Here is a 98,107-nt window from a genome sequence, read left to right as displayed (position 1 = left end):
CAGCAGCAGCTGGACCGTGACCATCGACACCGATGCGCCGGTGAAGCCGACCATCGACGCGGCGCTGGACGACGTGGGCAGCGTGCAGGGTAACCTGGCGAACGGCGGCACCACCGACGATCCGACCCCGACCCTGAGCGGCAAGGCGGAAGCGGGCAGCACCGTGAAGATCTACGATCAGAACGGCCTGCTGGGCGAAGTGACGGCGAAGGCCGACGGCACCTGGAGCTTCTCGCCGGTCGCGAAGCTGCCGGAAGGCGAGCACCGCTTCCACGTGACGGCGACGGATAAGGCGGGCAACACCAGTGCAGATTCAGACGACTTCGTCCTGACCCTGGACTACACCGCCCCTGACGCGAGCAAGCTGGCGATCACCGAAGTCTATGACGACGTGAAAACCGCAGGCGTGGTGGCTTCCGGCGGGGAAACCGACGACAACCGTCCGCTGATCAAGGGTACCGGCGCAGAGCCGGGCAACACCATCACCGTGTACAACGGCGACAAGGTGATTGGCACCGCGAAGGTGCAGGCAGACGGCACCTGGTCCCTCGAACCGACCACCCCGCTGCCGGACGGCAAATACACCCTGACGGCGAAAGAGACTGACGGCGTGGGCAACGTCTCCGGTCCGTCCGCAGAGTACGTCATCAACGTGGCCACCGTGCCGCCGCAGGCGCCGACGCTGGACACCGTCTATGACGACGTGGCCCCGCACGCCGACTACCTGCAGAAGGGCGACGTCACCAACGACACCACCCCGACCCTGAGCGGCAGCAGCGGCGTGATCGGCGGCACCATCAGTATCTACGACAACGGTCGTCTGATTGGCACCGCCTCCGTGGGCAGCAACGGCAGCTGGAGCTTCACGCCGGATACGGCGCTGGCTGACGGCAGCCATAACTTCACCGCCACCGTCACCGACGGCGTGGGCCGCACCAGTGAGCCAACCGGCGGCTTCGGTATCGTTATCGATACAAAAGCACCGGAGGCGGCCTCCGACCTGCTGGTCACCGACAACGTCGGCGCCTACCAGGGCCCGGTTGCGAGCGGCGACACCACCGATGACAACACCCCGACCCTGAGCGGCAGGGCCGAGCCGGGCAGCACGGTGAACATCATCGACAACGGCCAGGTTATCGGCACCGCGAAGGTGAACCCGGACGGCACCTGGAGCTACACTCCGGACCAGCCGCTGGCGAACGGCGCACACGACCTGACCACCACCGTCACCGATCCGTCGGGCAACACCGGGCCGGAAGGCTCGCACGTGGTCATCACCGTTGACGTGGTCCCGGGCAAGGTGGAAATCACCGCCGTGACCGACGACGCCGGCAGCGTGACCGGCAGCCTGTCGCAGGGCGCGGTTACTGACGACACCCGTCCGCAAATCAGCGGCACGGCGAAGGCGGGCAGCACCGTGACCATCATGGACGGCAGCAACGTGCTGGGCACCACCACCGCGGGCGCGGACGGCACCTGGAGCTTCACGCCGAGCGTGGATCTGGGTCGCGGCGACCACACCTTCACCGCCACGGCGAAGGACCCGATGGGTAACGAGTCAGCCAGCAGCAGCTGGACCGTGACCATCGATACCGATGCGCCGGTGAAGCCGACCATCGACGCGGCGCTGGACGACGTGGGCACCGTACAGGGCGCACTGTCTAACGGCAGCAGCACCGACGACCCGACGCCGACCCTGAGCGGCAAGGCGGAAGCGGGCAGCACCGTGAAGATCTACGATCAGAACGGCCTGCTGGGCGAAGTGACGGCGAAGGCCGACGGCACCTGGAGCTTCTCGCCGGTCGCGAAGCTGCCGGAAGGCGAGCACCGCTTCCACGTGACGGCGACGGACAAGGCGGGCAACACCAGTGCAGATTCAGACGACTTCGTCCTGACCCTGGACTACACCGCCCCGGACGCGAGCAAGCTGGCTATCACCGAAGTCTATGACGACGTGAAGGCAAGCGGCGTGGTGGCTTCCGGCGGAGAAACCGACGACAACCGTCCGCTGATCAAGGGTACCGGCGCTGAAGCAGGCAACACCATCACCGTCTACAACGGCGACAAGGTGATTGGCACCGCGACCGTGCAGGCAGACGGCACCTGGTCCCTCGAACCGACCACCCCGCTGCCGGACGGGAAGTACACCCTGACGGCGAAAGAGACCGACGGCGTGGGCAACGTCTCCGGCCCGTCCGCGGAATACGTCATCAACGTGGCCACCGTGCCGCCGCAGGCGCCGACGCTGGACACCGTGTATGACGACGTGGCCCCGCACGCGGACTACCTGCAGAAGGGCGACGTCACCAACGACACCACCCCGACCCTGAGCGGCAGCAGCGGCGTGATCGGCGGCACCATCAGCATCTACGACAACGGTCGCCTGATCGGCACCGCCACCGTGGGCAGCAACGGCAGCTGGAGCTTCACGCCGGATACGGCGCTGGCTGACGGCAATCACAGCTTCACCGCCACCGTCACCGACGGCGTGGGACGCACCAGTGAGCCAACCGGCGGCTTCGGTATCGTTATCGATACAAAAGCACCGGACGCGGCCTCCGACCTGCTGGTCACCGACAACGTCGGCGCCTACCAGGGCCCGGTCGTGAGCGGCGACACCACCGATGACAACACCCCGACCCTGAGCGGCAAGGCCGAGCCGGGCAGCACGGTGAACATCATCGACAACGGCCAGGTTATCGGCTCCACGAAGGTGAACCCGGACGGTACCTGGAGCTTCACCCCGGATCAGGCGCTCTCCAACGGCGAGCATGACCTGACCACCACCGTGACCGATCCGTCAGGCAACACCGGACCGGAAGGCTCGCACGTGGTCATCACCGTTGACGTGGTCCCGGGCAAGGTGGAAATCACCGGCGTGACCGACGACGCCGGCAGCGTGACCGGCAGCCTGTCCCAGAACGCGGTCACCGACGACACCCGTCCGCAAATCAGCGGCACGGCGAAGGCGGGCAGCACCGTGACCATCATGGACGGCAGCAACGTGCTGGGCACCACCACCGCGGGCGCGGACGGCACCTGGAGCTTCACGCCGAGCGTGGACCTGGGCCGCGGCGAGCACACCTTCACCGCCACGGCGAAGGATCCGATGGGTAATGAGTCAGCCAGCAGCAGCTGGACCGTGACCATCGACACCGATGCGCCGGTGAAGCCGACCATCGACGCGGCGCTGGACGACGTGGGCAGCGTGCAGGGTAACCTGGCAAACGGCGGCACCACCGACGATCCGACCCCGACCCTGAGCGGCAAGGCGGAAGCGGGCAGCACCGTGAAGATCTACGATCAGAACGGCCTGCTGGGCGAAGTGACGGCGAAGGCCGACGGCACCTGGAGCTTCTCGCCGGTGGCGAAACTGCCGGAAGGCGAGCACCGCTTCCACGTGACGTCCACCGACAAGGCGGGCAACACCAGTCCTGCGTCAGACGACTTCGTCCTGACCCTGGACTTCACCGCCCCGGACGTGAGCAAAGTGAGCATTACCGATGTGGTGGATGATTTTGGTTCCGTCACCGGATCGATTGCTTCGGGTGGTAAGACTGACGATAACACGCCGCTGATCAAAGGCACCGGCGCGGAAGCGGACAACACCATCACCGTGTACAACGGCGACAAGGTGATCGGCACCGCGAAAGTACAGGCTGACGGCACCTGGGAGCTTCAGGTTACCAAGGCGCTGCCTGACGGGACTTACAACCTGACGGTGAAAGAGACCGACAGCGTGGGTAACACCACGGCGGCTTCACCGGAATACATTATTCAGATCGATGCAGGCGGTCAGCCGCTGCCACCGACCCTGAGCAGTGTCGAAGATGACGTTGCGCCGCATACCGGTCCATTGCAGAAGGATGCGACAACCAACGACAACACCCTGCTTCTGACGGGTACGGCTGAAGCTAACGTGACGGTTCGCATTTACGGCGGCGCGAACGGTACCACCCTGCTGGGTGAAACCAAGGCCGATGCCCAGGGCAAATGGAGCTTCAACACGCCGAAACTGGCGGACGGCGTTCATACGTTTGTCGCGGAAGCGATTAACGACATCGGACAGGTGAGCCCGCAAACCGGCGGATTCCCGGTCACGGTGGATACCAGCGCGCCGGGTGAAGTCACCGGCTTCATCGTTAGCGATAACGAAGGTCCGAAGACCGGCGTATTGGCTAATGGCGACACCACTGACGATGCGACGCCGACCATCAGCGGTAAAGCAGAGCCAGGCAGCGTTGTTCACATCTATGTGAACGGCCAGGAAAACGGTACTGCGGTTGCAGACGCGAACGGTAACTGGACCTACACCACCGGTTCGCTGGCGGATGGGGAATACACCTTCACCGCGCGCGCTGAGGATTCAGCAGGCAACCTGGGAGCTGAAAATGCCGGTGTTACCGTCACGCTTGATACCTCCAGCGTACCGGTCACTATCGTTCGCGTGATGGACGATAAAGGCACCGTAACTGGCGAACTGAAGGCCAATGACGTGACTGACGATGCCCGTCCGGACATTATCGGCAAGGCAAAAGCAGGCAGCATCGTGACCATCAAAGATGGCAGCGTGGTGCTGGGTACCGTAACGGCGGATGCCAGCGGTAACTGGACGTTCACTCCAACCAGCGATCTGGGCGATGGCGTACACAACATTACGGCAACCGCTAAGGATCTGACCGGTAAAGAGGATACCTCCAGCACCTTCAGCTTCGAAATTGACAGTAAAGCACCGAATCGTCCGAGCATTGATTATGCGGAAGATCAGGTTGGTACCGTTAAGGACGACCTGAACAGCAACGACGTGACTGACGATCCGCAGCCAATCCTGCACGGTACGGCCGAAGCGAACAGCACCGTCAACATATACTCCGTTGATGGCACGCTGTTGGGTTCAGTCACCGCGAACAGCAGCGGCGCGTGGAACTTCAAGCCGGGCAGCAAGCTGCCGGAAGGGAAAAACACCTTCTATGTCACGGCGACGGATAAAGCCGGAAACGTCAGCGACAAGTCTGCGGACTTCGTGCTGACCACCGACTACACCGCGCCGGATGCGAGCAAGGTGACCATTGATTCCGTCACGGATAACGTGGGTAACGTTCAGGGGATTGTTGCGGATGGCGGCGTTCTGGACGATTCACGTCCGGTGATCCGCGGCTCTGGTGCGGAAGCAGGCAACGTTATTACCGTGTACACCACGGATAAAGACGGCAACACCAAGGTACTGGGTACCACCACGGTCGATCAGAACGGCAAATGGGAACTGACGCCATCTGAGTCTCTGTACGGTGACTCCATCAACAAACTGACCGTGACGGAAACCGATAGTGTTGGCAACGTGGCGAAACCGGCTGACAGCTATGACGTCATTATGTCCGATACCCCGGATGCACCAGCGATCGTTAACGTTCTGGACGATACCGGCACAACCGTTATCAACCTGGCCAACAATGCGTTGACCAAAGACGATACGCCAACCCTGAAAGGAACGGCGGACGGTGCTGCGGGCGATACCATCACCATCTACAACGGCAGTCAGGTGGTGGGTAAAACAACGCTGAACAGCGATGGCACCTGGAGCTTCACGCCATCTCCGGCGCTGGCTGACGGTAGCTACACCTTTACGGTGACCAATACCAACAGCGCGGGTCAGGAGAGCGATCGCAGCGGTTCGTTCACGGTAACCATTGATTCAACAGCGCCGAATCCGGTTTCCGGACTGCAGGTGTCTGACGACCAGGGTGCCTGGAAAGGTCAGTTGACCGACGGTATGACCACGGACGACAACAAGCCAACCTTCACCGGTAAAGCGGAGCAGGGCAGCACGGTCACTATCTATGATAACGGGCAGGCGATTGGTTCAGTTGTTGTGACTAACACTGATGGTAGCTGGCAGTACACGCCAACCACGCCATTAGCAGATGGCGAACACCAGTTCGCGACCCAGGTGACGGATCCGGCAGGTAACGCCAGCGCGATCGTTGACGATATCACCGTTAACGTCTCTACGGGCGCAAGCTATCTGCAGCTGCTGCAGGTGATGGATGATGTCCAGGAAGCGGGTGGTTCTCGCGTGCTTCGCGATGGTGAAGTCACCAACGACAGCCAGGTACAGCTGGTCGGTAAGGCGACGGCGGGCAGCACCATTATCATCACCGACGTGGGTGGCGTTCAGCTGGGCACCGTGAAAGCGGATGCCAACGGTAACTGGGAATTCACGCCGACGAGCAGCCTGAGTGATGGCGCGCACACGCTGCGCATCACCGGGACCGACCCGTCCAATAACCCGCTCACGCCGATCGACTTTGATCTGGTTGTGGATACGGTTGCGCCTGTCGCTCCGGCTATCACCGATGTGCTGGACGACGTCAACCCCGTTCAGGGTTCCGTTGCTCACGGCAAGCCGACCAACGACACCACGCCGGAAATCACCGGTACGGCAGAGAAGGGAAGCACGGTGAATGTGTACCATCAGGTGGATGCGACAACCCGCATTCTGCTGGGTACCGCCGTTGCCGATAGCACAACGGGTCAGTGGACGCTGCAAATCACTGACGCGAACAAGCTGGCTGAAGGCACCTGGAATCTGGTCGCAACCTCCACGGACGCGGCGGGCAACGTCAGTACGCCGAGCAACACCTGGACAATTGTTGTCGATACCACCGTGTCTGACGCGGTTATCAACATCAGCTCTGTCTCGGAAGACCGTGGCGCTTCAGACACTGACTTTATTACCAGCGATAACACGCTGTTGATTAACGGTGAGCTGAACAAAGCCCTGCAGGCGGACGAGTGGGTTGAGATAAGCCTCGACAACGGTGCAACCTGGACGCGTGCCTCAACGGTCACCGGCACATCCTGGACTGTGGATATGCAGAGCACGCCGCTGAACGATGGTGCGTACACCATTCAGGCTCGCGTGGTGGATAACGCCGGTAACGTCGGCAGCACCGATTCTCAGGCGCTGCAGGTGGCAACGGGCGGCAGTGACATGAACGGTCTGTCTACGACAACCAAAGTGACTACCGATACCAGCCATGGTCTGACGACCGGGGATCACTTCAGCCACGCGGCAACGGCAACCAACGGCGACATGGTCACCCGTGACCGTACGGTGACCATCAGCGGCAACCTGAGCGCGGCGCTGCAGGCGGGCGAACATCTGCAGATCTCTCTGGATAACGGAAAGACCTGGAAAACGCTGGCGCTCAACGGCCAGAGCTGGAGCTATGAACTGCCGGAAGCGACGGCAAGCACCACCCACAGCTTCAAGCTGCAGGTGATTGACGTTGCGGGCAACCCGGGTACGAACACGAACTTTGCCGATAGCTACAACGTGGTTATCGATCTGGATTCTCCGAATGGTATTACCGGGGCGCCAGATGTGCCGCAGCACACCACCACAGGAGATTCGTTCACCTTCTCCAGCGGTCAATACGGTCGTGTTGAAGCGGGGGCGATTATCTCGCTGGTGAGTGACGTCAACAACAACGGGACATATCAGGAAGGTCTGGATCAGGTCATTGGCTTCGTGAAGGCTAACGCTGACGGCTCCTGGAGTCTGAATACGTCGCTGCCTTCTGGCGCACATAACCTGGCCTTTGTGGTCTGGGATGAAGCGGGTAACCGCTCAAGCATGAGCGCCAGCACCAGTACAGGTGTCACCGAAGGTGGCGGCAGTACGCTGATTGAACAAACCTGGGGGGGAACGACCGATGCGGATAGCCGCGGTTTGAACGCCGCTGCGGTGACCATCAGTCAGGACGGTTTGTGGTCATTCTTCCAGAGTGCTCGCGGCACTTCTGGTACAGCAACCGCTAACGCCGGACGTGTCTATGACTCCGTCACGCGTGAAGACTACGATTCAACGTACCTTGCCCAACCGTCAACTGAAAACGGTGCGGGTTACGACGTAGATAGCACGTCATACAGCCGTTATGTTAACTCCGCAGCCTTTGCGGACATTAACCGCGATGGCTATGCCGACGTCATGTCTCAGATCAGTAGTTATAGTAACGCGGGTCGTACCGCCTACTGGCTGCAGAACGCAGACGGTAGTTACTCCGCGAAGGCGCTGGATCAGGGCACCCTGAACCACCTCGGCGGCGTGATTTCCTATGACCGTGAAGGTGATGGCTATCTGGACTTTGTGCTGGGTGACTCCGAAGCAGACTCCATTTCGTTCATCAAAAATACGCAGGGCACGCTGAGTTACGAGGATAATTCCGGCTTCTCTGACGGACATCCTGGCGGGGCACTGCCAACGTCGCTGAGCGTGCTGCACGAAGTAGGGGCTGTGGATATCGATAACAACGGTACCGTAGATATTACGGCGCATATCGACTACAACGGCGCTGGCAACCTCGTCGGCAACAACTCCCGCGGTCTGGGTATCTTGTATAACCAGACTACCGGGACGTCGAAGACCAACTTCGGTGAAGTTGGCTACTACGCGAACGTGTTCCGTGACGATGGCCATGAAGACTACGGTAACTTGTCTATCTCCATGACCTATGCGGATTACAACAACGATGGTTGGCTGGATCTGTTCCTGAGTCGTGGTTCGAAGGGGAGCAGTAACAGCGACGAGAGCCGTATCTATCTGAACGATGGTACCGGCAAGCTCAATGCAACCGACGGCCAGGCGCAGTGGTTTGGCGATAACGTTGACGGCGGCACGTCGCTGGCAGTGGACTGGAACCACGACGGTAAGATGGACATCATCGAAGTGCCACGCTCTGGCGTGACTGGCTCGCCAATGTTGTATACCAATACCGGTAGTAACAACTGGGGCGCCAATAAAGTCAGCCTGACAGGTAGCACGACGTTCAACAACATGACCGGTGCCGTGGCGCTTGACTATGACTGGGACGGTTCGATGGACCTGGTGCTGTACCGCTCTGGCGCGGATGCTGATGTCGTGGCAAGAGACGACGCGGGACGCACGATGCTGGTGAAAAACACCAATATCGCGGCGGACGGCACGAGCCTGCAGATCCGTATTGTTGACGGCAACGGCATCAATACCTTCTACAGCAACACCGTGAAGTTATACAACTCAGCGGGCGAGCTTGTGGCAACCCAGCTGATTAACCCGCAGTCCTCTGGTTCCAGCAACAGCATGGGGCTGGTGAGCTTCTTCGGGCTGGATCCGAATGAAGTTTACTCCGTGCAGATGCTGCGCATTACCGACGGTAAAGCGGATCACGTTGGCGCAACGAGCAGCATTGGTGGTTACACCAACGGTACGGTAAATGAGAGCTGGGGTGGCCTGACAACAGGTAAAGCCCATGACTCCTACGTACTGACGGCGGAAAGCGGCAATGCGGCAAACAACACCTCTGGCAACAGCGGGATCGTCGGGACGGGCTATAACGACACCTTCTTCGGTTCTGCAGGCAACGACATCTACAACGGTGGCGGCGGCTGGAACCAGATTGTGAGCGGTAAGCCGGTCTGGAGCGAAACTGCCGGTATGGACGTTGTTGACTATAGCCGTTCAACTACTGCGATCAACGCGAACCTGTGGACAGGTACTGCAACCGGTAACGGCACCGATAAACTCCTCAATATCGAGGGTCTCTTAGGTTCCAGCCAGCAGGATACGTTTACGGATAACTCCGCAAATAACCTGTTCGATGGTCGCGGTGGCAATGACGCCTTCTACCTGGTCAACGGCGGTAACGACACGCTGATGTACAACGTGCTGGAAGGAATGACCAACGACAGCACCGGCGGCAACGGGCACGACACTATCCACGGCTTCAAGGTGGGTAATCTGGTGAAAGACAGTGATGCAGACCTGCTCGATATGAGCGAGCTGCTTGACTATAAGGGCTCTATCTCCTTCTTCGAGGACGATGGAAAACTGGAGCTGGATTACTCCTCCCGCGGCGTGCTGGATTACGTCAAGGTGGAAGTTGTTGGAAGCGATACCGTGATCAGTATCGACCGTGACGGTCAGGGCGGACAGCATGGATTTACTCAGGTTGTCACGCTGGCTGATGTTCAAACCGATCTGGTTACGCTGCTGCAGAATAACCAAATAATGATGTAACCCAGTAAAACCCGCCATCTTCGGATGGCGGGATTTCTGTGCATCTCTGTTGTTTTACGATCAATCACTGGGTTAATCGGGAATTTGATAAATGAAAGTAACCCCTCGGAATTTTAAAAAAATAAATCTGGCGTTCTGTGTCGCTGCTGCCTTAAGTGCATTTATGGCCAATCCCGCTTATTCAGCCGAAAAAGTGGAAAAGGCCATCGATTTACCGGTAGTGATTAAACCCGCGACAAAAAATACGGCACCGCAGCCTTATCGTCCGGTAGCTGGCGTAACGCCTGAACTGGCGCAGGTTGTCGTCTATTATCCGCAGGGCACCGTTCCTGCGACAGTCTATGTGGACCGCGAGCTGCAGTCGGTGCTGTTGCCAGGCCAGTTTACCGTCCTGTGTGCCGCACCCGGTGCGCACACGGTGGAATCCTGGTTCAACGACCAGCCGACCTATCAGGGCAAACAAAACCCGCAGCAGCAGCTCAATACCGAAAGTGCCCAAACCTATTTTATTCAGGTGAACCCAGGCACTACGGGAAATACGGCGGCGCTGGAGGAGCGCGCGCGTGCGGAATCACTTTTGAAAAATATGCATAAGCAGACCAGGATTATTAATCGAGCCTCGCAGGTCAAACCCTGTGATTACGTGAATAATACCGGCATAGTGCTTATTCAGGAGCAGGTACTGTTCCGCTTTGCCGCAAGCAACACGGCGGGCATTTTTGCGGAATCTCGCCAGAAGCTGGATGAGGTAGTGAAATTTATCCGCCAGGCGAATAACGTTCGTGAAATTCAGATTATTGGTTATACCGATGCGATTGGTAGCCGTGAAGCCAACCAGCGCCTCTCTGAAGCGCGTGCGAATACGGTTCGTTCGTTATTGATTGAGAAAGGTATTAAGCCAGAGCTTATTAATAATACAGTTGGACAGGGGGTAGCACAAACCGCTGAAGGTTGTGGAACCAGTGCCACCCAGCAAGCGGCGGGTTGTAACGTTAATAGCCGTCGTGTAGAAATTTTAGTGAAAAGCCACTAATTATGCCTAAAGAAAATACGGATCGCAGCGATGCTTTCCGTATTTTTTTGCAGAAGCGAGGAAGGGTTAACGGCGATTATGCACACTGGGGTTCGAAAGCAAGAGGGCTGGTGCTGCTGTAGTATTTTTTCTTCTCCCTGATGATCTCGTTCTCGATTGACTCCCGGATGATCTCGCCACAGGAATATATTTTTTTCAACGAGTTAAAACCCAGTTGCTTCATAATATTATTGGTATAGGTGTAGGTTGTTTTAGGTTTAATGTTGTGCACGAGGCTAATGTCATCAATGGTGTAACCCGCAATCATCAGCTTCAACACACAAAACTCCATATGCGTCAGTTCGATGTATTTGTTAACTACCTTGCTTTTGCTGGGGTGACGCTGGGCATGCATTTTTTTGATGATCTCATCGTTCGTAAGATTATTTATGTTTACAAGACGATGCCTGAAATGGGAACAAATGCAGGAAAACAGTGTGGGAAAAATATCCGAATGATAGGCGATAATAACTTCTGATATGGTTGCATTATGCGCTTTTTTTCGAAGAGAGATCAGCCAGTGGAAGTAAATGATATTACTGTATATCGAGTCAGGTAAAACTAAATATAGGGTAAAAAAAGAGCCCCTCCTGACCTCTTTAGTCCAGGTAAAAAGATTCTGTTGATTGTCAAAAGAGATGACTTTCTCTTTCCTGAATGTTTCTGAAAGCAAATGATGTAGACCGATATTGCTAAACTGACATCGTGATAAAATAACTTTAGACGTATCCATTGGTATTCCTTTGGTTAACTTGAATGGAAGGAGTCCATCTTCGTAATGTTGCATACCGACAGACAGGTACTACGGTATGAATATATTTATATTTTACACGACATGAATAAACTATTAATTAAGAACACTCCTTCAGTAAATGGGAATTGTTAACCTCGCCGGAATGTAATTTCACGCTGACATTAATGTAAGAAAGCGATGTTTTCAACCAGGATTAATCCACATATCCAGGACAGGCAAAACATGTGCTGGTTATAATTTTATAAATAATGGCTTGCTGGGTTTCTTCCTTGCGGGAAGCATGTCGTTTGGCCGATTAATTAAAGAGAGTGTCGTTGTACAGGGATGACATTGTGAAAAGCATGAAAAAAATCGCGGTTCTGTTTATTTTAAGTTCTACCTTACTTCTTGCCGGCTGCCAGATCGCGCCGGGCAGCCATATCGATACCTCCGGAAAAAAAGTGGTTCATTCGCAGGAGAATAAGCAGAGCGAGCTGGATATTCATGTTTATCCCGTCACACCTGCGCTGATAGCGCAGCTGCGGGAAAACGTGGCTGTTGCCCAGGGCAATGCAGAGCTAAACAAGCGCCTGGAGGCGTATGAATACCGTATTGGTGTTGGCGACATTATTATGGTGACCGTTTGGGAACATCCGGAACTCACCACTCCATCAGGACAGTATCGAAGCGCCAGCGATACGGGAAACTGGGTACATTCAGACGGAACCATCTTTTATCCCTACATCGGGAAAGTTGTCGTGAAGGATAAAACGGTGACGGAAGTCAGAGAGATGATTACCAGGCATCTGGCGAAATATATTGAGTCTCCTCAGGTGGAAGTGGGGATTGCTGCGTTCCGTTCACAGAAGGTCACGGTATCGGGTGAGGTAAACCAGTCTGGCCAGCAGCCTATTACTAACGTGCCGCTGACGATTATTGATGCGGTAAACCAGGCCGGTGGCCTGACGGAAAATGCCGACTGGAGCAATGTGGTATTAACCCAGGGGGGCAAAAAGTCGACAATTTCGCTTCAGGCCCTCATGCAGTATGGCGATTTACAGCAGAATAAACTGCTTTATCCGGGCGATATTCTCTATGTCCCACGCAATGACGATTTAAAAGTGTTTGTCATGGGGGATGTCGTTAAGCAGAGCACCATGAAAATGGATCGCTCAGGCATGACGCTGACGGAAGCGCTGGGGAATGCTGAGGGGATGAATCAGCTAACCAGCGATGCCAGTGGGATATTCGTGATCCGTTCTGAGGCCAAATCAGAAGACGTAAACGAGAAACGTGCGGCGATCTACCAGCTCGACGCGCGAGATGCTACTGCCCTGGTACTTGGAACAGAATTTAAGCTCAAGCCTTACGACATTGTCTATGTGACATCCGCACCAGTTGCGCGCTGGAACAGGGTCATTAACCAGCTAATGCCGACCATTACGGGTATCTACAGCCTGACGGAAACGACCCGCTTTGTGAGAAACTGGGGAAATTAATCGTGAAGGGGCACTATAACGCCATCCTGGTGGTTTGCACGGGCAATATATGTCGTTCTCCGGCGGGAGAACGAATACTGCGTTCCTGCTTGCCGGGAATGACGGTGGACTCCGCCGGGATTTCAGCACTAGCGGGTGAAAGTGCCGATCCCGTTATTCTGCAAACCGCCCGGAATTATGGATTTTCTCTGGAAGGACATATTGCACGTCAGCTCACCCCAGCGATGTGCCGTGAATACGATCTTATCCTGACGATGGAGAAGAATCATATTGAAGCGGTAACCCGGATGGCCATGGAGGCCAGGGGAAAAACGTTTTTATTCGGCTACTGGCTTCAGCAGCTCGAAATTGCCGACCCGTACCGCCGGGGACGTGAAATATCAGATTTGATTTTTAAACAACTTTTATCCTCTGCCGAAGAATGGGTAAAGGTTTTTCAGCAGATTGAATAAGTAAGGCTGATTACCGTATGAATAACAGATACGTTAGCAACGATCCTCCCGATTATCACCAGCGGGGGGAGGAGATTGATCTTGTCCATATCCTCAAGGTTTTATTTTATAGCAAAGTGTGGATAGCGGCCACGACTCTCCTGTTTATTGTGTGCGGCATTATTATTGCTAACACGTTAACGCCCATTTACAAAAGTGATGCGTTAATTCAGGTTGAGAAAAATCCTTCGCTGGGAATATTAAGCAAGCTGTCCCCTGTTCTTCCTGAGGGGGCAGGGGTAAGTTCTGAATCAGAAGTGTCGTTAATAAAATCGCGCCTGGTGATTGGAAAAACGGTGCGCGATTTAGGGCTGGATATCGTCACGACTGAAAAGACCTATCCTGTAGCCAACGGCCTATTGCAACGTCTGTTCGGTCATCAACCGGCAAAAATTGCGATTGCCTATCTTTCCGTACCGGAAGCGTATATCAATCAGCCCCTGAAGCTGGACATGGTTCAGTCTGGAGGCTTCGTATTATATGTCGGAGAGTCCATTGTTGAGGGCAAAGTCGGTGTGCCTGTCCACACTGACGACGTTGATTTCCTGATCGACAGCGCTCAGCTCACTGAAAATACTTCATTTATTATTATAAAGCGCAACGAGTATTCTGTCATCGAAGAAATAAAGGAGAGACTCTCCATTGATACCAAATCGGGTGGGAACGGCATGTTACATTTGAGCATGACTGGCCCCGAACCGGTGATTATCAGCAAAATACTCGATAATATAGCACATAACTACCTGGCTCAGGACGTTGCGCGGAAGTCCGAAGAGGCCAGTAAAAGCCTGGCTTTTTTAAATAAACAGTTACTGCAGATTAAAAGTAATTTGATAGAGGCCGAAAGTAAACTTAATGAATTTCGGAAGAATAATGAGTCCGTTGACTTATCCTTAGAAGCGAAATTTATTCTGGATAACGTTGTTGCAATTGACACTCAACTTAATGAACTGACGTTCAAGGAAGCAGAAATCTCCAAGCTGTATAAACGAACGCACCCTGCGTATAAAGCATTGTCAGAGAAAAAAGCGATTCTTGTTGCAGAAAAAGAGAAGCTCAACCAGCGAATTAGCGCGATGCCCAGCACGCAGCAAGAGATCCTGAGTATGACCCGCGATGTGCAAATGGGTAATGACATTTATCTGGTTTTACTGAATAAACAGCATGAATTAAATATCAGTAAGGCCAGTACGCTGGGCAACGTGCGTATTATCGATCGCGCGGTAACGCAGCTGAAGCCGGTCAAACCTAAAAAGCTGCTGATCGTTATTCTTTCAGCCATGCTCGGTTTCCTTTTCTCATCGGGGATCATCCTTGTTCGCAACATGCTGATAAAAGGGATCAGGCAGCCGGCGGAACTTGAGATGCGCGATATTCCAGTGTATGCGGTTGTTCCCCTGGCTCCGGAGTTGACGAAGCGCAGACGGTGCCGTGCGATCCCGACGTATCAGTCTGATGAGCTGCTGGCAAATTCAGCCCCAACGTCGCTTGCGATAGAGGCGCTGAGAGGGCTTCGTACCAGTCTCCATTTCGCCATGCTTAAAGCCGGTAATAACATATTAATGATCTCCGGCACCTCTCCTGGGGTAGGGAAGTCATTTGTCTGCTCCAACCTGGCTGTCCTGATGGCTCAGGCGGGAACACGGGTATTGTTGATTGACTGCGATTTACGCAGAGGATATTTGCATCGCATTTTCTCAAAGACCGAGAGCAGAGCCGGCCTGGCTGATTTCTTAACAGAAGGCGGCAATATCGAAAGCGTTATTCAGAAAACCGAATATTCAGGAGTGGATTTTATCGGCCGCGGGCGCATGGTCACTCACCCGGCGGAACTCATCATGACGGATAATTTTGCAGAGTTGATAAGGGCATGCTCAACGCTGTACGACGTGGTAATCGTTGATACCCCTCCCATCCTGAGCGTAACGGACGCAGCGATTATAGGACGATATGCATCGACTTCCCTGATGGTGGTGCGGTTCGAACAAAACTCGATAAAAGAAGTGGAGGCGGGGCTGCGCCGCTTTGAACAAAATGATGTTGCCATTCAGGGAACGATATTTAACGGTGTAGAAAAAAGGGCTGCTGAGTCTTACACCTATGGTGATTATTCTTATCAGGATTAGCGCATTGTTTTTAATAAAGGATGAGTCATTAAGGCAACAGGAAGTCTACTATTCCTAATGTCAAATGACTTGTTCCTAATCAAAAGTGCCGAATAAGTGGTGCAGTCTGAATGCCATTCCAGATCAAAAATGACAAAATTAATCTTAATTACGCGCTTGAATCTAAATTAACGAAAAGGTAGGGAACCCCAGGAGGTCAATAATCATAGGAAGTGAAGATTTTTTTTAGAGTGGCGAAATTATAATTCCTAGAGAATGTAATGATTCCGTAATAAAGAGTAGGTAATAATGAAAAGTAATAAGAATAATGTCTTTCAATTAGAACTGAAGTGGCACCCTGTTGCCGCTTCAGTTCTGCTCGCTCTGCCGTTTGTTGCGCACACTGCAGAGATCAGCATGAAGAACGGTGTCGTTTCTTCTGTCGGCAACGTGCCTGTTATCAACATTAATAAAGCCAACGATAAGGGGCTTTCACATAATGTGTATGACAAGCTAAACGTAGATAAGAACGGTCTTATCTTCAATAACAGCGTTGGGGGTGTAAATACAACCCTGGCGGGCCAGATTCAGGGTAACAGCAACCTGACCTCCGGCGCAGCAAAAGTTATTCTGAACGAAGTCACTTCTAAAAATGCCTCTGCAATTAACGGCATGATGGAAGTTGCGGGTGATAAAGCCGATTTAATCATTGCCAACCCGAACGGAATTACCGTTAACGGCGGTGGTTCTATTAACACCAGTAAGCTGACCCTGACTACCGGTACGCCAGATATTCAGAACGATGCGTTAGCCGGTTATTCTATGAATGGTGGAACCATTACGCTGGGTAAACTGAACAACTCCAGCCCGACAGAAATTCTGTCCCGCAACGTTGTGGTGAACGGTAAAGCCACAGCCAACGAGCTGAACGTTGTTGCCGGCAATAACTACGTTGATGCAGCAGGCCAGGTGACCGGTTCGGTAACGGCCGCCGGAACGCGCAATGCTAACAGCATTGACGTTGCTGCTCTGGGCGGTATGTATGCCAATAAAATTAACCTCATCAGCACCGAGAGCGGTGTTGGCGTGCGTAACCAGGGCGTTATTGCTGGCGGCATCGGCGGCGTGAATATTGACGCTAACGGTCAGCTGCTGAACAACAATGCGCGCATTGAATCCTCTGGTCAGATCAATATTAAAACCAAGGGTGCACTGAACAACACCACCGGGGATATTACTTCCGTCGGTACCATTGCGCTGGACACCAATAAAAATAGCCTCAACAACAGCCGTTCGGGCAATATTTCGACCATGGCAGACCTCTATGTAAATAGCGGTGCTATCGACAATACCAACGGAAAGATTGCGGCTGCAGGCATGCTGGCGGTAGATACTAATAACAATACCTTAACCAACTATGGAAAAGGTGTTGCTGTAGGGATTGAAGCCGGAATTGTTGCGTTAAAAACCGGCACCCTGAATAACAGCAACGGTCAGATCCTCGGCGGATACGTTGGCCTTGAGTCTGCTTCGGTAAATAACAACAGCGGTATGGTTGACTCTCTGGGCGATGTGAACGTCGTCAGCGGCGGTAACGTTGATAACAACCGCGGCATGCTCCGTTCTGCCGGTGGTTTCACCAAGATTGCAGCCAAAGGTACCGTTAATAACGGTTCAACCAAAACGGCAGATACCGCCAGCGATGACTCTTTAGGCATTATTGCCGAGAAGGGCGTGCAGATTGCAGCGAACAGCATCAACAACAACGGTGGGCAGATGGCGTCGAATGGCGATATCTCCCTGGAAAGCGCCGGCGCTATTGATAACTACTCTGGCAAGCTTAACTCCAACAGCAAAGTGATTGCTAAAGCGGCCTCCCTGCGTAACGACAACGGCGGTGTTGCAGGCCGTACCGGCGTGAGCGCGGCGGTTGGCGGCAATATCACCAACTACATCGGCGTCTTCAGCTCTGAAGAAGGTGATGTTGCCCTGGCGTCGAATGCCCTGAACAACCGCGGCGGCTTCATTATGGGACAGAACGTCTCCATTAATACCAAAGCAGGTGTGAACAACAACACGGCATTTATTGTGGCCAATAAAGTTCTGTCCGTAACGGCCGGCGACAATATTGAAAACCGCTACGCTGACGATTTCGGCACTGCCTTCGGTACCTACTTCGGTATGCCGCAGCAAAATGGTGGAATGGTCGGCAAGCAGGGCGTTTCGCTGTCTGGCAACTACATCTACAACAGCCAAAGCCGTATCGTTTCGGAGGACGGTCCGCTCACCGTTCTGGCGAAAGGTACCATCGATAACAGCCGCGCATTACTGGTGAGCGGTGGAGATGCAACCATCAAAGCTGGCGGTACGTTGAACAACAACTACTCGACCATCTACAGCATGGGCAATATGGCGATCGACGCCAACAGCCTGAGCAACTACAGCGATGGCGCGCTCGAAGATAACGATGCAACGGGCGTTATTGCGGCTGATAAAAACCTGACCATGAACGTGAAGGGCAGCCTGACCAACTACGGCTGGATCAGCAGTCTGGGTGATGCCATCGTCAACATTCTGAACGGCTCTTTCACTAACCGTAATACCGTTTCTGCCGAGAAATCACTGACGGTTTCCGCGCTGACCGGTATCGACAACCTGAAAGATATCGCTGCTGGCGAGAATCTGGTGGTGAACAGCCAGCGTGGCGTGACCAACAGCTCTAACAGCAATATGGTTGGCGATAAGGTTACGATCTCTGCGGGCTATGATATCAACAACCGCGGAAATATCGTTGCTGACAGCAGCCTGGCAATGAGCGCGAAAGGCAACATCTATAACGATCTGAATATGATCAGCTACGGTGATGCGACCCTAAGCGCCAACACCATTGATAACAACTCCCACAAAATCAAAGCGGTTGGTGATTTAACGCTGACTGCCGCAGGGAATGTTAACAACAGCCGCGGTGAAATCAGCGCTGAGGCTGGCGACGTGACCATTACTGCTGGTGGTACGGTTGATAACTACTACGGTCAGATCCTGTCCGGTAGCGACATTGCCCTGAAAGCCAACCGACTGAACAACGATTACGGTCAGGTTGCCGCCTACGGCAATATCGATCTGGCGCTGACGGGTAATTTCGACAGCAACCGTGGCTCTGTCCTTTCTCAGACTGGTGACATCAAACTGGCTGCCAACACCGTTGACAACAATAACGGTTTGATTGCTGGTAAGAACGTTACCGTCGATGCAAAAGGCACCGTGTACAACAACACCGCCATGATCGTGGCGGATAAGAAGCTCTCTGTTACTGCGGCAGGGAATATTGAAAACCGTGACGGTAACAACTTTGTTCGTAATCACGGCGAAACCTTCGGTGTGACGGGCGATGTTGGCGGCATGATTGGTCGTCAAGGCGCGTCGCTTTCCGGTCAGAACGTCTACAACAACAACAGCAGCATCATCGCGGATGAAGGTGCGCTGAGCGTACTGTCTAATGGGACGCTGGATAATACGCGTGCAATGCTGGTGAGCGGCGCGGATGCCGTCATCAAAGCAGCGGGAACGTTCTATAACAACTATGCAACCACCTGGAGTGCGGGCAACCTTGACGTCACCGCAGGTACGCTGAATAACTACAGCGACGGCAGCATGGAGAACAACACCGCGACCGGCGTTATCGCGTCAGATAAGACTCTTAATCTGACCGTTGATAACAACGTCACCAACTATGGCTGGATCAGCGGTAAAGGCGATCTGAACTTCAACGTCCTGAAAGGTGCACTGACTAACCGCAATGCCATCTCTTCAGGTAATGCACTGGCAATTAATGCCGCAAACGGTGTTGAGAACTATAAAGACATCGTAGGCGTCACCAGCGCAAAAATTGATACTCAGCGTCATGTCACCAATAACGCCAACAGCAATATCCTCGCGCAGAATATCGCGATTAATGCCGGTACCGACATTAACAACCGCGGTAATATCGTGAGCGATTATACCCTGCTGGTGAAAACGGCAGGCAATATTTATAACTACCTGAATATGGTGAGTTATGGTGTTGCCGGTATCACCGTCAACAACTTGACTAACAGCGGTAGCAGCGCCGTGTTCGGCGGTCTGTCTGGTATGGAACTTAATGCAAATAAAGTCACTAATACCGGCGACGTTGTAGGTCTGTAATTTATAAGGTGTAACAAAAGGCAGCAGCTATCGCCTGATAGCGCAAAGTCAGAACGAGACCCTGCTGCCTTTTTTTCTGAGAAAGTTAATGGAATCGCGATTTAAATTTTTACCGCTATTGTTGCTGTTGAGTTTTCACGCCTTCGCTGAAGATGGCATAAACAATCTTATCAAACAGCAGCAAAATGCCGATCTGAATACTTTCAAAGAGCAAAAGGTTTATCGGCAGGACGTTTATTCCAGCACCGAGCGTAAACTATTCAGGCTGAATGATTTACCGCAAGAAGAGAACTGCTTTACGATTACGTCGCTCGTTCTTAAAAATGATTTTCTACAGCGTAAGACCGACAGGGCCATTAAAAAAGAGATCCTCGGCCGCTGTGTAGGCAGTATTGGCGTGGTAAAAATTGCCGCGGCGCTGCAGGACTTTTATATTGATGCGGGTTACATCACAACCCGAATTACGATCCCAACGCAAAACATTTCGTCCGGCACGCTGAAGCTTGACGTGAGCGCAGGGAAAATTGAAAAGATTATTGTCGACAGTAGCGACATTAATCCGTGGATGCTGCCTTTTGCGAAAGAAGACATCCTGAATATTCGCGATATCGAGCAGGGGCTGGAAAACCTCCAGCAGGAGCCGGGCGTAGACGTCAAAATCAACATCGAACCGGGTACGAAGCAGGGCTATAGCACGATTCACATCCGCACCAACCGCGAGAAAAACTGGAGCGTGCGCGCGAGCTATAACAACTGGGGGGTTAAAGAGACGGGGCAATACCTGACCTCTGCGGTGGGCTACCTGTATAACATCGCCCGGTTCAGTGACCTGTTTTATCTGGCGGGAACAAAAAGCACCAGCGGCCGCTATGAAAGTGTGAGTGGTTACTACGCGTTGCCGGTAGGCTACTGGAACTATTCTCTGTTCTACAGCACCAGCAGGTCGCGTCAGACCATACCGCTTTTCTACACCAGCGTAGACTATGCGGGTAAAAGCGATTACGCAAACGTCAAAGCATCGCGCACGCTGTATCGGGATAAAACCCGTAAGGTGAGCGGCAGTGCAGAGCTGACGCGCCGGAAATCAGGCTATACCGTTGATGGTGAAGCGCTGGTCTTACAGAAGCGCGATATGGATAACGTCAAGGTTGGCGTTAACTATAAGCAACAGTTAGTGAATGCTCACTGGAACTCCTCGCTCTCCTGGCAGCGTTTTTTAACCTGGTTCGGGGCAGAACATACGCCCGATATGGTCTACGGCGACGTCAGTCCCGTTAGCCAGCTGGTGAACGTTGAAAGCAACTACACCCGCCAGCTCGGCAGCAGCGTGTATAGCGCCTTTTTTTTAGCGCAATACGCACCGCGTGAGCTGACGCTTCAGGATCAGATGACGATAGGCGATCGCTGGAGCGTGCGCGGGTTTGAAAACAGCGTTGGCCTTACCGGAAACAGCGGATACTTTCTGCAAAATACGTTTTATCGTCCGGTGCGTGGAATTGACGCTAACTATTATTTAGGCGTAGACGCGGGTCACATAAGACGAGACAGCCAGTATGGCCAGGAAATTATCATCGGCAGCACGCTCGGTATTCAGGGGAACGTGAAGAGCCTGGCATATGATTCGTCCATCTCAATGCCGATAAAATTCCCCGGCAGCATGGACGTGAACAAATTTAATTTTAATCTCAATATTTCTTATCAGCTCTGAACAGGGAAGCATGACACATGCGTATCGGCACGGACATCGTGGAGGTTTCGCGAATAAAGCGGGCGATAACAAACTGGCAAAATGATTTTTTACAGCGCGTCTTTACCCAGCAGGAAAATATAAAAATTAACCGGGAAGATCCGAACTATGAACGCGCCACGGGTTTCTGGGCGGCAAAAGAGGCGATGGTTAAAGCGCTTGGTTGTGGATATCGCGACGGGATTACGTTTAAAGATATTGAAATTAGCCATGACGAACTGGGCTGCCCCCATTTCATTTTTTCCGGGCGAGTCAAAGAGATGCTTGACGACAAGCAGCTCAAGCATGCCTCGCTCAGTATTTCGCATTGTCAGAATTATGCGACTGCCGTTGTCATACTTTATTAACCTAATTATTTGTGAATATTATGTATCAATATAACGATCTGAAGGCAAAGACGGTTCTGGTCACCGGAGCCAGCGGTGATATTGGTCTGGCGATCTGTGCGAAGTTTCTCGATCAGGACTGCGATGTGTATGCGCTGTACAAATCGAATGCCGTGCAGTTAACGGAGCTGAAAGAGACGCATCCTGCCGGAAACAAGCTGTCGATTATTCAGTGCGATCTTGCCGATCCGCATAGCGTTTCTGCGCTCTGCGCTCATCTGACGCAAGCTGCCGGAAAGCTGGACGTGCTGGTCAACAATGCCGGCATTGTCAAAGATAGCCTCTTCGCCTCGATGAGCTTTGATGATTTTAGTCAGGTAGTAGACACCAACCTGTTCAGTATTTTCCGTCTGACCAAAGAGGCATTAATGCTGCTGCGTTCGGCGGAAAGCCCGGCCATCATCAACGTGGCGTCCATTGCGGCCATTATTCCAAGCGTCGGACAGGCGAACTACAGTGCCTCAAAAGGGGCGATCCTCGGATTTACCCGCACGCTGGCAGCCGAGCTGGCGCCGTACGGCGTGCGCGTTAACGCCATTGCGCCGGGAATGATTGAATCCAAAATGGTGAAAAAAGTTTCCCGCACGGTAGTGCGCGGCGTTACCGCGTCTATTCCATTGCGCCGGCTGGGTAAATGCGACGAGGTGGCGAACACCGTCGTTTACTTAGGATCGACAGCGTCCAGTTACATTGTGGGCCAAACCATCGTTATCGATGGCGGCCTGGTGATGCGGTGAGTTATGTCTAAATACGTTATCCCCTCGAAGATCTTTCTGGAAATGGGCGGCTGGCGTCAGCCGCTGCTGATGGTCGACAGAATTGATGACTTCAAATACGGCGAAAATGGCTTTGTGAAGGTGACGAAGCACATCACCTATAACGAACCTTATCTGCTCGGGCACTTCCCGGACGATCCGATCATGCCCGGGGTGATTATTTCTGAAATCTTTGGGCAGGCCAGCGAATACCTCTCGTTCCTCACCGATATCTGCGATATCTACGGCGAGACGTACGGTGGCGAACTCAAATCGTTACGCGATATCCATGCGCTCATTCAGCGTGATGAAATGCGGGAGATCATCCGCACCCGCCGCGCGCAGGTGCGCGGCGTACTGGCTGCCCAGAATTTAAAATTTAAGGATATTGCCTACCCTGGCGACTCGATTGAAGTCACCAGCAAGCTGGCATTTTCTGATGCTCATGGCTTTAAGCACTACTCCGTGACGGCAAACGTCGGAAAGCGACTAATCAGCCACGGCACAATTATTAATTACCGCGAAAGTAAGTAAACCCCTGAGAGAGTTAATACCATGTCTACAATGAAAAACGAAATTGACCAGCGCAAGGATGTGCTGATGACAATTAAAACTGAGATTATTCAGCGTTTGAATATTCAGCGCGATGAATCTCAAATTGATGATGATACTGCCCTGTTTGGTAATGGCTTAAAACTGGATTCCGTTGATGCAACGGAAATCGTGGTTATGCTGGATAAAGTTTTCGATATTAAAGTCAGCGAAAGCGACGATCCTTCTTATATGAGAAGTATCAACAATCTGGCGACATTTATCATCCAGAAGAAAAAAGCGTAATTCACCATTGCGAATAACAGGATCCCGTTATGACGTCTCTTTATGATTTTCATTTGAAAAACAATGCGAAAATGGGCATTTATAACAATGCCAACGTGCCTTCTGCCTACCACGACCCGATGGTGGAATATAAAGCCGTGCGTGAAAATGCTCTGCTGGTGGACTATTCCCACATGTCCATCGTCAGCGTGATGGGCGATGATGCCTGGGCTCTGGTGAATTACTATGTCTCTGCGGACGTTTCTATTATCCGTGACGAGCAGGGGATTTACTCTCTGGTACTGAATGAAGACGGTACCGTGCGCGGTGACGTGTATGTCCTTTGCGCTTCAGACGGCTATTACATCATGTCTGAAAACATTCCTGCAGCGGAAATTATCGCTGGCCTGAATGCCCTTCTGGTAAAAGCGGACGAACTGGATATTCAGGAAACCCCGGACATTGCTGATATGCGCGAGCAGAACTGGGGGGCCATCATGGTTGAAGGGCCATACTCCTGGGAACTGATGTCTGAGATCCACGGTTTCGACGTTATCGGCCTGCCTTACTATGAGTATATGAATACCGACGACGAGCTGATGGTATTCCGCTGCGGCAAGCACGGCGAGTTCGCCTATATGGTTGTGGGCCAGCAGGAACAGCTGCTGGAGCAGTGGCAGCAGCTGCTGGAGCAGGGGGATAAATATCAGCTGAAGACCGGCGGTCTGGACTACCAGAAAATCGTGCGTATCGAAAACCCTGGCTGGGACGAGGCGCTGTGGGCTGGCTACCGCCTCAACCCGGTAGAGCTCCAGATGCAGTGGGCCGTACAGTACGACAAAGAAGGCTTTGTGGGTAAAGAGGCAGCGGAAGCGTTGTCCCATAGCGAAGGCTCTCGCAAGGTAATCGGCATGATTGTCGAAGGGGAATGTGCGGGTATTGCCTCAGGCGACAGCGTACTGGTTGACGGTCAGGAAGTCGGTAAAGTGGCGAAGGCTATTTTCTCTCCAGCCCTGCAGTGCGTTATTGCGCTGGCACTGATTGAGAATGAATTTGCCTGGTCTGATATTAGCGGCTTTGATATTCAAACCGCTTCTGAAAACGTCGCCGCGAAAACCAAAGGGATGCCTTTCATCTATAACCTGAGCATGCTGGTTAATCCGACCGAGCACAGCTTTGTTGATGCATCTAAAGCAAAAAGCGCGCTGTAGTTAATTATTCACTGAAACAGTGAGGGAGAGTCGTGGATTAATTAATGCCACGGCTCCTCTCATGCTGTTACTTGTCTGTACACGGTGGTACATAGTTATGAAGACAAACCGGAAACGCGTTGTTATTACCGGGATTGGGATCCTCTCCTCGCTGGCGGATAACCTGCAGGATTTCAGAGACGCATTATTAAATAAAAAAAATGGCGTGACCGACAGCGTGCGTTTTTCAAAATGGTTTGAAAACGCCAGAGCGGCTGAAGTTTTGCATGATATTGATTATTCAGAATTGCCTGATGATGTAATTGCATCTCTGGATAATGCTGCACTCTGGGCCTACAAGGTCGGAAAAGATGCGCTGAACCAGGCGGGCCTGGCCGAAAATAAGGCTCACCTGAAAGACACCGGGCTGATTGTGGGCGTTTCTTCCGCCGGCACCGAGGCGTTCTTACCGCTGTTCGAACAACGTATGGAAGATTTCTCCCTGCGTAAAGCCTTATTCTCAGGCGGTTTCTCTTCCTGCTGTTCCAGCGTTTCTACGCTGCTCGGGCTGCAGGGCGGGGTTGAGCTGGTGGCGACCGCCTGTACGGCCAGCCCGAACGCGGTCGGGATGGCGTTTGACTATATCCAGAACGGCAAAAGCAAAACGATGCTGGCCGTTGGGACAGAGCCAATCTACCTGCCAACCTTCGCTGGGTTTTACGCCCTCAACGTGATGCATCCCGAAGCCTGCACGCCGTTTTCCGGTAACTCCGGCATGTCGATTGGCGAAGGCGCGGGTGCCGTGGTGCTGGAAGAATATGAGCACGCCGTTGCGCGCGGTGCCACCATTTACGGTGAAATTCTCTCCTATGCCACCTCCTGCGATGCGTTTCATGAAACCGGACCGGATCCGCGCGCCAGCGGCGCTGTGCAGGTAATGCATAAGGCGATGGAAAACGCGGGCGTCACCCCAGAGCAGATTGAGTACGTCAACGCCCACGGCACCGGCACTGAAGCGAACGACCGCATCGAAACGCTGGCGATGAAAAAGGTGTTCGCTAACAACGAAAAGCTGCTGGTTAGCTCTACCAAGTCTTACTTCGGCCACAACATCGGTGCGGCGGGGATCGTCGAACTGATCGCCTGCCTGGTTACGTTACCGGATAACCGCGTGCTGCCGACGCTGAACTTCAATAACGCGCGTCCTAACTGCGATCTGGACTACGTGCCGAACGACTTCCGCGATCGGAAAATCAACCTCTTCATGAAGAACAATTATGCGTTCGGCGGTAATAACTGCAGCATGATTATCAGCATGGATCCGTGTTCCGTTCCGGTCAGCGTCTACGACGAAAAGCGCGTCGCGATCTCCGGTCTCGGTGCCGTCTCCGCGATTGGCCACACCGTTAACGAGATCCTCGACAACGTCTGGAAGCAAAGCCAAAGCGTAGAGCTGGGGGGCGTCACCTTCCCGGAAGACACGCTGGAAGAAGCGAAAGAGCTGCTGGATGTTCTCGAAACGACCCGTCAGTTTGAGGACCTGTTCGGTGAAGCGTTTAGCGATCTCACGGCAACCCGTCCGGAAGCGAATGAGCACTTCAAAACCTTCCAGGTCACCGGCCTTGAGCCGCGTAAACATCTGCGTCGCTTCGATCCGCGAAAAGCTACCCGTGGCGGTACGTTTGCGCTGATCGCGTTGTCCGAAGCGCTGGAGCAGGCGAAGCGTAAAATTAAACGTGATGGCGATGCGCTGGGTATGGTGATGGGAATGTCCAGCGGCCCGCAGGAAACCACCTACAAATATCTGCAAAGCCTGAAGCCCGATCCGCGCAAGGTCAGAACCTCTGAATTCCCGGGCTCGCTGATGAACTCTATCCCAACGTTCTGCGGCATTTCCGAAGGGATCAAGGGCTATACCACCACGCTGGCGACCGGGGAAAACGCGGCACTCGGCGCATTAACCTACGGCTACGAAATTGTGCGTCAGGATCTGCAGCCGCAGGTGCTGGTGGGCGGTGCGGACGAGTATTTCCCCTCAATGTCTCTCTACATGGATGCGGTCACCCGGAAGCTCCATATGACCTCTGACGCGCGGGATTATCACATCTACGGTAACGATCCGAAGGGTTATATCCCTGGCGAAGGTGCCTGCATGCTGCTGCTGGAAGATCCGCAGCGCGCGGCGGAGCGTGGCGCCGAGGTGCTGGCAGAAGTGGTTGGTTACGGCAAATCCTGTAGCAATAGCTATTTTGACGCCTCACAGCAGGGCGAGAAATCTGCCTCTATGGCGCTGGCCATCGCTCGCGCGCTGAAGGATGCCGGCGTGACGGCGCAGGAGATCGACCTGGTCTGCGGCACCAGCAACGGCAGCGATGAAAGTTCACGCATTGAAATCGATGCGATCGCTGAAGCCTTCGCGCAGGCAAAACCGGACGTGCCTGTGGTGAACTATAACGCCTGCTTTGGTTTTGTCGCGTCTGCTGCCGGGCTGCTTAACCTGGCCGTCATCATTGACTGTATTAAGAAGCAGGCGGTTCCCGCTATTCCTCATACCGTTGAGTTCTTCGATAAGCGAATTAACTTCGTTCGTGAACCGTTGAAACTGGCCCTTAAGCACGTGCTGCTGGTGGGCGCGACGGAAGGCGGCAACTACTACGCGTTTGTGATTAAAGGATAATATTGTGGATAATGCCGCTATTATTTCGGGGTTCAGTTCCTGCCTGCCGTTTGCCGAAGACAGCCTTCAGCTTATACAAAACCTGAAGCTGGGCAAACGCGTTGAAAGAAAGCCCTGGTTTAAATCCGACGACGAGGCAATTAAGTGTGGGTTCGATGGCAATAAGCATATTGCCACGCTGGATCATACGGATGATAGCGCATTAGATCTGCTTTATCGTCTGATTGACGATGCACTCGCCCAGGCCGGGCTGGATGTCCAGTGGCTGGGCGGGTGTAACGCTCGCGTTTATTTAACCGGCATCGGCCCTCGGGTCGATGGTATGGCCTTCAAGAATTTTTATAACAAAAATGATGTTGAAGATATTTATCTTTCAAAATCATTAATGACGCTGCACGTCGACAATATGTCGCAGGACAAGATGGCAGGACATATTGCGCGTAAATATCACCTGCAGTATCTCCCCCCCAATATGAACTGCACCAGTAATTCAGCGATGACGGCGGTGCATTTAGGCTGTCAGGCCATCGAGCATGGCGGCGTTGATATTGTGCTGGTGGTGAATTGCTCAAAAATAAAAACCCAGGATATCTGGTTCCTCGATACCCAATCGATGCTGGATACGCACCTGGTTCAGCCTTTCGGTGAGAACAGTAAAGGTGTTCTTTTTGCGGAAGGATACAGCGCGATTCTGCTCGAAAATGCGCGTCACCGCCGCGCAAGGAAGGCAGGCCCCGGCGTGCGGCTGCAAACCACCTACACGCAGATTAGCGCCGGAAGAAGCAATGACAGCTCATGGCTCAGCACCAATATCCTGAAGGTGATGCAGGCTGCGATGAAAAAAGCGGACCTGAGTGCGGAAGAACTGTGCGCAATCATGCCGCACGGTAACGGCTCATCCATCAGTGACAAAGCGGAAGCTAAAGCAATAGCGGTCTTCGCTGAGGAAAATACCATTCCGGTTCTCGCCTACAAAGGCCAGATTGGCTATACCGCCACCGGTTCAGGAATTGTCGATTTAATTATTGGACACCATACGTTATCGCAGCAAGAGCTTATTTCCCCGGTGGGGAATGACACCATTATTGAAAGCGTTGCGCAGCATGTCCTTATTGACCAGGGCATTATTGGGCACCACAAAAAACATCTTCTTAAAGTCGGCGTTGGCGTGGATGGTTCAATCATTGGTGCCGTGATGTCTGATATTCACCGGGGCCTTTGAAGGAGCGTGGAGAGCCATATGTATTTATCCTCATTTTCGCTTGTTGAGCCGGAAGATAAATTTTATTTCTATCAACCCAGCTGGTTAAACGCCTGGGAAGCACATTTATTTAATAAGGCGCTTAAATCTACCCACGCCAATGGATGGGGATTAAAACGTTTTGGTACGCAACCGGACCTCTACCCGGGAGAGATGATCCGTAACCCTCACTATCAAAAATATCTTGAGGCGATGGAGAAGGCGGCTGATGACGCGCTAATGGCGCTGCCGACCAAAGAGCGTATGAAGCTATTAAAGCAGCGTACGGCATTTATCTACGTCGATTCCTGGGGGGAATCCGGGCCGTTTGAGAATATTTCCAGCGCGTTGCACATATCAACGATCGATACGCTGCCGAAAAACCTGGTCAAGAAATTCTCGGTTAACGCACCTACGTGCAAGCTGCGAAGCGAGAAGCAATCTTTCGTGCAGGCCATCGCTCTGGCGAACGATTACCTGAGCTGGGATGTTTTTGATTTTGTGGTGATTTGTGCGGCTTACCGGGCGATCCCCATCCTGGTGTTTTCTGATGAAGATATTTCCCTGAAGTGGGGGGAGAAACGCAGGGGCAAGGCCGAAGACGTGAATTTAACGGTTGAACGCGCCGGATGTTTCATCTTCAGCCAGCAGGAGAGCGCTATTCGGGTGAAGGGGGGGCAATACGTCATGGCCGATGCCATCGAGCACACCCAGGTTCCTGAACAGATTGCGTTTTCGGGCCTGCGCAAAGACCTGCTGTCTCGCTCGGCGCTGCCCGCGAATAACACGCTGGATCTGGTTGATCTCTACGGTGCCAGCGGCTGCCTGACTCCAGCGTTAAGTTTCGCCTGGCTCAAACAACATGCTGATTTTTTTGGGCGATTAAGAACCATCGTTCCCGACAAGCAGTTTGGCTACAGCTATTTCGACATTGAATATTGCAAGGAATAACGACATCTCCATGAGCGGAATAATTAAAGAACTCCCAATGATATCGTTGAACAATATCTATAAGAGTTATGGCTCGGGCGAAGGCAAAGTCGATGCCCTGAAAAATATCAATCTGGAAATAGAAAAAGGCGAATTTCTGGCGCTTTGCGGCCCGTCCGGCAGCGGTAAAAGTACCTTGTTAAATATCCTCTCGGGAATTGATAAACCCACCGTGGGAACGGTGATGTTTCTGAAAAAATTACTCAACCATCTGCCGGAAGAACAGCTCGCGGCGATCCGCGGTAGGCACCTGGGTTTTATTTTTCAGTTTTTCAATCTGATACCCGTATTGAGCGTATTCGATAACGTCTTTTTCCCGCTGGTGTTAAACGGCCATGTCGGAAAAAAAGAAGCCAGAGAGCGGGCGCTGCATTTTATCGAGAGCGTGGGGCTTGCGGGATTTACCGAACGTAAACCGGGCCAGCTTTCGGGCGGGCAGCAGCAGCGCGTGGCCATCGCCCGGGCGCTGGCACACGACCCGCAGGTTGTCATTGCCGATGAACCGACCGGAAATCTCGATCTGGTCACCGGGGAAGCCATTCTGGATCTCCTGCTGAAAATTAATCAGGAGACACGCACCACTTTTATTATTTCCACGCACTCCAGCCAGCTTAAAGAGCGTGCACGGCGCGTGGTTGAAATTAAGGACGGAGTTTTAGTTCATGATTCACAATCGTAATTTTTTCCTTCTCTGCTGGTTTCTGCTGTGCCTGGCCTATGCCGGAAACATCAAAGCTGCACCGGCACCGGTAGCCGAGCACGTCATAAAAAGCGGTTTCCCGATGGAGGCAGACATGCTAGCCGAGATGACGCAGTCGCTCTTCAAGGAATACAAAGCCAACGACAATCCTCTGTCTCTGGTTTTCTATGCCTACGGTACGCTGCGTCAGGCCGACTATTTCCTTAAAACCAATGACTTTATTCGGGCATCTGAGTTCGGCAAAACGGGCTTTTTCTACCTGGATGAGGCGGTCGATCTCTATGCAGAGAATCCGCTGGTGCGCTACATGCGCGCGAGAGTCGATGCGTATTTGCCTGCGGCTATCGGACGCTGTGTGGTGACGTTAAACGATACGGAACAGATGCTGAAAACTCCTGGCATATTCAATGCCGGTTTGGTGGAACACATTAACGAAATGCGCTATCGCGCGCTGTTGAGTTGTAAACGCAAGAAGCAGGCGGACACGTTACTGGCTGAGATTGAGCTGCGTAATGCCAGTACCGCATCGTCTCTGGCATCGGGCAATGCGCCAGAGTGGGATATCAACGAAGTGACAGAAGTCCTGTTACCGCTGGTGAAAGGGAAATAAATGTCCGGGGAAATGATGTTCGCGATAAGCGTTGTTGTGTTGATCCTGCTTTTTGTCCTCTGGTGTGTATTATTTCGTTCGCGGGACGTAAAGTTTGCTTTCTTAAATCTGTTTCGCCACAAAAGGCGCTCGTTTTCAACGATTGCCGCCATTATGTTAGGTGGCGTGTCGATTTTTCTGTACGGCGGTTTTATTGATTACTCCTTTTGGATCCTGAAAGAGCAAACCATCCGTACTAACATTGGTCATGTTCAGATTTATAATAAAAACTATTTCGAAACATCCAATAAAAACAAAAGTCTGATCGAAGATTACCCGGCATTAAAGAAAGCGATCCTCAACGATCCGACTCTGGCCGAGAGTATCTCGACGCTCTCCGGCCAGCTGGAATTCACCGGTGTTATTTCGCAGTATGAGAGCGAAACCTCCAGCTATTTCTCCGCGCTGGGCGTAGAGCCGCTGCCGGCACTGAAGCTGGGTTCGTTTGATAAATTAATCATCGGCAGCGATCTGTCCCGCATCCGTACGGATGAAATCACGCTTGGGAGCGGGCTGGCGAAAACGCTCAATGCCCACTATGACGACTGGCTGGACGTGCTGGTGGTCAACACGCAGGGCGGACAGGGCGCGCTGTCAATGAAGCTTCGCGGCATCTTTGAATCGGGCATTAAAGATTACGATGACGTAGCGATGAAAATTCCGCTGGATACTGCGCAACGTATTATGGGCACCGCTAGCGTGAGTAAGGTGCTGATCCTGTTAAAAGAGGACGATACTGCCGCGTTCACGGCGAAACTGCGTCAATTTATTGGCGACCACAAATTACCGTTAATCGTCAAAGACTGGAAAGAGGCCTCGATATTTTATCAGCAGGTCGAGGGGCTTTTATCAGGGATCTACTTCTTCATTAAGCTCATCGTTGGTCTGATTGTCATCTTTATGATCGGTAACTCGATGACGATGAATATTATCGAGCGTACCCGTGAAATTACCACGCTCAGGGCGATTGGCCTGAAGCCGCTACACGTGACTCGCCTGTTTTTGCTGGAGGGCATTTTCATCGGCATTATCGGCGCGTTGGGCAGCCTGGCGATTGGTTACGCCATTGCTGCCGTGATTAACCTCTACGGTATCGCGATGCCGCCGTCGCCAGGGCAATCGCAGGGCTACACGGCATTTATCAAAACCGACAGCGCCGCGCTTAACTGGATAACCCTGGTATTGCCGATCCTGGCCGCGACGGGAGCTTCAGTACTGCCCGCGCTGCGTGCTTCACGTCTCAATATTTCGGATGCATTTAAATTCTCGTAAGGAAACGATATGAAAGGTCGTGTTATTGCTCATCTCCTGATGGGGGCGTGCCTCTTTTCAGCAGCGGCTTATTCTGCCGCGGCTGACGAACGCGCGCTGGAAATTATTCGCCGTGCGGATGAAGTCCGTTCGCCAAATAAGCCGTTTCGCTACACCCTCACTATTCATGAATTTAAAGCTGGCGCCACACGGCCCGAAAATAAACAGGTGCTGGATATTTCCATGCGCTTTATGAAACCAGACGGTGAAATAAAAGCGGATGCCCGCTCCCTGGCGCGCTTTGTTTATCCCCCGCGCGACAAGGGCAAGGTGCTGCTCTCAGACTGGTACGATCTATGGTTCTACACCCCTGAACTGCGCCGTCCGGTTCCCGTCTCCCGCCAGCAGCGGCTGATTGGGCAAATATCCAATGGCGACGTGATTGTCACCAACTTTGAATATGCCTACGACGCCTCGCTTAAGGGAGAAACCGCCTGCGGTGAGGCGCGGTGTTACGTGCTGGAGCTGGTCCGCAAATCTGCGGAGGTCACCTGGCCGAAGGTAATGTATTACGTCGAAAGCGTGGGAGATAACCGTCCGTATAAAGCGGCCTATTTCTCTCTGGATAATAAGTTAATTAAAGAAGTTTTATATCAGGATTTCCAAATGGTATTAGGCAAGATGCGGCCGATGAAAATTACAGTGAAAGAGGCGCGTCACGGTAACAGTTATTCCGTCATGGAGTACAGCGACGTCCGACTGGAGTCGTTACCTGAATCGGCGTTCACTCGCGAGTCTATTCAGCGAGGTGTGAAATGAAGCGCACGTTGACCGGATTAACCCTCGTGCTTTCTGCTCTTCCGGTGAGCGTGTTTGCTGACTGCCTCTCGGGTAATGACGTCGCAAAAAACACGTCCGTGACGTTATATGAGCAGGTGTCCGCCGTTAAAAAACAGATTTCAGACTGGCGAATCAATGGTCGAAACCCGTATACCAGACACAATATCTATAACGATGCCGGAGTGAATGTTTCAAGTCGCTGCTCGTTGATTGATAATGCGCTTGATCTGGACTTTTCCGTCTATGGGCTGACCTGGTACACGCCGCGCAAGCTCGGGGCATTTGAAGAGGACGATCGCCGCTCGCGTCTGCTCATTGAGCGGCTCAAGCTTGCCTATACCGTGTCGGACAGCCTGCAGCTTGAGGTTGGCAAACTCCAGGCCAGGCAAGGGCTCTTCTTCCTGCGCTCGCCTTCCGATCTCACGCCGCATTATTACGACGGAGCAAAACCAACGCGGCTTTACGATCCCGAGCTCCGTACGGCTTATCAGTCCTCTTCATGGGCGGCAACGCTGTCGATGGACAACCGGGATGAGTCGTTCTCGCTGACGGTGATTCCGAAGCTGGCCTCAATTGATAAATATTATCTGACCTCCGGAAACTGGTCTGCAAACCAGCGCGGCAACAGCAGTGAGTCATGGCTGCTGGGCTATACCTCTCACGCCTTCCGTGACCATACGCCGGGTATGCGCGTTCTGATGGGCGATTCGCATTCGGTTGCGCTTTCAGACAGTTACCACTACACCCCGCAGCTCACCATCAATGCCGAAGTGGCGTGGCATGCGGAGCAGCGCTGGCGTCATCTGTCGGACGAAAAAACTGCTGAGCTGGCGCGATATGAATTCCCCGGCTCGCTGTATGAAACAGAGGATAAACAGGGCGTGGAGGTGGCCGTTGGTGCGCAATACACCTCCGATACCTTCAACGTGTTTGGACTGGAATATTACTACCAGAGCGAAGGCTATTCGCGCTCTGAGTGGAATAAACAGCGCGACCTGATGACCTTTTTGAACACCGCGACAGGCTATGCGCCGCTCGACAGGGCATTTGATTCCTACAAGTACCTGATGGCCTCCGAGATAAGCAATACCGGCAATAAAGGCATGCTGCAGGGGAAACACTATCTCAACGCCTGGTCCAGCGTGCAGTTCACGCATCAGATCGCCGCGCAACCCTATTTGATCCTCAACCTGATGGATCAAAGCACCCTGACGGGGCTACACCTCAGCGCACCGCTGACCTTTATTGATGACCAGCTGGAGGCCTATACCGGCGTCTATTCAGCACTGGGTAGCGCAAATTCTGAGTTTGCCTTCTTCGGCGATGTCGCCGGTGGCTATGTTGGCTTTAAGTATTATTTATAAGGAAATGACAATGACGCTTAATAACGCATCGCAGCCTGTCGTGCTGCTGTTTTCCGGGCAAGGGAATCCAGTGATTGGGATGGGTAGCGATCTCTGGGATCTGAATTCAACGACGAAACAGATATGGGATTGTGCCAGCGATATTTCTGGGCTTGATTTGCGCCGACTCTGCCTCAAGGGGCCGATGAACAGACTGATTCAGACTACAGTGCAACAGCTGGCCGTCACGGCAATTAACGTATCGCTGTATAGCCTTTGCCGCGAGCGTTTTCCGGCGCTGCGGGTGACGGGAGCCTGTGGCCACAGCGTGGGGGAATACAGTGCGCTTTACGCTGCGGGTGCGATCTCGCTGGAGACGCTTTTCCGCACCCTCCATTTTCGCGCCAGCACCATGGATGCGGTCAGCAAAAGGCAGAAGGGCGCGATGATTGCGCTGAAGGGGGCGGATTTTGCCGCCCTGAGCAACATCATCACCCGCTACGGGTTTGAGCTGGATATTAGCTGTGATAATACCCCGCGTCAGCAGGTTATCGGCGGGACACCGGCTGCGCTTAGCGAGTTCGCTAAGGTGCTGGTGGACGAAGGCTATGAGCCGATTAAGCTCGGCGTCAGCGGCGCGTGGCACACGCGTCTGATGGAAGAGGGCGTACAGCTGATGCGCGATTTTCTCGCCGGACAGCCTTTCACCTCACCCGCGTACGACGTGCTGATGAACGTGACGGGCAAAATAGAAATCGTGCCGGAGGCCATTAAGGAAAACCTCTCGCTGCACCTGACCCACACGGTCAAATGGCGTGAGTCCATGACGCGGTTTATCGAACAGCCAGGCAGCCCGCTGTTCCTGGAGATGAGTAACAAACCTTATCTTGGCCAAATGCTGAATGATTTCGTCGGTTTTAATGCCGAGCGCGTTCTGCACTGTAGAAAAGCATTAGAGATGTAAAGGTCGAGATATGATTCCAGATTATTTAACGTTCATTCGCTTTCAGGATAAAAGGACCCTTCTTTTTATCTATATCGTGACGTTTGTGCTGCTGGGCTTTTACTGGAAAAATGCCGGGTTCTCCTTTACCCGACAGGATGTCTGGCTGGCGAGCGCTATTTTTGCGCTGATACTGTATAGCTTCACTGCCGACCTCAAGGCGTTCTGGGCGTACAAGTGCGTGGTTAAGAATGTCGACTTGTCCATTTTTCTCAAGAAAGAGACCCGGCCGACGGCTCCGATTGTTTACGATCCTCTCGTTGCTATGGTTATCGCCACGCTGGTTTTCGCTGGCATTAGTGCACTGATGCTTACCCTGGCTCAGCCGGACATCGTGCTGCTGACGCTGACCATCGTTGCCCCGCTGATTATGTGGGGGATGTTCGCCGCACTGCGCACGATCTACATCCGACAGGTCATCGCATCCGCAAGGGACAAAAAGAAATATCAGCGTCTGTCCCAGTATGTCGCTCTCGCTATCGTCATGTCCGTGGTGATGAACCTGCTGACAATTAGTCCCATACGTAACAGTGAGCAATTTGAGCGCTATGGCCGGTACTTCACCCTCGAGTCCATCATTACCATGCTGGTGCTTTGTGCGGTGGTGCTGGCAATCAATCTTCTGTTTTTACGGTTCACGAAGCGATATATCTTTTTGGGGCACCTTTTCCTTAATGAGATCGATCTCTTTTTCTCTCCGGCGATCCCCTGGCGGGCTTTATCTGAGAAACCGCTGTGGCTGAGGCTGGTGATGCTGTTGGGCGTGGAGTTTGCCTGGTCGGCGATTGTCGGATTGCTGCTTACCCTGCTCGGATGGAAGGTATGGTTTGAAGTGTACTTCCTGCTCAGCTACCTCCCTTGCCTGGCCTATTACGCTCTCCATACGTGGTGGAAATGGCATAACGATTTCATGATGTCGAGCGATATGTATCTGCGCTGGGCGGAGATCGATAAAGAAAACCCGCTGTGGTAAGACGTCAGAGGCAATAAAAAAGCCAGACCGTCATTACTGACGGTCTGGCTTTTTATCAGGTCGATACGATTCAGGTTATTCGCATCCAGGACAGCATCATCGCGGCGCTGGCAATAACATTTACGTTGGAAATGTATCCGTCATAGCGATTATTAATGGCGGAGAGCTGGTTGTTAAAGTGGTCGTTTTCAGCGGTCAAAACGTCAAGCAGCGTTCGTTTGCCCAGGTGATACCACTGCTGGTAGAACATCTGACGCACGCGGTCTGTTTCGTCTGAGAGACGATCGTAGTCATCGGCGCGCAGGAATGACGAATCACGGACCTGCACCTGATAGTTGATTTGATACTCCAGGTCGCGGTAACTCACCTCATACTGCTGCTGCGCGACGTTAGCTTTGGCACGGGCCGTCATCTGAGCGGCACGCTGAGAGCCGCCGCTAAACGCTTCCCATTCGACGTTAAGGCCGGTATACCAGCCGCTTTCGTTGCCGTTGCTGTCTTTGGCTGTGCTTTTAGATACCACCCAGTTGACCTGCGGCAGCGCCGCGGCCTTAATGCTCTCCGCTTCATATTCCGCAGCGCGGACTTTTGCTTGCAGGTTCAGCATCATCGGGTTCTTATCCAGCGACGCAATGGCGACCGATGCCGGAATAATCGTATCCTGCCAGTTGAGATCGTCTGGTAGCGATGGCTCTGCGCCAAGCAGGCGCACCAGCTTAATTTTACTCGCGCTCAGCTGATGTTCGATATTGTCCATGCTCGCTTGTGCAGACATCAGTTTCGCTTTTGCCTGTACCAGCTCGCTCTCTCTGCCGCGGTCCGCCTGGGTAATTTGCGACAGCATATTAACCAGCTCTTTCATCCGACCAACGTAATGCTTCGCCACTATTCGGCTTTGCTCATAGCGGCTCATATTCATCAGTTCAGACACGGTGTTATAGGCCAGCTGCTCCCGGGAATACTCTTTTGAATAACGAGCGGCCTTGGCCGTCTCCAGCGAATTATCCACCTGATTACCGATCCTGCCCCAGTCGATGATTGGTGTATTAACGGATACGGTTCCGCTGGAGTCGCTAAAATGCGTGTTGTTGGAAGAAGCCTGCCGATCTCCGCCCACCGTCGTCAACGGCGAGGTTACGCCCAGCCGCACCTGGGGCAAACGCTGGCCTTTGACCTGATCCACCATATAATCCGAGGCCAGAACCTCAGAGGAGGCTGCACGAAGTTCGGGGCTGTACGCCAGCGCTCTTGCGACCATGCTGCGAAGAAACTCCCGCGAATCACTGGTGCTGGTGCCGTTGAAGTTGCCTTGCACCATGCCGCTGGTGGCGCGACTATTTGCCGACGCGCTGTGGCGACGAACGCTGGCATAGGCCGGATCGGGCTCATAGTATTCGGTGACGGCCGGGAAGAAGTCGTAATTCTTTTTCAGCGCGGCCCTGTTACCCGCCGTGCTTTGCGGCTTCGACAATGGCGCTGCGGGCTGCTGTGCGGTGGCATAACGCTCAGGTTGCGGCGCGGAGAAGGCCCGAGTCGGCACGGCTTTGGACGTACTGGCATATTGCGACTGCGTGCGCATAGAAGGCAAGGATGTGGCAGGCGCGGCATTCTGAGAACGCGCGCGTGCTACCGGCTGCGTTTGCGATGCGCGGTTTAGTTCTGACTGCGTGCGCATAGGCGGCAGCGAGGCCGGGATGTTTTTGATCTGCGCCGCGTCAGCCGCGTGAAGCGGGGTGACAAAAGAAGAGCAGGGCAAACAGAGTGCAACCGCGGCTGCAACCCTGGCCCAACGGCGCTCTTTACGTGCCTTAACCATAAAATTATCTCTCCCTGAATGCTTCACGCGCTTTCAGTATTGGTTTGAGGATGTAAGACAAAATGGTCTTCTCCCCGGTTCTGATTTCAACGTTTGCCACCATCCCCGGAATGATCGGGAACGCTTTATCTTTAACCTGTAGCGCCGCCCGGTTTGTGCGGACAAAGACCCGGTAATAGGTCGAATCGCCACGTCCCTGACGGGCTTTCTCTTCATCAATTAGCGTGTCTGAACTCAGGTGTTCGACGACGCCGGTCAGGCCGCCGTAAATGGCGTAGTCGTAGGCGGTAATTTTTACCGTCGCGGGAAGACCCGGATGAATAAATGCCACATCAGAGGGTTTAATTTTGGCTTCGACCAGCAGGTTATCTTCGAGCGGAATGATGGTCATGATCTCCGCTCCCTGCTGTATAACTCCGCCGCGCGTGGTCACGCGGATATTGTTCACCGTGCCGCGCACGGGGGCGACAACGGTAGTACGGTTCATCACGTCCTGACGTCCGCGCAGGATCTCCTCCGCCTGCGCCAGTTCAGACTCCAGACGGTTTAGCTCGCTGTTGGCATCAGAGCGGAAGCGGTTGGTCCGTTCGGCAATTTGCAGGCTGAACTCGTTGGCCTGACGCTTGAGGCGCAGGATCTCCACATCGGACATCAGCCCTTTGCGAGCCAGCGGCTCGGAAAGGCTGACCTCGTTTTGCGCCAGCGCCAGGCTGCGCTGCAATGCCTGTACGCTTTCATTCAGGGTTTTGAGGCGCGCGTTATAGGCCTGCGTCTCATCACGCACAATGGATTCAATTCCTGCAATTTCCGGCGGGAAGGTCAGGGGAGTGTCATAGGCTTCAGCCCTGAGACGAGCAATGCTGCCCTTAAGCCCCTGAACTTTTGAAAGCGATTCACCGTAGCTGGCGCCGGCGCGCGTGGGGTCGATTTTCAGCAGGATTTGTCCTTTCTCGACAATATCGCCCTCCTGAACGTTCAGCTCCTCAAGAATCCCCCCCTCCAGGCTCTGAATAAGCTGCTCACGGCTGGCCGGAATGACTTTTCCATCGCCACGCGTAATCTCTTCAACGCGAGCGAAATGTGCCCACACCAGCGCGACGACGACAACCATCGTGATGGTATAGAGCATGATCATGCTGAAAGGGGTTTTCTGCGCGATCAGGGCGCCCTGCAGGTCATGCATGAATTTCAGATCGTCCGCTTTTACCTTTCCTGTCGGCTGCGGTTTTTGCACCGCCAGCGCTGTTTTTCCGGCGCCGCCCTCAATCTTTCTCAACGCCGTGGAGGAAGCTCCCGCTCCGCTATCGGCCTCTCCTTTTGAGGCGTTCTGATTCACATCGTCCTCGTTCATCATCCCTTCACACCTTGTTCCTGTTGCTTTTCTTCAACCGAATGCATCGTTTGTTTTTTCTTCAGCACGTTCTCATTCAGGCTTTCCATGACCCGATCTTTTGCCCCGTCTTTCACAACGTGCCCGTCTTCCAGCACAATCAGGCGTTCAACCAGACTGAGAACGGACATGCGATGCGTGACAATAATCAGCGTTTGCCCCTTTGTGGCCTCTTTTAACCGCCGCAGGAATAACGTCTCCGTCATCGCATCCATGGAGCTGGTCGGTTCATCCATCAGTAAAATCTTCGGCCTCAGCAACAGGCAGCGGGCAAGTGCAACGAGCTGCTTTTGTCCACCCGACAGGCAGTTCCCCATTTCACCAATGGGCATGTCAAAACCCAGCGGGTGTCTGGCCGCGACCTGATCCAGCCCGGTCAGGCGAACCACGCGCAGAAACTCTTCCGTGCTTACGCCCGGGTTGCCAATAATGATGTTATGACGCAGCGTGCCGTAAAAAAGACGGCAGTCTTGCCCGACATAGCCTACGGCCGCACGCCAGTCCGCCGGATCAACCTGGGTTGCATCAACGTCATCAATGAATATCTGCCCGCTGCTCTGCTGATACAGGCGCGCCATCACCCGCAGCAGGGTAGACTTCCCGCTGCCGATCCTGCCCAGAATCGCAATCTGCTCACCGGCTTCAATATTGATACTGATATTCTCGAGAATGCGCGGGGCTACCATCATTCCCGGCACTGGATAGGTGAACCCCACTTTGTGCAGGCGCATGCTGCCCGTGAAATTCGGCGTTGGTAGATAGGTAATTAAGGAATCGCGTTCAGTGGGGGTATCCATCAGCTGGTTAAGCGATTTCAGGGCCGTTTTGGCATGCTGATAACGCAACGCCAGCCCGACAACGGATGCCAGCGGGGCGAGAGAACGGCTGGAAAGGATCACCACGCCAATCATGGCGCCCATCGTCAGCTCGCCCGCGTGGATCAAATACACACCCAGCACAACAATACAGACCGTGGTAATTTGCTGAACGAAGGAGACAAAATTGGTTGTCAGCATGGAAAGGTTGCGGGTTTTCATGGAGGAAGCGGCAGCCAGCGCGCTGAAATCATCCCAGCGCTTTTGCATAACCCCTTCACCCTGCGCAGCTTTCAGGGCTTCAAGTCCCTCAATGCTTTCAATCAGCAGGCCTTGCTTGAGCGAAATCTCGCGAACGTTTTCTTCCATATAGCGACCCAGCGGCCACTGAATAACGATGCTGGCAATTAAAATGAGCGGCATTGCCACCAGGGGCACCACGGCAAGCGGACCGCCAATCATATAAATGATGAACATGAACAGCACGCAGAAGGGCAGGTCGGAGAGCGTGGCGAGCGTCGCAGAGGTAATAAAATCCCGTACAGCCTCAAAATCGCGCAGCTGGTTAGCGAAGGTCCCGGAAGACTGTGGTTTATATTCCATGCGCATAGACATCACCTGGCGAAAAAGCTTCGCGCCCAGGATCAGGTCTGCCTTTTTCCCCGCGATATCGATCAGGTATGCGCGGATCTGGCGGCTGGAAAACTCAAATATATTGGCAATCACGACGCCAATAGCCAGCGACCAGAGGGTGACATAGGCCTGCGTCGGGATCACCCGGTCATAGACGTTCATCGTAAAGAAGGTGCCAGCCAGCGTAAGTATATTTGCCAGCAGTGCCGCCAGCGCAGCGCTGTAAAAATAGTGGCGGTAGCGCCACAGCGTTGAGTAAAGCCAGTGACCTTCATTCTGCGCTTTCGGTAAGAGAAGATCGTCGGCACGCGCATCCAGACTGGGTTTTGGCGTGGTGACAAGGGCATAGCCGCCGTAAACTTCCAGCAAATCAGCCGCTGAAACGGTAAGTATTCCTTCGTTTTCAGGCACCACGATCTGATAGGTGAATTGTCCGCGTTTACCGTTACGCGCGGTAATAATGCAATACGTTCCATCTTTGCGGGCGATCAGCAGCGGAAAGAGCCAGGACGATATTGAATTAAGATCGCGTTTTACCCAGCCAGCAGATATCCCCATCTGATCGAGCATACGCAGAGCCATTTCCGGCTCAAGCTTGTCGCTTTTCGGCAAGCCAGCGTAAAGAACTTCTTTGCTGGCATACTTTGCGTGATGTGCACAAAGCCATTCAACACCCCACAGAAGAGAATCTTTTCTGGGTTCTTCAATATTATTGAAATCGTGCTCTGAATTAACTTTTACGGTGGAAAGATGCGTATTCATTATCGAATCCAGACCTGTAGTTACGTTCCTTACTTTAAAAATAAAGTGAAGGCATGCTATTAAAATTGACCAGGAACATCCGTAAGTACGAAGTTTATGGCTGATGGTTATAGTGAAATTACAAGCGCTGGCAATATCGTAGTGTAAAGTTAGCCGTATATGTACACAATAAAGATAAACCACTGCATGATTAAGAATATTATATGTGGTTTGATCCAGGTTTATGTTTTTTCTGGTTTTTTTAACTGAGGGTTAACTGGCGAGCCTTGAAATAGGTACGCCCAGCTTGTTCTCGATTCTTATCTTCATGGCGTAAATGTTTTTAACATTTGTAGCATTCTTCATGGCTATCTTTTTCGGGAGTTGTCCCTTATACAATTCAGAAAACAGGGCGTATTCATTTGCACTAAGTTTGGCCTTCTTCTCCGAAGGTCGCGTTATCTTGCCAAGGAACGACTGGCGAATTTTAAATTTTATATCATCAATAATATCATCATGAAAAATGACGGTGCTGATTATTGTTTCGCTTGTGTCGTTATAAAACCAGTAATGGGCAATCGCGGCCATCTTTTTATCAGTTATCAGGATCAGTCTTGCGTTTTTAAAACGATATAACCAGCTGTTTGTTAAGAAAAAATTTATATTCTTATAGTTAAAATCAATGACTACAATGGGTTGAGAAATGATTTTAACCGTAATGTTGTTAAAGTATTGTAATATACCTTCTATCAAAAAAGAGTTATTTTCAGGCCAGATATAAAATTCAGAACCATTACACTCGCCCTGTTGTTCAGTACGAAAAGAAGGAAAAACACATTTATTCATACACCCATAGCAGCGCATAGTGTTGTCGTTGTGCTCAATATGTCTAATAGTAACGATATCCATGTGATAAAACTCTATGCGTTAAAATTATAAATGTTAAATCTACTATAATATATCAATATTTATATTAATAATGCATTAAGGAAAAAAACGAGTTGTTATGAGATAAAGCATCGTTTATCCAGGAATTTTCTACAGAAATTAATTCCCATCCGTGATTGTCGATTTTTTTACGCAATACCATTTAAGGCTAATTCACCAGGCGGGTGATAGAAACTCCCAGTTTGCGCTCAATTCTGTTTTTCATGGCATAGGTGTTTTTGACGCTAGTACCGTTCTGATACGCGATTTTTTTAGGTGTCCATCCATTGAACAAGAACGAAAACAGGCTGAATTCATTCTGGCTCAGCTTTGGCCTGCTCCCGGATGGTTTGATCGTTTTTGCCAGGAACGTTTTCTTCAGTTTCGTGGCAACCTCCTCAGCGGAATCATCATAAAAGATAATAGAGCTGATGGTGGTCTCTAACGTATCGTTATAGAACCAGTAATGGGCAATCGCCGTCATCTTTTTGTCAGTGACGAGGATAAGGCGCATATTTTTGAATTGTTCGAGCCAGCTATCGTTCAGAAAATAGGTGATATTTTTATGGCTAAAATCAATAATCACGACTGGCTGAGAAATATATTTGTCGCTCACACATTCAAAATAGTGCCGGATACCTTCTACAAGGTAAGAATTGTTATCAGGCCAAATATAGCATTCAAGTCCTGTGCAGGTTTTATGAGCGCACGCTTCAGCGTCACCAAACAGGCATTTTTTCTCACAACCATAGCAATGCATAGACGGCGTGTGGCTCACCTGCTGACCATCATTATGAGATAAATAAATAGAGTTATTAGTGTGGAAAGACATATTACACCTTAATGCGCGATGATTAAGCACGATATTAGTTTTGGACGAAGCATCAACCTCGTCGTTTGATGTGAGGCATCATACTGAATACCAGGTATAAGTCTTAATTAAATAGTCTGAACACACCTTTCCAGACTGCATTTAAGATTTAAGTCTATATTTTTCAAGTGGTTACAGATTTTCTTAAATGACCAGTTTACAGGTTTTTTGGTTATTGCTCTTCTGTTTTGTTAATGGATGGTTATTTCTTTTCACTTGGCAATGCTATTGCAATTAACATAATGTTAAACATTGAAGGACTAAACTTTATAAGGTTGGAATAGAATGTTTCGATAAAAAGAAAAGAGGGGGTGGGCGGGAACGTCAGATTCAGTGTGAATGTAAATATTGCTTATTTTCCAGGTCGCGCATTAGGTTCTCGTACGACCTGGCTAAAGTAAACGACGATGTCCTTTATTTATTTTGTATGCTAAAACGATCGGCATCCTGCCAGGCCGGAAACTTCTCGCGATATTCCGCTAGCGCAGTTAACGAAAGCTCGGCGTCAATTCGCGTGGCCTGATGCGGCTCGGCTGTAGCAATAATTTCTCCCTGCGGGCTTATCACCCGGCTGTCGCCGCGATAATGGTGTCCGTTACCATCCGTGCCTACGCGGTTACATCCCACAATATAAGCCTGGTTTTCAATTGCCCGCGCCGTTAATAACGCCTGCCAGTGAAGTGAACGTGGCGCAGGCCAGTTGGCAACATACAGCGCCAGGTCGTAATCGTTGCGGTTGCGGGACCAGACGGGAAAGCGCAGGTCATAACAGACCAGCGGCAAAATACGCCAGCCGCGCCATTCAAACACCACGCGTTCGTTTCCGGCTACATAATGTTGATGCTCATCCGCCATGCGGAACAGGTGGCGCTTATCGTAGAAATGCACCTTTCCCTCTGGCTCGACCAGCAGGAAGCGGTTAACCGGCCCGCGTTCGGTCTGGAGGGCGACGCTACCGGCAATCAGCGCGTTTGTCTCCTGCGCTTTGGCGTGCATCCAGGCCACAACCTCGTCCTGCGGCATCGACTGTTTTGCAGCCTCCATCGCAAAACCCGTGGTGAACATCTCCGGCAGGACAATCACATCGCGACCGCTAATCTCTTCGAGCTGGCGATCGAAATGGCGAAGGTTGGCTGGACCGTCCATCCAAACTAAAGGCTGCTGCAAAACAGAAATCTTCAAACCAGGCACGATACCGACTCCTTAAAAGATCGCTTTTTGACACTGTAGCACGTCATTACGAGAAAATGTGGCAATAAAAAACCCCGCACGGAGCGGGGTTGATGGACGCTGAACGTCTTATGCGGCTTCAGGTTTGCGGTGCTTCTCCGGCAGCTTTACCGGCTGTGTCGCCAGCTCTTCCGGTTCGAAATCATCCACGTTAATACTGCGCAGACGGCTCTCTTCGGCTTTTACCAGGAGTGCGGCTTCGCTGTTGTCGATGATGCCGCCCGCCAGGGCCTGTTTTGCCAGCTCGTCCAGGCGGGTGAACGGCAGGTTTTTACCCAGCTGTTTGCAGATCTTCTGGTGAATCGGGTCGGCGGCCATCACGTCCAGCAGCGCCTCTTCCAGCAGGCCGACAGGGTTATGCGGGGTAGGGGCCAGATACTGGCCGCGGCCAATACGGGAGCGGGTTGCGCTCGGAACCTGAAGGATCTTCGCCACTTTATGATCCAGCTTGTCAGACGGCGCCAGGTAATGACGACCGGTCGGGAAGATCGCCACGCGCAGGGCTCCTGCCACAAAGCGGTTCGGGAAGTTCGCCAGCAGGTCGTCAATAGCCTGTTCTGCCTGATACAGCGCATCCTGTACACCCCAGTGCACCAGCGGCAGATCCGCTTCCTGACGGCCTTCGTCGTCGTAGCGTTTCAGAACCGCAGAGGCCAGGAAGATCTGGCTCAGCACGTCGCCCAGACGGGCAGAGATGCGCTCGCGACGCTTCAGGCTTCCGCCAAGAACGGCCATCGAGACGTCAGACAGCAGGGCCAGGTTAGCGCTCAGGCGGTTCAGGTGCTGGTAATAACGTTTAGTCGCATCGCTGGTCGGCGTCGCGCTGGTGAGGCCGCGCGTCAGGCCGAGCCAGAAGCTGCGCACTTCATTGCTGCCCACGTGACCGATATGTTTGAACAGCAGCTTGTCGAAGGCATCCACGTCGTTATTCTGCGCGGCGGCCATCTCTTCCAGCACGTACGGATGGCAGCGAATGGCGCCCTGACCGAAGATCATCATGCTGCGGGTCAGGATGTTTGCCCCTTCAACGGTGATGGCAATCGGAGCGCCCTGATAGCCGCGCGCCAGGAAGTTGCCTTCGCCGAGCATAATGCCTTTACCGCCTGCGATATCCATTGCGTCAATGATCGACTGCTGCGCGCGGTGGGTACAGTGATACTTCACGATAGCGGACAGCACGGCCGGTTTTTCACCCAGCATAATGCCGTAGGTGATGAGCGAGGCTGCGGCATCCATCACGTAAGCGTTACCCGCGATACGCGCCAGCGGCTCTTCAATACCTTCCATCTTGCCGATGGAGATTTTGAACTGACGGCGGATATGGGCGTAAGCACCAATCCCCATTGCCACCGATTTCAGCCCGCCGGTTGAGTTCGACGGCAGGGTAATGCCACGGCCCACCGACAGACATTCCACCAGCATGCGCCAGCCCTGACCGGCCATCTTCGGACCACCGATGATGTAGTCAATCGGCACAAAGATATCCTGACCGCGGGTTGGACCGTTCTGGAACGGCACGTTCAGCGGGAAGTGGCGACGACCAATTTCCACGCCCGGGGTAGAGGTTGGGATCAGCGCACAGGTGATGCCCAGATCTTCTTCACCGCCCAGCAGTTTTTCCGGGTCGGAGAGCTTAAATGCCAGACCCAGCACGGTGGCTATAGGCGCCAGAGTGATATAACGCTTGTTCCAGGTCAGGCGCATGCCCAGCACCTGCTGGCCCTGCCACTCGCCCATGCAGACCACGCCGGTATCCGGGATCGCGCCCGCATCGGAGCCCGCTTCCGGACTGGTCAGCGCGAAGCATGGAATTTCCTGACCGCGCGCCAGACGCGGCAGGTAGTGATCTTTCTGCTCTTCCGTTCCGTAGTGCTGCAGCAGTTCGCCCGGGCCTAAGGAGTTCGGCACGCCGACGGTAATCGCCAGGATCCCGGAAACACCCGCCAGTTTTTGCAGCACGCGGGCCTGAGCGTAAGCGGAGAATTCAAGACCGCCGTACTCTTTCTTAATGATCATCGCGAAGAAGCGATGCTCTTTCAGGTATGCCCACAGCTCCGGCGGCAGGTCGGCCATTTCATGGGTAATAGCAAAGTCGTTCGCCATGCGGCACGCTTCTTCTACCGGACCGTCAATAAATGCCTGCTCTTCGGCGGTCAGGCGCGGCTGCGGATAGTTGTGCAGCTTTTTCCAGTCCGGGTTGCCCTGGAACAGATCGCCTTCCCACCAGGTGGTACCGGCATCAATCGCCTCTTTCTCCGTACGGGACATCGGCGGCATCACTTTACGGAAGCCCTTAAAGACCGGCGCGGAGATCATCGACTTACGCATCGGCGTCAGGTTGAACGGCAGCAAAATAATGGCCAGCGGGACGAGGACCCAGATGTTCCACAGGCCAGCGACGCCAAGTGCGGCCGTCCAGGCCAGAAGAATAAGGCTACTCAGTAATAAGCTGACGCGGTGATAGAACAACACGCCGAGCAGAATAACGGTTGCGAGAATGCTCAAAATCATCATAAAGAAAAGCTCCCTTGCTTGTAGGAGGTCTGACCACTTGTGATGATATGGTTGTAGTTGATGTCATTTCCTTTAGCAATGTGTTTACAAAATAATTACAACCTGGTTCACATTGTTCGCGTTTTAGTCGGCACAAAAAAGCAAAACGCCGGACGATTCGCATGGCTTTAGCTTCTCGCTTTTACCGCTATCCGGTACACTCCACTGTGTTATTTCATCAATACTGAAGGATTATCCTCATGTACCAGGATCTTATTCGTAACGAACTGAACGAAGCGGCGGAAACGCTGGCGAACTTTCTGAAAGATGATGCCAACATTCACGCTATTCAGCGCGCGGCGGTCCTGCTGGCCGACAGCTTTAAAGCCGGTGGTAAAGTGCTCTCCTGCGGTAACGGCGGTTCCCACTGCGACGCCATGCACTTCGCAGAAGAGCTGACCGGACGCTATCGTGAAAACCGCCCAGGCTACCCGGCGATTGCGATTTCTGACGTAAGCCACATCTCCTGCGTGGGCAACGACTTCGGTTACGACCACATTTTCTCCCGCTACGTTGAGGCGGTAGGCCGTGAAGGTGACGTGCTGCTGGGTATTTCGACGTCCGGTAACTCTGCGAACGTGATCAAAGCCATTGCGGCAGCGCGTGAAAAAGGGATGAAAGTGATCACCCTGACCGGTAAAGATGGCGGTAAGATGGACGGTACGGCAGACATTGAAATCCGTGTTCCGCATTTTGGTTATGCTGACCGCGTTCAGGAAATTCACATCAAAGTGATCCACATCCTGATCCAGCTGATCGAAAAAGAGATGGTTAAGTAAGACTTCGCTGGGGGGCGCCGGTGCCCCCCGCTGTTGTGGAGGTGAGATATGTGCGAACTGCTCGGGATGAGCGCCAATGTGCCAACCGATATTTGCTTTAGCTTCACCGGGCTGGTTCAGCGCGGTGGGGGAACCGGGCCGCATAAAGACGGCTGGGGCATCACCTTTTACGAGGGCAAAGGCTGTCGCACGTTCAAAGATCCACAACCCAGCTTTAACTCACCCATTGCTAAACTGGTGCAGGACTACCCCATAAAATCCTGTTCGGTAATTGCCCACATTCGGCAGGCAAACCGTGGGGAAGTCGCGCTGGAAAATACCCATCCGTTTACCCGCGAGCTATGGGGCCGTAACTGGACCTATGCGCATAACGGACAGCTTACGGGCTATAAATCGCTGGAAACCGGCAATTTTCGACCTGTTGGCGAAACCGACAGTGAAAAAGCGTTCTGCTGGCTGCTGCACAAGCTGACCGAGCGTTATCCCCGCACGCCCGGCAACATGACCGCCGTTTTTAAATACATCGCGTCACTGGCGTCTGAGCTACGCGAGAAGGGCGTCTTCAATATGCTGCTGTCTGACGGGCGCTATGTAATGGCGTTTTGTTCCACCAACCTGTTCTGGATCACCCGTCGCGCACCGTTTGGCGTCGCCACGTTGCTCGATCAGGATGTGGAAATTGATTTTCAGAAGGAGACCACACCGAACGATGTGGTCACCGTCATTGCAACGCAGCCGCTGACGGGCAACGAAACCTGGCAAAAGATCATGCCAGGCGAGTGGGTGCTATTTTGCCTCGGGGACAGAGTAATTTGACGCCAGCTGCGGCTGGACCACTTCATGGCTAAGCGGCTTGCTCACCACGTAACGGCCATTGACGATGGATACCACCGGCGGCTTGTGGGTCTGCTCAAAGTAGTCATAGCCCGGTTTTAGCTGTTGCCAGAAATCCTTGTAAACCGAGTACTTATGGCGCGCCATGTTCGCATCCGTCATACGGAACGGGTAGATGCTGACCTGAACATTCGGCTGGCCGAAGACCAGCGCGCCCGTGACAAACTGGAAAATCTCATCAATGCCGGAATCCGTCATCGCATAACAGCCGACAGACACGCAGGCACCGTGGATCATCAGGTATTTACCTTCGTAACCGTGAGCACGGTCAAAGGCATTGGGGAAGCCAATGTTAATCGCTTTATAGAAGCGGCTGTCCGGTTTTAGCTGGTTACGCTGAACGTTGTAAAACCCTTCCGGACTTTTGAAGTCGCCCTGACGCTGTTTTGGCCCCAGCCCGCCAGAGTAGTTACAGATTTTGTAGCTATCGAGCAGCTGATACGTCTCGCCCATTTTGACAAACAGCTCGAGTGTGCGCTCTTCCTTGAAGATTTGAATATAAACCGGGGATCCCATCAACTGCTGTTTATACTCTTTGCTGACCGGCGTCGTTGAACTATTGCTGCCAAGCAGCCCGGCAAACGACATGCACGGTATCAGAAGCATCGCAATGAACAATGCGATTTTACGCATACTACTGGTTCCTTGATAAAACAATGACCAACTTGCCAGAACGGCAAAAGACACCCGAAATCAGACTAATCTGGACAGGAGCGCTCACATTAGCACCGATGGAGATTTTCGCAAGAGCCAACCTTTGAGTTTACAAATTAGTTTTACGTTATAACCCATTCACCTTGTCCTGACTCCAGGAACTTTGCGCATTAGCTCGCAATTCGGCGCGCTGGACGACGGATTTACTGCCCTTGCAGGGGCCCAAAATGGTACACTCCGGCCACTCTGGATTGTTGTTCATGGATAACTGCTAACCACATGTTTAGAATCAGAAAAGGACTCGATCTGCCCATCTCTGGCGTGCCTGAACAGCACGTAACGCCGGGCGCCAGCATTCACCACGTCGCTATTTTGGGTGATGACTACGTGGGGATGCGCCCGGCGATGCTGGTGCAGGAAGGCGATCGCGTAATAAAAGGACAGGCGCTATTCGAGGATAAAAAAAATCCCGGCGTCATGTTTACAGCCCCTGCCAGCGGCACCGTCGTTGCCATCCATCGCGGTGAGCGCCGCGTCCTGCAATCGGTTGTTATTCAAATTGAAGGTGACGAGAAACGCGAATTTGCGCACTACGACGAGGCCGATCTCGCTACCCTCAGTCGCGAAGCGGTGCAGGCTCAACTGCTGGAGTCGGGGCTGTGGACGGCGTTTCGTACGCGTCCCTTCAGCAAAACTCCCGTGCCCGGCACCGTGCCGGCGGCTATCTTCGTGACGGCCATCGACACCAATCCGCTCAGCGCGGACCCGCAGCCTCTCATTCTGGCCGAACGAAAAGCTTTCGATGCCGGTCTCACCGTTTTAACGCGCCTGACGCCGGGTAAAGTGCATGTCTGCCAGGCCAGCGGCGGTAAGCTGGGCGGGCACCCGCAAGGGCAGGTCGCCTTTAATGAATTTGCCGGGCCGCATCCGGCGGGGCTGGTGGGCACGCATATCCACTTCCTGGAGCCGGTGAGCCTGACGAAACAGGTCTGGCACCTCAATTATCAGGACGTGATTGCTATCGGTAAGCTGTTCACCACGGGCGAACTGCATGCTGAACGCATTGTCGCTATTGGCGGCCCTCAGGCAACCCAACCGCGTCTGGTTCGCACTCTGCTAGGGGCGGACATTACTGCGCTGCTGGCTGGCGAAACAAAAGAGGGTGAAAACCGCATTATCTCCGGCTCGGTGCTGAGCGGCAGACACGCAACAGGCCCGATGGCCTGGCTGGGACGTTTCCATCTTCAGGTAAGCGTAGTGCTGGAAGGGCGCGAGAAAGAGCTGTTTGGCTGGGTGCTGCCGGGCGCAGAAAAATACTCCGTGACCCGCACCACGCTCGGCCACTTCCTGCGTCATAAGCTGTTTAACTTCTCCACCAGCACAAACGGCGGTGAGCGCGCCATGGTTCCGATTGGCAACTACGAGCGCGTGATGCCGCTGGATATTCTGCCAACCGTGCTGCTGCGCGATCTCCTTGCTGGCGATACCGACAGCGCGCAGGCGCTGGGTTGTCTTGAGCTGGACGAAGAAGATCTGGCGCTGTGTACCTATGTGTGTCCGGGTAAATACGAATATGGACCCGTATTGCGCGAGGTGTTAACCCGCATTGAGCAGGAAGGATAATCATGGGATTAAAACACCTCTTTGAAAAAATAGAGCCGCATTTTACCGAGGGTAAACTGAAGAAGTACTACCCGCTGTATGAAGCGACATCGACCATTTTCTACACGCCGGGTCTGGTGACGAAAGGCGCGGCGCACGTTCGCGATGCCATCGACCTGAAGCGCATGATGATTCTGGTCTGGTTCGCGGTCTTCCCGGCGATGTTCTGGGGCATGTACAACGTCGGGTTGCAGACTATTCCTGCGCTGCATCACATGTACGATGCAGAGCAGCTGGCGCAGGTGATCCAGTCTGACTGGCACTATCGTCTGGCGCAGACGCTGGGCGTGAGCTTTGCGGCAGATGCCGGCTGGATCAGCATGATGACGCTGGGCGCCGTCTTCTTCCTGCCAATCTATATGACCGTCTTTATCGTGGGCGGTTTCTGGGAAGTGCTGTTCGCCATCATCCGCAAACACGAGATCAACGAGGGCTTCTTCGTTACCTCTATTCTGTTTGCGCTGATTGTTCCGCCAACGCTGCCGCTCTGGCAGGCGGCGATGGGGATTAGCTTTGGCGTGGTCATTGCCAAAGAGATCTTCGGCGGAACCGGACGTAACTTCCTTAACCCCGCGCTGGCGGGGCGCGCGTTCCTGTTCTTTGCATACCCGGCGCAAATCTCTGGCGACCTGGTGTGGACGGCGGCAGACGGGTTCTCGGGCGCAACGCCACTTTCACAGTGGGCGGCAGGCGGCGGCGAAACGCTGATCAACAATGCCACCGGCCAGCCTGTGACCTGGTTCGACGCGTTTCTTGGCAACATCCCGGGCTCCATTGGTGAAGTGTCTACCCTGATGATCCTGATCGGCGGGGCCATCATCCTCTTTGGCCGCGTGGCGTCCTGGCGCATCGTCGCTGGCGTCATGCTTGGGATGGTGCTCACCGCCACGCTGTTCAATCTTATTGGTTCAGAAACTAACCCGATGTTCTCCATGCCGTGGTACTGGCACCTTGTGCTGGGGGGCTTTGCGTTCGGCATGATGTTTATGGCCACCGATCCCGTCTCTGCCTCGTTTACCGACAGGGGGAAATGGTGTTATGGGGCGCTCATTGGGGTGATGTGCGTACTGATTCGCGTGGTCAACCCGGCCTATCCGGAAGGGATGATGTTGGCCATTCTGTTTGCCAATCTGTTTGCGCCGCTGTTCGACTATCTGGTCGTGCGCGCCAACATTAAGCGGAGGAAGGCGCGTGGCTGAGATCAAAAATAACGACAGCATCAGCAAAACGCTGCTGGTGGTGCTGGTACTGTGCCTGGTCTGTTCCGTCATCGTGGCCGGTTCTGCCGTAGGGTTAAAACCGCTACAGCAGGAGCAACGTGCGCTGGATAAACAGCGCAACATCCTGGCCGTGGCCGGGCTGATGCAGGACGGCATGACGAAGGATGACGTCGCGGCCGTGTTTGCCGAACGCATTACCGCGCGGCTGGTGGATTTGAAAACCGGTGAGCTGATGGATAAAGACCCGGCGAAATATAACCAGGCGCTGGCGCTAAAAGATCCGCAGATGAGCACCATGCTTGACGCCTCGCAGGATCCGGCAGGAATTAAGCGCCGCAGCAACATCGCGGAGATCTACCTGGTGCGTGACGAGCAAAAACGCGTGCAGGAAGTGGTTTTGCCCATCTACGGCAACGGGTTGTGGTCAATGATGTACGCTTTTGTGGCACTGGATACCGATGGCCGCACGGTCAAAGGCATTACCTATTACGATCAGGGCGAAACGCCGGGGCTGGGTGGTGAAGTTGAGAACCCTAACTGGCGTGCCCAGTTTGTCGGTAAAAAAGTGCTCGATGACAACGGTCAGCCTGCGCTGAAGGTGGTGAAAGGGGGCGCGCGTCCCGGCGATGAATTTGCCGTTGACGGTCTTTCCGGCGCCACGCTCACCTCAAACGGCGTGCAGCACAGTTTTGATTTCTGGATGGGTGAACTGGGCTTTGGTCCCTTCCTGAAAAATGTACGTGAAGGAGCGCTAAACAATGGCTGATACGGGTGAACTGAAAGAAGTTAAAAAGGTGCTGATTGGCCCACTCTTAGCCAATAACCCGATAACGCTCCAGGTGCTGGGCGTGTGTTCCGCCCTGGCGGTAACGACCAAGCTGGAAACGGCGGTGGTGATGACGCTGGCGGTAACGCTGGTGACGGCATTCTCCAGCATGTTTATCTCAATGATCCGCCACCACATTCCCAACAGCGTGAGGATCATCGTGCAGATGGCGATCATCGCCTCGCTGGTGATCGTGGTCGATCAGCTGCTGCGGGCCTTTGCTTATGAAACCTCGAAGCAGCTTTCGGTGTTTGTCGGCCTGATTATCACCAACTGCATCGTGATGGGGCGTGCAGAAGCCTACGCCATGAAAATGCCGCCGCTGGCGAGTTTTATGGACGGCATCGGCAATGGCCTGGGTTACGGCGTGATCCTGCTGACGGTTGGTTTCCTGCGCGAGCTTATTGGCAGCGGCAAGCTGTTTGGCATTACGGTACTGGACACGGTACAGAACGGCGGCTGGTATCTGCCGAACGGCCTGTTCCTGCTGGCCCCAAGCGCATTTTTCATTATCGGTTTGCTGATCTGGCTGATTCGCACGTTGAAGCCTGAACAGCAGGAAAAGGAGTAACCGACGATGGCTCATTACCTGAGTTTATTTGTGCGCGCGGTGTTTGTTGAAAACATGGCGCTCGCCTTCTTCCTGGGCATGTGTACGTTCCTTGCTGTTTCTAAAAAGGTATCGACGGCGTTTGGTCTGGGCGTGGCGGTTACCGTTGTGCTGGGGCTTTCCGTTCCGATCAACAACCTGGTGTTTAACTTCGTGCTGCGGGACAGCGCGCTGGTGGAGGGCGTTGATCTCAGCTTCCTGAACTTCATCACCTTTATCGGGGTGATTGCGGCGCTGGTGCAGATCCTTGAGATGATCCTCGATAAGTATTTCCCGTCGCTGTACAACGCGCTGGGGATCTTCCTGCCGCTTATCGCCGTGAACTGCGCTATTTTTGGCGGCGTCTCGTTTATGGTTCAGCGCGATTACAACTTCAGTGAATCGGTTGTGTATGGTTTCGGCTCCGGTATCGGCTGGATGCTGGCGATCGTCACCATGGCGGGGATCCGTGAAAAAATGAAATATGCCAACGTGCCAGCGGGATTACGTGGCTTAGGGATCACCTTTATCACCACCGGCCTGATGGCGTTGGGCTTTATGTCCTTCTCCGGTGTGCAGCTATAAGGGCTAACAGATGGAAATTATTCTTGGCGTGGTGATGTTCACGCTGATAGTACTGGTGCTGTCAGGGCTGATTCTGGCGGCGCGTGCGAAGCTGGTCAATTCCGGGGATGTGGTCATTGATATCAATGACGATCCGCAGAATCAGATCCGTACGCCGGCAGGGGATAAGCTGCTGAATACGCTCTCCGGTAACGGGATCTTTGTCTCGTCGGCCTGCGGTGGCGGCGGCTCCTGCGGGCAGTGCCGCGTGACGGTGAAAGAGGGCGGCGGTGATATTCTGCCAACGGAACTGTCGCATATCACGAAGCGTGAAGCGAAAGCGGGCTGCCGTCTGGCGTGCCAGGTCGCGGTGCGTCAGAACATGAAGATTGAGCTGCCGGAAGAGATCTTCGGCGTTAAAAAATGGGAGTGCGAGGTTATCTCTAACGATAACAAAGCTACCTTCATTAAAGAGCTCAAGCTGCGCGTTCCTGAAGGGGAGAGCGTCCCGTTCCGTGCGGGCGGGTATATCCAGATTGATTGCCCGGCGCACACCGTAGCGTATGCGGACTTCGACGTGCCCGAGGAGTATCGGGCCGACTGGGATAAATTTAATCTCTTCCGCTTTGTCTCCGAAGTAAAAGAGCCCGCGCTTCGCGCCTATTCCATGGCGAACTATCCGGAAGAGAAGGGCATCATTATGCTCAACGTGCGTATTGCTACGCCGCCGCCTAACGTGCCAAACGCGCCGCCGGGCGTGATGTCGTCGTATATCTGGTCTCTTAAGCCAGGCGACAAAGTGACCATCTCCGGCCCGTTCGGGGAATTCTTCGCCAAAGATACCGATGCGGAAATGGTCTTTATCGGCGGCGGTGCCGGGATGGCGCCAATGCGTTCGCATATCTTTGACCAGCTTAAGCGTCTTGGCAGCAAGCGTAAGATAAGCTTCTGGTACGGTGCGCGCTCGCTGCGCGAAATGTTCTATGACGATGAGTTCGAACAGCTGGCGCGCGATAACCCTAACTTTACCTTCCACGTGGCGCTTTCCGATCCGCAGCCTGAAGATAACTGGACCGGCTATACGGGCTTCATCCACAACGTGCTGTATGAAAATTACCTCAAACAGCATCCGGCACCGGAAGACTGCGAGTTCTATATGTGTGGTCCGCCAATGATGAACGCCGCCGTGATTAAGATGCTCAAAGATCTTGGCGTGGAAGATGAAAACATCATGCTTGATGATTTCGGAGGCTGATTGTGCTGACCTTTCTGGCGACCTTTGCGGTGTTTGTGCTGGTGATTTTTGGCATGTCTTTAGGCTGGATCATCAAGCGTAAAAGCATTCAGGGCAGCTGCGGCGGCATCTCTTCCATTGGAATGGAGAAGGTGTGCGACTGCCCGGAACCGTGCGATGCGCGGAAAAAACGGCTGGCTCGGGACCAGCAGAGGATCATCTAGAAAAAGGCCGCTTCTTGCGGCCTTTATTCGTTATTTTACCCAGCTTTTGGCGCTGGCTGGCGAGTCCACCAGCACGCCTTCGGCACCTAATGCCCTGGCCTTCTGATAATCCTCACTGGCGTTCACGCCGATGAAAATTAAATGGGCATTGCCCTGCGAGCGGAAACAGTCAACGGCCTCTTTGTCCCACGTTAAGGTTGCGGGAGAAATACCTTCGCCCAGGGTGAATTTTTCGACTACCTCTACTTTGCGGTTTAACTCAAGCCCGTACCAGTAATCGTCCATTTTTTGCGAAGGAGGCAGACATTCGTGGCTTAACGAAACGGTGGCCAGTCGCGTGCGGGTCTCGCTGCGCGTGACAAAGCGAGGAATGTCGGCAGGGAGTGCTTCCATATAGCGATCTTCGGTTGAATAGACGCGAACGCGATTCAGGCTGTTGGTTTCTTTCAATACGTTAAGCAGTTTGTTGCTCATCGTCGCCGGATCGGCGTCCGGCGATTTGATGTCAATGAAAAACCGCGCGTCCGGCCAGGTCGTCAGCACTGACTTCAGCGTCGGTATCGACGCGTTCAGCAGGCTTTCCGGCAGGCCCTTATCTTTCCACTTAACGCTGGCATCCGCCTTTGCCAGCTCTTCAGCGGTAAACTGTGACACTTTTCCCTGCAAGCTGGTTAACGCTTTCAGGTCAGCCGGACGATAGAGCACCGGTACGCCATCCCGACTAAGCTGCACGGTTATCCAGACGATATCTGCTTTGTTTTCGAGCGCGAGCTTAATCGCAGGCAGGGTGTTTTCAGGTGCATCCGCGGTGCCTCCCCGGTGTGCAACGATCTCAGGATTAGCGGATGCCGCGCTTGCCAGAAACAGTAACGAAACCGAAAGTATTTTCCTCATGAATGATATCTCTCCATTTACTTTGATAAGCTTATGAATATAAAGGTTTTATTTCGATCCTTTGTATCATGTATTTATGACAACTGAGAGAAAGGAAAATAGCTGACGCATTTTTTGCCTTTTGTTATACTGTATATAAATACATGTGTGGTGTAATCAATGCGCAAAATAATCCATGTCGATATGGACTGTTTTTTTGCCGCAGTGGAGATGCGTGACAACCCCGCGCTGCGGGACATCCCTATCGCCATTGGCGGCAGTCGTGTCCAGCGCGGTGTGATCAGCACCGCGAACTATCCTGCACGCAAATTTGGCGTGCGCAGCGCCATGCCGACGGCGATGGCGCTAAAACTGTGTCCGCACCTTACCCTTTTGCCCGGTCGTTTTGACGCGTACAAAGAAGCGTCGAGCCATATTCGGGAGATCTTCTCCCGCTATACCTCCCTGATTGAACCGTTATCGCTGGATGAAGCCTATCTGGACGTCACCGACAGCGTGCACTGCCACGGCTCTGCCACCCTGATGGCGCAGGAGATCCGCCAGACCATCTTCAACGAGCTGAATCTGACGGCGTCAGCCGGCGTCGCGCCGGTAAAATTCCTCGCCAAAATCGCTTCCGATTTAAACAAGCCCAACGGCCAGTACGTCATCACCCCGGAAGAGGTTCCGGCGTTTTTAAAAACGCTGCCGCTCAGCAAAATTCCCGGCGTCGGTAAAGTTTCCGCTGCGAAGCTGGAAAATATGGGATTACGCACCTGCGAAGACGTACAGCGAAGCGATCTGGCGATGCTGCTTAAGCGCTTTGGTAAGTTTGGCCGCGTGCTGTGGGAGCGCAGCCAGGGCATTGACGATCGCGATGTGAACAGCGAACGGCTGCGTAAATCCGTCGGGGTTGAACGTACGCTGAGCGAAGATATCCACGACTGGTCGGAATGCGAAACCATTATCACGGAACAGCTCTATCCGGAACTGGAACGACGCCTTATCAAGGTGAAGCCGGATTTACTGATTGCCCGGCAGGGCATCAAGCTGAAATTTAATGACTTTCAGCAGACGACGCAGGAGCACGTCTGGCCGCGTCTGAACAAAGAGGATCTTATTGCGACGGCAAAAAAGGCGTGGGAAGAGCGTCGGGGCGGGCGAGGAGTAAGGCTGGTGGGGCTGCATGTCACGCTGCTGGATCCGCAGCTGGAACGTCAGCTGGTGCTGGGACTGTAGGCGCGACGTTGTCTGCCCTCTCCCGGTGGGAGAGGGCGGGGGTGAGGGTGTTACTTCGCAGGAATGGCTTTCAGCAGTTCAGTCAGCAGCGTCCAGTAATGGCCGACGCTTTCAATGTGAACCTGCTCATCCGGCGAGTGCGGACCGGTGATGGTTGGCCCAATGGAAACCATATCCATATCCGGATACGGTTTCTTGAACAGACCGCATTCCAGGCCCGCGTGAATAACCTGAATGTTTGGCGTGCTGTTGAACAGACGCTGGTAAGTTTCGCGCACCAGCGCCATCACCGGGGAACTTGCATCCGGCTGCCAGCCCGGGTAGCTGCCTTTCGCAGACGTTTTTGCGCCCGCCAGGGTACCCAGAGATTCCAGCATGCTCACAACGTATTCTTTACCGCTGTCGATCAGGGAGCGGATCAGGCAGATGATCTCTGCGCTGTCGTCGCCCATGGTCACAACGCCCACGTTCAGTGAGGTTTCCACCACGCCTTTCGCGACGTCAGAGTTACGGATCACGCCGTTTGGCGTTGCGTTAAGCAGCTGGACGAAAGCGTCACGGGACGGCACGGTCAGCGCGGCTTTATCCGTCGTTACGGACTCCAGCACCACCGTCAGGTTTTTCTCTTTCGCAGACAGTTCGTTTTTCAGGATATCCAGGTACACGCTGGAAAGCTTTTTCAGCTCATCCGCTTTCGCCGCTGGTACCGCTACGGTCGCAAAGGCTTCGCGTGGAATGGCGTTACGCAGGGTACCGCCGTTGAAGTCCACCAGGCGCAGATCCAGTTCAGCCGCATGGCCAGCCAGGAAACGTGCCAGCAGTTTGTTGGCGTTACCGAGGCCCAGGTGAATATCACCGCCGGAGTGACCGCCCTTCAGCCCTTTCAGCGTCAGCTTAAAGGTCTCGAAGCCAGCAGGGATCGCTTCGCGGCTCAGCGGCAGGGTCGAAATAAAATCAATCCCGCCCGCGCAGCCCATGTAGATCTCACCTTCTTCTTCGGAGTCGGTGTTGATCAGAATGTCTGCCTGCAGCCAGTTCGCCTGCAGACCGAACGCACCGTCCATGCCCGCTTCTTCGGTCATGGTCAGCAGCACTTCCAGTGGACCGTGTTCAACGCCGTCATCGGCCAGCACCGCCAGCGCAGAAGCCATACCAATGCCGTTATCCGCGCCCAGCGTGGTGCCGCGCGCTTTCACCCATTCGCCGTCGATGTACGGCTGGATTGGGTCTTTAGTGAAGTCGTGAACGGTGTCGTTGTTTTTCTGTGGAACCATGTCCAGGTGCGCCTGCAGAACCACCGGCTTGCGGTTTTCCATACCCGCGGTGGCAGGTTTGCGGATCAGAATGTTGCCAACCTGGTCGCGCTCAGCGTGCAGACCTTTTTCCTTCGCCCAGCCCATAATATGTTCGGCAAGCTGTTCTTCGTGATAGGAAGGGTGCGGAATAGAGCAGATTTTGGCAAAAATATCCCACAGCGGCTGTGGAGATAATTGAGACAGTTCAGACACGATAGGTCTCCTTGTCGATGCGCTGCAAAACAGTGTTGCAGGTCACAGGGTTAGCAGGTTAATAGTTACCACAAGACAGGCTTGCGAGATGCAACTGAGAATACCACTTTCTCCCGTGGCTGGTAGCATAAAGCATGTAAAAACTCAGGCTCGGGGCGCTTAACACTGGTTTTTAGTGCGTCAGATCTCTATAATCTCGCGCAATCTGGTTCACCCTCATTTTTTAAGCCGTATATAAACAGGCTGGGACACTTCACATGAGCGAAAAATACGTCGTCACCTGGGACATGTTGCAGATTCACGCACGCAAACTGGCTGCGCGTTTGATGCCTTCCGAACAGTGGAAAGGCATTATTGCCGTCAGCCGTGGCGGTCTGGTACCGGGGGCGCTGCTGGCTCGTGAGCTGGGTATCCGTCATGTCGATACCGTTTGTATCTCCAGCTATGACCACGACAACCAGCGTGAGCTGAAAGTGCTGAAACGTGCGGAAGGCGACGGTGAAGGCTTTATCGTGATTGACGATCTCGTGGATACCGGCGGTACCGCGGTGGCTATCCGCGAAATGTATCCAAAAGCGCACTTCGTGACTATCTTCGCAAAACCAGCGGGTCGCCCACTGGTTGACGATTACGTGATTGATATCCCGCAGGATACCTGGATTGAGCAGCCGTGGGACATGGGCGTGGTCTTTGTACCGCCTATCTCTGGCCGTTAATTTCAGTACGTAACTTTACACGCCCGGTTATGCCGGGCGTTGTTCTTTTTGCCCTGCCACGCGCTACAATGGTCTCCCTATGACGTATCCATGGAGGCAACGCAATGGCGCAGGCGAATCTCACCGAAACTCTCTTCAAACCCCATTTCAAGCACCCTGAAACGTCGACGCTGGTGCGTCGGTTTAATCCGGGGACCATGCCTGCTGTACAGTCAGCGTTAGATGGTAAAAACGTGCCCCACTGGTATCGCATGATTAACCGCCTGATGTGGATCTGGCGCGGTATCGACCCGCGCGAAATCCTCGACGTGCAGGCGCGTATCGTGATGAGCGAGACCGAGCGTACCGACAGCGATCTCTACGATACGGTGGTGGGCTACCGCGGCGGGAACTGGATCTACGAATGGTCGAAGCAGGCCATGCTCTGGCAGCAAAAAGCCAGCCAGGAAGAGGATGCCACGCTCAGCGGCAAGCACTGGCTGCATGCGGCGAACCTGTACAGCATTGCCGCCTACCCGCATCTCAAGGGCGATGAGCTGGCGGAGCAGGCGCAGGCGCTGGCAAACCGGGCTTATGAAGAGGCCGCGCAGCGGCTGCCGGGCCGGATGCGTGAGATTGAGTTTGCGGTTCCCGGCGGCAGCCCGGTGACTGGCTTCCTGCATATGCCTGAGGGTGAAGGCCCGTTCCCGACGGTCCTGATGTGCGGCGGCCTGGACTCATTGCAAATCGACTATTACAGCCTGTATGAGCGCTACTTTGCGCCAAACGGGATCGCCATGCTGACGCTCGATATGCCTTCGATTGGCTTCTCTTCCAAATGGAAACTGACTCAGGATTCCAGCCTGCTGCACCAGCATGCATTAAAAGCGCTGGTAAATATTCCCTGGGTTGATCACACCCGGGTAGGGGCATTCGGCTTCCGCTTCGGGGCTAACGTTGCGGTACGGCTGGCTTACCTTGAATCTTCACGCCTGAAGGCGGTCGCCTGCCTTGGCCCGGTAGTGCATGCACTGTTAAGCGATCCGGCGCGCCAGGGCAGCGTTCCGGAGATGTATCTGGACGTGCTGGCGAGCCGACTTGGCATGCATGATGCTTCAGACGAAGCGTTGCGCGTGGAACTCAATCGCTATTCCTTAAAAACGCAGGGATTACTGGGGCGTCGCTGTCCAACCCCGATGATGTCCGGTTTCTGGAAGAACGATCCCTTTAGCCCGGAAGAGGAGTCGCGCTTAATCACCTCGTCATCTGCGGATGGTAAATTGCTCGAAGTGCCGTTCAGCCCCGTGTACCAGAATTTTGACAAAGCGCTGAAAGAGATTACACGCTGGATCACGCAGAGATTGTGTTAAAAGTTTGCTAAATTTCGTTGGTTTGGTAAAACAGTGCTTCACAAAAGGAGATCGTAATGACGTTACCGAGTGGACACCCGAAAAGTAGACTGATTAAGAAGTTCATGGCTCTTGGCCCGTATATTCGTGAAGAGCAGTGTGAAGAGAATCGCTTTTTTTTCGACTGCCTGGCTGTTTGCGTCAACGTGAAGCCTGCACCCGAAAAACGTGAGTTCTGGGGCTGGTGGATGGAAATGGAAGCACAGGAAAACCGTTTCACCTATAGCTACCAGTTTGGCCTGTTTAATAAAGACGGGTACTGGGAAGCGACGAGCATTAAAGATCGGGAAGTGATTGACCGTCTGGAACACACGCTTAAAGAGTTTCACGACAAGGCAAGCGCGTTGCTGGCCACTCTGGATCTCAAGTTCGAACCAGCGGATGACTTTTCCAGCGAAGCGGTAAAACTGAGCGCCTGATGGTCTTCTCCCTCTCCCAAACGGAGAGGGCGGGGTGAGGGCAACAGACCGCATTAATCCCCGCAATAAAAAAAACCGGCATTAAGCCGGTTTTTTTATTTCGCATGATTAGAACTGATAGGTCATGCCCAGCGCAACGATATCATCGCTGCTTACGCCCAGTTTATTATCGTCGTCGATCTGGTTGATTTTATAATCAACAAACGCGGACATATTTTTGTTGAAATAATACGTCGCGCCCACGTCGATGTATTTCACGATATCTTCGTCACCGATGCCCTCGATATCCTTACCTTTTGACTGCACATAGCCCAGAGACGGGCGCAGACCAAAGTCAAACTGGTACTGTGCGACTACTTCGAAGTTTTGCGCTTTATTGGCAAAGCCGCCGGAGATTGGCGCCATATTGCGTGTTTCAGAATAGATAGTGGCCAGATAAATATCGTTGGCATCATATTTCAGACCGGTTGCCCAGCCTTCTGCTTTTTTACCTTCACCGCGCGTCTGCAGGTTCTGTTCGTTGGTGCGGTCAGAGCTGGCGTACGCACCAATTACAGAAAAATCGCTACCGCCGAAGTCATAGCCCAGAGAGGTACCGAAGCCGTCACCGTTCTGCTTTTTCACGTCGCGGTTTTCATTTTTGCCCTGGTACTGCAGGGTCATATCAAGGCCGTCAACCAGGCCAAAGAAGTCAGTATTGCGGTACGTGGCCAGACCGGAGGCACGCTTCGTCATGAAGTTATCGGTCTGCGCCAGGCCGTCACCGCCGAACTCAGGGAACATATCGGTATATGCCGCGACGTCATACAGCGCGCCCAGATTACGGCCGTAATCAAAAGAGCCAAAATCTTTCAGCTTAATACCGGCAAACGCCAGGCGCGTCTTTTGAGAAGAGTCGCTTTCTGCTTTGTTGCCCGCGAACTCGGCTTCCCAACGACCATAGCCCGTCAGCCGATCGTTAATCTGGGTTTCGCCTTTAAAACCAAAACGAACGTAAGTCTGGTCACCGTCTTTAGCGTCATCATCACTGAGGTAGTGCATTGCTTTTACTTTGCCGTACACGTCCAGTTTATTACCATTTTTATTATAAACTTCTGCTGCGTGAACGGATGCGGAAGCAACTACGCCCATTACCACTAATGCCAGAGTGCTCTTTTTCATTTTCAATCCTGATATTTTAAAACGCGCTAATATTCGCTGAGCAATAAGATTCAACTTACTGCCCCGTGAAAAACAGGAAGGGTTTTATCGTCCGCGGGTGAAACTTTTATGACAAAGTAAGAATATGTCTAAAAAAGTATGTTTTAATTTTTCGGTAATAAAATTGTCAAAATCTGCCGCTACGCTTCCTGATCCTGCGCAACAAAGTGATTTCTGATGTGCTAAGGCAGTTGGCAACGGGGCTGACACCTGTTAAAACGTCTGACTGACATCATTTTCCCTTATTGTTGAATGGCAGAGAATCATGAGTGACAGCCAGACGCTGGTGGTAAAACTCGGTACCAGTGTGTTAACAGGCGGATCGCGCCGCCTAAATCGCGCCCATATTGTTGAGCTTGTACGTCAGTGCGCTCAGTTGCATGCCGCAGGGCATCGCATTGTGATTGTGACGTCCGGGGCGATTGCCGCCGGACGTGAACACCTGGGCTACCCCGAACTCCCCGCGACGATTGCCTCCAAACAGCTGCTGGCCGCCGTGGGACAAAGCCGACTCATTCAACTCTGGGAACAGCTGTTCTCCATCTACGGCATTCACGTTGGGCAGATGCTGCTGACGCGCGCGGACATGGAGGACAGAGAGCGCTTCCTGAACGCACGCGACACGCTGCGCGCGCTGCTGGACAACAATATTGTTCCGGTCATCAACGAAAACGACGCCGTTGCCACCGCTGAAATCAAAGTGGGCGATAACGATAACCTCTCTGCGCTGGCCGCGATCCTGGCGGGGGCCGATAAGCTCCTGCTCCTGACCGATCAGCAGGGGCTGTTTACCGCTGACCCGCGTTCTAATCCGCAGGCTGAACTTATCAAAGACGTTCACGGCATTGATGATGCGCTGCGCGCCATCGCCGGTGACAGCGTTTCTGGCCTGGGGACCGGCGGGATGGGCACCAAGCTGCAGGCCGCTGACGTGGCGTGCCGGGCCGGTATCGACACCATCATTGCCGCAGGCAGCCGCCCTGGCGTAATTGGCGACGTGATGGAAGGCATCTCTGTGGGCACGCGCTTCCACGCGCAGGCATCCCCGCTGGAGAACCGCAAACGCTGGATCTTCGGCGCGCCGCCGGCGGGAGAACTTACCGTGGACGAAGGCGCTACCGCCGCAATTCTGGAAAGGGGAAGCTCATTACTTCCAAAAGGAATTAAAAGCGTGACAGGTAACTTCTCCCGTGGTGAAGTGATCCGCATCCGTAACCTTGAAGGTCGCGACATCGCCCACGGTGTGAGTCGCTATAACAGCGACGCGCTGCGTCGGATTGCGGGCCATCATTCACAGCAGATTGACGCCATCCTGGGTTATGAATATGGCCCGGTTGCCGTGCATCGCGATGACATGATTATTCGTTAAGGAGCCAGAACATGCTGGAACAAATGGGCGCAGCTGCGAAAGCCGCCTCTTACAAACTGGCGCTCCTTTCCAGCCGCGAGAAAAACCGCGTGCTGGAAAAAATCGCTGACTATCTGGAATCTCAGTCGCAGGAGATCCTGCTCGCTAACGAACAGGATCTTCTTGAAGCGCGTCGCAACGGCCTGAGCGACGCGATGCTCGACCGCCTGGCGCTGACCCCGGCACGCCTGAAGGGCATCGCCGACGACGTGCGTCAGGTGTGCAACCTCGCTGACCCGGTAGGGCAGGTGATTGACGGTGGTGTGCTCGACAGCGGGTTACGTCTGGAGCGTCGCCGCGTGCCGCTTGGCGTTATCGGCGTGATTTATGAAGCCCGTCCTAACGTGACGGTGGACGTTGCATCCCTGTGCCTGAAAACCGGTAACGCCGCCATCCTGCGCGGCGGGAAAGAGACCTGGCGCACCAACGCGGCGACGGTAAAAGTCATTCAGCAGGCGCTGGAAGAGTGCGGCTTACCGGCGGGGGCCGTACAGACGATAGAAAGCCCTGACCGCGCGCTGGTGAACGAGATGCTGCGCATGGACAAATACATCGACATGCTGATCCCACGCGGCGGCGCGGGTCTGCACAAGCTGTGCCGCGAGCAATCCACCATTCCGGTGATCACCGGCGGGATTGGCGTATGCCATATCGTTGTGGATGACACCGCAGAGGTAGAGCCTGCGCTCAGGATTATCGTCAACGCCAAAACCCAGCGCCCAAGCACCTGTAATACGGTAGAAACGCTGCTGGTGCATCAGGGCATTGCGAACGCCTTCCTGCCTGCGCTGAGCAAGCAGATGGCAGAAAGCGGCGTCACGCTGCACGCGGACGAAAATGCGCTTGCCCTGCTGAAAGACGGCCCGGCGACGGTGGTTCCGGTTAAGGCGGAGCAGTATGACGATGAATTTTTGTCCCTGGATCTGAACGTGAAGGTGGTTGCCGATCTCGACGACGCCATTGCGCACATTCGCGAACATGGAACCCAGCATTCTGACGCGATCCTGACGCGCACCCTGCGCAATGCCGATCGTTTTGTGAATGAGGTGGATTCGTCTGCGGTTTACGTGAATGCCTCCACGCGCTTCACCGACGGTGGCCAGTTTGGTTTAGGCGCGGAGGTGGCTGTCAGTACCCAGAAACTCCACGCCCGCGGTCCGATGGGGCTGGAAGCACTGACCACCTACAAGTGGATCGGCTTCGGTGACGATACCATTCGTGCGTAAATAATCACGGGTGATGCAAAAATAGCCGTTTGATTCAAAAGGGCATTGACGCATCACCCGGTTAGATCTACTCTTTTGCCCCGTGGTTACACTCGTAACCGGCCTCTCAGGGCCGATATAGCTCAGTTGGTAGAGCAGCGCATTCGTAATGCGAAGGTCGTAGGTTCGACTCCTATTATCGGCACCATCTTCTGATTTTCTCTTTTCTACTCAACTCTATAAAACCATTAAAATCTCATAAATTGTCTGGTTAAGGTTTGAACATACCTATTGAAACCTGATGTGCGGTTTTATGGTTGGGTAAACCGAAAGGTAAACAAAAAACATTCTGATAAACTGATTTAGTCACTAATGACTTTCGCAAAGGGATACGAACCCTAAAGTCATCATCTTTTGGCACCTCCTTGGCTAAAAGGATTGGGAGAAAGCGTGCCACAATACTTCGGCTGGATTGCTGTGAAAATTATCTTCATCATTTTCTTGCAGTAGCTGATCAGATTAAACAGAACGCCGTAACCCTTTACATCATCCTTAAATAAGCCAGCTTTCATTATCTTTTTTTTGCAGTGAAAAACATTCAATAGGGAACAAATTTTTTTTCGTAAAATGCTTTGTTTTCGTTAAAAACCATAGAAATGGCGGCATACCCCTAAGACTATACCGCCAGCCCCACATTATCGTGCCATTAACGCAAACACGCCCCAGCCAATGTATTCCCGCGTATAGGTCACATGGCGTTCAGGCGCTATTGTCAGCTCCGCCCGAATCTCCTCGGCAAAACCATCGTCGGGGTTTTCCTCCAGCCAGCGACGCATGGTCATCCATTTCGCGGCTTCGTATCTGTCCCAGCCTTCCTGATCTGCCAGCACCATTTCCACCAGGTCATAGCCCTGCTGAGCGAAAAATGCGACAAGGCCGGGCAGGGTGAGAAAGTCTGCGACAGACGTGACGCCGCAGGCCTGAGCTATCTCTTCCGTCGCGGGAACCTGACGCCAGTACGGTTCGCCGATGAGAATCAGCCCGCCGGGCTTAAGGCTCTTTGCCAGTAGGTCGATCGTCCCGGCGACGCCGCCTGCAATCCATGTTGCACCTACGCAGGCCGCCACGTCGCATTTTTCATTCGCCACGTAGCCCGCCGCGTCGTTATGAATAAAATGGACGCGTTCGCTGACGCCGAACTCTTCCGCGCGGCGCTTTGCCTGCGCGGTAAAGAGCGGGCTCATGTCGATGCCGGTGCCGGTCACGCCGTAGTCACGTGCCCAGGTACACAGCATCTCTCCCGAGCCGCTGCCGAGGTCAAGAACGCGCGTGCCCGGCTTCATGCGTAGCACGCGGCCCAGCGTGGCATATTTGTCTGGCGTGAAGGGGTTATGAATGCGGTGTTCACTTTCGCTGATAGTAAAAATACGTGGGATATCCATAAGCCTTTCCTTAACGATTATCAGGCTGGGCGCGAACGTTGTTCAGCCCGGTGGTATTAATGCGGTAGGGCTGACCGTTAACGGATATGATCAGCTTTTTGGTTTTGAGCTTTTTGAAAACGGCGAGCGTGCAGTCGGCCAGCAGCAGTCCTTCGCGGCTGTAGCATTCAACGGCGGTAACGCGGCCGGACGTATCGCGAACGTGCACGATATGGCCACCTTTGGCGAGAACGTGTAAGGTACGCTGTTCCTGACGGGATAAATTCATACTGGAAAACCTGTTTAATCATCATGTGCAAACGTGCAAACACACGGCGGTGTCCGCATACGATTTCAGCGCATTGATAATCAGTCCGGCCTGAAGGGGCAGGGAGCTGACTATCGGATGATTACATTCTCCAGCATCAAAGCCTCGGGTTGAGTTGAGAGGTATTTACGGCGTGAATAATAACACCTGGTTTTTGTAAGTGAATAACCGGAGCTGAAAAGTGTGATCCCGGTTGGCGCCTGCGGGCGATGCGTTATGTTTAGCCAGCTGAGCTGATGGAGTCATTGCAGGCCGCGCTTAATTTTACTGTCGACCTCAGGCAGTGGTTTACTGAAAAGGTATCCCTGCACCAGCTCGCAACCCAGCGCCTGTAGACGCTCAAGCTGCTCTTCGGTCTCAACGCCCTCGGCAATCACCCCCATGTTAAGGCTTTTGGCCATACCGGTAATAAGCTTCACAATATTAAGCGCATCTTCCTGCGTGGAGATTGGATTGACAAAAGATTTGTCGATTTTGATTTTATCAAAATTCAGCTCGCTGAGACGTGAGAGCGACGAATAGCCCGTCCCGAAATCATCGATTGAAATTCTTACGCCCAGTGAGCGTAGCTTTTTGAGAATGGTAATAGGGTTATTTCTGTCGCTGAAGAGTGAAGACTCTGTCACTTCTAGCTCAAGGCGATTGGCCGGTAGCCCGGTCTCCGTCAGAATAGACTGCACCATGGTAATAAACGATTTGCTGCCCAGCTGAACAGGCGAGACATTCACGGAGATCATTGCCGGAACGGCCCACGAAGCCGCTTCCCTGCAGGCAAGCTCAAGCACCGTTTTACCAATCTCGTTGATCATGCCTGTTTTTTCAGCGGCAAAAATAAAGCGATCCGGGGACAGCATCCCCTTTTCGGGGTGACTCCAGCGAATGAGCGCTTCATAGCCGTAGATCTCCTTGCTGAAGGCGTTGACGATAGGCTGATAATAAATAACAAACTCATTATTCTTTATTGCCTTTGCCATATCAATTTCAAGGTTTCTGCCTTCCTGCAATTTTTGCAACATCCGTTGCCGGAAGACTTTAATCTGCTGTGAGCCTGCCTTTTTGGCTTCATAGAGGGCCAGATCGGCGAACTTATACAGATAATCAGCGCGTCGTTCATTATCTGATAAAACAATGCCTACGCAGGTGGCAATTTTTATAAGCTGGTTATTAATCGTGTAGGGCTTGCTGATATTCTCGCTGATTTCTCTTGCGCGCGAAACGGCAGCGCTTTCGGTTAGCCCACTGGATAAAAAAGCAAACTCGTCTCCGCCTAAACGGTAAAATCTGTCTGAAATGCTGCTCATGGCGGTCAGGCGTCTGGATACCTGGCGTAACAGTAAATCGCCAGCATCATGCCCATAGGTATCGTTGACCTCTTTGAACCGGTCTAAGTCAAATAACATCACCGTGACGGGGGCGTGATTTTCTTCGGCCTCAAGATTGAGTTTGCTGAGGTCATCCCAGAAGTACAGACGGTTTTTCATGCCGGTGAGGGAGTCATGGTAAACGTCATACTCCAGCTTTGTATTCTGAATCTGTAGCGTTTCTTTTGATAACTGAAGTTCTTCTGCAAGACTTTCAACCTGCCTGTGCGCTTTAAGGATGTTTTTATTTTGATAGATTGTTAAAAAGCCCAGAATAATACTCAAAATAACCAGCAGTAAAGAGAGTGCTGAATAGATATAATACAGGATCTGTATTTTATGGTTGGTGTTGTTAATCGTGCTTATATCTTTCGTTAACGCGCTTGATGATAGCTGGCTGAGTGGCGCATCCAGCAAATGCATGGTTTGCAGGTATGCTTTTACGTCCGAATGGCTCATCTTTTCGAGATTAGCATCCAGATAGGTAAGTATTTTATCAAGGCTTAACGCGAGGTCGCGATGCGCTTGATCGTTTTTAATATAATGTCCTAAATCACCCTCCTTAAATAAATCATTCTGGCTTAGCATAATTTCCAGGCGCATGCGGACCTGGTCTACCGTAACGTCATCGGAATCGGTTGCGTACAGACCAAGCCATGATTCAAAGCGGTAATATTCGGATACCAGCTGGGCGACAGACCATGACTCCGTGTAATGAGTCAGTTTTTGAAGCTCCTGCTGTCGGTCATAGACAAGAAAAGCAATATAGCCAGTTGTAATAAAAAGAGAAAAAATGATACCAACCAGTATCCTGTTCATTATGTTCTCCTGAACTGCTATTCAATCTTCATCTTGCTGACCTGCCATGCCGATCGCGAGTAATAAATTTGATTATTGAGTTCAGGAAGACTGTCATACGGATAAACAATGAATGCCGGACCTTTATCGCGGATGCGCATATATTCGCCATTAACCTTTAGAGCAAGTATGGCGTTGTATTTTTTAAAGTCGCTGAGCGGGATGGCTGTCGCGTAATCATTAAGCGCAATAACATTAACCACGTTACCCTTTGCGCCGACATAATCCATGAGTTTGCTCATCGGAACACCCTCAAACTTAGTGCGGCCATTATACCAGGGAGACGATGTCTGGAAACTCACCACACCCAGCTTTTCAAGACTGGCGATATCAAAAACGGCTTTTCCATTTTCATTCGTGTTCTCGATATTACCGTAAATCGTTAAAATGGGTTTACCAGCAGGTTTTGGCAGCTCACCCGCCAGGGTGACGCTTTGTACTAAAAAGCAGCACAGCATTAGGATTAATCGCATTTCAGCCTCCACTTTTTAACTTAAGTATAAGAATTATAATTTAGTTATCCTACTAGTTTATATATTTTCTCTCTCCACTCGTTTATCCATCATGGTCAGGATGTAAAAACGCCACCCGTCGGGTGGCGCTGCGGTATTTAGCGATTATTTGTCCGGGCAGGAAAGTCGTTCAGCCGGGGGGAGCAGAGGCTTTAAGGCCGTTCGTTACCGGATCGGAACGGCTTTCTCCGGCGTCAAGGCCTTTGCCGGTAAACGCCATAGATCATAGCGTTCCTCCCCGGCCTTAACCGCTCCCGCGAAATGATCGTTCAGCCGGCTGGAGGTGAAAATCAGATCGCCATCAGGGCGGATCGTCGGCGTGTCGGGCCAGTAGACGCCTTCGTTCGACGCGAGCGGTGACATCGCTTTGCTGACGGGATCGTACCTGACGATACCGTTACGGGTGACGTCTGTAATGTAGAGATTGCCCTTCGCATCGGTCACGATCCCGTCAGTGTTGCCCCCCACGTCACCCAGGTCCTCAATTCGGGACGCGATTTGCGCATCGGTCGAACCCGGCTGTCGCAGGATTGCCGTCGGCAGCGCGTAGGCATGGGTTCCCGTCGTGACTGTCCAGTACAGCGTACCTGCATCCGGTGAGAGCGCAATGCCGTTGATGCCAATCAGCAACGGTTTACCCGGCCATACCTCGCGTCCGTGTGCGACAACCTTTACGCCCGGCACGTTCAGCAGGGCAGGGTGCCGGTCCAGTACGCGCCGGGCCTTGCCGGTGGTGAAATCAACGATGATAAGGCCAGCACGATTGTCAGGCGCGCTGCGCGATCCGCTGTCGGAGATATAGGCGACGCGGCGACGCTCATCAACGGCTACGTCATTAAGGAAACTGGCCTTACGATCGGCCACGCCATCAAGAGCGATGCGTTTGATGGTGCGCCCTGAGTTCAGATCCAGCACCACCAGTTTTTGCGAGCCCGCCGGAGATTCCGCTTCTCCCGCGACGAAGCCCATATCCAGCGCCCATAGCCAGCCGTTATTGCGATCGATATAAAAACCGAGGACGTTGCGCAGGCTTTGCCCGTAAGGCCCGTCTACCGCATTTCCCTCGCGTGAGGGGAATGCGGTCAGGCGTGCCGGGCCCGACGAAACCGCGGTATCCAGAACGCTCAGCGTGGCGGGCGCGCCGGCGGATACCAGCCGGGGGGTACTGACGTAGGCTGTGCCTTTTGCATCAAAGTGGATCCCGGCGATGGGGGCATTCACCGACCCGGAAAACGCCGCTGGGGCTGCCGCGCGATCGGCCAGATCCCAGCTTACGCCAGCATAGCTGCGCCAGCGTTCAAGGAGTGCGCCACTGGCCGCGCTCGTGAAAGACAACAGCGCCACCACCGCGATGGCGGGCAAACTACGTTTAGACATGTCTATACTCCGGTGAACTCACTGTTACAGAATGGAGCGGAACGTGCCGCCTTCAACGCGCACCGCAGCTCCGTTAGAGGCCGCGCCAAGCGGGCTTGCCAGCAGCGCAACCATTGCGGCTATCTCGTCTGCTTCGATCATTCGCGCAATCAACGAGCTGGGACGGTAGGTCCTGAAGAAATGTTCTTCGATTGCCCGATCGGTCATCCCCGGTTCAGGTGCGGTCTGGCGAAGATACTCAATGATGCCGTCGGAGCGAGTCGCCGAAGGAAGAACGCTGTTCACCGTTACGCCAGTGCCTTTGGTCAGCTCTGCCATACCGCGCGAAACGGCGAGCTGTGCAGACTTGCTGACGCCGTAATGCACCATGTCTGGCGGCGTGAACGCGCCAACTTCACTGGACATAAAAATCACCCGGCCCCAGCTGCGTTCCAGCATGCGCGGGAAATAATGCCGGGACAGGCGAACCCCGGACATAACGTTAATATCGATCATGCGCAGCCACTCTTCGTCTGTGATGTCGGCGAAAGGCTTAGCTTCGTAAAAACCCAGATTATTAATAAGAATGTCGGTATCCGGGCAAGCCGCAAACAGCGCTTCGGCACCCTCAGCGCTTCCCAGATCTGCGATAACGGCACTTACCGGCACGCCAGGCGCGGCGCTGCTGATATCGGCGACGGCGTTTTGCAGCTTCGCCTTTTCACGTCCGGTGATGGTCACCGCAACGCCTTCTCGCGCCAGCGTGCGGGCAATGGCCAGGCCAATCCCTGCCGTTGCGCCTGTAACAAGGGCTGTCTTACCGCTGAGTTGAAGATCCATAATTTTTACCTTCTGATGATGTGTGAGGCCACTTTACTCATCGCTCAGCGGGGGATAAATTAGCGAAATTGAAAAACATTTGTTCGTGAAAGAGCAAAATGAGCCGAAAATTTGATTATCTTGGCGATGTCGAAGCCTTCATTACCGTTGTTGAGCACGGCTCATTTACTGCCGCCGCGGTTGTCCTCTCAACCACGCCCTCGGTACTGAGCCGTGCAGTTACCCGCCTTGAAGCGCGCCTTGGGCGTCAGCTACTGCAGCGCACCACCCGTCGTGTAGGGCTAACGGATGCAGGGCGCGTGTATCTGGAGCAGGCGCGCGCGGCGTTTTCTCTGCTGGATGAGGCTGAACGTGAAGGACGGGGGCAGGAGGGCAACTTAACGGGCCGCGTGCGCATGAGCGTGCCAACCACCTACGGGCACTACCGTCTGCCCTCCCTGCTGGCACGCTTTGCCCGACAGTATCCGCACGTTAAGGTCGAGCTGAACATTACCAACCGCAACGTCGACCTGATCGCCGAAGGATTCGACCTCGCGATACGTTTGGGCCAGATGCCCGACAGCGGCTTAGTCGCCCGTAAGCTGGAGGATGCCGCGCTGGTACTGGTCGCGTCACCGGATTATATCCATCGAATGGGAAACCCTCAGACGCTGGAGGAACTACGGTTGCACATGTGTTTGCCGTTTATCCTGCCGCGTACCGGTCGCATTGCACCGTGGGTATTTCGTGAAGACGGGCGCGATATTGACTGGCTGCCCGTTTCTTCCGTCGAAACGTCAGAGGACGTGCTTGGCGTGGTTTCCCTCGCTGAACAGGGGATGGGGATTTGCCAGAGCTATGCGTTTATCGTCCAGGAGAGGATCCAGCGGGGCCAGCTCGTTGAAGTGCTTCCGACGCTGCGGGGGCGGTCGCGGCCTTTCTCGGTGATCTACGCGCCACACCGACGTCAGTCGGCGGCCGCCCGGGCAATGATTGATCTTCTGACCGCGCAAAAATGACAAGGACGCCTCTACTATGAAAAAAAAGGCTTACCCGTATTTGATCCCAGCGATCGTGGGAGCGGCGGCACTGTTATGTGGAGTGATTGTCTGGCGAGCAGAAATTTATCGCGTAACCTTTCTCAATACCCGAGGGGCGCTGTGCGTTGTGATTGGTACAGGCCTGCTGACAATATTCCTGATGTCCATCGTATTCGCGAAGGGTAATCTCAAAGGTAAGCCCATTTCTGACTATCTGAAAGCCTGCCTCGGCGCCGTCCTTTTAAGCTATCCTGTTGCCGTTTTCATTGTTATTACCGCAGCCTGGATGCTGGATGGAGAACAATCCGCCTGGAGCGAACCTTACCGCTATTCCTCGGGCGGCCGACACAGCTGTGAGGGAGCGGTGGTCAATGAACCAGAATTGAAAAATGAGATCCGTGTCTGTAAGCCGTTGGGGAATTATTCGTCCGATAATATCCTGTACGTTGAAAAGCGGAGTAATGCACTGGGAATTGTGGTCCTTTGGGCAATAACGCGCCCCTGACAGGAGAGTGCCAGTGGAAAGGTACTTCTGCTAGCCCGACTCCAGCATCCCAAAGCTGACAATCCTCGCGCGCCCCAGCTCTTTCGCCCGGTATAGCGCGACGTCCGCCGCGCGCAGCAGATTATCGCCCTGGGCGTGCTGGGGATAGCTGGCGATCCCGATCGAAACGTCCACCGGGCCAATTTCCGAAAGCCCGTAGCGCAGCGAAAGCGCGTGCACGCCGTTGTAGATCTCCGTTGCGGCGGCGTGCGCTGCCTCCTCATCCGCGCCGGTGAGAAGCGCCAGGAACTCTTCGCCACCGTAGCGGAAGGCCAGCCCGGTATCGTGTACCGCCCGTTGAATAATGGCTGCCACGCTTTTGATCACCAAATCGCCGGCCTCATGACCAAAGCGGTCATTAATGCTCTTGAAGTGATCGATATCGATCATCAGGCAGCTTACCGGCTCATCGTTACGCACGGCCTGCTTCATTTGAGTACGTAACGTATCCTCCAGATGGTGGCGATTACGCAGCCCCGTCAAGGGATCGAACAGGGCTTTTTCCAGAAGAGCATCCCGCAGCCGCTGGTTGGCCAGCGCCAGACCCAGCGCCTCGGCCATCAGTTCCAGATAGGCGCGGGACGGCGCGGTTTCAGGCGTGATGTTCTGGAACGAGAGCAACCCAATCGCCTCGCCCTGAGCAATTAAGGGAACGCACAGCGATTGCCGTGCCTGGGATTCAGGCAGATGATAACAGCCAATATCCGGCTCGCCGTTCACCGGCGGATGGCTTTGACCACGCCGGACGGCCCAGCATTCATCAGGATGGAACGGCTTTTTATCCCCTTCAGGCGACAGCCATTCGGCCGCGCAGCGCATCTGCCACGGATCGCGCTCCAGAATATACAGACGCCCGGAAACCCCCGGCGCGATATTGGGCCCAAACAGCTCCGCCACATTCATCACGTCGGCAAAGTTTTCACAGCCCTGCAGCCGCTGGGTCATGCGCGCCAGCAGCTCGCGGATGGCCCAGTCAGCATCGCGCTCTTTTTCCAGCCGCTGCCTTGCCAGCCCGTTCTCGCGGAAGATGCGGATGGCCTGCGCCATATCGCCTATTTCATCAACCTGGGTGAAGTTCGGCGTTTCGACGGCGTAATCCTGGAATGCCAGACGATGAACCACGTCACTCAGACGCACCACCGGACGGAGCACGCGGCGCTTGAGGATAAAGCCCATCACAAACAAGAAGAGCAGGGCGGTCAGGCCGACCATCACCTCAGAGGCAGTGCGAAGCGTTTTCGACGTTTTGGTTGCAGCCTGCACGTCGGCAATAATGCGCTTGTCCAGCAGCATGCGAAAGCGTTCAATATTGTTCTGCGCCCGTTCAAGCTCCAGCTCATAGCTCTTACCAAAAAGCAGCGCAACGGCCTGCTGTTCTTCGCCCCGTGCGATGCCGTCAATGGCTGCCTGCTGTTCATCCTGGAGTTCGTCAACAATTTTCAGACCGTCATACAGCAGCGCCAGCTCTTCGCCCGATGCCCCCGTGTTTTTGAGCTGGCGCAGCGTGTGTTCAATATTCTTTAGCTCAGCTTCTTTCGCCTGGTATTTCTCCAGCACGTCGGGCTCTTTTTTGATGACGTAAAGGCGCGCCAGATCGGAGAGCATCCAGGTATCTATCTCGATCTCTTCCGTAAGCTGATCGAAGACCTGGCGTTGCTTAACGGCTTCACGTTCGATGTTGTCGGCGTGGGAAGCCATCAGCATGACGATGCCGGAGGCAATGGTCAGGCACACCGTGACGCCATAAGCCCAGTTTGTGATCGTGGCGATTCGCACCTGTTGGTTTCCTCTGCGACAAAAATGGAAGAGCGTTCTTTTAAGATTATAGAAAACCGCTGATTTATGGCGAAAAAAAAGGCGGCACGGGGCCGCCTTTCAGAACGTCTGCTTTCAGAGATCCCGAGGGTTTCTTCCCTCTTCGATAAAGTCTGCGTCCAGCTCCTCGGCATTGCCTTCGTGATCGCGCCCGGAGAAGAGGTTCCAGCAGGCGATAAACAGGGCGGCAATCAGCGGCCCAATCACGAAGCCGTTAATGCCGTACAGCTCCATGCCGCCGAGCGTGGTGATCAAAATCAGGTAGTCCGGCATTTTAGTGTCTTTGCCCACCAGCAGCGGACGTAATAAGTTATCGACCAGCCCGACGACGATCGCAAAGAAGCCAACGATGAAAAGGCCCTGCCACAGCTGGTGGGTGGCGAACAGGAAAATGGCTGCGGGAACCCAGACGATGGCCGACCCGACGGCGGGCACTAGAGAGAGGAACGCCATCAGCGCGCCCCACAATACGCTGCCGTCAATACCGACAATGGCAAAGGCGATACCGCCAAGCGTGCCCTGAACCACGGCCACAACCGCCGTGCCTTTTACCGTGGCGCGCGACACGCCGACAAACTTGGCGAACAGGTGCTGCTTAACGAAGTCAGACAGCGGTAGCGAATCGAGGATCTGGCGCACCAGATACGGCCCGTCTTTCAGCAGGAAAAACAGCAGATACAGCATAATGCCGAAGCTGATGGCAAAGCCGAACGTGCCTTTACCAATCAGGAACGCGCTGCCCGCCAGATACTGTCCGCCCTGTAATGCGACATCGGAAAGTTTTTTCTGGATCTGCGCGGCGTTGGTCAGGTTGTGATCCGCCAGGAAACCGCTGGCCCAGTCCGGCAGGCGGTTGAAGATCCCTGCGACCACCTCAGGAAACTGCGTGTTGTTCTGTTGCAGCTTGGTGTAGACCACATTCAGCTCCAGCGCGAGCGATGAAAGGATCGCCATCAGCGGAATAAAAACAATCAGGCAGATAATGCCGAGCGTCAGGAGCGACGCCAGCCCGTTACGATCGCCCAGCGCGGTACGCAGTTTGTTTTTAACCGGGTTGAAAATAATCGTCAGGATCGCGGCCCACAGGATCGCCGAGAAATAGGGGGACAGCACGTCAAAGAAGGCCCAGGTAACGAGGGCGAGGATGAAGATGAAGAAACCTTTGGTCAGTCCGTTAAAGCGCATAGTGAGTCCTGGTGTAGAAGAAACTGTGTCGACTATAGAACCGATTTACGTATTTACCAATAATTGCGCCGATGCGGAGTCGGGTGGCTTTTTGTTAACAATCGCGGTATAACACCTTATCTTTGGATGTTTAGATGTCCATACGTTTAGAAGGTAATATGCAAACACAACAAGAAAACGGGCAGCTTAAGCGCACCATGAAAACCCGCCACCTGATTATGCTCTCGCTGGGCGGCGTGATTGGCACAGGGTTATTCTTCAACACCGGATACATTATTTCAACGACCGGCGCGGCGGGCACGCTGCTGGCGTACCTGATCGGGGCGCTGGTGGTCTGGCTGGTGATGCAGTGTCTGGGCGAGCTCTCCGTGGCGATGCCGGAAACCGGGGCGTTTCACGTCTACGCCGCTCGCTATCTTGGCCCGGCGACGGGGTATACCGTGGCCTGGCTCTACTGGCTGACCTGGACGGTGGCGCTCGGGTCGAGTTTTACCGCGGCCGGGTTCTGTATGCAGTACTGGTTTCCGCAGGTACCCGTCTGGACGTGGTGCGTTGTCTTTTGCGCGGTAATTTTTGGTCTTAACGTGATTTCCACGCGCTTCTTCGCGGAAGGGGAATTCTGGTTCTCGCTGGTCAAGGTTGTCACCATCGTCGCCTTTATTATTCTCGGCGGCGCGGCCATCTTTGGCTTCATCCCGATGGCGGACGGATCTGCCGCGCCGGGGCTGAGCAACATAACTGCCGAAGGCTGGTTCCCGCACGGCGGCCTGCCGATCCTGATGACCATGGTGGCGGTTAACTTTGCCTTCTCCGGAACGGAGCTTATCGGCATCGCGGCGGGTGAAACGGAAAATCCGCACAAGGTTATCCCGGTGGCCATACGCACCACCATCGCGCGGCTTATCATCTTCTTTATCGGCACCGTGTTCGTGCTGGCGGCGCTGATCCCGATGCAGCAGGCTGGGGTCGAGAAAAGCCCGTTCGTGCTGGTGTTTGAAAAAGTCGGCATTCCGTATGCGGCTGATATCTTTAACTTCGTGATCCTGACGGCAATCCTCTCGGCGGCGAATTCCGGCCTGTACGCGTCTGGGCGCATGCTCTGGTCGCTGTCTAACGAGAACACGCTGCCGCGCTGCTTTGCCCGCGTTAACAAAAACGGCGTGCCGCTGACGGCCCTTTCCGTTTCCATGCTCGGCGGGGTGCTGGCGCTGTTCTCCAGCGTGGTTGCGCCGGACACGGTGTTTGTGGCGCTGTCCGCTATCTCCGGCTTTGCGGTGGTGGCGGTGTGGATCAGCATCTGCGCGTCGCACTTCGTGTTTCGCCGCCGTCACGTGCAGTCCGGCCAGCCGCTATCCGCGTTGCAGTATCGCGCGCCATGGTATCCGCTGGTGCCCGTGCTCGGCTTTATCCTCTGCCTGGTAGCCTGCGTCGGCCTGTGGTTTGACCCCAGCCAGCGTATTGCCCTTTATTGCGGGCTTCCGTTTGTCGCCCTGTGTTATGGTGCGTACTACCTGACCCGAAACCTGACAACGCAGGAGCCTGAACATGTCGCAGAATAATCCGCTTACCGCCCTCCTTGAAAAGCAGCCGTTTGTGGTGCTGGATGGGGCAATGGCAACGGAGCTGGAAGCGCGCGGTTGTAACCTTGCCGACAGCCTCTGGTCGGCCAAAGTGCTGATGGAAAACCCTGAGCCGATCCGCGACGTGCACCTCGATTACTACCGCGCGGGTGCACAGGTGGCCATCACCGCCAGCTATCAGGCCACGCCCGCAGGCTTTGCCGCTCGCGGGCTGGATGAGGCGCAATCCCGGGCGCTGATTGGCAAAAGCGTGGAGCTGGCGCGTAAGGCGCGCGAAGCGTATCTGGCGGAGAACGCGCAGGCGGGCACGCTGCTGGTTGCGGGATCCGTCGGCCCTTACGGCGCGTACCTGGCCGATGGCTCTGAATATCGTGGCGACTACGTGCGTAGCGCTGAAGAATTTACCGCCTTCCACCGTCCCCGCGTGGAGGCGCTGCTGGATGCGGGCGCGGACCTGCTGGCCTGTGAAACGCTGCCCTCTTTCGTCGAAATCAACGCGCTGGCCGCGTTGCTGACCGCCTATCCCCGCGCCCGGGCATGGTTCTCGTTTACCCTGCGCGATAGCGAGCATCTGAGCGACGGTACGCCGCTGAAAGAGGTGGTCGACGCGCTGGCACGCTATCCGCAGATCGTGGCGCTGGGCGTCAACTGCATCGCGCTGGAAAACACCACCGCGGCGCTAAAACACCTGCAAAGCCTGACGGCGCTGCCGCTGGTGGTCTATCCAAACTCGGGTGAGCATTATGATGCGGTGAGCAAAACCTGGCATCATCACGGCGAAGCCTGCGAAACGCTGGCGGGGTATTTACCGCAGTGGCTGGAGGCAGGCGCGAGGCTGATTGGCGGCTGCTGTCGGACCACGCCGAAAGATATCGCTGAGCTTAACGCGCAGCGCTGATACCTCACCCTGGCCCTCTCCCGGTGGGAGAGGGAAAAAACCAACCGCACAAAATTCACTATCCTTTCCCGTTTTTTTTCTAAAAACGAATCGTCATTAGCGATGCTTTTTAATTCCTTTATCAAAATTCCCGCGCCGGAAATACTGCCCTCATAACAACAGGGGGAGCAGGCACTATGGCAATTTTATCGCGAATCACATTACTCGGCGCACTGGCGCTGTGGGCTTTTCAGGCACAGGCGGTGGACGTGACCGTCGCGTATCAAACCTCTGCGGAACCGGCGAAAGTCGCGCAGGCGGATAATACCTTCGCCAAAGAGAGCGGTGCGAAAGTCGACTGGCGCAAGTTCGACAGCGGCGCGGCGATTGTGCGGGCGTTAGCCTCCGGCGACGTGCAGATTGGCAATCTCGGCTCCAGCCCGCTGGCGGTGGCCGCCAGCCAGCAGGTGCCGATTGAGGTTTTCCTGCTGGCGTCGCAGCTCGGGAATTCCGAAGCGCTGGTGGTGAAGAAAACCATCACTAAACCTGACGATCTGATCGGCAAACGCATCGCGGTGCCGTTTATCTCCACCACCCATTACAGCCTGCTGGCAGCCCTCAGGCACTGGGGCATTAAGCCGGGCCAGGTGCAAATTCTGAATCTTCAGCCTCCGGCGATAATCGCGGCCTGGCAGCGCGGCGACATTGATGGCGCTTACGTCTGGGCCCCCGCCGTCAACGCGCTGGAAAAAGACGGCACCGTGCTGACCGACTCCGAAAAAGTGGGGCAGTGGGGCGCGCCCACCCTCGACGTCTGGGTGGCTCGTAAGGACTTTGCCGAAAAACACCCTGAGGTAGTGAAAGCCTTTGCCAGAAGCGCCATTGACGCCCAGCAGCCCTACATCCGCAACCCGGATGAGTGGCTTAAGCAGCCTGCGAACCTGGAAAAGCTCTCACGTCTGAGCGGCGTACCGGAAGCGGACGTGCCGGGGCTGGTGAAAGGCAATACCTATCTGACGCCTGCGCAGCAGGTCCAGCAGCTGAACGGGCCGGTGAGCAAAGCGATTGCAGATACCGCGGCGTTCCTGAAAGAGCAGGGCAAAGTGCCTGCGGTGGCGGCGGACTATAGCGCCTACGTGACCGATCGCTTCGTGAAATAAGGGGGCTGAATGCTGAACATTACCAACCTGTCCGCCGATTACGACGGTAAACCGGCCCTGAAAGAGATCAACCTGACGCTGGACAGCGGCGAACTGCTGGTCGTGCTGGGGCCGTCCGGCTGCGGGAAAACGACGCTGCTGAACCTGATTGCCGGGTTTATACCGTATCAGCACGGCACAATTCAGCTGGAAGGAAAAAAGGTGGAAGGCCCGGGCGCGGAGCGCGGCGTGGTCTTTCAAAATGAAGGACTGCTCCCGTGGCGTAACGTGCAGGAGAACGTCGCGTTTGGTCTGCAGCTGGCCGGAGTCGAGCGTGAGCGGCGCCTGAATACCGCACGCGACATGCTGAAAAAGGTTGGGCTGGAAGGTGCCGAAAAACGCTTTATCTGGCAGCTTTCGGGCGGGCAGCGCCAGCGCGTCGGCATCGCCCGGGCGCTGGCGGCAAACCCGCAGCTTCTGCTGCTGGACGAACCTTTCGGCGCGCTGGACGCCTTCACCCGCGAGCAGATGCAAACTCTGCTGCTGCGCCTGTGGCACGAGACCGGTAAGCAGGTGCTGTTGATTACCCACGATATTGAAGAAGCGGTATTTATGGCGACGGAACTGGTGCTGCTCTCGCCGGGGCCAGGGCGGGTGCTGGAGCGCCTGCCGCTAGCGTTTGCCCGGCGCTATGTGGCGGGAGAGCCGGTGCGCAGCATCAAATCCGATCCGCTGTTTATCGAGAAGCGGGAGTACATCTTAAGCCGCGTGTTTGAGCAGCGGGAGGCGTTCTCATGAGCATTATCTTCAGTGAAAAATCCCGCCGTACCGGGATGCGCTGGCGCTGGCCTGTGCCGCGTCAACTCACGCTGAGCGTTGGCACGGTGGTGGTATTGCTGGCGTTGTGGTGGGCGGTGGCCGCGCAGCAGTGGATCAGCCCGCTGTTTCTGCCGCCACCGGGTCAGGTTCTGGAAAAGCTGATCGCCATCGCCGGGCCGCAGGGCTTTATGGATGCCACGCTCTGGCAGCACGCGGGTGCCAGCCTGTCGCGTATTCTGGTGGCGCTGCTCGCGGCGGTCTTTATTGGCGTTCCGGTGGGGATCGCGATGGGGCTGAGTTCGACGCTGCGGGGCATTCTCGACCCGCTGATTGAGCTTTACCGTCCCGTGCCGCCGCTGGCTTATCTGCCTCTGATGGTGATCTGGTTTGGCATCGGCGAGACCTCAAAAATCCTGCTGATATATCTGGCGATTTTCGCGCCGGTAGCCATGTCGGCTCTGGCCGGCGTAAAAAGCGCTCAGCAGGTGCGCATTCATGCGGCGCAGTCGCTCGGCGCCAGCCGCGCTCAGGTGCTGCTGTTCGTTATTTTACCGGGCGCGCTGCCGGAGATTTTAACCGGGCTGCGCATCGGCCTTGGCGTGGGCTGGTCAACGCTGGTCGCCGCAGAGCTGATTGCCGCCACGCGCGGCCTGGGATTTATGGTGCAGTCGGCGGGGGAGTTCCTGGCGACTGACGTGGTGCTGGCAGGGATCGCGGTAATCGCCGCAATCGCCTTTGGTTTAGAACTGGGACTGCGCGCGCTACAGCGTCGCCTGACGCCCTGGCATGGAGAAATACAATGAGTGAACGTCTGACCATTACCCCGCTGGGGCCGTACATTGGCGCGCAGGTGTCGGGCCTGGACGTGACCCGTCCGCTGAGCGATAACCAGTTTGAGCAGTTGTACCACGCGGTGCTGCGCCATCAGGTGGTGTTCCTGCGCGAGCAGGCCATCACCCCGCAGCAGCAGCGCGCGCTGGCGCTGCGCTTTGGCGACCTGCATATCCACCCGGTTTATCCGCATGCGGAAGGCGTGGAGGAAATTATCGTGCTGGATACCCACAACGATAATCCGCCGGATAACGACAACTGGCATACGGATGTGACCTTTATCGAGACGCCTCCGGCCGGAGCGATTCTGGCGGCAAAACGGCTGCCGGAGACCGGTGGAGATACGCTATGGGCCAGCGGAATTGCGGCCTTTGAGGCGCTCTCCGCGCCGTTTCAGACCCTGCTGAGTGGTCTGCGTGCGGAGCATGATTTTAAAAAATCGTTCCAGGAATATAAGTACCGTAAGACGCAAGAGGAGCACCAGCGCTGGCTGGAGGCGGTCGCGAAGCATCCGCCGCTGCTGCACCCGGTGGTGCGTACCCATCCGGTGACGGGCAGGCAGGCGCTGTTTGTGAACGAAGGGTTTACCACACGCATTGTGGATCTGACGGAAAAAGAGAGCGAGGCGCTGCTCGGCTTCCTGTTTGCCCATATCACCAAACCGGAGTTTCAGGTGCGCTGGCGCTGGCAGGAGAACGATCTGGCGATCTGGGATAACCGCGTGACGCAGCATTATGCCAATGCGGATTATCTGCCGCAGCGAAGGATTATGCAGCGGGCAACCATTCTGGGGGATAAGCCGTTCTACCGTGCGGTTTGAGCCCCTCACCCTAACCCTCTCCCCAAAGGGGCGAGGGGACTGTCCGGGGCGGTTTTCACCCTCTCCCTTTTAGGGTGAGGGTATTAAATGCGCCTCAATATACCGCTGATAGCGGTTCGCCTTCAGGTAACACAGGTCTACCAGCACCAGCCCGTCGACGCAGTTGTTAAACGCCGGGTCGCTGCCAAAATCAATAAACTGCACGCCGCCCGGCTCGCATAGCTCGGAATACTGTTTATAGAGCGGGGGGATGCCGCAGCCCAGATTGCCGAGCAGGGATTTCAGCTTCGTCAGATCGTCCACGTAATCCACGCCGCCAAACTGGGCCAGCACGTCCGGAAGTGAGGCCGGGTAGGGCTGACGCGAGGCGGCTAACGGGTGGCTGGCCGGAAACCAGAGGCGATAAAACGCCACCAGCAGATCCCGCGCGGCCGGAGGTAAACCGCCGGAGATCGAGACCGGACCAAACAGGTAGCGGTAGTCCGGATAGCGCGCCAGATAGGCACCAATGCCCGACCATAGATAGTCCAGGCCGCGACGCCCCCAGTAGCGCGGCTGTATAAAGCTTCGCCCCAGCTCAATGCCGTGCTCCAGAATGTCCTGCATTTTTTCGTCGTAGTGGAACAGGCTGTAGCTGTACAACCCCTCGACGCCGCGCTTTTCCACCTGCATGGCCGTTGGCATAAAGCGGTACGCGCCGACAATCTCCAGATCGTCGTCATCCCACAGGATGAGGTGCAGATAATCATCATCATAGCTGTCGGTATCCCGACGCTTCCCGCTGCCTTCCTCCACGGCGCGAAAGGCAATCTCGCGCAGGCGTCCCAGCTCGCGCAGCAGCGGCGCGTCTTCCTGGCCGTTGCGCTGCCAGAGATAGATGGTTTTACCGTCGCTGGTTTTGCCCAGACACTCGGCCTGTGCCAGCTCGCGCTTCAGCGTGGCCCTGTCTTCAGGACGGGCAATGGCGCACCGGGTTTTAAAGACGCCGGGCAGTCCCTTGCCAAGACGTATCACGTGCTGACGGCACTGCTCGGCCATTTCACGCGATGAAAGGGTGGCGCTGAAGCCGGCATTCCAGGCAATCTGCTGGCCGATTTTAATCGGCAGCTGGCTGTGACGGCGGCGAAACATCTGTTGCATCAGCAGCAGCATGGACAGCGTCGGCGAGACCAGCGTGCTGGCATAAAAAAGCAGGCTGTTGTGCGCCTGAATATGCACCGGCAGCAGCGGCACCCGCAGCTTGCCGGCCAGCTTGATAAAGCCCGGATGCCATTTTTTATCGCGGATGCCTTTGCGCGTGGGACGGGAAACTTCTCCCGCCGGGAAGAAGATCAGCACGCCGGCGTTTTGCAGATGTTGCTCCATCTGCACCAGCGACGCTTTTGCGGTCCTGCCGCCCATATTGTCCACGGGAATAAACAGCGAACTGAGCGGTTCCAGATGTGACAGCATCCGGTTGGTGACCACCTTAACGTCGCGGCGCACGCGGGAGACGGCATACAGCAGCGCGAGCCCGTCGAGGGTGCCCGTCGGGTGGTTAGCCATCACAATTAGCGGACCGTGTTCGGGGATTTGTTCGAGATCGCGTGCGGATACGGTGCAGAGAATATCAAGGTGTTCCAGAACCTGCTCCACCATGTCCAGCCCTTTCAGGTGACGGTGGCTGGCGGCAAACTGCTGAAATTCGTCTTCGTGGAACAGTCTTTTTAACAGACTTTTTTGCCAGGGTGCGGGCCTCGCCTGAGGCCAAAGGTCGTCGAGAACGCTGTCGAGACTAAACATGATCACTCCTCCTGCCGTCTTGCCCAGACAGTAGAAGGAGGAGATGTCGGTTGTATTGCAGTTTGGTGAAGATTAGCGGAGGATTTTTTTCTCGGCCAGATCCAGCGCGAAGTAGCTGAAGATCAGATCCGCGCCCGCACGTTTGATCGCCCCGAGGCTTTCGAGGATCACTTTCTCTTCGTCAATGGCGCCGGCCTGTGCGGCGAATTTGATCATCGCGTACTCGCCGCTCACCTGGTATGCGCCCAGCGGCAGCTCGGTGCGTTCGCGGATGTCGCGCAGGATATCCAGATACGCACCCGCCGGTTTCACCATCAGGCAGTCTGCACCCTGAGCTTCATCCAGCAGCGATTCACGAATGGCTTCGCGGCGGTTCAGCGGGTTCATCTGGTAGGTTTTACGATCGCCTTTCAGCGCCGTGCCCGCTGCTTCGCGGAACGGGCCGTAGAAGGAGGAGGCGAATTTGGTGGAGTAGGACATGATGGCGGTGTCGGTGAAGCCAGCGGCATCCAGCGCCTGGCGGATCGCCTGCACCTGGCCGTCCATCGCCGCGGAAGGCGCAATGAAATCTGCACCCGCAGCGGCGGCGACAACCGCCTGCTTGCCAAGATTCAGCAGGGTTGCGTCATTGTCCACGCCGTGATCGCACAGCACACCGCAGTGGCCGTGAGAGGTGTATTCGCAGAAGCAGGTATCGGACATGACGATCATCTCCGGTACGGTCTCTTTACAGATGCGAGACATACGGGCGACGAGGCCGTCCTCTTTCCAGGCATCGCTGCCGGTAGCGTCGGTGTGGTGGGAGATCCCGAACGTCATCACCGAGCGGATCCCCGCATTCGCAATGCGTTCGATCTCGCGGGCCAGATGCTTTTCTGGAATGCGCATCACGCCTGGCATCGCGTCGATGGCTTTGTAGTCATCGATCTCTTCTTCAACAAAAATCGGCAACACCAGATCGTTTAGGGTCAGTGTTGTCTCTTCAAACATGGCGCGCAGTGCGGGTGACTTGCGCAGGCGACGGGGACGTGCAATTAAATCGGTCATGGTATGCCTGATGTTTGTGGAACAAAGAGGGATAGTGTACCTGAAAGCCGGGGGCGGTGTTTTACTAAAGTGGGCTTTTTGATTTTGCAAAATGCGCCGAAACGCGCGGCAATGCAATTATTTATTCCAAACGTAATCAGGTTTTTTTACTCGCTTTGAAATATTGGTGTTATTTCTGTATCGCAGGGAATGTATCATTATAAATGATCTATTATTTTTTATTATATTTTCTTAGCCAATACAATAATCGTGCAATGTGCTGATTTTATGATTTTTATTTATAATGGCTGATATAAAACCGGGTGGTAAATCTTATTTGTCTGGATACGGACTTAATGGAATCATTCATTGAACCTTTTCGAAATGAAACTGCATAATTCCTTCCGCAATTAAAAATTGCTAAATGATTTGATGGACAAACTTGCTTACGTCCCTGAGGAGGGATGACCCAATGCAAACATGGAAAAAGAAACTGGTTGTATCTCAACTTGCATTAGCCTGCACCCTGGCTATCGCTTCTCAGGCCAATGCGAAAGATATATCAGGAACGACATATAATACTTTTGGATATGACAATACGGCGACCGCGCCGTGGTTTTATGGTTACGCTGACTGGAATTATTCAGACGCCACCCATGACGGTGATATTTATCCGGTCGTGAATAAATCAACCGTGAACGGGGTTATTTCGACGTACTATCTGGATGATGGTGCCAATGGCCGCGCGCATGCGCTGAGCATTTCTAACAGCACCGTTAACGGCATGATCACGTCAAAATGCATGACCACGACGTGTGCGGATGGCCTGGATACCGACGGTACCCATCATACCCAGTACGATCGTTTCAGCCTGACGGTGGATCACTCCACCATCAACGATACGTACGAGCATTACGCGTATGATGTCGTCAACGGTGATACCACTGAAACGCATTATCAGGACACCTATGGTCTGGGTAACGCCATTACCCTGGACGTTGAGTCTGATATCGTCATTCAGAACAATTCCCACGTCGCGGGTATCACCCTGACCCAGGGTTATCAGGAACTGGATAACACCCCCTACGACGGCGTAGAAGGCGTGGCTAACAGCAGCAACGTCTTTACCGAATCGCTGGTGGTAAAAGACTCTGTGCTGACCTCCGGCGCGTACAGCGATCTGGGCACCAGCGGGTTCTATGGTCAAACGGCGAAGCCGAGCGACTACGGTGAAACCAACGCCACCGGTGCGGATGACGCGGCACTGATCGTCGCCGCCGGCGCGTCGGATAACGCCATGCAAACCACGGCCACCTTCGATCGCACCACCGTGACGGGTGACATTCTTTTCTCCAGCACCTTCGATAACAACTTCTACGAGAATGGCGATGCGGCAACGGACACCACAGACGATGGCGTCTACAACCCAACCACCAACGGCTGGGATGGCACCGATAAGCTGGATGTTACGCTGACAAACGGCAGTAAGTGGGTCGGTGCAGCGCAGTCCAGCGTGGAAGCTATCGGCACGTCGCAGATGTATGGCCAGGGCTACAGCAACGTTGACTGGCACGCGCTGTCCCCGAACAGCATCTGGCCTGACTCTACCTTCGACAGCAACGGCCACGTTGCCGGTGAAGAGGTTTATCAGAGCGGTCTATTCAACGTGGCGCTGGATAACGGTTCCGAGTGGGATACCCGTAAGGTCTCTAACATTGACGCGCTGATGGTGAACAACCGCTCTCAGGTCAACGTCGAAAACTCTGGCCTGCTGGCGGATTCCATCACCCTGACCAATGCGTCTACCCTGAATATCGGCGACAGCGGAGCCGTGGCAACCGACAGCCTGTATCTGGACAGCGGCAGCCGCGCGGCACTGACTGAAGAGACCGCCGATCTGTATGCCAACACCATTACCGTGGATAACGGTGCAGAGCTGGCGCTTGGACTGGGCCAGGTTGATACGCACAATATGGTGCTGACCGACGGCGGTGTGCTCGACGTTGCCAGCCGCGATTATGTGCTGAACAGCGACCTGAACAACGCACGCTATATCACCAACGATCGGTACAAAGCGGATTACGACTATGGTGTTGTCGCGCTGAACTCTGACGGCCATCTGGCGGTGAATGGTGATGTTGCGGGTAACTATAAGGTGCGCATCGACGATGCAACCGGCGCCGGCTCCGTTGCCGACTACAAAAACAAAGAGATCGTTCGCGTCTACGACAATAACGCGGATACCGCAGCCAGCTTTACTGCCGCAAACAAAGCCGATTTAGGGGCATACACTTATCAGGCGCAGCAGAAGGGCGACACGGTTGTTCTGGAGCAGAAAGCGCTGACCGACTACGCCAACATGGCGCTGAGCATTCCTTCAGCCAATACCAACATCTGGAATCTTCAGCAGGATACCGTGGGCACGCGTCTGACCAACAGCCGTCATGGCCTGGCCGACAGCGGCGGAGCATGGGTGAGCTACTTCGGCGGCAACTTTGACGCGGATAATGGCACCGTCAGCTACGATCAGGACGTAAGCGGCATTATGGTTGGCCTGGATACCCAGATCGACGGTAACAATGCGAAGTGGATTGTCGGCGGTGCGGCAGGCTTCGCGAAGGGCGATATCAGCGATCGTACGGGTCAGGTCGATCAGGACAGCCAGACGGCGATGATCTACGCGTCGGCGAAGTTCATGAACGACATCTTCCTCGACAGTTCCCTGAGCTACACCCGCTTCAACAACGAGCTCTCTGCCACAATGAGCAACGGCCAGTACGTTGATGGTGATACCACCACTGACGCCGTTGGCTTTGGGATGAAGCTGGGCTATGACTGGAAACCAAACCTGTCCGGCTACATCACCCCTTATGCGGCGATCTCCGGCCTGTTCCAGTCTGGTGATGACTACCAGTTAAGCAACGACATGCGTATTGATGGTCAGTCTTACGACAGCATGCGCTATGAACTCGGCGTGGATGCAGGTTATACCTTCAACTACGGCGGCGAACAGGCGCTGACGCCTTACTTCAAACTGGCTTACGTGTATGACGATGCCGACAACAATGCGGATATCAACACTGACAGTATTGATAACGGCGTTGAAGGCTCGGCAGTTCGCGTGGGGCTGGGCACCCAGTTCAGCTTCACGAAAAACTTCAGTGCGTACACTGACGCGACTTATCTGGGCGGCGGCGACGTTGACCAGAACTGGGGAGCAAACCTGGGTGTGAAATATACCTGGTAAAGAAAGCGCGGGGGATTTTACCCCCGCTTTTTTATATGGTTTAAAAATAATAAAGAACCGACAGATACAGATGACTTGAGGTATGCATGAACGTTAATGCGAAACCACTTTCTGAATTAAGCCGGCTCGTAAAGTGTCTGGAAGTCGCCGGTACCCCCTTTAAGCACGAACCACAGCAATTAATAACAACCGGCAATAATGATGATGAGCCATCCACCTTTGTAATACAGTCCGGGCTAATCGCCGTTCACCGTAAATCAGATGAGCTTCTTGTAGGTATTGCGCGGGCACCTTTTATCTATGGGTTGAGCGCATGGGTAAATGACAGCTATCTGGAATATTCCCTGATGGCACAAACCCCCTGTTCAGGCTTTTATTTACCCGCCTCAACGACGTGCCAGCTTATTCAGCAGGAGGATCTCTGGCAGGATGCTTTCTGCTGGCTCTCCTGGATTAACCATATTATGGGTAAGCGCGATATGCAGCTGGTGGGAAATAGTTCCTACAGCCAGATACGGGCGATGCTGATCAATATGGCCGAGTGGGATGACACGCTACGCTCAAAAATTGGTGTTATGAATCATATTCAGCGTAGCACGCGTATTTCACGCTCGGTGGTTGCAGAAGTACTGGCGGCGCTGCGGCAGGGGAATTACATCAATATGAGCCGGGGCAAGCTGGTCAGTATTAACCGCTTGCCCACGGACTATTGAGGCTAGTTCGACGCGGTAAGAACCTGCGCTTTGTTGGCGCTCAGTTCGGCGACCAGGTTATTCACGCCATCACTCATATTCACGAAGCGCGTGTTCGGGGAGCGGGTGACCACCACAAACGCTCCCACGTTTGATTGCGGAATCATCGCCATGTAGGTGATGAATCCGCCGCCCCCACCGGTTTTCTGAATAATACCCGGACGGCCCTCTTTCGGCGCCATATACACCCAGCCCAGACCGAGGGCATCCGCCTTCCCGGGGACGTCCATGCCGGTGACGCGACGTAACTGCGCACGCTGGTAGATAAGCGTCTGCATACGGTCGGCCTGATTGCTGCGCGCGTAAAAATCTGAAGAAAGGAACTGCTGCATCCAGCGCATCATATCGCCGGGCGTGGAGTAAACGCCTCCGCTGCCAACGGCCGCCAGCGTGTTGTTACACGGGCTTGCCCCTTTCTCTGCCACCATCAGGCGTTTGCACTGGTCCGGGGATGGGGTAAAGGTGGTGTCCTTCATCCCGAGCGGACGCGTGATTTGTTCTTCAAAGAGCTGCGGGTAGGGTTTACCCGAAGCCGTCGCCAGGGCGTCGGCCAGCAGATCGAACGCCAGATTTGAATAGCCAGCCTGCGAGCCCGGGGCAGACTTCAGGGTCGCGGTGCTCAGATAGTTCCAGCGCTGCTCGCGGGTTGGCCAGACAAATACAGGGCGATGCGCGGCGCCGCCGGGCTGTTCACGCGGCAGGGCGCTGGTATGGGTCGCCAGGTTAACCAGCCGGATCGGCGTTCCCTGATATGTCGGAACGCGGGCGCCGGGCGGCGCGTATTTGCTGAGCGGATCGTCGAGTTTCACCACGCCCTGATCGAGCAGCTTCACCAGCATTTCACTGGTCATCAGCTTGGTTATGGAAGCCACACGGACAACGGAATCCAGCTGGGGGCGAACGTTATTTCCCGGGCGCGTTTCACCAAAGCTGCGAAACACCCGCTGGTTACCGTCGATCACCACCAGCGCCATACCTGTCGCCCCACTGCCGTAATAGATAAGGTTTGCATAGCGATCGGCAATGTCAGAGGCCAGCACCGGGGCCGTCAGAGGCTGAGCTGCCTGGGCGGTAGACAGGCTCACCGCACACAGCGCGGCGAAAGAGAGCAGACAACGTTTCAACGAAAAACATCCATCAAGTGAATAAGGAAAGTTACGGGTATTTATACTACTAATCGGTACGGAGCAATGGCCCGATTTGCATAACGATAGCGAGAAAAACGTAACCATGGGTAAATAACAATAAATTACTTGCGACCCGGCTCCCATTTTGTGACATCGACCGTATGATAGTCGCTATGATGGCTGCTGCAGATGAAACGGACCGAAACAATTCCGGGAAACCGGAAAGCGAACTAATAATTAAGCCGCAGGTCTGACTTTTTTGCCTGAGCCGGGCTGCTGGCACAGGCAAGGTTTCGCGTGGTGATATGTTGAGCACAGCAACAGCCATAACAACAAGAAGGAAGCACAATGTTTAAGTCTTTTTTCCCAAAGCCGGGGCCATTTTTTCTGTCGGCATTTATTTGGGCACTGCTGGCTGTCATTTTCTGGCAGGCCGGTGGCGGCGCGTGGTTGACCCGTCTTACGGGCGCGACGGGCGATATTCCCATTAGCGCGGCGCGCTTCTGGTCCATGAGCTATCTGCTTTTCTACGCCTATTACATGCTCTGCGTGGGGCTGTTCGCCATCTTCTGGTTCCTCTATTCACCTCACCGCTGGCAGTACTGGTCGATTCTCGGCACGTCGTTAATTATCTTTGTTACCTGGTTCCTGGTGGAAGTGGGCGTGGCGGTCAACGCCTGGTATGCGCCGTTCTACGATCTGATCCAGACGGCACTGAGCTCGCCGCACAAGGTGACCATAAACCAGTTTTACCATGAGGTGGGCATTTTCCTCGGCATCGCCCTCATCGCCGTGGTGATCGGCGTGATGAATAACTTTTTCGTCAGCCACTACGTGTTCCGCTGGCGTACCGCGATGAACGAACACTATATGGCGCACTGGCAGCACCTGCGTCATATCGAAGGTGCGGCACAGCGTGTGCAGGAAGACACCATGCGCTTTGCCTCTACCCTTGAGAATATGGGCGTGAGCTTTATCAATGCCATCATGACGCTGATCGCCTTCCTGCCGGTGCTCGTGACGCTCTCGTCACATGTTCCGGAGCTGCCGATAGTCGGCCATCTGCCGTACGGCCTGGTGATTGCCGCGATTGTCTGGTCGCTGATGGGGACCGGGCTGCTGGCCGTGGTGGGGATCAAGCTGCCCGGGCTGGAGTTCAAAAATCAGCGCGTGGAGGCGGCCTACCGTAAAGAGCTGGTGTATGGCGAAGACGATCCTGACCGTGCGTCACCGCCTACCGTGCGTGAGCTGTTTGGCGCCGTACGTCGTAACTACTTCCGTCTCTACTTCCATTACATGTATTTTAATATCGCGCGCATTCTTTATTTGCAGGTTGATAACGTTTTCGGGTTGTTCCTGCTGTTCCCGTCTATCGTTGCGGGTACCATTACGCTCGGTCTGATGACCCAGATCACCAACGTCTTTGGTCAGGTTCGCGGTTCGTTCCAGTACCTGATTAGCTCCTGGACCACGCTGGTGGAGCTGATGTCCATCTATAAGCGTTTACGCAGCTTCGAACGTGAACTGGACGATAAGGATCTGCAGGAAGTTACTCATACATTAGGATAAGACAGGGAACTGCTATGCCATTTGCCGTACCACGTGCGTTACCGCTGACGTTGCTCGCCGCCTTCGTGCTGGCGGGCTGTGCCGAAAAAGGGGCCGCACCGCTCAAGGAAGGTGAAAAGCCTGTGGATGTGGCGAGCGTCGTGCGGCAAAAAATGCCCGCCAGCGTGAAGGATCGCAATGCGTGGGCGCAGGCCCTGGCAACGACCTTCAAAAGCCAGAAGATAGCGCCTACCGAGGAGAATATCTGCTCGGTGCTGGCGGTGGCGCAGCAGGAGTCGATGTATCAGTCAGATCCTGTCGTGCCCGGCCTGAACAAAATCGCCTGGAAAGAGATTGACCGCCGGGCCGAATCGTTGCACATCCCGGTCTTCCTTGTGCATACCGCCCTTAAAATCTCCTCGCCAGACGGTAAAAGCTACAGCGAACGGCTGGATGCGGTGAAGACCGAGAAACAGCTCAGCGCCATTTTCGACGATCTTATCAATATGGTGCCGATGGGGCAGAGGCTGTTTGGCTCGCTGAACCCGGTGCATACCGGCGGCCCGATGCAGGTCAGCATCGCCTTTGCGGAAAAACATACCGACGGCTATCCGTGGGAGATCGACGGTACGGTGCGTCAGGAAGTCTTCTCCCTGCGCGGTGGGCTGTGGTTTGGGACTTATCACCTGCTGAACTATCCGGCTAATTACGACAAACCGCTGTATCGCTTTGCTGACTTTAACGCGGGCTGGTACGCCAGCCGAAACGCGGCCTTCCAGAATGCTGTAAGCCGCGCGAGCGGCGTGAAGCTGGCCCTGGACGGCGATCTGATTGCTTACGGCAGCAGCGAGGCGGGTACCACCGAACGAGCGGTGCGTAAACTTTCGACAAAGCTTGGGATGAGCGACAGCGATATCCGCCGTCAGCTGGAGAAGGGCGACAGCCTGGCGTTTGAGAAAACGGATTTGTATAAGCAGGTGTTTACGCTGGCAGAGAAGAAGAGTGGTAAACCGTTACCGAGAGCCGTTCTGCCGGGTATTCAGCTGGAAAGCCCGAAGATCACGCGTAACCTGACGACCGCCTGGTTCGCGAAACGCGTGGACGATCGTCGGGCGCGCTGTATGGGGCTGTAATCAGCGGCGGTGGCGCCAGCGCAGGACGAGTGCAATCACGCCCAAAACCATGCTGCCCGCGAGGAAGGGGATGAGCCCGAAGACGGTGCTCACGCCTAAACCGATTTCAACGCGCGGGCGGCCTGTATCCTGAACCTGCATCAGCTGCTCATACACGCCAGGGGCATGCACCAGCATGTTCAGCAGCTGGGTTCCCGCCCAGAAGCAAAACAGAACAAACAGGGCATAGGCAATATTCCCCGCCGTGGAGGTTTTTGGTTGTTTTCCGCCAAAAATCGGTTTCGACAATGTAAAGTCTGCCATAAGACCTCCCGAAATATCACTCTGTTTTAATACGCGTCGTACAGGGTGAGTGTGACAGGTCATAGCATTTGTCAATATCAGAATCGTGGGAAATACGGCTCAGGATTCCTCCTGGATTGTCGATTTCTGCATCACGTCACAAATTGATAACATAAGTGAAACTTTGCTACATTTCAGAATTTACGTATTCGCCACAGTTGCCTGCATTAAAATGTGAGAGGATAGCTTTTTTTCTGCCGGAGTTGTCATGAAGCTCACTTCCAAACTACGCCGTGACTGGCATTACTACGCCTTTGCTATCGGGCTGATCTTTATTCTTAACGGTGTTGTCGGGCTGCTGGGATTTGAAGCTAAGGGCTGGCAAACCTACGCGGTTGGGCTGGTGACCTGGATTATCAGTTTCTGGCTGGCGGGACTCATTATCCGCCGCCGTCCCGATGAGGCGACGGCGGATCGTACGGAAACGACGCAAAAAGTCGATTAACCGCTTACGGAACTCTTCAGGGCGCTGTCGGCAGCGTGACGCTCCAGCGCCAGTTCAATCAGGCGTGTGATCAGCTCCGGATAGCTTATCCCGCTGGCCTGCCACAGTTTCGGGTACATGCTGATGTTGGTAAAGCCCGGCAGGGTGTTAATTTCGTTAATCACCACCTCGTTATCCGGCGTCAGGAACACGTCGACGCGCGCCATCCCGCAGCATCCAAGGGCCTGATAGGCTTGAATAGCGATCGCCCGGATCTTATCGTTAACGTCAGGATCGAGCGCGGCCGGCACCACAACCTGGGCACCTTTGTCGTCAATATATTTGGTGTCGTAGGAGTAGAAGTCGCTGTTCAATACCACCTCACCGCAGGTGCTCGCCTGTGGGAAATCGTTGCCCAGCACGGCGCACTCAATTTCGCGGCCTTTAATTCCCTGCTCAACCACCACCTTATGGTCAAACTCAAAGGCCAGACGAACGGCGTCGGTAAACTGCGCTTCGCTGGTCACCTTGCTGACGCCAACGGAAGAGCCCTGATTCGCGGGTTTGACGAACAGCGGCAGACCGAGCTGCGCCTCAATCTTCGCGAAGCTGTATCGATCGCGGTTGGCGCGGGTGAGCGTCACGAAGGGCGCAATATTCAGACCGGCGTCGCGCAGCAGGCGTTTAGTGACGTCCTTATCCATGCAGGCGGCAGAGCCCAGCACGTCGGAGCCGACAAACGGCAGGTTGGCCATACGCAGCATGCCCTGCAGGGAGCCGTCTTCGCCCAGCGTGCCGTGCACGATAGGGAATACCACGTCAATCTGTGCCAGCGCCTGGGCGTTACCGGCATCAATAAGCTGCCCCTGCACCACGCCTGGCACCGTCGCGACGCTGATATCTGAAGGATTAAGGGCTATATGCGCCGGATCGTCAGCATTCAGCAGATACTGGCTGGCGTCGTTAACATGCCACTGGCCCTGTTTATCAATGCCCAGCAGCACGACGTCAAAACGGCTTTTATCAATCGCATCAACGATATTTTTGGCCGATTGTAATGACACCTCGTGCTCTGCCGATTTTCCCCCAAAGACAATACCTACGCGCTGCTTAGCCATCTCACTCTCTTCCAGTCTGACGAAAAGCCAATAACATACCACGATGCCCGGCGGGTTTCGCGGCCTTCTGCCATAATGTTTTGAGGGATGCTGAAGGAGGGCGCGTGAGGGGAAAAGGTCTGCTTATTCTTATCGTTATTGCCGGGATTGCCGCGGTGGGCTACCGCTGGCTGCCGCCGCATTACAACCCTTTCGCGCCGCTTACGCTTGACGATCCGCCCGGAAAAATAACCCAGCTTAAGCTTCGGCGCTTAACGCCTCAGGCGTGCGAAAGCCTGCTGGCGCAGGCCAATCAGCGCCAGCTTATCCGCACTCAGGCCGTCGCTGACAGCGCCGGTGAATGCCCGCTGAGTAACGTGGTGCGGGTGCGCGATTTTGGTCCGGTCAGCCTGAACAGTAGCTTTCTTGCCAGCTGTCCGCTGGCGTTAAGTTCTGCTCTGTTTGTCAGCCAGCAGGCGCGGCCGCTCACCCAGTCCTGGACGGGAAGCAAGCTCACGCGCATCGAACACCTCGGCAGCTTTGCCTGCCGCAACATCTACAGCCGTCCGGACGCGCGGCGCAGCGAACACGCCACGGCGGACGCGCTGGATATCAGCGCCTTCCGGCTGGCAAACGGAGAGCGCGTTACCATACTCAACGGCTGGAAGGCGGAAAAGACCAGGCCCTGGCTACAGGCGCTGCTGTCGGCAAGCTGCGGCTATTACGGTAACGGCCTGGGGCCGGACTATAATGCCGCCCATGCCAACCATTTCCATCTCGGGATGCGCGGGTATGGGTTATGCCGCTAAAGCATAATCTTCCGCCAGAAATTGGATATTTTGTGACTTGTTTCACAAATATGATGACTGGGCAGATAAAACACTGAAGTCTGCAGGGCCGCATCTCTGGCGCTATCTCATTACGCGTAACTTGCTAATCTGTCGGCGAATTCGCCTAAAAATGAAGACTATTTCTGTTATGGAATCCTGGAAAGTTAACCTCATCTCAGTCTGGTTCGGCTGTTTCTTCACCGGACTGGCTATCAGCCAGATATTGCCCTTCCTGCCGCTGTACGTGTCGCAGCTCGGGGTGACTTCCCATGAAGCGCTCTCCATGTGGTCCGGCCTGACGTTCAGCGTGACGTTTCTGGTATCCGCCATCGTGTCGCCAATGTGGGGCAGCCTGGCGGATCGCAAGGGGCGCAAGCTGATGCTGCTGCGCGCCTCGCTGGGGATGGCGATTGCCATCCTGCTTCAGGCCTTTGCGACCAACGTCTGGCAGCTGTTTATTCTGCGGGCAATCATGGGGCTGACTTCCGGGTATATCCCGAATGCGATGGCGCTGGTGGCCTCGCAGGTACCGCGTGAGCGAAGCGGCTGGGCGCTCAGCACGCTTTCCACCGCGCAGATTAGCGGGGTCATCGGCGGCCCGCTGCTCGGCGGCTTCCTGGCCGACCACGTTGGCCTGCGCGCGGTCTTTATCATCACCGCCATTCTGCTGACGATAAGCTTCCTGGTTACGCTTTTTCTGATCAAAGAGGGCGGGCGGCCAATGGTCAGCAAATCCGAACGCCTGAGCGGCAAGGCGGTATTCGCCTCGCTGCCTTATCCTGGCCTGATGATTAGCCTTTTCGTTACGACGATGGTGATCCAGCTTTGCAACGGCTCGGTGGGGCCTATCCTGGCGCTGTTTATTAAGTCAATGGAGCCGGACAGCAGCAACATCGCGTTTCTGAGCGGGATGATTGCCGCCGTGCCGGGCGTGTCGGCGCTGATGTCTGCGCCGCGTCTGGGGAAGCTGGGCGACAGGATCGGGACGGCGCGTATCCTGATGGCGACGCTTGTCATTGCGGTGATCCTCTTCTTTGCCATGTCGTTTGTCACGACGCCGCTTCAGCTCGGGGTGCTCCGTTTCCTGCTCGGCTTTGCGGATGGCGCCATGCTGCCTGCGGTTCAGACGCTGCTGGTGAAATATTCCGGTGACCAGGTGACGGGCCGCATTTTTGGCTATAACCAGTCCTTTATGTATTTAGGCAACGTAGCCGGCC

The 98,107-nt window shown here is 54.3% G+C and carries 77 protein-coding genes and 1 tRNA gene (1 of these 78 cut by a window edge); 53 read left to right on the top strand and 25 right to left on the bottom strand.

Going from position 1 to position 98,107, the window contains the following annotated elements; translation table 11 throughout:
* Positions 1-16 precede the first annotated feature (16 nt).
* The gene (locus tag IM304_RS17560; protein WP_370627942.1) at positions 17-10,057 is read left to right on the top strand and encodes an Ig-like domain-containing protein; all 10,041 of its coding nucleotides are present in this window, start codon (positions 17-19) and stop codon (positions 10,055-10,057) included.
* A 91-nt stretch (positions 10,058-10,148) separates the two neighbouring features.
* The gene (locus IM304_RS17555; RefSeq protein WP_193355726.1) at positions 10,149-11,090 is read left to right on the top strand and encodes an OmpA family protein; all 942 of its coding nucleotides are present in this window, start codon (positions 10,149-10,151) and stop codon (positions 11,088-11,090) included.
* 76 nt (positions 11,091-11,166) lie between these two features.
* Here IM304_RS17555 and IM304_RS17550 read toward each other — a convergent pair whose 3' ends face one another.
* The gene (locus IM304_RS17550) at positions 11,167-11,862 is read right to left on the bottom strand and encodes a LuxR C-terminal-related transcriptional regulator (RefSeq protein ID WP_193355725.1); all 696 of its coding nucleotides are present in this window, start codon (positions 11,860-11,862) and stop codon (positions 11,167-11,169) included.
* Positions 11,863-12,224: 362 nt separating this feature from the next.
* On the opposite strand from IM304_RS17550, the gene IM304_RS17545 reads away from it, so the two are divergent.
* The 20 genes from IM304_RS17545 to IM304_RS17450 all read left to right on the top strand — a co-directional run bounded on the left by IM304_RS17545 (position 12,225) and on the right by IM304_RS17450 (position 36,699).
* Complete coding sequence (locus IM304_RS17545) at positions 12,225-13,361, top strand: polysaccharide export protein (protein ID WP_227009668.1); 1,137 nt, start codon at positions 12,225-12,227, stop codon at positions 13,359-13,361.
* A 2-nt stretch (positions 13,362-13,363) separates the two neighbouring features.
* Positions 13,364-13,813, top strand: coding sequence for a protein tyrosine phosphatase (locus tag IM304_RS17540; protein WP_322091063.1), 450 nt, complete (start codon positions 13,364-13,366; stop codon positions 13,811-13,813).
* Positions 13,814-13,830: 17 nt separating this feature from the next.
* Positions 13,831-15,978: a polysaccharide biosynthesis tyrosine autokinase gene (locus IM304_RS17535; protein WP_193355724.1), complete on the top strand. Its 2,148-nt coding sequence runs from the start codon at positions 13,831-13,833 to the stop codon at positions 15,976-15,978.
* Positions 15,979-16,266: 288 nt separating this feature from the next.
* Positions 16,267-20,139, top strand: a complete 3,873-nt coding sequence (locus IM304_RS17530; protein WP_193355723.1) for a filamentous hemagglutinin N-terminal domain-containing protein — start codon at positions 16,267-16,269, stop codon at positions 20,137-20,139.
* Positions 20,140-20,227: 88 nt separating this feature from the next.
* Positions 20,228-21,847 (top strand): ShlB/FhaC/HecB family hemolysin secretion/activation protein, encoded by a 1,620-nt coding sequence (locus IM304_RS17525; protein WP_193355722.1) that lies wholly within the window; start codon positions 20,228-20,230, stop codon positions 21,845-21,847.
* 17 nt (positions 21,848-21,864) lie between these two features.
* On the top strand, positions 21,865-22,233 hold the full coding sequence (gene acpS, locus IM304_RS17520; protein WP_176608645.1) for a holo-ACP synthase: 369 nt from the start codon (positions 21,865-21,867) through the stop codon (positions 22,231-22,233).
* Between the two features lie 20 nt (positions 22,234-22,253).
* Positions 22,254-23,009, top strand: a complete 756-nt coding sequence (locus tag IM304_RS17515; RefSeq protein WP_227009657.1) for an SDR family NAD(P)-dependent oxidoreductase — start codon at positions 22,254-22,256, stop codon at positions 23,007-23,009.
* A 3-nt stretch (positions 23,010-23,012) separates the two neighbouring features.
* The gene (locus IM304_RS17510) at positions 23,013-23,561 is read left to right on the top strand and encodes a 3-hydroxyacyl-ACP dehydratase FabZ family protein (protein ID WP_023315453.1); all 549 of its coding nucleotides are present in this window, start codon (positions 23,013-23,015) and stop codon (positions 23,559-23,561) included.
* Between the two features lie 21 nt (positions 23,562-23,582).
* Positions 23,583-23,864 (top strand): acyl carrier protein, encoded by a 282-nt coding sequence (locus tag IM304_RS17505; protein ID WP_013095701.1) that lies wholly within the window; start codon positions 23,583-23,585, stop codon positions 23,862-23,864.
* 29 nt (positions 23,865-23,893) lie between these two features.
* Complete coding sequence (locus tag IM304_RS17500; protein ID WP_176608643.1) at positions 23,894-25,054, top strand: aminomethyltransferase family protein; 1,161 nt, start codon at positions 23,894-23,896, stop codon at positions 25,052-25,054.
* 97 nt (positions 25,055-25,151) lie between these two features.
* On the top strand, positions 25,152-27,710 hold the full coding sequence (locus tag IM304_RS17495; protein WP_193355721.1) for a beta-ketoacyl-[acyl-carrier-protein] synthase family protein: 2,559 nt from the start codon (positions 25,152-25,154) through the stop codon (positions 27,708-27,710).
* A 4-nt stretch (positions 27,711-27,714) separates the two neighbouring features.
* Positions 27,715-28,932, top strand: a complete 1,218-nt coding sequence (locus IM304_RS17490) for a beta-ketoacyl synthase (protein WP_193355720.1) — start codon at positions 27,715-27,717, stop codon at positions 28,930-28,932.
* A gap of 18 nt (positions 28,933-28,950) precedes the next feature.
* Positions 28,951-29,901 (top strand): ATP-binding protein, encoded by a 951-nt coding sequence (locus IM304_RS17485; RefSeq protein WP_193355719.1) that lies wholly within the window; start codon positions 28,951-28,953, stop codon positions 29,899-29,901.
* Between the two features lie 10 nt (positions 29,902-29,911).
* Positions 29,912-30,619 (top strand): ABC transporter ATP-binding protein, encoded by a 708-nt coding sequence (locus tag IM304_RS17480; RefSeq protein ID WP_176611131.1) that lies wholly within the window; start codon positions 29,912-29,914, stop codon positions 30,617-30,619.
* Positions 30,603-31,250, top strand: a complete 648-nt coding sequence (locus IM304_RS17475; RefSeq protein ID WP_176608640.1) for a hypothetical protein — start codon at positions 30,603-30,605, stop codon at positions 31,248-31,250. The genes IM304_RS17480 and IM304_RS17475 overlap by 17 nt, the downstream gene beginning before the upstream one ends.
* On the top strand, positions 31,251-32,561 hold the full coding sequence (locus IM304_RS17470) for an ABC transporter permease (protein ID WP_193355718.1): 1,311 nt from the start codon (positions 31,251-31,253) through the stop codon (positions 32,559-32,561).
* A 39-nt stretch (positions 32,562-32,600) separates the two neighbouring features.
* Positions 32,601-33,359, top strand: a complete 759-nt coding sequence (locus IM304_RS17465; protein ID WP_193355735.1) for an outer membrane lipoprotein-sorting protein — start codon at positions 32,601-32,603, stop codon at positions 33,357-33,359.
* Positions 33,356-34,744: a hypothetical protein gene (locus IM304_RS17460; protein ID WP_193355717.1), complete on the top strand. Its 1,389-nt coding sequence runs from the start codon at positions 33,356-33,358 to the stop codon at positions 34,742-34,744. Before IM304_RS17465 ends, IM304_RS17460 begins: the two co-directional genes overlap by 4 nt.
* Before the next feature lie 10 nt (positions 34,745-34,754).
* Complete coding sequence (locus tag IM304_RS17455) at positions 34,755-35,687, top strand: ACP S-malonyltransferase (RefSeq protein ID WP_176608637.1); 933 nt, start codon at positions 34,755-34,757, stop codon at positions 35,685-35,687.
* Positions 35,688-35,697: 10 nt separating this feature from the next.
* Positions 35,698-36,699 carry a hypothetical protein gene (locus IM304_RS17450; protein ID WP_193355716.1) on the top strand — a complete coding sequence of 334 codons (1,002 nt, stop codon included), beginning with the start codon at positions 35,698-35,700 and terminating at the stop codon, positions 36,697-36,699.
* Positions 36,700-36,769: 70 nt separating this feature from the next.
* Here IM304_RS17450 and IM304_RS17445 read toward each other — a convergent pair whose 3' ends face one another.
* The 7 genes from IM304_RS17445 to fadE all read right to left on the bottom strand — a co-directional run bounded on the left by IM304_RS17445 (position 36,770) and on the right by fadE (position 47,636).
* Complete coding sequence (locus IM304_RS17445) at positions 36,770-38,515, bottom strand: TolC family protein (RefSeq protein WP_193355715.1); 1,746 nt, start codon at positions 38,513-38,515, stop codon at positions 36,770-36,772.
* A gap of 4 nt (positions 38,516-38,519) precedes the next feature.
* On the bottom strand, positions 38,520-39,869 hold the full coding sequence (locus tag IM304_RS17440; RefSeq protein WP_023315467.1) for an HlyD family type I secretion periplasmic adaptor subunit: 1,350 nt from the start codon (positions 39,867-39,869) through the stop codon (positions 38,520-38,522).
* Positions 39,866-42,115, bottom strand: coding sequence for a type I secretion system permease/ATPase (locus IM304_RS17435; protein ID WP_176608633.1), 2,250 nt, complete (start codon positions 42,113-42,115; stop codon positions 39,866-39,868). The genes IM304_RS17440 and IM304_RS17435 overlap by 4 nt, the downstream gene beginning before the upstream one ends.
* Positions 42,116-42,367: 252 nt before the next feature.
* Positions 42,368-43,003, bottom strand: a complete 636-nt coding sequence (locus IM304_RS17430) for a hypothetical protein (protein WP_227009656.1) — start codon at positions 43,001-43,003, stop codon at positions 42,368-42,370.
* A 187-nt stretch (positions 43,004-43,190) separates the two neighbouring features.
* A complete protein-coding gene (locus IM304_RS17425) occupies positions 43,191-43,853 on the bottom strand; it encodes a hypothetical protein (RefSeq protein ID WP_227009655.1) in 663 nt (220 codons plus the stop codon).
* A gap of 453 nt (positions 43,854-44,306) precedes the next feature.
* On the bottom strand, positions 44,307-45,083 hold the full coding sequence (locus tag IM304_RS17420; protein WP_193355714.1) for an amidohydrolase: 777 nt from the start codon (positions 45,081-45,083) through the stop codon (positions 44,307-44,309).
* 108 nt (positions 45,084-45,191) lie between these two features.
* Positions 45,192-47,636 carry an acyl-CoA dehydrogenase FadE gene (gene fadE, locus IM304_RS17415; protein WP_148420203.1) on the bottom strand — a complete coding sequence of 815 codons (2,445 nt, stop codon included), beginning with the start codon at positions 47,634-47,636 and terminating at the stop codon, positions 45,192-45,194.
* A gap of 239 nt (positions 47,637-47,875) precedes the next feature.
* Here fadE and lpcA point away from each other — a divergent pair, with 239 nt between their 5' ends.
* Both lpcA and IM304_RS17405 read left to right on the top strand, forming a co-directional pair.
* Positions 47,876-48,454 (top strand): D-sedoheptulose 7-phosphate isomerase, encoded by a 579-nt coding sequence (gene lpcA / locus IM304_RS17410; RefSeq protein ID WP_003863232.1) that lies wholly within the window; start codon positions 47,876-47,878, stop codon positions 48,452-48,454.
* Positions 48,455-48,502: 48 nt separating this feature from the next.
* Positions 48,503-49,270, top strand: coding sequence for a class II glutamine amidotransferase (locus IM304_RS17405; protein WP_148420204.1), 768 nt, complete (start codon positions 48,503-48,505; stop codon positions 49,268-49,270).
* Here IM304_RS17405 and dpaA read toward each other — a convergent pair.
* Positions 49,241-49,981, bottom strand: a complete 741-nt coding sequence (gene dpaA, locus IM304_RS17400) for a peptidoglycan meso-diaminopimelic acid protein amidase (protein WP_193355713.1) — start codon at positions 49,979-49,981, stop codon at positions 49,241-49,243. The genes IM304_RS17405 and dpaA overlap by 30 nt on opposite strands.
* A 300-nt stretch (positions 49,982-50,281) precedes the next feature.
* Between dpaA and IM304_RS17395 the strand changes: the two genes are divergently transcribed.
* From IM304_RS17395 to nqrM, 7 genes are read left to right on the top strand one after another with little or no spacing between them, the layout of a single operon-like run.
* The gene (locus tag IM304_RS17395) at positions 50,282-51,625 is read left to right on the top strand and encodes a Na(+)-translocating NADH-quinone reductase subunit A (RefSeq protein ID WP_193355712.1); all 1,344 of its coding nucleotides are present in this window, start codon (positions 50,282-50,284) and stop codon (positions 51,623-51,625) included.
* A 2-nt stretch (positions 51,626-51,627) separates the two neighbouring features.
* Positions 51,628-52,863, top strand: a complete 1,236-nt coding sequence (locus IM304_RS17390; protein WP_176608630.1) for an NADH:ubiquinone reductase (Na(+)-transporting) subunit B — start codon at positions 51,628-51,630, stop codon at positions 52,861-52,863.
* Positions 52,856-53,650, top strand: coding sequence for a Na(+)-translocating NADH-quinone reductase subunit C (locus IM304_RS17385; protein ID WP_148420208.1), 795 nt, complete (start codon positions 52,856-52,858; stop codon positions 53,648-53,650). Before IM304_RS17390 ends, IM304_RS17385 begins: the two co-directional genes overlap by 8 nt.
* Positions 53,643-54,281 (top strand): NADH:ubiquinone reductase (Na(+)-transporting) subunit D, encoded by a 639-nt coding sequence (locus IM304_RS17380; protein ID WP_014882676.1) that lies wholly within the window; start codon positions 53,643-53,645, stop codon positions 54,279-54,281. Before IM304_RS17385 ends, IM304_RS17380 begins: the two co-directional genes overlap by 8 nt.
* Positions 54,282-54,287: 6 nt before the next feature.
* Positions 54,288-54,884 (top strand): NADH:ubiquinone reductase (Na(+)-transporting) subunit E, encoded by a 597-nt coding sequence (gene nqrE, locus IM304_RS17375; protein ID WP_061099102.1) that lies wholly within the window; start codon positions 54,288-54,290, stop codon positions 54,882-54,884.
* Between the two features lie 10 nt (positions 54,885-54,894).
* Positions 54,895-56,118, top strand: a complete 1,224-nt coding sequence (gene nqrF / locus IM304_RS17370; protein WP_148420209.1) for an NADH:ubiquinone reductase (Na(+)-transporting) subunit F — start codon at positions 54,895-54,897, stop codon at positions 56,116-56,118.
* 53 nt (positions 56,119-56,171) lie between these two features.
* The gene (nqrM, locus tag IM304_RS17365) at positions 56,172-56,321 is read left to right on the top strand and encodes a (Na+)-NQR maturation NqrM (protein ID WP_227009663.1); all 150 of its coding nucleotides are present in this window, start codon (positions 56,172-56,174) and stop codon (positions 56,319-56,321) included.
* A gap of 30 nt (positions 56,322-56,351) precedes the next feature.
* Here nqrM and IM304_RS17360 read toward each other — a convergent pair whose 3' ends face one another.
* Complete coding sequence (locus tag IM304_RS17360; RefSeq protein ID WP_193355711.1) at positions 56,352-57,215, bottom strand: glycerophosphodiester phosphodiesterase family protein; 864 nt, start codon at positions 57,213-57,215, stop codon at positions 56,352-56,354.
* Between the two features lie 159 nt (positions 57,216-57,374).
* Here IM304_RS17360 and dinB point away from each other — a divergent pair, with 159 nt between their 5' ends.
* Positions 57,375-58,433, top strand: a complete 1,059-nt coding sequence (gene dinB / locus IM304_RS17355) for a DNA polymerase IV (RefSeq protein WP_176678653.1) — start codon at positions 57,375-57,377, stop codon at positions 58,431-58,433.
* Positions 58,434-58,483: 50 nt separating this feature from the next.
* Here dinB and pepD read toward each other — a convergent pair whose 3' ends face one another.
* Positions 58,484-59,941, bottom strand: a complete 1,458-nt coding sequence (gene pepD, locus IM304_RS17350; RefSeq protein ID WP_193355710.1) for a cytosol nonspecific dipeptidase — start codon at positions 59,939-59,941, stop codon at positions 58,484-58,486.
* 257 nt (positions 59,942-60,198) lie between these two features.
* Here pepD and gpt point away from each other — a divergent pair, with 257 nt between their 5' ends.
* The 3 genes from gpt (at position 60,199) to crl (ending at position 62,464) form a co-directional block, all read left to right on the top strand.
* Positions 60,199-60,657: a xanthine phosphoribosyltransferase gene (gpt, locus tag IM304_RS17345; protein WP_003863205.1), complete on the top strand. Its 459-nt coding sequence runs from the start codon at positions 60,199-60,201 to the stop codon at positions 60,655-60,657.
* 104 nt (positions 60,658-60,761) lie between these two features.
* Positions 60,762-62,006 carry an esterase FrsA gene (gene frsA / locus IM304_RS17340; RefSeq protein WP_193355709.1) on the top strand — a complete coding sequence of 415 codons (1,245 nt, stop codon included), beginning with the start codon at positions 60,762-60,764 and terminating at the stop codon, positions 62,004-62,006.
* Between the two features lie 56 nt (positions 62,007-62,062).
* Entirely contained in the window at positions 62,063-62,464 is a 402-nt protein-coding gene (crl, locus tag IM304_RS17335) for a sigma factor-binding protein Crl (protein WP_148420213.1), read from the top strand.
* A 108-nt stretch (positions 62,465-62,572) separates the two neighbouring features.
* Here crl and phoE read toward each other — a convergent pair whose 3' ends face one another.
* The gene (gene phoE / locus IM304_RS17330) at positions 62,573-63,625 is read right to left on the bottom strand and encodes a phosphoporin PhoE (RefSeq protein ID WP_148420214.1); all 1,053 of its coding nucleotides are present in this window, start codon (positions 63,623-63,625) and stop codon (positions 62,573-62,575) included.
* A gap of 304 nt (positions 63,626-63,929) precedes the next feature.
* Between phoE and proB the strand changes: the two genes are divergently transcribed.
* The 3 genes from proB (at position 63,930) to IM304_RS17315 (ending at position 66,485) form a co-directional block, all read left to right on the top strand.
* Entirely contained in the window at positions 63,930-65,033 is a 1,104-nt protein-coding gene (gene proB / locus IM304_RS17325) for a glutamate 5-kinase (RefSeq protein WP_063451759.1), read from the top strand.
* Positions 65,034-65,044: 11 nt separating this feature from the next.
* The gene (gene proA, locus IM304_RS17320) at positions 65,045-66,298 is read left to right on the top strand and encodes a glutamate-5-semialdehyde dehydrogenase (protein WP_193355708.1); all 1,254 of its coding nucleotides are present in this window, start codon (positions 65,045-65,047) and stop codon (positions 66,296-66,298) included.
* A gap of 111 nt (positions 66,299-66,409) precedes the next feature.
* Positions 66,410-66,485 (top strand) — tRNA-Thr (locus IM304_RS17315).
* Between the two features lie 487 nt (positions 66,486-66,972).
* Here IM304_RS17315 and IM304_RS17310 read toward each other — a convergent pair.
* The 6 genes from IM304_RS17310 to IM304_RS17285 all read right to left on the bottom strand — a co-directional run bounded on the left by IM304_RS17310 (position 66,973) and on the right by IM304_RS17285 (position 72,953).
* The gene (locus tag IM304_RS17310; protein ID WP_193355707.1) at positions 66,973-67,719 is read right to left on the bottom strand and encodes a cyclopropane-fatty-acyl-phospholipid synthase family protein; all 747 of its coding nucleotides are present in this window, start codon (positions 67,717-67,719) and stop codon (positions 66,973-66,975) included.
* Between the two features lie 10 nt (positions 67,720-67,729).
* Positions 67,730-67,987 carry a YjhX family toxin gene (locus IM304_RS17305; protein WP_193355706.1) on the bottom strand — a complete coding sequence of 86 codons (258 nt, stop codon included), beginning with the start codon at positions 67,985-67,987 and terminating at the stop codon, positions 67,730-67,732.
* A 281-nt stretch (positions 67,988-68,268) separates the two neighbouring features.
* The gene (locus IM304_RS17300) at positions 68,269-70,206 is read right to left on the bottom strand and encodes a bifunctional diguanylate cyclase/phosphodiesterase (protein ID WP_193355705.1); all 1,938 of its coding nucleotides are present in this window, start codon (positions 70,204-70,206) and stop codon (positions 68,269-68,271) included.
* Positions 70,207-70,223: 17 nt separating this feature from the next.
* Positions 70,224-70,718, bottom strand: coding sequence for a molybdopterin-dependent oxidoreductase (locus IM304_RS17295; RefSeq protein ID WP_148420218.1), 495 nt, complete (start codon positions 70,716-70,718; stop codon positions 70,224-70,226).
* Positions 70,719-70,922: 204 nt separating this feature from the next.
* Positions 70,923-72,134: an L-dopachrome tautomerase-related protein gene (locus tag IM304_RS17290; protein WP_193355704.1), complete on the bottom strand. Its 1,212-nt coding sequence runs from the start codon at positions 72,132-72,134 to the stop codon at positions 70,923-70,925.
* 24 nt (positions 72,135-72,158) lie between these two features.
* Positions 72,159-72,953 carry an SDR family NAD(P)-dependent oxidoreductase gene (locus IM304_RS17285; RefSeq protein WP_193355703.1) on the bottom strand — a complete coding sequence of 265 codons (795 nt, stop codon included), beginning with the start codon at positions 72,951-72,953 and terminating at the stop codon, positions 72,159-72,161.
* A 98-nt stretch (positions 72,954-73,051) separates the two neighbouring features.
* Here IM304_RS17285 and IM304_RS17280 point away from each other — a divergent pair, with 98 nt between their 5' ends.
* Together IM304_RS17280 and IM304_RS17275 are read left to right on the top strand one after the other, a co-directional pair.
* A complete protein-coding gene (locus tag IM304_RS17280) occupies positions 73,052-73,951 on the top strand; it encodes a LysR family transcriptional regulator (protein WP_193355702.1) in 900 nt (299 codons plus the stop codon).
* A 16-nt stretch (positions 73,952-73,967) separates the two neighbouring features.
* Positions 73,968-74,477: a hypothetical protein gene (locus tag IM304_RS17275; protein ID WP_193355701.1), complete on the top strand. Its 510-nt coding sequence runs from the start codon at positions 73,968-73,970 to the stop codon at positions 74,475-74,477.
* Positions 74,478-74,507: 30 nt separating this feature from the next.
* Here IM304_RS17275 and IM304_RS17270 read toward each other — a convergent pair whose 3' ends face one another.
* A complete protein-coding gene (locus IM304_RS17270; RefSeq protein WP_193355700.1) occupies positions 74,508-76,292 on the bottom strand; it encodes a diguanylate cyclase in 1,785 nt (594 codons plus the stop codon).
* Positions 76,293-76,406: 114 nt separating this feature from the next.
* On the bottom strand, positions 76,407-77,516 hold the full coding sequence (locus IM304_RS17265; RefSeq protein WP_176611085.1) for an AI-2E family transporter: 1,110 nt from the start codon (positions 77,514-77,516) through the stop codon (positions 76,407-76,409).
* A gap of 158 nt (positions 77,517-77,674) precedes the next feature.
* Between IM304_RS17265 and mmuP the strand changes: the two genes are divergently transcribed.
* The 6 genes from mmuP (at position 77,675) to tauD (ending at position 83,582) form a co-directional block, all read left to right on the top strand.
* Complete coding sequence (gene mmuP / locus IM304_RS17260; protein ID WP_148420223.1) at positions 77,675-79,075, top strand: S-methylmethionine permease; 1,401 nt, start codon at positions 77,675-77,677, stop codon at positions 79,073-79,075.
* The gene (gene mmuM / locus IM304_RS17255; protein WP_193355699.1) at positions 79,062-79,994 is read left to right on the top strand and encodes a homocysteine S-methyltransferase; all 933 of its coding nucleotides are present in this window, start codon (positions 79,062-79,064) and stop codon (positions 79,992-79,994) included. Before mmuP ends, mmuM begins: the two co-directional genes overlap by 14 nt.
* 176 nt (positions 79,995-80,170) lie before the next feature.
* Complete coding sequence (gene tauA / locus IM304_RS17250) at positions 80,171-81,133, top strand: taurine ABC transporter substrate-binding protein (protein WP_193355698.1); 963 nt, start codon at positions 80,171-80,173, stop codon at positions 81,131-81,133.
* 9 nt (positions 81,134-81,142) lie between these two features.
* Positions 81,143-81,910: a taurine ABC transporter ATP-binding subunit gene (tauB, locus tag IM304_RS17245; RefSeq protein WP_176611081.1), complete on the top strand. Its 768-nt coding sequence runs from the start codon at positions 81,143-81,145 to the stop codon at positions 81,908-81,910.
* On the top strand, positions 81,907-82,734 hold the full coding sequence (tauC, locus tag IM304_RS17240; protein ID WP_193355697.1) for a taurine ABC transporter permease TauC: 828 nt from the start codon (positions 81,907-81,909) through the stop codon (positions 82,732-82,734). Before tauB ends, tauC begins: the two co-directional genes overlap by 4 nt.
* Complete coding sequence (gene tauD, locus IM304_RS17235) at positions 82,731-83,582, top strand: taurine dioxygenase (protein ID WP_148420228.1); 852 nt, start codon at positions 82,731-82,733, stop codon at positions 83,580-83,582. The genes tauC and tauD overlap by 4 nt, the downstream gene beginning before the upstream one ends.
* Before the next feature lie 69 nt (positions 83,583-83,651).
* On the opposite strand, the gene IM304_RS17230 is transcribed toward tauD, so the two are convergent.
* Together IM304_RS17230 and hemB are read right to left on the bottom strand one after the other, a co-directional pair.
* Positions 83,652-85,364, bottom strand: coding sequence for a lysophospholipid acyltransferase family protein (locus tag IM304_RS17230; RefSeq protein ID WP_193355696.1), 1,713 nt, complete (start codon positions 85,362-85,364; stop codon positions 83,652-83,654).
* Positions 85,365-85,436: 72 nt separating this feature from the next.
* Positions 85,437-86,411: a porphobilinogen synthase gene (hemB, locus tag IM304_RS17225; RefSeq protein ID WP_014069064.1), complete on the bottom strand. Its 975-nt coding sequence runs from the start codon at positions 86,409-86,411 to the stop codon at positions 85,437-85,439.
* Between the two features lie 451 nt (positions 86,412-86,862).
* On the opposite strand from hemB, the gene IM304_RS17220 reads away from it, so the two are divergent.
* A complete protein-coding gene (locus tag IM304_RS17220) occupies positions 86,863-89,637 on the top strand; it encodes an autotransporter outer membrane beta-barrel domain-containing protein (protein WP_193355695.1) in 2,775 nt (924 codons plus the stop codon).
* Between the two features lie 86 nt (positions 89,638-89,723).
* A complete protein-coding gene (locus IM304_RS17215) occupies positions 89,724-90,350 on the top strand; it encodes a helix-turn-helix domain-containing protein (protein ID WP_176611076.1) in 627 nt (208 codons plus the stop codon).
* A 2-nt stretch (positions 90,351-90,352) separates the two neighbouring features.
* Here the strand turns inward: IM304_RS17215 and ampH are convergent, their stop codons facing one another.
* Positions 90,353-91,513 (bottom strand): D-alanyl-D-alanine-carboxypeptidase/endopeptidase AmpH, encoded by a 1,161-nt coding sequence (gene ampH / locus IM304_RS17210; RefSeq protein WP_148420232.1) that lies wholly within the window; start codon positions 91,511-91,513, stop codon positions 90,353-90,355.
* Positions 91,514-91,864: 351 nt separating this feature from the next.
* Between ampH and sbmA the strand changes: the two genes are divergently transcribed.
* Together sbmA and IM304_RS17200 are read left to right on the top strand one after the other, a co-directional pair.
* Positions 91,865-93,085, top strand: coding sequence for a peptide antibiotic transporter SbmA (gene sbmA / locus IM304_RS17205; RefSeq protein ID WP_148420233.1), 1,221 nt, complete (start codon positions 91,865-91,867; stop codon positions 93,083-93,085).
* 14 nt (positions 93,086-93,099) lie between these two features.
* Positions 93,100-94,197, top strand: a complete 1,098-nt coding sequence (locus tag IM304_RS17200) for a DUF1615 domain-containing protein (protein WP_148420234.1) — start codon at positions 93,100-93,102, stop codon at positions 94,195-94,197.
* Here IM304_RS17200 and IM304_RS17195 read toward each other — a convergent pair whose 3' ends face one another.
* Complete coding sequence (locus IM304_RS17195; protein WP_148420235.1) at positions 94,198-94,500, bottom strand: DUF2755 family protein; 303 nt, start codon at positions 94,498-94,500, stop codon at positions 94,198-94,200.
* Between the two features lie 247 nt (positions 94,501-94,747).
* Between IM304_RS17195 and IM304_RS17190 the strand changes: the two genes are divergently transcribed.
* Entirely contained in the window at positions 94,748-94,984 is a 237-nt protein-coding gene (locus IM304_RS17190; protein ID WP_148420236.1) for a DUF2754 domain-containing protein, read from the top strand.
* On the opposite strand, the gene ddlA is transcribed toward IM304_RS17190, so the two are convergent.
* Positions 94,981-96,081, bottom strand: a complete 1,101-nt coding sequence (gene ddlA / locus IM304_RS17185; protein ID WP_193355694.1) for a D-alanine--D-alanine ligase — start codon at positions 96,079-96,081, stop codon at positions 94,981-94,983. The two genes, IM304_RS17190 and ddlA, sit on opposite strands and share 4 nt — an antisense overlap.
* A gap of 104 nt (positions 96,082-96,185) precedes the next feature.
* Between ddlA and IM304_RS17180 the strand changes: the two genes are divergently transcribed.
* Together IM304_RS17180 and IM304_RS17175 are read left to right on the top strand one after the other, a co-directional pair.
* Complete coding sequence (locus IM304_RS17180; protein WP_193355693.1) at positions 96,186-96,869, top strand: extensin family protein; 684 nt, start codon at positions 96,186-96,188, stop codon at positions 96,867-96,869.
* 169 nt (positions 96,870-97,038) lie between these two features.
* A protein-coding gene (locus tag IM304_RS17175; protein ID WP_193355692.1) for a multidrug efflux MFS transporter crosses the window boundary here: on the top strand, positions 97,039-98,107 show its 5' portion. The gene runs 146 nt beyond the window's last position; 1,069 of the gene's 1,215 nt are visible here — the first part of the coding sequence; it begins with the start codon at positions 97,039-97,041; the stop codon falls past the right edge of the window.

This window comes from Enterobacter cloacae complex sp. P40C2, assembly GCF_014930695.1.
GTDB lineage: Bacteria > Pseudomonadota > Gammaproteobacteria > Enterobacterales > Enterobacteriaceae > Enterobacter > Enterobacter pasteurii.
This window is presented reverse-complemented; position numbering and strand designations above follow the sequence as displayed.

Coding starts and splice junctions, on each gene's coding strand:
- IM304_RS17430 (WP_227009656.1), bottom strand. CDS start 43,003: ATGGATATCGTTACTATTAGACATATTGAGCACAACGACAACACTATG.
- IM304_RS17510 (WP_023315453.1), top strand. CDS start 23,013: ATGTCTAAATACGTTATCCCCTCGAAGATCTTTCTGGAAATGGGCGGC.
- IM304_RS17380 (WP_014882676.1), top strand. CDS start 53,643: ATGGCTGATACGGGTGAACTGAAAGAAGTTAAAAAGGTGCTGATTGGC.
- IM304_RS17425 (WP_227009655.1), bottom strand. CDS start 43,853: ATGTCTTTCCACACTAATAACTCTATTTATTTATCTCATAATGATGGT.
- dpaA (WP_193355713.1), bottom strand. CDS start 49,981: ATGCGTAAAATCGCATTGTTCATTGCGATGCTTCTGATACCGTGCATG.
- mmuM (WP_193355699.1), top strand. CDS start 79,062: ATGTCGCAGAATAATCCGCTTACCGCCCTCCTTGAAAAGCAGCCGTTT.
- IM304_RS17395 (WP_193355712.1), top strand. CDS start 50,282: ATGTTTAGAATCAGAAAAGGACTCGATCTGCCCATCTCTGGCGTGCCT.
- IM304_RS17505 (WP_013095701.1), top strand. CDS start 23,583: ATGTCTACAATGAAAAACGAAATTGACCAGCGCAAGGATGTGCTGATG.
- sbmA (WP_148420233.1), top strand. CDS start 91,865: ATGTTTAAGTCTTTTTTCCCAAAGCCGGGGCCATTTTTTCTGTCGGCA.
- fadE (WP_148420203.1), bottom strand. CDS start 47,636: ATGATGATTTTGAGCATTCTCGCAACCGTTATTCTGCTCGGCGTGTTG.
- proB (WP_063451759.1), top strand. CDS start 63,930: ATGAGTGACAGCCAGACGCTGGTGGTAAAACTCGGTACCAGTGTGTTA.
- tauB (WP_176611081.1), top strand. CDS start 81,143: ATGCTGAACATTACCAACCTGTCCGCCGATTACGACGGTAAACCGGCC.
- acpS (WP_176608645.1), top strand. CDS start 21,865: ATGCGTATCGGCACGGACATCGTGGAGGTTTCGCGAATAAAGCGGGCG.
- IM304_RS17275 (WP_193355701.1), top strand. CDS start 73,968: ATGAAAAAAAAGGCTTACCCGTATTTGATCCCAGCGATCGTGGGAGCG.
- IM304_RS17500 (WP_176608643.1), top strand. CDS start 23,894: ATGACGTCTCTTTATGATTTTCATTTGAAAAACAATGCGAAAATGGGC.
- IM304_RS17530 (WP_193355723.1), top strand. CDS start 16,267: ATGAAAAGTAATAAGAATAATGTCTTTCAATTAGAACTGAAGTGGCAC.
- tauA (WP_193355698.1), top strand. CDS start 80,171: ATGGCAATTTTATCGCGAATCACATTACTCGGCGCACTGGCGCTGTGG.
- IM304_RS17440 (WP_023315467.1), bottom strand. CDS start 39,869: ATGATGAACGAGGACGATGTGAATCAGAACGCCTCAAAAGGAGAGGCC.
- nqrF (WP_148420209.1), top strand. CDS start 54,895: ATGGAAATTATTCTTGGCGTGGTGATGTTCACGCTGATAGTACTGGTG.
- lpcA (WP_003863232.1), top strand. CDS start 47,876: ATGTACCAGGATCTTATTCGTAACGAACTGAACGAAGCGGCGGAAACG.
- IM304_RS17220 (WP_193355695.1), top strand. CDS start 86,863: ATGCAAACATGGAAAAAGAAACTGGTTGTATCTCAACTTGCATTAGCC.
- IM304_RS17485 (WP_193355719.1), top strand. CDS start 28,951: ATGTATTTATCCTCATTTTCGCTTGTTGAGCCGGAAGATAAATTTTAT.
- tauD (WP_148420228.1), top strand. CDS start 82,731: ATGAGTGAACGTCTGACCATTACCCCGCTGGGGCCGTACATTGGCGCG.
- nqrE (WP_061099102.1), top strand. CDS start 54,288: ATGGCTCATTACCTGAGTTTATTTGTGCGCGCGGTGTTTGTTGAAAAC.
- IM304_RS17195 (WP_148420235.1), bottom strand. CDS start 94,500: ATGGCAGACTTTACATTGTCGAAACCGATTTTTGGCGGAAAACAACCA.
- IM304_RS17360 (WP_193355711.1), bottom strand. CDS start 57,215: ATGAGGAAAATACTTTCGGTTTCGTTACTGTTTCTGGCAAGCGCGGCA.
- dinB (WP_176678653.1), top strand. CDS start 57,375: ATGCGCAAAATAATCCATGTCGATATGGACTGTTTTTTTGCCGCAGTG.
- IM304_RS17285 (WP_193355703.1), bottom strand. CDS start 72,953: ATGGATCTTCAACTCAGCGGTAAGACAGCCCTTGTTACAGGCGCAACG.
- IM304_RS17495 (WP_193355721.1), top strand. CDS start 25,152: ATGAAGACAAACCGGAAACGCGTTGTTATTACCGGGATTGGGATCCTC.
- IM304_RS17295 (WP_148420218.1), bottom strand. CDS start 70,718: ATGCGATTAATCCTAATGCTGTGCTGCTTTTTAGTACAAAGCGTCACC.
- IM304_RS17310 (WP_193355707.1), bottom strand. CDS start 67,719: ATGGATATCCCACGTATTTTTACTATCAGCGAAAGTGAACACCGCATT.
- crl (WP_148420213.1), top strand. CDS start 62,063: ATGACGTTACCGAGTGGACACCCGAAAAGTAGACTGATTAAGAAGTTC.
- ddlA (WP_193355694.1), bottom strand. CDS start 96,081: ATGGCTAAGCAGCGCGTAGGTATTGTCTTTGGGGGAAAATCGGCAGAG.
- IM304_RS17405 (WP_148420204.1), top strand. CDS start 48,503: ATGTGCGAACTGCTCGGGATGAGCGCCAATGTGCCAACCGATATTTGC.
- IM304_RS17515 (WP_227009657.1), top strand. CDS start 22,254: ATGTATCAATATAACGATCTGAAGGCAAAGACGGTTCTGGTCACCGGA.
- hemB (WP_014069064.1), bottom strand. CDS start 86,411: ATGACCGATTTAATTGCACGTCCCCGTCGCCTGCGCAAGTCACCCGCA.
- IM304_RS17190 (WP_148420236.1), top strand. CDS start 94,748: ATGAAGCTCACTTCCAAACTACGCCGTGACTGGCATTACTACGCCTTT.
- IM304_RS17265 (WP_176611085.1), bottom strand. CDS start 77,516: ATGCGCTTTAACGGACTGACCAAAGGTTTCTTCATCTTCATCCTCGCC.
- IM304_RS17470 (WP_193355718.1), top strand. CDS start 31,251: ATGTCCGGGGAAATGATGTTCGCGATAAGCGTTGTTGTGTTGATCCTG.
- IM304_RS17525 (WP_193355722.1), top strand. CDS start 20,228: ATGGAATCGCGATTTAAATTTTTACCGCTATTGTTGCTGTTGAGTTTT.
- IM304_RS17390 (WP_176608630.1), top strand. CDS start 51,628: ATGGGATTAAAACACCTCTTTGAAAAAATAGAGCCGCATTTTACCGAG.
- IM304_RS17435 (WP_176608633.1), bottom strand. CDS start 42,115: ATGAATACGCATCTTTCCACCGTAAAAGTTAATTCAGAGCACGATTTC.
- gpt (WP_003863205.1), top strand. CDS start 60,199: ATGAGCGAAAAATACGTCGTCACCTGGGACATGTTGCAGATTCACGCA.
- nqrM (WP_227009663.1), top strand. CDS start 56,172: ATGTCTTTAGGCTGGATCATCAAGCGTAAAAGCATTCAGGGCAGCTGC.
- IM304_RS17555 (WP_193355726.1), top strand. CDS start 10,149: ATGAAAGTAACCCCTCGGAATTTTAAAAAAATAAATCTGGCGTTCTGT.
- tauC (WP_193355697.1), top strand. CDS start 81,907: ATGAGCATTATCTTCAGTGAAAAATCCCGCCGTACCGGGATGCGCTGG.
- IM304_RS17445 (WP_193355715.1), bottom strand. CDS start 38,515: ATGGTTAAGGCACGTAAAGAGCGCCGTTGGGCCAGGGTTGCAGCCGCG.
- IM304_RS17215 (WP_176611076.1), top strand. CDS start 89,724: ATGAACGTTAATGCGAAACCACTTTCTGAATTAAGCCGGCTCGTAAAG.
- IM304_RS17475 (WP_176608640.1), top strand. CDS start 30,603: ATGATTCACAATCGTAATTTTTTCCTTCTCTGCTGGTTTCTGCTGTGC.
- IM304_RS17455 (WP_176608637.1), top strand. CDS start 34,755: ATGACGCTTAATAACGCATCGCAGCCTGTCGTGCTGCTGTTTTCCGGG.
- IM304_RS17300 (WP_193355705.1), bottom strand. CDS start 70,206: ATGAACAGGATACTGGTTGGTATCATTTTTTCTCTTTTTATTACAACT.
- IM304_RS17550 (WP_193355725.1), bottom strand. CDS start 11,862: ATGGATACGTCTAAAGTTATTTTATCACGATGTCAGTTTAGCAATATC.
- IM304_RS17460 (WP_193355717.1), top strand. CDS start 33,356: ATGAAGCGCACGTTGACCGGATTAACCCTCGTGCTTTCTGCTCTTCCG.
- IM304_RS17535 (WP_193355724.1), top strand. CDS start 13,831: ATGAATAACAGATACGTTAGCAACGATCCTCCCGATTATCACCAGCGG.
- IM304_RS17465 (WP_193355735.1), top strand. CDS start 32,601: ATGGGGGCGTGCCTCTTTTCAGCAGCGGCTTATTCTGCCGCGGCTGAC.
- IM304_RS17280 (WP_193355702.1), top strand. CDS start 73,052: ATGAGCCGAAAATTTGATTATCTTGGCGATGTCGAAGCCTTCATTACC.
- IM304_RS17305 (WP_193355706.1), bottom strand. CDS start 67,987: ATGAATTTATCCCGTCAGGAACAGCGTACCTTACACGTTCTCGCCAAA.
- IM304_RS17545 (WP_227009668.1), top strand. CDS start 12,225: ATGAAAAAAATCGCGGTTCTGTTTATTTTAAGTTCTACCTTACTTCTT.
- proA (WP_193355708.1), top strand. CDS start 65,045: ATGCTGGAACAAATGGGCGCAGCTGCGAAAGCCGCCTCTTACAAACTG.
- IM304_RS17230 (WP_193355696.1), bottom strand. CDS start 85,364: ATGTTTAGTCTCGACAGCGTTCTCGACGACCTTTGGCCTCAGGCGAGG.
- IM304_RS17480 (WP_176611131.1), top strand. CDS start 29,912: ATGAGCGGAATAATTAAAGAACTCCCAATGATATCGTTGAACAATATC.
- IM304_RS17290 (WP_193355704.1), bottom strand. CDS start 72,134: ATGTCTAAACGTAGTTTGCCCGCCATCGCGGTGGTGGCGCTGTTGTCT.
- phoE (WP_148420214.1), bottom strand. CDS start 63,625: ATGAAAAAGAGCACTCTGGCATTAGTGGTAATGGGCGTAGTTGCTTCC.
- IM304_RS17200 (WP_148420234.1), top strand. CDS start 93,100: ATGCCATTTGCCGTACCACGTGCGTTACCGCTGACGTTGCTCGCCGCC.
- mmuP (WP_148420223.1), top strand. CDS start 77,675: ATGCAAACACAACAAGAAAACGGGCAGCTTAAGCGCACCATGAAAACC.
- frsA (WP_193355709.1), top strand. CDS start 60,762: ATGGCGCAGGCGAATCTCACCGAAACTCTCTTCAAACCCCATTTCAAG.
- IM304_RS17450 (WP_193355716.1), top strand. CDS start 35,698: ATGATTCCAGATTATTTAACGTTCATTCGCTTTCAGGATAAAAGGACC.